The 115,343-nt window shown below is 47.8% G+C and carries 93 protein-coding genes and 1 riboswitch (1 of these 94 cut by a window edge); of the genes, 19 read left to right on the forward strand and 74 right to left on the reverse strand.

The features are described from left to right. Positions 1-110: 110 nt before the first annotated feature. From fabZ to J2T16_RS13975, 35 genes are all read right to left on the reverse strand, one after another. The gene (fabZ, locus tag J2T16_RS13805) at positions 111-542 is read right to left on the reverse strand and encodes a 3-hydroxyacyl-ACP dehydratase FabZ (protein ID WP_090922893.1); all 432 of its coding nucleotides are present in this window, start codon (positions 540-542) and stop codon (positions 111-113) included. A 481-nt stretch (positions 543-1,023) separates the two neighbouring features. Then, entirely contained in the window at positions 1,024-1,251 is a 228-nt protein-coding gene (locus tag J2T16_RS13810; protein ID WP_221791282.1) for a DNA-directed RNA polymerase subunit beta, read from the reverse strand. 11 nt (positions 1,252-1,262) lie between these two features. Further along, entirely contained in the window at positions 1,263-2,099 is an 837-nt protein-coding gene (locus J2T16_RS13815; RefSeq protein WP_154891317.1) for a flagellar hook-basal body protein, read from the reverse strand. Positions 2,100-2,179: 80 nt separating this feature from the next. After that, positions 2,180-3,064, reverse strand: a complete 885-nt coding sequence (locus J2T16_RS13820) for a flagellar hook-basal body protein (RefSeq protein WP_253500448.1) — start codon at positions 3,062-3,064, stop codon at positions 2,180-2,182. A gap of 103 nt (positions 3,065-3,167) precedes the next feature. Continuing rightward, positions 3,168-4,166: a rod shape-determining protein gene (locus J2T16_RS13825; protein WP_090922887.1), complete on the reverse strand. Its 999-nt coding sequence runs from the start codon at positions 4,164-4,166 to the stop codon at positions 3,168-3,170. A 220-nt stretch (positions 4,167-4,386) separates the two neighbouring features. Further along, complete coding sequence (gene spoIIID / locus J2T16_RS13830) at positions 4,387-4,674, reverse strand: sporulation transcriptional regulator SpoIIID (RefSeq protein ID WP_024632710.1); 288 nt, start codon at positions 4,672-4,674, stop codon at positions 4,387-4,389. Positions 4,675-4,845: 171 nt separating this feature from the next. Then, a complete protein-coding gene (spoIIQ, locus tag J2T16_RS13835; RefSeq protein ID WP_090922885.1) occupies positions 4,846-5,583 on the reverse strand; it encodes a stage II sporulation protein SpoIIQ in 738 nt (245 codons plus the stop codon). A 374-nt stretch (positions 5,584-5,957) separates the two neighbouring features. Further along, on the reverse strand, positions 5,958-7,352 hold the full coding sequence (spoIID, locus tag J2T16_RS13840; RefSeq protein ID WP_336121756.1) for a stage II sporulation protein D: 1,395 nt from the start codon (positions 7,350-7,352) through the stop codon (positions 5,958-5,960). 470 nt (positions 7,353-7,822) lie between these two features. Then, positions 7,823-9,169, reverse strand: coding sequence for a UDP-N-acetylglucosamine 1-carboxyvinyltransferase (murA, locus tag J2T16_RS13845; protein ID WP_090922882.1), 1,347 nt, complete (start codon positions 9,167-9,169; stop codon positions 7,823-7,825). A gap of 521 nt (positions 9,170-9,690) precedes the next feature. Next, on the reverse strand, positions 9,691-9,948 hold the full coding sequence (locus tag J2T16_RS13850) for a DUF1146 family protein (RefSeq protein ID WP_090922880.1): 258 nt from the start codon (positions 9,946-9,948) through the stop codon (positions 9,691-9,693). A 647-nt stretch (positions 9,949-10,595) separates the two neighbouring features. Continuing rightward, complete coding sequence (locus J2T16_RS13855) at positions 10,596-11,000, reverse strand: F0F1 ATP synthase subunit epsilon (protein WP_090922878.1); 405 nt, start codon at positions 10,998-11,000, stop codon at positions 10,596-10,598. Positions 11,001-11,063: 63 nt separating this feature from the next. Next, positions 11,064-12,467: a F0F1 ATP synthase subunit beta gene (gene atpD / locus J2T16_RS13860; protein WP_090922876.1), complete on the reverse strand. Its 1,404-nt coding sequence runs from the start codon at positions 12,465-12,467 to the stop codon at positions 11,064-11,066. Positions 12,468-12,562: 95 nt separating this feature from the next. Beyond that, positions 12,563-13,435 carry an ATP synthase F1 subunit gamma gene (gene atpG / locus J2T16_RS13865; RefSeq protein ID WP_090922874.1) on the reverse strand — a complete coding sequence of 291 codons (873 nt, stop codon included), beginning with the start codon at positions 13,433-13,435 and terminating at the stop codon, positions 12,563-12,565. A 130-nt stretch (positions 13,436-13,565) separates the two neighbouring features. Further along, positions 13,566-15,080: a F0F1 ATP synthase subunit alpha gene (atpA, locus tag J2T16_RS13870; protein ID WP_090922872.1), complete on the reverse strand. Its 1,515-nt coding sequence runs from the start codon at positions 15,078-15,080 to the stop codon at positions 13,566-13,568. 16 nt (positions 15,081-15,096) lie between these two features. After that, on the reverse strand, positions 15,097-15,645 hold the full coding sequence (locus J2T16_RS13875) for a F0F1 ATP synthase subunit delta (protein ID WP_090922870.1): 549 nt from the start codon (positions 15,643-15,645) through the stop codon (positions 15,097-15,099). Beyond that, positions 15,642-16,130 carry a F0F1 ATP synthase subunit B gene (gene atpF / locus J2T16_RS13880; RefSeq protein ID WP_090922868.1) on the reverse strand — a complete coding sequence of 163 codons (489 nt, stop codon included), beginning with the start codon at positions 16,128-16,130 and terminating at the stop codon, positions 15,642-15,644. Before atpF ends, J2T16_RS13875 begins: the two co-directional genes overlap by 4 nt. A 113-nt stretch (positions 16,131-16,243) precedes the next feature. Beyond that, positions 16,244-16,468 carry a F0F1 ATP synthase subunit C gene (atpE, locus tag J2T16_RS13885; protein WP_090922866.1) on the reverse strand — a complete coding sequence of 75 codons (225 nt, stop codon included), beginning with the start codon at positions 16,466-16,468 and terminating at the stop codon, positions 16,244-16,246. A 74-nt stretch (positions 16,469-16,542) separates the two neighbouring features. Beyond that, complete coding sequence (atpB, locus tag J2T16_RS13890; protein WP_090922864.1) at positions 16,543-17,361, reverse strand: F0F1 ATP synthase subunit A; 819 nt, start codon at positions 17,359-17,361, stop codon at positions 16,543-16,545. 47 nt (positions 17,362-17,408) lie between these two features. Then, positions 17,409-17,786 (reverse strand): ATP synthase subunit I, encoded by a 378-nt coding sequence (locus J2T16_RS13895; protein ID WP_090922862.1) that lies wholly within the window; start codon positions 17,784-17,786, stop codon positions 17,409-17,411. After that, positions 17,779-18,033: an AtpZ/AtpI family protein gene (locus J2T16_RS13900; RefSeq protein WP_090922860.1), complete on the reverse strand. Its 255-nt coding sequence runs from the start codon at positions 18,031-18,033 to the stop codon at positions 17,779-17,781. Before J2T16_RS13900 ends, J2T16_RS13895 begins: the two co-directional genes overlap by 8 nt. Before the next feature lie 186 nt (positions 18,034-18,219). Beyond that, complete coding sequence (gene wecB, locus J2T16_RS13905) at positions 18,220-19,377, reverse strand: non-hydrolyzing UDP-N-acetylglucosamine 2-epimerase (RefSeq protein WP_221791292.1); 1,158 nt, start codon at positions 19,375-19,377, stop codon at positions 18,220-18,222. Positions 19,378-19,416: 39 nt separating this feature from the next. Next, entirely contained in the window at positions 19,417-20,046 is a 630-nt protein-coding gene (gene upp, locus J2T16_RS13910) for a uracil phosphoribosyltransferase (protein WP_090922856.1), read from the reverse strand. A gap of 437 nt (positions 20,047-20,483) precedes the next feature. Then, positions 20,484-21,731, reverse strand: coding sequence for a serine hydroxymethyltransferase (glyA, locus tag J2T16_RS13915; RefSeq protein WP_167375780.1), 1,248 nt, complete (start codon positions 21,729-21,731; stop codon positions 20,484-20,486). Between the two features lie 217 nt (positions 21,732-21,948). Then, positions 21,949-22,542, reverse strand: a complete 594-nt coding sequence (locus tag J2T16_RS13920) for a TIGR01440 family protein (RefSeq protein WP_336121755.1) — start codon at positions 22,540-22,542, stop codon at positions 21,949-21,951. A 144-nt stretch (positions 22,543-22,686) separates the two neighbouring features. Then, positions 22,687-22,768, reverse strand: a riboswitch (ZMP/ZTP riboswitch). A gap of 96 nt (positions 22,769-22,864) precedes the next feature. Further along, a complete protein-coding gene (locus tag J2T16_RS13925) occupies positions 22,865-23,437 on the reverse strand; it encodes a low molecular weight protein arginine phosphatase (RefSeq protein WP_090922833.1) in 573 nt (190 codons plus the stop codon). Positions 23,438-23,502: 65 nt separating this feature from the next. After that, positions 23,503-24,063, reverse strand: coding sequence for a manganese efflux pump MntP (locus J2T16_RS13930; RefSeq protein ID WP_336121754.1), 561 nt, complete (start codon positions 24,061-24,063; stop codon positions 23,503-23,505). 256 nt (positions 24,064-24,319) lie between these two features. Next, a complete protein-coding gene (locus tag J2T16_RS13935; RefSeq protein ID WP_260511161.1) occupies positions 24,320-25,579 on the reverse strand; it encodes an L-threonylcarbamoyladenylate synthase in 1,260 nt (419 codons plus the stop codon). A gap of 205 nt (positions 25,580-25,784) precedes the next feature. Then, positions 25,785-26,450 (reverse strand): stage II sporulation protein R, encoded by a 666-nt coding sequence (gene spoIIR, locus J2T16_RS13940; protein WP_221791295.1) that lies wholly within the window; start codon positions 26,448-26,450, stop codon positions 25,785-25,787. Between the two features lie 333 nt (positions 26,451-26,783). Continuing rightward, positions 26,784-28,010 (reverse strand): FtsW/RodA/SpoVE family cell cycle protein, encoded by a 1,227-nt coding sequence (locus J2T16_RS13945; protein WP_499018527.1) that lies wholly within the window; start codon positions 28,008-28,010, stop codon positions 26,784-26,786. A 204-nt stretch (positions 28,011-28,214) separates the two neighbouring features. Beyond that, the gene (locus J2T16_RS13950) at positions 28,215-29,444 is read right to left on the reverse strand and encodes an FtsW/RodA/SpoVE family cell cycle protein (RefSeq protein WP_221791297.1); all 1,230 of its coding nucleotides are present in this window, start codon (positions 29,442-29,444) and stop codon (positions 28,215-28,217) included. 85 nt (positions 29,445-29,529) lie between these two features. After that, positions 29,530-30,420 (reverse strand): peptide chain release factor N(5)-glutamine methyltransferase, encoded by an 891-nt coding sequence (gene prmC / locus J2T16_RS13955; protein ID WP_221791332.1) that lies wholly within the window; start codon positions 30,418-30,420, stop codon positions 29,530-29,532. Between the two features lie 24 nt (positions 30,421-30,444). After that, positions 30,445-31,512 carry a peptide chain release factor 1 gene (gene prfA / locus J2T16_RS13960; protein WP_123065296.1) on the reverse strand — a complete coding sequence of 356 codons (1,068 nt, stop codon included), beginning with the start codon at positions 31,510-31,512 and terminating at the stop codon, positions 30,445-30,447. Positions 31,513-31,836: 324 nt separating this feature from the next. Further along, complete coding sequence (locus J2T16_RS13965; protein ID WP_221791299.1) at positions 31,837-32,436, reverse strand: SUKH-4 family immunity protein; 600 nt, start codon at positions 32,434-32,436, stop codon at positions 31,837-31,839. 220 nt (positions 32,437-32,656) lie between these two features. Continuing rightward, positions 32,657-33,757 (reverse strand): redox-regulated ATPase YchF, encoded by a 1,101-nt coding sequence (ychF, locus tag J2T16_RS13970; RefSeq protein ID WP_123065294.1) that lies wholly within the window; start codon positions 33,755-33,757, stop codon positions 32,657-32,659. A gap of 135 nt (positions 33,758-33,892) precedes the next feature. Then, positions 33,893-34,363 carry a GNAT family N-acetyltransferase gene (locus tag J2T16_RS13975; protein WP_253499709.1) on the reverse strand — a complete coding sequence of 157 codons (471 nt, stop codon included), beginning with the start codon at positions 34,361-34,363 and terminating at the stop codon, positions 33,893-33,895. Between the two features lie 371 nt (positions 34,364-34,734). Here J2T16_RS13975 and J2T16_RS13980 point away from each other — a divergent pair, with 371 nt between their 5' ends. Beyond that, complete coding sequence (locus J2T16_RS13980; protein ID WP_221791302.1) at positions 34,735-35,196, forward strand: hypothetical protein; 462 nt, start codon at positions 34,735-34,737, stop codon at positions 35,194-35,196. An 88-nt stretch (positions 35,197-35,284) separates the two neighbouring features. Here J2T16_RS13980 and J2T16_RS13985 read toward each other — a convergent pair whose 3' ends face one another. The 11 genes from J2T16_RS13985 to J2T16_RS14035 form a co-directional block, all read right to left on the reverse strand. Beyond that, entirely contained in the window at positions 35,285-35,455 is a 171-nt protein-coding gene (locus tag J2T16_RS13985; protein WP_154891330.1) for a Spo0E family sporulation regulatory protein-aspartic acid phosphatase, read from the reverse strand. A gap of 265 nt (positions 35,456-35,720) precedes the next feature. Then, entirely contained in the window at positions 35,721-37,001 is a 1,281-nt protein-coding gene (locus J2T16_RS13990) for a transcriptional regulator (RefSeq protein ID WP_499018528.1), read from the reverse strand. A 547-nt stretch (positions 37,002-37,548) separates the two neighbouring features. Further along, a complete protein-coding gene (fni, locus tag J2T16_RS13995) occupies positions 37,549-38,616 on the reverse strand; it encodes a type 2 isopentenyl-diphosphate Delta-isomerase (RefSeq protein WP_154891332.1) in 1,068 nt (355 codons plus the stop codon). Between the two features lie 532 nt (positions 38,617-39,148). Then, on the reverse strand, positions 39,149-40,669 hold the full coding sequence (locus J2T16_RS14000; RefSeq protein WP_221791679.1) for a phytoene desaturase family protein: 1,521 nt from the start codon (positions 40,667-40,669) through the stop codon (positions 39,149-39,151). Positions 40,670-40,782: 113 nt separating this feature from the next. After that, positions 40,783-41,943 carry a glycosyltransferase family 2 protein gene (locus tag J2T16_RS14005; protein ID WP_499018529.1) on the reverse strand — a complete coding sequence of 387 codons (1,161 nt, stop codon included), beginning with the start codon at positions 41,941-41,943 and terminating at the stop codon, positions 40,783-40,785. Between the two features lies 1 nt (position 41,944). Beyond that, positions 41,945-42,718: a lysophospholipid acyltransferase family protein gene (locus J2T16_RS14010; RefSeq protein WP_336121749.1), complete on the reverse strand. Its 774-nt coding sequence runs from the start codon at positions 42,716-42,718 to the stop codon at positions 41,945-41,947. After that, positions 42,687-43,454: a carotenoid biosynthesis protein gene (locus J2T16_RS14015; RefSeq protein ID WP_336121748.1), complete on the reverse strand. Its 768-nt coding sequence runs from the start codon at positions 43,452-43,454 to the stop codon at positions 42,687-42,689. Before J2T16_RS14015 ends, J2T16_RS14010 begins: the two co-directional genes overlap by 32 nt. After that, positions 43,454-44,326: a phytoene/squalene synthase family protein gene (locus J2T16_RS14020; protein WP_145334401.1), complete on the reverse strand. Its 873-nt coding sequence runs from the start codon at positions 44,324-44,326 to the stop codon at positions 43,454-43,456. Before J2T16_RS14020 ends, J2T16_RS14015 begins: the two co-directional genes overlap by 1 nt. After that, a complete protein-coding gene (locus tag J2T16_RS14025) occupies positions 44,323-45,786 on the reverse strand; it encodes a phytoene desaturase family protein (RefSeq protein ID WP_499018530.1) in 1,464 nt (487 codons plus the stop codon). The genes J2T16_RS14020 and J2T16_RS14025 overlap by 4 nt, the downstream gene beginning before the upstream one ends. Beyond that, positions 45,783-47,333: a phytoene desaturase family protein gene (locus J2T16_RS14030; RefSeq protein ID WP_499018531.1), complete on the reverse strand. Its 1,551-nt coding sequence runs from the start codon at positions 47,331-47,333 to the stop codon at positions 45,783-45,785. Before J2T16_RS14030 ends, J2T16_RS14025 begins: the two co-directional genes overlap by 4 nt. Before the next feature lie 294 nt (positions 47,334-47,627). Further along, positions 47,628-48,554 (reverse strand): MerR family transcriptional regulator, encoded by a 927-nt coding sequence (locus J2T16_RS14035; RefSeq protein WP_499018532.1) that lies wholly within the window; start codon positions 48,552-48,554, stop codon positions 47,628-47,630. A gap of 216 nt (positions 48,555-48,770) precedes the next feature. Between J2T16_RS14035 and J2T16_RS14040 the strand changes: the two genes are divergently transcribed. The 7 genes from J2T16_RS14040 to J2T16_RS14070 all read left to right on the forward strand — a co-directional run bounded on the left by J2T16_RS14040 (position 48,771) and on the right by J2T16_RS14070 (position 57,549). Next, entirely contained in the window at positions 48,771-50,267 is a 1,497-nt protein-coding gene (locus J2T16_RS14040; protein WP_499018533.1) for a phospholipase D family protein, read from the forward strand. Positions 50,268-50,556: 289 nt separating this feature from the next. Further along, positions 50,557-51,171, forward strand: a complete 615-nt coding sequence (locus tag J2T16_RS14045; protein ID WP_221791665.1) for a TetR/AcrR family transcriptional regulator — start codon at positions 50,557-50,559, stop codon at positions 51,169-51,171. A 5-nt stretch (positions 51,172-51,176) separates the two neighbouring features. Beyond that, positions 51,177-51,533 (forward strand): DMT family transporter, encoded by a 357-nt coding sequence (locus J2T16_RS14050; protein WP_090922791.1) that lies wholly within the window; start codon positions 51,177-51,179, stop codon positions 51,531-51,533. Continuing rightward, entirely contained in the window at positions 51,533-51,847 is a 315-nt protein-coding gene (locus tag J2T16_RS14055) for a DMT family transporter (RefSeq protein ID WP_090922789.1), read from the forward strand. The genes J2T16_RS14050 and J2T16_RS14055 overlap by 1 nt, the downstream gene beginning before the upstream one ends. 292 nt (positions 51,848-52,139) lie before the next feature. Further along, a complete protein-coding gene (locus tag J2T16_RS14060) occupies positions 52,140-52,271 on the forward strand; it encodes a hypothetical protein (RefSeq protein WP_260511197.1) in 132 nt (43 codons plus the stop codon). 985 nt (positions 52,272-53,256) lie between these two features. Then, entirely contained in the window at positions 53,257-54,186 is a 930-nt protein-coding gene (locus tag J2T16_RS14065; protein WP_434349211.1) for a TetR/AcrR family transcriptional regulator, read from the forward strand. 33 nt (positions 54,187-54,219) lie between these two features. Then, the gene (locus tag J2T16_RS14070; RefSeq protein WP_336121743.1) at positions 54,220-57,549 is read left to right on the forward strand and encodes an efflux RND transporter permease subunit; all 3,330 of its coding nucleotides are present in this window, start codon (positions 54,220-54,222) and stop codon (positions 57,547-57,549) included. Positions 57,550-58,073: 524 nt separating this feature from the next. On the opposite strand, the gene J2T16_RS14075 is transcribed toward J2T16_RS14070, so the two are convergent. Continuing rightward, positions 58,074-58,331, reverse strand: coding sequence for a hypothetical protein (locus J2T16_RS14075; RefSeq protein ID WP_499018534.1), 258 nt, complete (start codon positions 58,329-58,331; stop codon positions 58,074-58,076). Between the two features lie 612 nt (positions 58,332-58,943). On the opposite strand from J2T16_RS14075, the gene J2T16_RS14080 reads away from it, so the two are divergent. The 3 genes from J2T16_RS14080 (at position 58,944) to J2T16_RS14090 (ending at position 63,457) form a co-directional block, all read left to right on the forward strand. Then, complete coding sequence (locus J2T16_RS14080; RefSeq protein ID WP_499018535.1) at positions 58,944-61,154, forward strand: methyl-accepting chemotaxis protein; 2,211 nt, start codon at positions 58,944-58,946, stop codon at positions 61,152-61,154. 134 nt (positions 61,155-61,288) lie between these two features. Continuing rightward, a complete protein-coding gene (gene moaA, locus J2T16_RS14085; protein ID WP_154891985.1) occupies positions 61,289-62,290 on the forward strand; it encodes a GTP 3',8-cyclase MoaA in 1,002 nt (333 codons plus the stop codon). Positions 62,291-62,620: 330 nt separating this feature from the next. Further along, positions 62,621-63,457, forward strand: coding sequence for a methyl-accepting chemotaxis protein (locus tag J2T16_RS14090; protein WP_221791655.1), 837 nt, complete (start codon positions 62,621-62,623; stop codon positions 63,455-63,457). A 160-nt stretch (positions 63,458-63,617) separates the two neighbouring features. On the opposite strand, the gene J2T16_RS14095 is transcribed toward J2T16_RS14090, so the two are convergent. Beyond that, entirely contained in the window at positions 63,618-64,226 is a 609-nt protein-coding gene (locus J2T16_RS14095) for a LysE/ArgO family amino acid transporter (RefSeq protein WP_499018536.1), read from the reverse strand. A 156-nt stretch (positions 64,227-64,382) separates the two neighbouring features. Here J2T16_RS14095 and J2T16_RS14100 point away from each other — a divergent pair, with 156 nt between their 5' ends. Next, positions 64,383-65,900, forward strand: a complete 1,518-nt coding sequence (locus J2T16_RS14100; RefSeq protein WP_499018537.1) for an aminotransferase-like domain-containing protein — start codon at positions 64,383-64,385, stop codon at positions 65,898-65,900. A 234-nt stretch (positions 65,901-66,134) separates the two neighbouring features. Here the strand turns inward: J2T16_RS14100 and J2T16_RS14105 are convergent, their stop codons facing one another. The 6 genes from J2T16_RS14105 to J2T16_RS14130 form a co-directional block, all read right to left on the reverse strand. Continuing rightward, entirely contained in the window at positions 66,135-66,962 is an 828-nt protein-coding gene (locus J2T16_RS14105) for a carbohydrate ABC transporter permease (RefSeq protein ID WP_090922754.1), read from the reverse strand. Next, positions 66,959-67,843 carry a carbohydrate ABC transporter permease gene (locus J2T16_RS14110; protein ID WP_090922752.1) on the reverse strand — a complete coding sequence of 295 codons (885 nt, stop codon included), beginning with the start codon at positions 67,841-67,843 and terminating at the stop codon, positions 66,959-66,961. The genes J2T16_RS14105 and J2T16_RS14110 overlap by 4 nt, the downstream gene beginning before the upstream one ends. A 233-nt stretch (positions 67,844-68,076) precedes the next feature. Next, positions 68,077-69,357 carry an ABC transporter substrate-binding protein gene (locus J2T16_RS14115; protein ID WP_154891989.1) on the reverse strand — a complete coding sequence of 427 codons (1,281 nt, stop codon included), beginning with the start codon at positions 69,355-69,357 and terminating at the stop codon, positions 68,077-68,079. Positions 69,358-69,498: 141 nt separating this feature from the next. Continuing rightward, complete coding sequence (locus J2T16_RS14120) at positions 69,499-70,599, reverse strand: response regulator (protein WP_499018540.1); 1,101 nt, start codon at positions 70,597-70,599, stop codon at positions 69,499-69,501. Beyond that, positions 70,596-72,392, reverse strand: a complete 1,797-nt coding sequence (locus tag J2T16_RS14125) for a sensor histidine kinase (RefSeq protein WP_499018541.1) — start codon at positions 72,390-72,392, stop codon at positions 70,596-70,598. Before J2T16_RS14125 ends, J2T16_RS14120 begins: the two co-directional genes overlap by 4 nt. A 358-nt stretch (positions 72,393-72,750) precedes the next feature. Next, the gene (locus J2T16_RS14130) at positions 72,751-74,757 is read right to left on the reverse strand and encodes a beta-galactosidase (protein WP_499018543.1); all 2,007 of its coding nucleotides are present in this window, start codon (positions 74,755-74,757) and stop codon (positions 72,751-72,753) included. 225 nt (positions 74,758-74,982) lie between these two features. Here J2T16_RS14130 and J2T16_RS14135 point away from each other — a divergent pair, with 225 nt between their 5' ends. Then, on the forward strand, positions 74,983-75,954 hold the full coding sequence (locus J2T16_RS14135) for an AraC family transcriptional regulator (protein WP_499018544.1): 972 nt from the start codon (positions 74,983-74,985) through the stop codon (positions 75,952-75,954). Here the strand turns inward: J2T16_RS14135 and mobA are convergent. Further along, positions 75,924-76,568, reverse strand: coding sequence for a molybdenum cofactor guanylyltransferase (gene mobA / locus J2T16_RS14140; RefSeq protein ID WP_499018545.1), 645 nt, complete (start codon positions 76,566-76,568; stop codon positions 75,924-75,926). The genes J2T16_RS14135 and mobA overlap by 31 nt on opposite strands. A 198-nt stretch (positions 76,569-76,766) precedes the next feature. Between mobA and J2T16_RS14145 the strand changes: the two genes are divergently transcribed. Then, entirely contained in the window at positions 76,767-78,005 is a 1,239-nt protein-coding gene (locus tag J2T16_RS14145) for an MFS transporter (RefSeq protein WP_499018617.1), read from the forward strand. Positions 78,006-78,784: 779 nt separating this feature from the next. Here J2T16_RS14145 and J2T16_RS14150 read toward each other — a convergent pair. Further along, positions 78,785-80,557 (reverse strand): glutamine--tRNA ligase/YqeY domain fusion protein, encoded by a 1,773-nt coding sequence (locus tag J2T16_RS14150; RefSeq protein ID WP_221791680.1) that lies wholly within the window; start codon positions 80,555-80,557, stop codon positions 78,785-78,787. Positions 80,558-80,839: 282 nt separating this feature from the next. Between J2T16_RS14150 and J2T16_RS14155 the strand changes: the two genes are divergently transcribed. From J2T16_RS14155 to J2T16_RS14165, 3 genes are all read left to right on the forward strand, one after another. Further along, complete coding sequence (locus J2T16_RS14155; RefSeq protein ID WP_090924184.1) at positions 80,840-81,097, forward strand: DUF2164 domain-containing protein; 258 nt, start codon at positions 80,840-80,842, stop codon at positions 81,095-81,097. 34 nt (positions 81,098-81,131) lie between these two features. After that, complete coding sequence (locus J2T16_RS14160; protein WP_154891995.1) at positions 81,132-81,680, forward strand: GNAT family N-acetyltransferase; 549 nt, start codon at positions 81,132-81,134, stop codon at positions 81,678-81,680. 319 nt (positions 81,681-81,999) lie between these two features. After that, a complete protein-coding gene (locus J2T16_RS14165) occupies positions 82,000-82,968 on the forward strand; it encodes a LysM peptidoglycan-binding domain-containing protein (protein WP_154984486.1) in 969 nt (322 codons plus the stop codon). A 141-nt stretch (positions 82,969-83,109) separates the two neighbouring features. On the opposite strand, the gene J2T16_RS14170 is transcribed toward J2T16_RS14165, so the two are convergent. Together J2T16_RS14170 and J2T16_RS14175 are read right to left on the reverse strand one after the other, a co-directional pair. Further along, positions 83,110-83,898 (reverse strand): SDR family oxidoreductase, encoded by a 789-nt coding sequence (locus J2T16_RS14170; RefSeq protein ID WP_154984485.1) that lies wholly within the window; start codon positions 83,896-83,898, stop codon positions 83,110-83,112. Between the two features lie 52 nt (positions 83,899-83,950). After that, entirely contained in the window at positions 83,951-84,448 is a 498-nt protein-coding gene (locus J2T16_RS14175) for a GNAT family N-acetyltransferase (RefSeq protein WP_090924180.1), read from the reverse strand. A gap of 356 nt (positions 84,449-84,804) precedes the next feature. On the opposite strand from J2T16_RS14175, the gene J2T16_RS14180 reads away from it, so the two are divergent. Further along, positions 84,805-85,944: a methyltransferase domain-containing protein gene (locus tag J2T16_RS14180; RefSeq protein ID WP_090924179.1), complete on the forward strand. Its 1,140-nt coding sequence runs from the start codon at positions 84,805-84,807 to the stop codon at positions 85,942-85,944. Positions 85,945-86,062: 118 nt separating this feature from the next. Here the strand turns inward: J2T16_RS14180 and J2T16_RS14185 are convergent, their stop codons facing one another. From J2T16_RS14185 to J2T16_RS14215, 7 genes are all read right to left on the reverse strand, one after another. Further along, positions 86,063-89,461 carry a GH36-type glycosyl hydrolase domain-containing protein gene (locus tag J2T16_RS14185; RefSeq protein WP_499018547.1) on the reverse strand — a complete coding sequence of 1,133 codons (3,399 nt, stop codon included), beginning with the start codon at positions 89,459-89,461 and terminating at the stop codon, positions 86,063-86,065. A gap of 302 nt (positions 89,462-89,763) precedes the next feature. Continuing rightward, positions 89,764-90,753, reverse strand: coding sequence for a LacI family DNA-binding transcriptional regulator (locus J2T16_RS14190; RefSeq protein ID WP_090924177.1), 990 nt, complete (start codon positions 90,751-90,753; stop codon positions 89,764-89,766). A 657-nt stretch (positions 90,754-91,410) separates the two neighbouring features. Beyond that, positions 91,411-92,328 carry a class I SAM-dependent methyltransferase gene (locus J2T16_RS14195; protein ID WP_499018548.1) on the reverse strand — a complete coding sequence of 306 codons (918 nt, stop codon included), beginning with the start codon at positions 92,326-92,328 and terminating at the stop codon, positions 91,411-91,413. Positions 92,329-92,537: 209 nt separating this feature from the next. After that, entirely contained in the window at positions 92,538-93,761 is a 1,224-nt protein-coding gene (locus J2T16_RS14200; protein WP_499018618.1) for an MFS transporter, read from the reverse strand. Positions 93,762-93,926: 165 nt separating this feature from the next. After that, complete coding sequence (locus J2T16_RS14205) at positions 93,927-95,990, reverse strand: molybdopterin-containing oxidoreductase family protein (RefSeq protein ID WP_499018619.1); 2,064 nt, start codon at positions 95,988-95,990, stop codon at positions 93,927-93,929. 467 nt (positions 95,991-96,457) lie between these two features. Beyond that, entirely contained in the window at positions 96,458-97,315 is an 858-nt protein-coding gene (locus J2T16_RS14210; protein WP_499018549.1) for a formate/nitrite transporter family protein, read from the reverse strand. Positions 97,316-97,572: 257 nt separating this feature from the next. Beyond that, positions 97,573-98,934, reverse strand: a complete 1,362-nt coding sequence (locus tag J2T16_RS14215; protein WP_499018550.1) for an FAD-dependent oxidoreductase — start codon at positions 98,932-98,934, stop codon at positions 97,573-97,575. Positions 98,935-99,454: 520 nt separating this feature from the next. Between J2T16_RS14215 and pelA the strand changes: the two genes are divergently transcribed. Continuing rightward, complete coding sequence (gene pelA / locus J2T16_RS14220; protein ID WP_499018552.1) at positions 99,455-100,651, forward strand: pectate lyase; 1,197 nt, start codon at positions 99,455-99,457, stop codon at positions 100,649-100,651. 123 nt (positions 100,652-100,774) lie between these two features. Here pelA and J2T16_RS14225 read toward each other — a convergent pair whose 3' ends face one another. The 9 genes from J2T16_RS14225 to J2T16_RS14265 all read right to left on the reverse strand — a co-directional run. Continuing rightward, positions 100,775-101,254: a glutathione peroxidase gene (locus J2T16_RS14225; protein WP_090924172.1), complete on the reverse strand. Its 480-nt coding sequence runs from the start codon at positions 101,252-101,254 to the stop codon at positions 100,775-100,777. Positions 101,255-101,319: 65 nt separating this feature from the next. Further along, positions 101,320-102,138 (reverse strand): ferric iron reductase, encoded by an 819-nt coding sequence (locus J2T16_RS14230; protein WP_221791684.1) that lies wholly within the window; start codon positions 102,136-102,138, stop codon positions 101,320-101,322. Between the two features lie 101 nt (positions 102,139-102,239). Then, entirely contained in the window at positions 102,240-103,124 is an 885-nt protein-coding gene (locus J2T16_RS14235; RefSeq protein WP_090924170.1) for an ABC transporter ATP-binding protein, read from the reverse strand. Between the two features lie 495 nt (positions 103,125-103,619). Beyond that, positions 103,620-106,766, reverse strand: a complete 3,147-nt coding sequence (locus tag J2T16_RS14240) for a GAP1-N2 domain-containing protein (RefSeq protein ID WP_499018553.1) — start codon at positions 106,764-106,766, stop codon at positions 103,620-103,622. After that, on the reverse strand, positions 106,766-108,025 hold the full coding sequence (locus J2T16_RS14245; protein WP_090924168.1) for a TRAFAC clade GTPase domain-containing protein: 1,260 nt from the start codon (positions 108,023-108,025) through the stop codon (positions 106,766-106,768). Before J2T16_RS14245 ends, J2T16_RS14240 begins: the two co-directional genes overlap by 1 nt. A gap of 126 nt (positions 108,026-108,151) precedes the next feature. After that, a complete protein-coding gene (locus J2T16_RS14250; RefSeq protein WP_499018555.1) occupies positions 108,152-108,844 on the reverse strand; it encodes a beta-mannanase in 693 nt (230 codons plus the stop codon). Positions 108,845-108,865: 21 nt separating this feature from the next. Then, positions 108,866-110,149 carry a vWA domain-containing protein gene (locus tag J2T16_RS14255; RefSeq protein WP_499018557.1) on the reverse strand — a complete coding sequence of 428 codons (1,284 nt, stop codon included), beginning with the start codon at positions 110,147-110,149 and terminating at the stop codon, positions 108,866-108,868. 177 nt (positions 110,150-110,326) lie between these two features. Continuing rightward, the gene (locus J2T16_RS14260) at positions 110,327-112,900 is read right to left on the reverse strand and encodes a transcription initiation factor TFIID (RefSeq protein ID WP_499018558.1); all 2,574 of its coding nucleotides are present in this window, start codon (positions 112,898-112,900) and stop codon (positions 110,327-110,329) included. 13 nt (positions 112,901-112,913) lie between these two features. Continuing rightward, positions 112,914-115,343, reverse strand: partial view of a tubulin-like doman-containing protein gene (locus J2T16_RS14265; RefSeq protein ID WP_253499563.1) — the 3' portion only. It continues 960 nt past the right edge of the window; only the last 2,430 of its 3,390 coding nucleotides appear in the window; its start codon lies off the right edge, out of view — the gene reads right to left on this strand; it ends in the stop codon at positions 112,914-112,916.

Consider the following 115,343-nt stretch of genomic DNA (forward strand, 5'->3'; position numbering starts at 1 on the left):
ATCCGGTGATAAAGGCGAACGCTTCGCTTTTTCAGGTTTTCTCTGTCCTCTCCGTTTAAGTGTAAAGAATTAGTACAACTTATCTGCATGATATATACATGCCTATGTAATCAGCTTGGGTCTGACAGTGCAAACATGATTTCGCCTTCAGCGACAATTTTGTCATCCACGCGGGCAGTAGCTTGACCTTTACCAATCGAGCCTTTAAGACGTGTAATTTCCACTTCCAGAATCAACGTATCCCCAGGCACAACTTGGCCACGGAACCGGAAATTGTCGAGTCCCGCCAAGAAACCGATTTTGCCTTTGTTTGCTTCTAAATTCAGCATAGCTGCCGCGCCAACCTGAGCCAACGCTTCTGTGATCAATACGCCTGGCATTACTGGATACTCAGGGAAATGTCCAATGAAGAACGGTTCATTAATCGTTACGTTTTTCAAACCAACAGCACGTTTGCCATCCTCCATCTCTAAAATTCTGTCCACCAACAGAAACGGCGGGCGATGTGGGATAATGGATTGAATTTGTTTGATATCTAACACAATTTAATCTCCTCTCGGGGTATTTATACGAGGCTCTCCAACATGCAATAATGCCGGCGCAATAGCGTCGTTTCGGAAAGAGATTGTTCTATGATCGCCATTGTCCCTGAATTTTTTTGATCCCATTATAATGGGTAAAATTCTGTGACAAACGCGAGCGCTTTACTTCTTTTGAACAATTCTCTTCCCTCCACTTACTGTAGTGCGGAAAACATTAAACGAGCATGATCAAGTCGATCCTCATATAAAATGAGTTTCATTTTTAATGTTGTATGAAATGTTGTTTTAGGGTTAACACTAGTAATATCCTTCATGACTGCAGTAGTGAAGGTTGAGATAAGGGGTCTCTCTTCGCGATGACAAGCAATGTCTTTCGCAGGGGAGGCCTCTTCTGACGTTAAACGTCATCCATCATTATACTGTTTTCAACACCAAAAAGAAAACTCCTGCCTGCGCAGGAGTTTTCGCTGAACTCGTTATCTTATGGAGCAAATACCAGATCATAGACATGTTTCCAGGTACTCCATTGCCATACGGAACCGATATCCTGTTTGCCCAGTACCACATACCCAGCGACCATTCCGCCAGCGAGGGCAAGAACAAGCAAAATCGGAATCAGAAACCATCTTGCGATGCGCCACCAACTCTTCTTTTTTTTCTTGACTTCCTTCTGCTCCGGCTTGCTGTTCTGCTGCTGTGTTTCTGTCATCCCATTCACCTTTATGCTCTCATATTATTGGCAAGACCCGCCATGGAATCACTAGACGTGAGCGCCCGTGCCGCCAGTTGATAAGTCCGCTGACCTTGCATGAGCAACGCCATCTCCTGTGTCATATCTACGTTGGATTGCTCAAGGAAACCAGTGCGGATCGATGCCTGAGGTACACGTGTTGCTGCATTAGCCCCGAATACGTCATTCTCGGTTAACCCAGCACCCAATCCAAAGAGGTTGTCCGCTAATTGCACAAGTCCTTCAGGACGCTCAATATCCACCATCTGTAGCTGTCCCCTGATTACGGCATTGCCGTTGCCCTGACGCACGAGCAGATTACCTTTCTCATCAAAAGCAACTGTGCTGTCTTTCGGAGCAGTAACGGGCTCTCCCTGACGATTCAGAGCTAAATTCCCATCGCCATTGACAAGCACCATCAGGTCAGGATCGTTCGGATTCGCTTTTGGACGCATATCGGGCACAAAGTGAAATGCACCTTGACGTGTCCATACTTTCTGACCATCTGCCTGAACAGCAAACATCGCATTGCCCTCAATAGCTAGGTCTGTCGGGTTACCTGTCTCCTGCATGCTACCTTGGGACATATCTCTGGTGAGGTTGACCAGACGTGCTCCAAAACCAAGGTTATACCCCATCGGTGTCGAACGCCCATCCTGCTTATACTTGTCATCTTGTTGCTGTATACGAGTCAATACATCTTCAAAGTTTGCCTGTTTACTTTTATAGCCTGCCGTATTCACGTTGGCAATATTATCGGAAATGACATCCAGCCGTTGCTGAATCGCAGTCATCGACACCTTGGCACTAATCATGGAATTATTCATGCGGTGATTTTACCTCCCCTGCTTTGCTCCGCAAAGGGCTTATCGCCCATCACTACGCGGTAATATGGTTACAATTGGCGTTAGACACGACCAACTTCGTTAACAGCCTTTTCCAAACTGCGGTCATAGAACTGAACGACCTTCTGGTTCGCTTCGTAGGCACGAAATGCCGCATTCATGTCAACGGTAGCCTGAGAGGCGTCTACATTCGACCCTTCCAGATAACCTTGATGAATCTGCACAATATCAGTAGCATTCATCGTCCGAGCCGTTGCACCATTATCTTCATTCAGACTAAAATTACCGTCACCTTGACGAACAAGCTGATTCGGCTGGTCAATAATACTGATTCCAAGCGTAACGCCTGTTGGAACACCTGTAACCGCATTAACAAGGCGGCCTTGCTCATCCACTTTAAATTGATCCACAGGACCTGTCAATACAACCGGTTGCCCATTACTGTCCAGCACCTGAGAACCGGTAGAGCTGAGAAGTTGCCCTGTTCCATTAACATCCAGATGACCATCACGTGTATAACGCGTGTTTCCCTGTGCATCTCGAACGGTAAAGTATGCTTGCGGCTGGTACGTGACCGTTCCATCTGCTCGTACAAACTTGCCGGAAGCATCAAACCGAATGGGTTGATTGGTCTGCGGATCATTCACACTCAAATTCGATGAGATTGCAAAATCACTTGTACGTTTCGTTTCCATAAGAGCGCCTTGAACATTCATGGATAAGCTTTCCTCAGCGAATACGCCGGAGTTGAGTTTGCCCAGCCGCTTTGTTGGAAGATTGGCATCCCCGCCCGTTAAAGTAATGAGCATTTCCGGGAAGGAGCGGTTTACGCTATTCACCTGTTTGTATCCCGTTGTGTTCATATTTACAATATTCTGTGTAGCAGTGTCGTGGCGGCGTTGCTCTGTAATCATTCCCGCAGCAGCGGTGTACAGACCTCTTAACATGAATGAACCCCTCTCCTTAAACGCTTGTCCCTGCAACGCAGGTAGCTGTTTGTCCGTTCTGTTCACCTTTTCGGTGAACCTACCTGCTTTTTATATCGGCAAACTAGAATTTTTTCTTAACTACTTGATCCAAATTATTCAGCATAATGCCTGTTCCTTTTACAACGCAGTGCATCGGATCCTCTGCAACCCATACCGGAACATGCAATTCATTGGACAACAGTTCATCCAGTCCGTTCAGCAATGCACCTCCACCAGTCAAAACGACACCACGGTCAATAATGTCCGCAGACAGTTCAGGTGGTGTGCGCTCCAGTACCGACTTGGCCGCAACGATAATGGATTGCACGGAATCCCATAGCGCTTCCTGCACTTCACTACCTGAAACAGTAACTGTAACCGGCAGACCGGTTACCATATCACGGCCGCGAACATCCATCTCAGCTTGAAGACCCGCAGGGTTAACGGTACCAATTGCGATTTTGATATCTTCGGCTGTACGTTCTCCGATCATAAGTTTGTATTTTGCTTTAATAAACTTGATAATCGCTTCGTCGAACTTGTCCCCCGCAACTTTAATAGAAGAGGCGGTGACTACGTCGCCCATAGACAGGACTGCAACGTCAGTCGTTCCGCCGCCGATATCCACGACCATATTGCCGCTCGGTTGGAAAATATCCATACCTGCCCCGATCGCAGCCGCTTTCGGCTCTTCTTCCAGAAATACTTCTTTGGCACCGCTGCGCTCCGCTGCTTCGCGGATGGCCTTCTGCTCTACAGAAGTGATATTCGTTGGTGCACAGATCAAAATTCGCGGGTGGCTGTACCAGCTTCTTGCCCCTACACGACTAATGAAATGTCTAAGCATGGCTTCCGTAATTTCGAAGTCCGCAATAACGCCATCGCGCAGCGGTCTAATGGCAACAATGTTACCCGGCGTACGCCCCACCATACGACGCGCCTCTTCCCCGACAGCAAGGACCCGCTTCGTATCGCTTTCAATGGTCACGACGGAAGGTTCATTGAGAACAACTCCGCTTCCTTTCACGTGAATAAGCACGTTTGCCGTGCCAAGATCAATACCGATATCCTTGCTAAACATAAAAGAGCCCCCAAAGTGATATTATTTGGTCAGCGTATCCTGTGAAAAAGTGTCTCTTATCACGTCACCGCTCGTTCGACAAAGTGCAACATATATATGTAAAAATCGGGCTGATAAGATGTCATAATTCGATCCTGTACCAGCTTTTAACATATCATACTTCAGGGGAGGGATTCAATCCATGCTGTGAGCTTTTTGGCCTAGTTCTCAAAGAACTTGCTTATGATTTGGCGGAAGCCAGCACCTCACGTTTTTTTCCACTCGTTTTTTTGTACTTGATTTTGGTCGCTTCACCGCCCCGCAAATGACGGATCGACTTATGGTATTCCAAAATGTGTTTCACCTGGTCAGCAAGATCAGGGTTAATTTCCGGCAGACGCTCCGTCAGATCCTTATGCACAGTACTCTTTGACACGCCGAATTCTTTGGCAATGGTACGGACCGTATTTCTCGTCTCAACAATGCAGCGACCAATTTTGATGGTCCGTTCCTTGATGTAATCGTGCACGCTCCCGCCTCCCTACTGTGTGGATAGTTTGGTACATTATATGAGGAGCATGCCTATATATTCGCGGTTTAGAGGTGTGACAAGCTTCGAAGGTCCCATTATTTTCTGAAAAGCATAAAAAAAGCAGAGGTTATTCACCCCTGCCCATCATGTTAGTGCGGTAAAAATCATTTATTTTTCCGGAAGATATCCTTGCGGGTTTACAGGCTGACCATCTTCATAAACTTCAAAGTGAAGGTGATTTCCTAGGTTTTTTCCAAGCTCACTCACACCGGCAGATGCAATCGCATCTCCTTGCTTCACTTCATCGTCCTGTTTTACTTTGACGTCCGCAAGGCTTTGGTATACAGTTTTCAGGTTATCGCTGTGAGTAATCTCCACCACTTGACCTGTAAGCGGATTTTGCTCAACACGTGTAACTTTACCGCTGAGTGCTGCTTTGACTTCAAATGATTTGTTATCACCGCGTGCCAGATCGACACCCGTATTCGGAATAAATGTGTCATTGTACTGCACCATCGCTGCTTCATGCTCTTCACTTGAAGCCTCGTTGTCATAGAATGGTTTAACAACCGAGATCTCGGAAGGAGATGCTACTGGCCAAACAAAATTTTCCGACTTTGCAACAACTTCCACACTTTCCTGATCCCCACCTGTAACGGCTCCCTCGTTGCTCGCTGCGCCTGTTTCTACTGATTCTTTAGGAGAGTCCGGGTTCAGCGCTTTGCCGCCTGTTCCCTGATAGACCCACACTAGAGTTAGTATAATGCCTGCTGCTGCGATGTAGACTGCCGGGAAAACCCAACGTTTGGACATTGCTTTTCTCCATGAAGAGGGCTGAGCTGCCGGTACTCCTTGAGTTGTTTTAGGAGTTTCTTCTTGGATTGATTTTTTGTTGTTTTCATTCATCTTGATCACCTCAGTAACAAGTGTTACCGGGTGCAACTCTTTTATACACGCGCGACTCTAAAAATTTTCACACAGCTTTCAAAGAATGCTATATATGTTAGAGATCAGTGTTCATCCGTGCACCGCTTCGGGGCCAGAAAACCTTTCGACCGCAGGTTACTACCAGATTTCTTCTACCTCCTTTTTCAAAGGTGAAATCCGGTAGTAAAGGAAAGTTTATGCTTCCGATGCAGCTTTTTTTCAAAAAGCTTTCAGCTTCGCTTCTACAGGTCTTTTCTGTCCCCTGCGCTCTCCGTATGCTCTCACTTTACTCATATATAGCCAAATCTTAAAAGCTCCGGAACGGGAGGTTGGTAGAGAACCACTCACTATCCTCACTTCCCCTGCTTTGAGGCTAGCATCTTGGATGCCTGTCCGAAAGAGATTCCCGTATAATAATGTTTCAGAATCTCGGTAGCCGTGTGCCCCTCCTGCGCCATACCATTTGCTCCCCATTGACTCATACCCACTCCATGGCCATAACCATACGTTGTAATCTGCACTTCATCGCCTGTTGTTCTCCAGTTGAACTGACTGGATCTGAGTCCGAGACGTTTGCGAACTTCCGGGCCACTGAACGTTTCACCTGCAATCTGCATTTCTTTAATACGATGTCCTTTGGTCGTAGATAACACTTTGATCCAGGAACCATTCTTATCTGCTGACACCGGAATTGCATCTAGGCTCATCTTCTGCAAAATTTCACTACGCTTCATCGTAATTGTTTCTTCAAAACCTGGTGCAAGCTGTTTATCCCAGGGGCTAGCTACACTTTTCAAATAGGGAACAACGTTCCCCCACACATCCTCTGCATTTTCCGTATATCCATTGCTGGTTGAAAAAAAGGATGCTGTGATCGCGCGACCCTGATACGTCATAACTGCGTCGCGGCTTTCACGAACGGCCTGCTGAAGTTTTTCCCATTCCTTCGCTTTACCTAACCTTGTCCAATCCGCCTTGACCTGATCGGGTGGAATGAAGACCTGATGACTAATCGTATCCGTGACATCTGCTGTGCCTGAAGGTACGCCACTTGTATCGTTTGCAGCAAGTCTTCTCACGATAAATGTGCGAGCAGCTATCGCTTGTGCTTTTAACGCTTCTAACTCGAATTCAGCTGGCATCTCAGCAGCAACTACTCCCGTCACATATGTCTCAAGTGGTAATTCCAACGTTGTCCCGGTAGCAGACAAGTAAACACGCACATTCGGCTCAGGATAGCTTACAGGCACAGCGGGTACAGGATTAGGAGACTGTAGACCGGTACCAGCGTTCACACCTGTAGGAGCAGGCGTAGATTTTACCTGTTCTCCTGCTCGCGGCCACACCAGGATGACCGGAATGCATATCGCCAGAACAAGCAGTGCTGATACCGCTACTGCGGGCTGCCAACGCCCTGGGTGGCGTCCCCAGCGGTGACGGTGACCGAATGCACGCATACGACGACATTTTACCTTACGAAACGCATCCAACTCAATAAGCGGGATATTTATATGCTCTGTAGCTTCCTGTTTCAGTTCCTCCGTAGACAATCCCCTACGTTTAGCATGTATCGTTTCTTGCTTGCTCCCCATTACGATTTGCACCTTTGCCATCTGTAACGGGGCACCTCTCTTCTTCTCAGGATTCAACCTGTCTTTCTCTGCATCCTGAATTAAATTCTCCTCTGATCCCTGCATTCCGGGCCGCGGGGCAAGAGGTACTTTTAGTTGTACACGAGCTTCTTTCATCCGTGATACCCCTCCGTTGTCGATGACCAGGTCATGGCTGGTTTTTTCTCAAATCCATAGTTTAAGATATGAGTTCACTCGATCTGATAGAACCGGATTTAAGAGAAACGCGAACCGTTGCTATTTAATGAGCACCTTTTCCTTTGTATGAGTAGATACCTGAAAGCATTGCTACTACGCGGTTTACACAGTGCATCCCGATCAATGGGTATGGAACACCCGCTCTTTCATATGGTCAAAATAGATATAAGCCTAGATGTTATGTTACACAAAGTTAGGATCAGGTATTAATAGAATCAGGTCCTTAACAGACCATCCTCATATATCGTTTGAACTTGTAAAAAGAACAAAAAAAGCCAAGCCCGGAGGCTCAGCTTCATCAAACGGATACGATACGTTTGATCTTGTTCCTGTATTCTCCACAGTAGAGTAGCTATACAGAAATAACGCTATGTGATATAAACGAAGGTTTACACCCAAGTTGGTTGTACTTTAAACATAGGAACTTCTTCCTCAACTTTTTCGCTAGGCGCCTTAACTGCATCCAGCTTAGGCTCTTCCACCGAAATTCGGTAGATATCTGCCCCGAGGCCATTTAACTTTTCTGCCAAATGTACATAACCACGGTCGATGTGATGTACACCACCTACCTCAGTTGTGCCTTCAGCGACCAAGCCAGCAATGATCAGAGCAGCCCCTGCACGCAGGTCTGTAGCTGTCACTTTAGCACCTTTCAGCTTAGCATTGCCTGTAATGATGGAGGATCTTCCTTCAACTTTGATTTCTGCGTTCATCAGTTGGAACTCATCAACATGCATAAAGCGGTTCTCAAAAACCGTTTCAGTCACAACGCTCGTTCCTTCGGATGCCAGCAACAAAGCCATCATTTGGGATTGCATATCTGTCGGGAATCCTGGGTATGGTAACGTTTTGACATCCACTGCTTTGAGTGGACGGTCTGCAATAACACGCACGCCATTCTCGTCAGGCTGTACTGTTACACCCATTTCTTCAAGTTTAGCAATAACGGAACCCAAGTGATCAGAGATCGCACCTTCAACGTATACGTCACCACCAGAGATTGCTGCGGCAGCCATATACGTTCCTGCTTCAATACGATCTGGAATTACCGTATGCTTAACACCAGACAGTTTCTCAACGCCTTCGATACGAATAACGCCCGTACCGGCTCCGCGAACCTTTGCACCCATCCCGTTCAGGAAGTTAGCCAGATCGACAATCTCAGGTTCTTTCGCCGCATTCTCCAGAACCGTAACACCTTCGGCCAAAGTTGCAGCCATCATAATATTTTGAGTGGCACCTACAGAAGCCACATCCAGATAAATTTTCGCCCCGCGCAACCGTCCTTGGCTACGTGCTTCGATATAACCTTGGCCCAAGCTAATCTCGGCTCCCATGGCTTCAAACCCTTTGAGATGCTGATCAATCGGTCGTGTACCGATGGCACATCCACCAGGCAATGAGATTCTTGTTTTACCCAAACGCGTCAGCAAAGGCCCCATGACCAGAAAAGACGCCCGCATTTTACTAACCCATTCATACGGGGCTTCACAGGAAGTAAGGTTCTCCGCATTTACGGTAATCACTTCGTCCCGGTATGTAACTCCCGCTCCTAGCGATTCCAACACTTTGTTAATCGTCATCACATCGTCTAGAGGAGGTGCGTCAATAATAACGCTTTGTCCTTCTTCCCCTAAGAGAGAGGCAGCGATGATCGGAAGAACAGAATTTTTAGCGCCGCTAACTTTGACACTTCCGGTCAACCTTTTGCCACCGCGGACGATAAATTTGCTCATCATGGTTCCCTCCGCGCTTTTATTCCCTTTTCCTCATTCCGGAATACGTAAGCCCCACTGTGATAGAAAGGACTGTTGCTGTGTGTGGAATTTCGACATATTCTGGCATGTAAGCACAGATGTCTGATCAGAAAAGAATTGGTTTGTATAATTCATATCGATGATACCATGTGTACTGTACATCCTGCTTTATGGCTTGAAAACTCATTAAAAAGGCCATCTTAGCATCAGAACAGACCAATTGGGATGGTTTTTAGCCGGTAACTACCGGATATCCCCTTTATAACCTACATAATTAGTGAAAAATTGTGAATTCCCTAACTTCCATCATAACATTGTTGAATTGTTCGATACAAGCATTTTTTACATAAACAATTCAAATTTGGTCAGTTAAACGTTCACATTTCTTTCTTATATTTTGGCCGACAGCTCATACTCTAATTGTTAACACAATTAATCGATGTTATTCGACAATGAGCCGCTTGAAGAACCTAACAGATGATTAACCAACCATCTCAACATTAAAACAAATTTCTTAACATTTGAGTCCAGGACAAATAATCAATAACAAAGCCAGCAACGGCATGCCCTAGAATAATGGCCAGCAACAAATGTAACAGTCTCCCCTGAGGACCTTTCGGCTGTCTGATCACTAAATCCAATTTCAGATTTTGCAATGACCACCATGTAATCGCTATACATATAAGAGAAACGACAATTGAGATCAGGCTGTTTGTGCTCAATGTCTGGTTCACCTGATTCGCCAGATCATTACCCATATCTTCTTACCTCCACCTTGATTGTTGCAGCGATCGGCATATCATATGCCTAACCCCCATAACTTGTTAGTACACAGGAATGAGCGAAAACCAGAAAAACATCTCTGTTCTACTGTCAGGTCCCCCTCGAATTGAAAAAGTCTCTGATGCCTACCTGATCAAGCAACAACAATTCAACTCTGCAAGATGATGGACATCTAGCGCCCTACTTCCTGCATCTGCTGACTCTAAGGAATATAGGCTGTTTCACTATTACTTGTCAACTACATTGATTTCCACTTCAAAAAATATTTTAATTTTTATCCGCCAGTAATGGGTGACTAAAACGACATAAAATAGCGTTATAACGATATCGATTCTGTCATTTCCTCGGAAATAATTCTACTGAATCTCGTAAAATTAGTTCTATCAGGGTGATATGCCCATACTACTTAAGTCCTACATCTTATTCACCTGATCATTGAAATGTGAATCTAATTATTTGAAGCTATTCATACTATATAAAGAGAAAACTCTCTAACATTCAAATCCATAAATAGCGTATTGGCAATTCATCATCGTATTCCACTTTTTTATTTCTATCATTATTTCTTCATAAAAGAGTAAAAGAACCCGGCAGACAATGCCGCCGGGCTCCATAAGTTACTTTATTTGCCGAATACGTTGATCCGGTTAACCGCTTTTTGCAAAGCAATCTCTGCACGACGGTGATCAAAGTGATCCTGGTTGCTTTGGCTGGCAAGCCGGCGTTCTGCCCGCTCTTTGGCCGCACGCGCACGATCCACATCGATGCTTTCCGGGAATTCGGCACTCTCTGCGAGTACAACAACCTTATCTTTGCGGACTTCGATAAAGCCGCCGCCGATGGCGACTTGCTTATTCTCTTTTCCGTTTTTGATCGTGATCGGTGCAATCTGTAAAGGTGTGACCATCGGGATATGACCAGGGAGAATCCCCAGTTCCCCTTCAATACCGCGAGCGATGACGCTATCCACTTGCTGTGAATAGACGAGACGCTCAGGCGTTACGATCTCCAACAAAAAGGTGCTCAATTCCATCCCTCCTGAAACTATCCGAAGGATAGCTCGCTTCATAAGGACAATCCTGGACTCAGATTATACCAGTGTTTTAGCTTTCTCCACTGCCTCTTCAATCGTACCCACGAAGAGGAATGCTGCTTCCGGCAGATCGTCATGCTTGCCTTCGAGAATCTCTTTAAAGCTGCGCACTGTTTCTTTAACCGGAACGTATTTACCCGGAATACCGTTAAATGCTTCAGCAACGTGGAAAGGCTGGGACAAGAAACGTTGAATTTTACGCGCACGATATACGAGCGCTCTGTCTTCTTCGCTGAGCTCGTCCATACCCAGGATTGCGATGATATCTTGAAGTTCGTTATAACGTGCCAAGATACGTTTAACGCCTTGTGCGACACTATAGTGCTCTTCGCCAACAACTTCAGGAGACAAGATCCGGGAGCTGGATGCGAGTGGATCTACGGCTGGGTAGATACCCATCTCGGAGATTTTACGCTCCAGGTTTGTTGTTGCATCCAAGTGAGCAAACGTTGTTGCAGGAGCCGGGTCAGTATAGTCATCCGCAGGTACGTAGATCGCCTGGATGGATGTAACCGATCCTTTTTTCGTTGAAGTGATACGCTCTTGCAATTGACCCATTTCTGTTGCCAGCGTAGGCTGGTAACCTACCGCGGATGGCATACGTCCAAGCAAGGCAGATACTTCTGAACCCGCTTGGGTGAAACGGAAGATGTTATCGATAAAGAGCAACACGTCACGGCCTTCTTCATCACGGAAATATTCCGCCATAGTCAAACCTGTGAGGGCTACACGAAGACGTGCGCCTGGTGGCTCGTTCATTTGTCCGAAGACCATTGCTGTTTTGTTGATAACGCCGGAATCACTCATCTCGTGATACAAGTCATTACCTTCACGGGTACGCTCACCAACACCGGCAAATACGGAGATACCGCCGTGTTCTTGCGCAATGTTGTTGATCAATTCCTGAATGGTTACCGTTTTACCTACACCGGCACCACCAAACAGACCGATTTTACCACCTTTTGCGTAAGGAGCCAGCAAGTCGATAACTTTGATACCTGTTTCAAGCATTTCCGCTTGGGTAGTCAATTCATCAAATGCAGGAGCAGAGCGGTGAATCGGGTTTTTATGTTCAGATACAACTGTACCGCCAGTATCGATCGCTTCGCCGAGTACGTTAAATACACGGCCCAGTGTCGCTTCACCGACAGGTACAGAGATTGGAGCTCCAGTATCTACGGCTTCCATGCCACGTACGAGACCGTCCGTGGAGGACATCGCGATACAACGTACACGGTTGTCACCCAGATGTTTCGAAGCTTCGAGTGTAAGATTTACACTCACACCGCTCTCGTTTACTGTAGTGATCGTAATGGCATTGAGGATTTCCGGCAGACCGCCGCGATCAAACTCGACGTCAACAACCGGACCCATGATGCTCACAACGCGTCCTTTGTTCATCTTAACGTTCCCCTCCTACAAGCCTGCTACTTTGGCAAAAATAAAATTCCGTTCGTTTATTTTTGCAGTGCAAGCCTTCATTAAATAAAAAACGGTTAGCCTTGTGCTGCGTTGGCACCTGCCACAATTTCCGTAATCTCCTGCGTAATCGCTGCTTGACGGGCACGGTTATAAGTCAATGACAGATCATTAATGAGTTTCGATGCATTTTTGGTTGCATTACCCATTGCTGTCATCTTCGCACCCAGTTCACTCGCTTTACCATTCAACAGTGCACCGTAGATCAATGTTTCCGCATAACGCGGAAGCAAAACTTCCAGCACAGCCTCAGCTGACGGTTCATACTCGTAGCTCGCAGTCGGTCCATCCGCAGGAGTTAACTCAGGTGTTTCCATAGGGAGAAGTTTCTCCATTGTCGGAATCTGGGTCAACGCATTTACAAAGCGGTTATAACAAATGTACAATTCATCAAAATCAGCCAGTTCAAATCCATGAACTGCCTCATGAGCGATGGATTTGATATCTGCGAATGAAGGTGAGTCCGACAGATCTGTAGTTGTGGAAGCCATAGCAATTTCGCGTCTTCTGAAATAGTCACGCCCTTTACGACCAATAACGAATAATTCGTACTCGTCCTGGGAGTTGTGACGCTCTTTCAGAGTCTGACTCACCTGACGCAGAACGTTCGCATTGTATCCACCTGCAAGACCCCGATCTGACGTAATGATCAGATACGCTGTCTTTTTGACCGGACGGCTTTCCAGCATCGGGTGCTGGATACCTTGGGTACTGGAGGCAATGCTCGCCACAACTTCTTTCAACTTCTCTGAATAAGGACGTGCGGCCTCTGCTTTTTCCTGCGCTTTACGCAGTTTTGCAGCTGCAACCATCTCCATTGCTTTGGTGATCTGCTTTGTGCTTTGTACGCTTTTAATTTGCCGCTTAATTTCGCGCATGCCTTTTGCCATGATTTCACCACCTTAAAGTTTTGACATAGTCAAAACTACTTCGTAAGCATATTCCTGCTTTGACTGAGTCAAAGTTTTGCATGCAGACATGCGGAATCGGTTAGACAACTCCGCAGCTACAATCATCTATTTAGACAGAGACTGCGAAGCTCTTTCTGAACTTCTCGATTGCACCTTTGAGTGCATTTTCATTGTCTGCTGTCAATTCTTTCGTTTCACGAATCGATCCCAGAATTTCCGGGTGGTTGCTCTCCATGAACGCAAGGAACTCATGCTCAAAACGAGTAACATCACCTGTTGGAATCTCATCAAGGAATCCTTTAACTGCAGTGTACAAGCTGACAACCTGTTGTTCTACAGGCAACGGCTGGTTAACACCTTGCTTCAGAATTTCCATCATACGTGCACCACGATTCAGACGAGCCTGAGTCGCTTTATCCAGATCGGAACCGAACTGGGAGAACGCTTGAAGCTCACGATATTGAGCGAGGTCAAGACGCAGGGAACCTGCAACCTTTTTCATCGCTTTGATCTGAGCAGAACCACCGACACGGGATACAGAGATACCAACGTTGATCGCCGGACGTTGTCCAGCATTGAACAAGTCAGCTTCCAAGAAGATCTGTCCATCCGTGATGGAGATTACGTTCGTTGGAATATAAGCAGATACATCGGAAGCTTGTGTTTCAATGAACGGCAGTGCGGTTAAAGAACCACCACCCAGTTCATCGTTCAGCTTCGCAGCACGCTCCAGCAAACGGGAGTGCAGGTAGAAGACGTCACCCGGATAAGCCTCACGGCCCGGTGGACGACGGAGCAACAAGGACAACTCACGATAAGCAGAAGCTTGTTTAGTCAAGTCATCATAGATAACCAGGACGTGCTCGCCTTTATACATGAAATACTCACCCATCGAACAACCGGAGTACGGTGCGATGTACAAGAGTGGTGATGGATCGGAAGCTGCTGCTGTTACAACAATGGTGTACTCCATTGCGCCTTTACGACGAAGAGTTTCCACAACTTGTGCAACCGTAGACTGCTTCTGACCAATAGCCACATAGATACACTTCATGCCGCTACCTTTTTGGTTCAGGATCGCATCAATGGCAATCGATGTTTTACCTGTTTGACGGTCACCGATGATCAACTCACGTTGTCCGCGACCGATTGGTACCATTGCATCGATGGCTTTAATTCCTGTTTGCATCGGCTCATGAACGGATTTACGATCCATTACGCCTGGTGCTTTACCTTCAACCGGACGGAATTCCGTTGTAGCGATTGGCCCTTTGCCATCCACTGGAATACCAAGCGGGTTCACGACACGTCCAATCAATGCTTCGCCTACAGGCACCTGCATGATTTGACCAGTCCGTTTCACTTGGTCGCCCTCACGAATATCATAGTAAGGTCCCAGGATAACGACACCGACATTGCTTTCTTCTACGTTCATGGCGAGGCCCATTACACCGCTTGGGAACTCAACCAACTCGTTGGACATGACATTCTCGAGTCCGTATACACGGGCGATCCCGTCACCAACCTCAATAACTGTACCAACTTCGACTACATCGATATCAGTCTTATATTGTTCAATCTGACTCTTAATTAATGTACTGATTTCTTCTGGTTTGATACTCAAGTGTCCTCACCCCAATCTACTGTACTCGTCTGTTAAAAGACTGCTCAAGACGTTCGAGCTTGCCAGCCAAGCTGCCGTCATAGATCGTATCGCCAATGGCGACTTTCAATCCGCCCAGCAGTGCAGGATCAACAATGTTCTCGATACGGATCTTTTTATTCACACGGCCACCGAACTCACGGGCTACCGCTTCTTTCTCTTCTTCCTTCAATGCATAGGTCGAGTATACGCGAGCATCGGCGATTCCAAGGGAATCCCCTTCAATTCTCACATAATCATCCAACAGGTCTTGCAACAATTCCACGCGGCCACGCTCAATCAGAAGCAAAACCGTGCGAAGGACAGGTTCGGACACTTTGCCATCAAGGCTTGCATGAAGCACATTTCGCTTGGCTTCATCAGAGATGTTTGGAGAAACAATAAATTTGATAATCTCTTGATCTCCGGTTAATCCACTGACAACGGCACGCAGTTCCTGTTCAACTTCAAGCACTTGCTGCTGCTGAAGAGCAACTTCGAACAATGCTTTTGCATAACGCTTGGCAACAATCGTATCGCGGCTCATTGTCGGCCCCCTACCTCATTGAGGTATTGGTTCACAAGTTCCTCTTGTGCTGGACCGTTCTCAACTTCTTTTTTGATCAATCTGGAAGCAATCTGAACGGAAGCAGTACCCAGTTCGCTGCGAAGAGCGGCAACCGCTTTGTTCTTCTCGCTCTCAATTTCACGTACAGCATCGTCTTTGAGACGAGTTGCTTCAGCTTTGGCATCAGCCAGAATGGATTCAGCCTGCTTGCCACCCGTTTGTCTGGATTGTTCAATAATGTCGTGAGCTTCTTTGCGCGCTTGTTCCAGAGCCTGTTTTTGCTCCTCCACATAAGCAATCGCCTGTTCCCGAGTCTGAGCAGCCTCATTCATCTGGCTCATTACGAGTTCACGACGCTTTTCCATGATGGAGAACAACGGACCGAAAGCATAACGGCTAAGCAGCCAGTATAAAACCAAAAATGCGATAATCGCAAGAAGCGTATTTTCCCATAAGAAACTCAATCTGTTCACTCCTTCCTGGAGGTATCCTAAACCGTTATCCCTTACAGGATAAGTTCCTAGCTAAAAAGAAGGCGCGGAGGGCTACAGCCTTCCCCGCCGTACTGTGTTATGTCTTAAGCAGCACCGTAGAACATGAATGCGAGTACCACACCGATGATCGGCAATACCTCGATCAAACCTACCCCGATGAACATTGTTGTTTGCAGTGTGGATTTCGCTTCTGGTTGACGCGCGATCCCTTCCACTGTTTTGCTGATTACCATACCGTTACCGATACCTGCGCCGAAAGCGCCCAATCCTGCAACAATTGCTGCTGCGATTAATGCCATTGCTCCCATTTGTATATCCTCCTTAAAATTATAAATCAATTTTATTGTTCAGCCTGATGGAGAGATCCCCGCAGGTCTAAAACTTAATGTTCTTCGTGCGTTTCGATGGTCTGTGAAATGTACACCATCATTAGAATGACGAAAACGAAAGCTTGAATCCCGCCGATAAAGATACTGAAACCTTGCCACACTGCAAGTAGCGGTATTGCGAAAATAGCGCCCAGCACTTTAAAGCTGGTCAGTTTGAGGATGGTTGCAATCAGCACCTCACCCGCAAAAATATTCGCGAACAAACGCATGCCGTGCGTGAGCAACTTGGACGCGGTCTCGATAATATTAATCGGAAGGAACAACGCGTACGGTTGCACATAGTGCTTCAGATAACCTCTAGTGTTCTTGAACAGTCCAAGTCCATGTGCTACGAGGAAGGCTACAAGAGCTAGTCCCATCGTTACGGACAAGTCAGCTGTTGGTGATTTGAACCAAGCCAGCTCGATATGTGGATGCGCTTCTGGGTCCTTCGCGTGAGCCTTTTCATAAGCCTCAACCGCTGTAACGATTGGTTTCCCGAAAACGGTAGCTGCATTAACATCCTTAACATCGGTAACTGCCTGGAATGGAAGCCCAAGCATATTTCCTACGAAGATGAACAAAATCATCGTAAGTGCGAGAGAAATAAAGTGTTTGCCTTTCTTCATGTCCATCGTACTGGATATCAGATTACGAACGAACTCAACAGCCCACTCCATAAAGTTTTGCAGCTTTCCCGGATTATCCACCGACAGGTTCCGTGTAGCGATGATGGCAAATATGAAGACAATGGCGCTGGTTACAATCAACATCAATAGTACGGACAAGTCCAGATGAAATCCACCAAGCATAATCACTGGAGCTTCATGCATATTTTTTTCTCACCCCTTTCTCTACCTGAAAGTTGCCACACTCAAAATCACTCTGCTTTGCGGGACATGATGATCCCTATAATTAATAGGGAAAATTGCGCAATGGCCAGACCGCCTGCAACCGCATATGTATTGAAGTACTGCGGAAAGCGCATCGATATGTAAATACCAAGCACTGCGAGCGCCGCTCTTGTCAAAAATCCCAGGTTCACACGCTTCAGATTACCTTCTGCCGCATCATCGGACATCTTCCTCACCTTGTAGCCCAGGTAAAATGCATTAATCAAACTGATGCTAACACCCAGGGCCAGTCCCAAAGCAATCGTTTCCAAACGAGGTGCAAATGCAGCCGTCAGAAAACAAATCATGAGAATGTACATGACGGAAACGGTCATCCATCTGCGATATCTGGCTAGTTCACTCATCACTTTCCCCCATGAATTTTTTAGCAATAAAGTAAATGCTTACCCCGCCTGCCGCAAGAAAAAAGAGAACGCTTACGGCGATCCATATTCCGTTGCCTCCAATGGTCCTGTCCAACCACGAGCCAGCGTAATACCCGGCAACAGCGAGCAAGGCAATCTCGATCCCAAAAGCTGTCACGAGCCCCATTGCTTTCCAGACCTTATCATCATGGTTACGGGATGAATTTGGTTTGTTCGAATCGGCCATTTTCCACGCCACCCTTGCAATCCCAGTTAATTTTACTGAATGATGAGAGCCTTTGTCAATTGATTGATTTTAGCGTTTTAAAGGGAGAAACGACGGGTCTACAGCTTAAGAAAGCCCATAAACCCGCGTAAACCGTACAGTTTAACTGTATGCTATCCCCTCTATAAATCCAACAGAAAATGTGAATTATTTTTTGAACTTTCTGTGAAATGATTCCGGACGCTCACTTTTTACGCCAAAATGGTGCAAAATCGCATTGACAATTCTTTCCGAAGCATGTCCATCACCGTATGGATTAGCAGCTTGGCTCATGCTTGCATACAGTGCTTCATCCGTAAGCAGAGCCTTGGTCCGTTCATATACACGTTCCTCTTCTGTCCCTACCAATTCCAGCGTACCTGCTTCGATGCCTTCCGGGCGCTCTGTAGTATCGCGCAATACAAGAACAGGCACACCAAACGAAGGCGCTTCTTCCTGCAAACCGCCTGAATCAGTCAGGATCAAGTGAGTGTGCGGGTAAAAGTTATGCAAATCCACTACGTCTAGCGGATCAATTAACTGAATACGGGGATGATTCCCCAAAATCGCGTGAGCCGGCTCCTTCACAGCAGGACTAGGGTGCACCGGGTACACGATGGCAATATCTTCAAATTCGTCAGCAATACGTTTGACGGCCTGGAAAATGTTGCGGTGAGGCTCGCCTTGAGATTCGCGGCGATGAGCAGTCATCAGCACCAGGCGTTTGCCTTGGGCCCAATCAAGTACCGGGTGTTTGTAATCCTCCCGTACTGTATATTGAAACACATCTGTTACCGTGTTGCCTGTGACGTAGGTACTAGACTCCGGTTTATTTTCCTTGGCAAGATTGGAAGAAGACCAGTCCGTTGGCGCAAAATGCAGATCGGCCAAAACACCCGTCAACTGGCGGTTCATCTCTTCCGGGTAAGGTGACAGCTTATTCCACGTCCGCAGACCGGCTTCCACGTGTCCGACCTGAATCTGTTGCAGGAAGGCTGCATAGCTGGCTACAAATGTAGTCAACGTATCACCGTGAACGAGCACGATATCAGGTTTAGCTTCACGCAAAACCGGCTCCAGACCGCCAAGAACACGAATGGTGATTTCGTTCAGGGTCTGACGATCTTTCATGACATCCAGATCATAATCGGGATGAATGTCGAAAACTTCAAGAACCTGATCCAGCATCTGGCGATGTTGCGCAGTTACGCAAACAATCGACTCAATAGACTCAGGATGTTTTTGCAATTCCAGAATCAGCGGAGCCATCTTGATCGCTTCTGGACGCACCCCGAAAATAGTCATCACTTTAATTTTTTTGGACATTTGAGCAAAGCTCCTTTTCTAATCCGCATGAAAATATGCTTATTTCGTTCCGTACAAACGGTCTCCCGCATCGCCAAGTCCTGGCACGATATATCCGTGATCATCCAGACGGTCGTCAAGCGCAGCTACATAGATGTCTACATCTGGATGTGCATCTTGTACTGCTTTTACGCCCTCTGGCGCTGCGACCAGGTTCATCATTTTGATCTGAGTGCATCCGCGCTTTTTGAGCACGTCAATCGCTGCGATTGCCGATCCGCCTGTTGCAAGCATCGGGTCAATCACAATAAGTTGACGTTCAGTCACATCTGTAGGCAGCTTGGTGTAGTATTCAACCGGTTGCAGTGTTTCCGGGTCACGGAACAAACCAACATGTCCTACTTTTGCCGCTGGCAACAACTTCACAACGCCATCCAGCATCCCTAGTCCCGCACGCAGAATCGGTACCAGTCCAAGCATACGTCCAGAAATTACTTTTCCTTGTGTCGCAGCTACAGGCGTTTGTACATCAATGGATTCCAGCTCAACATCTCTTGTAATCTCGTAAGCCATTAATGTTGCTACTTCATCAACCAATTCACGAAAATCTTTCGTATTCGTACGCATGTCGCGTATAAACGTCAGTTTGTGTTGAATCAGGGGGTGATCACATATTACTAATTTTCCCATTAAATTGTCCCTCCGGTAAGTTCTTCATGAGTTAAGCATTTCCAAATATACCTAGCCGTCATTCACAGGCTCGATAAATCCTGTATATTATATCATCACCCACACTGAATTACACCATCAAAGGGCACCTAATCATTACAGAAAAGCAAATCCTACAAAAACAGGACCGGAAAATGATTCATCCAGTCCTGTTTGCTCGTGCTGTTATGTCACTTGAATGCTCTCAATACCTGTGAACACTAAAGATGCTCCGCAAACCGAATGACCTTTCGATCGCTGTTATCCCCAGAATTCTCTGATCCATTAATTAGTTGGTGGAATTCCGGTGATAAAGGCGAGCGCTTCGCTTCTTCAGGTTCTTTCGGTTTGCTCCGTCTGCGTGTTCACACCCTGAACATCTCAAATACAAACAGCACGAGCAATATTTATAAGTAATACTAGTATTTAAGGTCGGTGTAGAGTGGGTATTGATCCGTCAGTGCAGTCACTTCTGCGCGTGCCTGATCAAGTGTTGCTGTATCTTTTGGATTTTTAAGAGTTTTCGCAATGATCTTACCGATCGCTACCATTGCTTTCTCGTCCATACCACGGGAAGTCGCAGCAGGTGTACCAATACGGATACCGCTTGTAATGAACGGGCTTGTTGGATCGAATGGAATCGCGTTTTTGTTCACGGTAATACCGATGGAATCAAGCACATGTTCCGCTTCTTTACCCGTGATGTTTACGCTACGAGTATCAATCAGCATCAAGTGATTGTCTGTACCGCCGGATACAATGTTCAATCCTTCAGCGATCAATGTTTCAGCCAGCACCTGTGCGTTTTTCACCACGTTCTGAGCATACGTTTTGAACGAAGGTTGCAATGCTTCACCAAACGCTACAGCTTTTGAAGCGATCACGTGCATCAAAGGTCCACCTTGGGAACCTGGGAATACCGCTTTATCAATGGCAGCTGCCCAGGACTTGCGGCACAGGATCATACCGCCACGTGGTCCGCGCAATGTTTTGTGTGTTGTTGTTGTAACGAAGTGTGCATGTGGCACCGGGTTAGGATGCAGTCCAGCTGCAACAAGTCCTGCGATGTGTGCCATATCAACCATGAACAGCGCGCCAACATCATTGGCGATGGAAGCCAGCTTCTCAAAATCAATCGTACGTGGGTATGCACTTGCACCTGCTACGATCAGACGAGGACGATGTTTGAATGCTGCTTTGCGAACTTCATCATAATCAATGAGGAATGTATCTTCTTGAACACCATACGCAACGAAGTTGTAAAGCAAACCAGAAGCATTAACCGGGCTACCATGGGTCAAGTGACCGCCATGTGCCAGGTTCATACCCAGAACGGTATCACCAGGCTTCAATGCTGCCAGATATACAGCCATGTTCGCTTGTGCACCGGAGTGCGGTTGCACGTTCGCATGTTCTGCACCAAACAGTTCTTTCGCGCGATCACGCGCGATATCTTCAACGATATCGACATGCTCACAGCCACCATAGTAACGTTTGCCTGGATAACCTTCAGCGTACTTATTCGTCAGAACGGAGCCGAGTGCTTCAATTACCGCTTCACTTACGATGTTCTCGGATGCGATCAGCTCGATGTTGTTCTGTTGACGTTTCAGTTCAAGATTCATCGCTTCCAATACTGCAGGGTCATTTTTACGCAATTGTTCCATGATTAAATTCCTCCTAAATTATAATGAAGTTATAAAGCGAGCCTTCAGGTTACACTCCTGACTTCGATTGCATCACCATCTTACGATCACTGTTATCCCCAAATTTCTTTGAACCCCTTTGATAAAGGGGAAATTCGGTGATAAACGTGAACGCTTCGCTTCTCCAGATTGGTGTTGCACTCTCCGTTTACGTGTAAACATCATTTCACTTTATACGTTAGTCACAAAAGGTAGAATCAGGTTGTTCTTCCATTCGATAAACCGCACGTTCGCCGCCAATCAGCTTCGGACGTGTAAGTGCTGCTGTGACACGAGCCTCTCCAATGTAACGAAGCGATGTCCGAAAAGGAACCGCAACATGGCGAAGATGCATGCCAATCATAGTCTCTCCGATATCCATACCTGCATGGGCTTGAACATGCTCAGCCAGACATGGATCGGACAGTGAACGATAGGCGGTAGATGCCATGGAACCACCAGCCTTCGGCACAGGTACAGCGCCAACCTCTGTCAGTCCGAGCCGCTCAAGCAACCCACGTTCCATCACAAGCGCTCGATTCAGGTGCTCACAGCACTGGAATACAGTGTCGAAACCAAACTCTGTCTGCACCTCGCGAATACCTGCAAGCAACTGATCTGCCACGTCGACGGCACCGCTTGTTCCGATGCGCTGACCTGCAACTTCACTTGTACTCGTGCCAATAACAACAACATGGCCAGAGCCAAGTTTACCGGCTGTCGCCAGTTCGCGCAGGATTGATGCTGTCTGTTGTTGCAATCCGGGTTGTTCTGAATCCAGTTCAATAGTCATCCTATCGCCTCCCGATAAAATCATGCCCGTCATCTTGTGATCATTTTGCTCAACGCATACGTTGCATGGCATTTCAGGTACTATTATAGCGAAAAATCAGATGAAAGACGAAAAAAAGAGCAGTCTGCGGGTATCGCAGAATTGCTCTTTTGCCCAGGCGACCGGCCGTTTGTTCCGGTGCTCCATTGTGGTTGTGCCCACTTCGTCGCCAGTTACACCGGATCCCTGTTCTCCCCTTCATCATAAATCAACCCCACTTTAAAATCAACGGTTAATTTACATTCCATGTTCTGTTTCTGTATCTTGTCTCTGTACAGCTGAATTATTCAAGCTTATCCAGAAGCTTGGATAACGCTGTACGAATCTCTGCTGCCGCAATATTGTAATCGTCCCGGCTACCACCAAACGGATCGGAGATATCAAAACTCGGAATACGCTGCCGAATTTCGATTGCACGCTCCCTCTCCGAGGCTAGAATTTCCTGGCCCAGGGCCCGTTTCATCTCCAGTGTAGCAAACAGGCTGTCCAATTCCTCCAGATCTTGAAGCACTTGTGTATCATTCTCGGCATATTCCTTCAGCGTGTAGGTCTTCTGAATGGAATTCGGGAACACCTGCATCACATGTTGCTTATGACTCCGGGTTAACGTCAGAATCAGATCTGCCCATTCGACCAACGCTTCACTAAGCTGTGTAGACTGGGATGGGCCCTCTGCCTGATGATCCTTCAAAACTGCTTCGGCATGACGTGATATCGGCATGCCTGACGATGCAGCCACACCTGCTGAACGAACATGTACCTCGATACCGCGCTCGGCTGCAAGTTTCCGCAGAAGCCCTTCTGCCATGGGGCTGCGGCACGTGTTTCCTGTACATACAAACAAAATATGTTTCATTGTGATAGCCTCCCCATATAATCAAGATGTGAACTACCTATCTTATCGTTCAACCGCTTTATTTTTTAAAATATAAACAAAAGTCCAAAGGCAAGCAAGATCGCCCCGCCTACAGCTTCACCGTAATCGCCCAAATTCTGACTTACCCTACGTCCCAGAAGCAGCCCCATGATCGACATCAAACCACCGCAGAAACCAAAGGCCAAGATCGTCAGGACAAGATCACTGCTGAACATACCGAGCGATACCCCGACAGAGAATGAATCTACGCTGACACTAAGCGAAAACAAAAGAATACCCAGCAAAGATCGATGATCGACCAGCTTGGTTTCCCCTTCACGAAATGCATTTAAAATCATGTGAGCACCTAACAGTACCAGCAGGCTGCCTGCTGCATAATTCGTAATATTGCCCAGCAAGGAACTGACATACTTACCCATATACATGCCAGCAAGCGGCATGATGACATGAAACAGTGCCGTAACGGTACTAATTTTCAGTACATCACGTAGCCGTATACCCTTCATGCCAATGCCGATGCCCAGCGAGAATGCATCAAGCCCCAGCGCAACCGCCATAATCAGAATGGTTACCAACTGCCCTACATGGGCAGACACATCCCACATCCTCATACCCCCAAGTCACATAAGGTTCTTGTACACGATATGCGGACAAGAACTCAAACATGACGGTTACAGGGAAACGGAGCTAGGAAGTATGGATACAGCTTTCGGAGAAAAAAACAGATCAAGGGCGCCCTTGCTAATATGAAAATAGTAGATTGGGACGTTAAACGTGACGACTGCATGCAAGCGAGATGAATGCTTGCAAAAGTTGAGGCTCGCTCCTGATCCTGTGGGCAGGAGCGTTTAGGTAGGCGGCTCAGCCAACTTGAATAAGTTGGTTGCCTGCCGCCTTGAGCAGCCGGTTCATGACGGCTGCTCCCAGCCCTTCGCGCGAGCAGGCTTCCGCCACAATATATGTGGCGCCCTGCTCATCGCAGCTGCGCAGCGCGGCGTATAGCCTGCGCGCAGCTTCTTGTAGCTCGCTGGCGTTACCCAGCGAGAATACGGCATCGGCGCGGTACTGCTCCGCGTGCTCGGCGAACGCCAGCACCGCGGTACGCTCTCCGCGCTGCGCCGCCTCCGCCAGGGCGGCGCGGGTCCAGGCCGCCACCGCTGCGGGCGGCCCCTCTACCACGCACAGCGCCCCTGCGGGTGCGTAGTGCGTGTACTTCATGCCCGGCGAGCGCGGCGCCGGGCTGTTGCTGTCGCCACCGGACCCCTCGGCGAGAAGCGCCGGGTCCGTGGCGACACGGGCGGCTACGGCGGACAGCTGTTCCGCCGTGATGCCGCCAGGGCGCAGGATGGTGACGGTACCGTCGTCACCGGCCTGCACCACGGTGGACTCGACGCCCACCCCCGTGGGGCCGCCGTCCACAATGCCGCCGATGCGGCCATCCAGATCCTCCCGCACATGTGCGGCGAGGGTTGGGCTAGGCCGCCCGGAGCGGTTCGCACTTGGCGCAGCCACGGGGCATGCCGCCGCCGCAATGAGTGGCAGCGCCACCGGGTGGTCCGGCATGCGCACGGCCACCGTGTCCAGCCCGGCAGTGACCCGCGGGGACACCGCCCCTGGCCTAACCGGCAGCACCAGCGTCAGCGGGCCTGGCCAGAAGGCCGCCATCAGCGCTTCCGCTGTTGCATTCACCTCAGTGACCAGTTCATGCAGCTGGTCACGGTGCGCGATATGCACAATCAGCGGATTGTCGGATGGCCGCCCTTTGGCGGCAAATACTGCCTCCACTGCTTCCGTGCTGCGAGCGTCTGCGCCGAGGCCGTAGACCGTCTCGGTCGGGAAGGCAACCGTCTCCCCTTGACGAAGGCAGGCCGCGGCAGCCTGCAAGTCAGCGAGCGCCGCTTCGCGGGCGGCGTTTCCCTTTTTCACATCCGATACTGGGGAAATCTCTTGAACGTGCACATTTATGTTCTCGCCCTCACTCTGCTCATGCACCAGTGCTCTGACATCCCAAAAGGCTGTATTGTGTTCCACCTCGGCTCTCTCTACCGCCGCATGATCATGCTTGTCCTCTAATGAGGGTTGTTGTACCTTTTCGTGCTCTCTGTTCATATATATCATCATCCCTAAACTTCAAGTAGGTTCAATTTCAGTACATATAAGTATACCATATCTATAACGTTACAGGTTCGATCCAACCATAGGGTACTTCTCCCGCATATCCTGTTCATGTAGAAAAGGAAGCTCCCTGCACATTTGCAACGAAACTTCCATCCCTTAGTTTTTTATTCTATATTGCACTGCATTTTAATATGTCTTATATTCGTTGTTAGGCGAATAAAGTTACTACCCAATCCCATATTTTCACAGCCACATCCCACAGGAAGAATCTCGCTTCAGGCGTTTCACCTTGCACAGTTGCTTTCACCTCTACAGCATCCCCAGCTGAGGCAGAGACTGTCGTTGTCGTTGGTTTAGCCAGCGCGTCCCCTGTACTTGCATCGATGAAACAGAGTGGCGGGAACAGTACACACCACCAGTTCTGCCCTTTGCCTTCGCCCAGCGTAATCCGTACCGCTTCATACTCGCCAGCAGGGTATACCGTACCCCCATACAGCTTTGTTGGAAAAGGAACCGTGCCAAGCTCCACCTGATAATCATAAGTTAGACCACGTTTCATTAGCTCTTCTCCTACCCGATTCTCAATCTCGGACAGATGTTCACGAATGACATACCGAGCCTGCTCCAGACTTTGCGGATTTTCCAGCGCCCCAACCCATTCGCCCATCTGTGCAACGACCGCATCCCGAATCTCGCGTTTCACGAGCTGATCTCCCGCCGCATCGGAATTCGCTAGAATCCGCAAACGGATCGATTGCTCCGGAATAGTAGTAGCAGCAACAGCCGCATCGGTTTTCTGACCTTCCCACATCATAATGATCATCATAAGACATACAAGGATAAGTCCAATTTGTTTACCAATTCGTCTGTTCATCCCGTTCTCCCCCTCGGTTCCGATATCCAGCTGCAACTCTCTCATGTCTATCAGTATGCCCGGTAGAGGAAGAAGTAAACCTAGTACAAACCAGAAATCTATTAAAGTTTTTCATAGAAACGGATGAATTGGCTTTATAGATCGGGAAAGAAAAGAGATTCCTTACTAAAAGGAGATGATTTCAGCACTCATTTATTCTACGAAATGCCCCTAAACCATCTCTTCTCGGGCATATAAAAAAAGCTTAGTGACCACTAAGCTTTTTTTCGAAGACAGTAATGGATTAGATGCTACTTTAATCTGAATAATCCCTCCAACTCGTGAAAAACACAACTACATCGCGCTATTCTCTTTTTTCTTTTTCATCAGACTCCGAATCCGCTGCATCCACGATGGTGATTGCTCCTCTGGAAACCATTCATCCTCGTCTTCATCACCATACAACTTAATGCTCATCACCAGCCCAATACAGGCCATGTTAATCAGCAGAGACGTACCGCCATAACTAATAAACGGCAAGGTAATGCCTGTCAGTGGCATGAGGCCAAGGAATGCACCTACATTTTCAAACACCTGATAGAGTAACATCCCGATAATACCCACAATGATAATGGGTCCGGCCCGTTCTTTGCACTCCAGTGCGATTAACACCATCCGGTGGATAAGGATAAAATATAACAGGATTAAGAGCGAAGCTCCGACAAAACCAAATTCCTCCGCGACCACCACAAAGATGGAATCCGAATACGTATACGGCACACGTCCGCTTTGAACCGAAGTTCCTTCCAAAAAACCCTTGCCCATAATCCCGCCCGATCCGATGGCAAGTCCTGCATTTTTTGTATGCCACATCGCTTTGGCTGTGGCTTTCTCGGGTACAAGCCACGGATCGATCCGTTCAGCCCAGTGCTCCCGTTTGATCTTTTCCATAAAGGCGAATATTTCATCATGGTAGAAGGTATACGATTTGATGAAACCAATAAAGAAAGCACCCACAATCGCCAGCCCGATTAACGCATGTTTCAGCTTTATATTGCCGATCCATAAAATAGCAACCAGAATGACCACATAACCGAGAGCGTTACCCAGGTCATTCTGAGCCATAACCAGTGCGAAGGGAGTAAATGTCCAGAGCCCAATCGGTACGACATCTCTCCAGAACCCGAGCTCCCCACGTTTACGCTTCACAATTAAATGGGCAAGAAATAGAACAAGGATCATTTTGAACAATTCCGCAGGTTGAAACGAAATGCTTTCCGTGATTTTCAGCCAGCCATTCGCGTTATTCAACGTACTTCCAAGCACATTGGCCAGGATCAAGAAAATAATGCCTATACCATATAGAAGAAAAGCGTATTTTACGTACAACTTGTAATTAAACAAACCAATCCCGATGACTGCAATGAACCCAACCACGTAGAAATAGATCGTTTTCACATGATGATTCGCGAGTTTGGGATCAAAGCGTGTTCCACTATAAATCGCAAGTATACTAATCGCCATTAACAACAACAGAACAAAAAGAATGACGCCATCCAGCTTCTTTACCGTTTTCCACATGATGTTTGAATATCCCCCTAGTTCACACATCGCACTTTACCAATAATGATCAATATTACCATTGTACCTAATTGGATGGGAGAATGGAAATCCGGTTGATTTTAAAGCAAAAAACCTTGAAAGTCCGTTCCCCAGCGAATGCCGGGAAGAACGATTCCAAGGTTGATCTGACTTCTTTTTCAATATTGCTGTAAACATTCATGTTCACTGTTCCGGTTGCTCCTGTTGCACAGGTTTGCGTCTGAACAGCTTCAAGATCAGTTCCGTAATACTCGGTTGCTCCGCTGCTCCCAGGATATCTTCATTCTCTTCGGTGTGTACCTTGATACTCATGGCAATCCCCATACTGATCATGTTAATGAGCAGTGATGTTCCTCCATAACTAATGAATGGCAAGGTGATACCTGTCAGTGGCATGAGTCCTATAAACGGTCCGATATTGACAAAGACCTGATACAGAATCATCGCAATAATACCTACAATCAAATAAGCACCTACGCGATCCTTACATTCCAAAGCGATTAAGACTAGCCTATGAATCAGGATGAAATACAATAAAAGAAGTACCGATGCGCCAACAAAGCCAAACTCTTCACCAATCTGTACAAAAATCGAGTCTGCATAGGCCAGAGGTACCCGATTGGATTGAATGGTGGTACCTTCCATGTAACCCTTACCCGTAACCCCACCAGAACCAATGGCAAGTTTGGCATTGTACGTCTGCCACAATACGTCTCTGGATGTCAGTTCAGGTACAAGCCATGGGTCAAACCGTTCTGCCCAGTGTGCACGTTTAATATCTTTGAGGAAACTTGTAATTTCATCATGATAATGAATGTATGCTTGTATGCCAGCAACGATAGCACTTACCGCCAGTACAAAACCAATCAATGCATGTGAAAATTTGATATTGCCGATCCATAATAAACCGATCCAGATAAAAATATAACTGAGCACCGCACCCAGGTCATTTTGCAACAACACAAGCAGCAAGGGCGGCAGCACACACAAACTGATCGGAATGACATCTCGCCCAAAAAACAAAGGCCTGTTCTTCTTCCTAGCGAGCAGTGTCGATAACATGACAATCAGACATAGCTTGAACAACTCCGAAGGCTGAAGACTGATTCCGCCAATCGAAAGCCAACCTTGGGCTCCGTAATACTCATTACCAATGAACAAAACCAGAACTAACAGTAACAGACCCAGCCCATAGATATATAAATAATTTTTGACGATAAATTTATAGTTGATCATGGACATTCCGAAAAAAACAACAAAACCCAAAACATAAAATACAATCATATTTTTGGAGAATCCCTCAACCTTTGGACGACCAAACGTAGTACTGTAAATGGCCATTATACTAATGACCATCAGGATCACCAAAATAAAAACGATGGAGTAGTCGATCTTTTTGAATTTGTGCAGCATGTCTTTATGTTCCTCCAAGCATTCAGAAAATCTTCGGCATACCCCATTGTAGAGGATTTCGCGGCAAAAAGAAAACTTACGTGCCTTACATTTTTGTCACCTGTTCCGAAGGTCGAACACCCAGGACATGCCGCTCAATTCCGGCAAGGTCGGGAACGATGATAATCTCTGGCCAGTGCCCCGCCGATTCCAGCAAAGCCGCCACGTCGTGAGCCTGGCCCATGCCCAGCTCAAAACCGACAATCTGCGGCGGCGCAGGCAGCAGATTCAACTGCTCTACCATGATGCGGTACGGGGCGAGCCCGTCCGGACCGCCATCCAGAGCGAGGCGCGGCTCATGATCGCGCACCTCCTGCTGTAACCCGGCGATATCTCCCGCCGGGATGTAGGGCGGGTTGGACACCAGGATGTCCAACCGCTCCCCAGCGAACGGTGCAAGCAGATCGCCTTCACGGAAGTCGATCTGTACGCCGTTCGCGGCCGCGTTGCGCGCGGCCACGTGCAGGGCATCCGCCGAGAGATCCCCGGCGGACACCTGCCACTGCGGGCGAAGCGAAGCCATCGTGACCGCGATGGCGCCGCTGCCCGTGCCAATGTCGACGGCGCGCACGGCACCGCCGGCGCTGGCAAACACGCGGTCTGCTGCGCGTAGCACAGCTTCGACCAGCAACTCGGTCTCCGGCCGCGGAATCAGCACGGCCGGCGTGACCTCGAACGGCAGCCCGTAGAATTCCTGGCTGCCGATAATGTACTGCGCCGGCTCACCCGCAGCCTTGCGCGTGACGGCGTCTTCCCAGCGGTTACGCAGCCCGCTGGGGAACGGCTCCGGCTGCATCATGTAATACTGGGCGCCATAGACGCCCAGTACATGCTCCAGCAGCAGCCGTGCATTATTGTGCGGCTCGTACACGCCGCACTTCTCCAAAAAAGAGGAAGCCTCTACGAAGGCTTCCCGGCAACTCTGCTCCGGCGTCATTACAAACGTTCCGCCCGTCACAGATTATTCTCCTCTATCCATCATCTCGGTCTGCTGAGCAATCGTCAGTGCAGACAAGATATCTTCAATCTCACCGTTCATGATTTGATCCAGCTTGTGCATCGTCAGACCGATGCGGTGATCGGTTACACGGCTTTGCGGGAAGTTGTACGTACGAATCCGCTCACTGCGGTCACCCGTTCCCACTTTGCTTTTACGCTCTACGGAGATTTTCGCTTCTTCTTCCATCCGTTTCATATCAAAGATACGTGTACGCAGAACTTGCAACGCTTTTTCTTTGTTGGAGTTCTGGGATTTACCATCCTGACACGTTGCTACGATACCTGTTGGCACGTGAGTTACCCGTACTGCCGATTTCGTTGTGTTAACCGATTGTCCACCGGCACCACTGGAACAGAACGTATCCACACGAATGTCTTTATCATGAATTTCGATATCAAAATCTTCCGCTTCAGGCATTACCGCAACGGTCGAAGTCGATGTATGAATCCGTCCACCGGATTCCGTTGTCGGGATACGTTGTACACGGTGTGCACCGCTCTCGTATTTCATTTTGCTGTACGCGCCGCGTCCGTTGATCATGAATACAACCTCTTTGAATCCACCGAGATCGTTCGTGTTCACATCCATCAGCTCGACTTTCCAGCCTTGTGCATCTGCATAACGGGTATACATCCGGTACAAATCCGCCGCAAACAATGCCGCTTCATCTCCACCAGCCGCGCCGCGAATTTCCACAATAACGTTTTTGTCGTCATTCGGATCTTTGGGTAGCATGAGTACACGAATCAGATCATCCAGTTCTTTCTGGCGAGCGGACAGTTCTTCAATCTCCATTTTGACCATCTCGCGCATCTCGTCATCCAGCTTCTCGCCTTGCATTTCCTTCGCAGCTTCCAGATCCTCGCTTACCTGTTTGTACTCATTGTACGCATCGTATGTCGGCTGAAGATCGGATTGCTCCTTCGAATATTCACGCAGCTTTTTGTTATCACTAGCTACATCCGGGTCACACAAAAGCTCGCTCAGCTTGTCATAACGATCGGCCAATGCCTGCAATTTATCCAACATGTATAGTCACCTCACGTTTTATTTTGTCTTTGCACATGCCGTATTTCATAACGAAACAACATGCACACCTGCTGTATATATCTATCATTCAAAATTCCACAAACCACAGGATTCTTCTGAATCCCCTGACCGCAGCATCTCATTCGAATTCTGTGTTATATGATCGACGTATAACCTCGCTACAACGTCATCAAATCCTTTACTTTTAAAGTGATATAAAGAAATCGCCTACCGCCAAAAGCCCTTGTCTCATCTCATCGATTAAAACAAAGATTTTATCATGGGTATACGACTCTTAATTATAGCATATGCTTATGCCTCTGGCTAGAGCAATTCGTCCTCCAACTGCTCCAGCACAACACTCCACCATGTTTCTTCATCAAGCAAACTTACAGGGTCTTTCTCTGTATAAAATAAACGGAGTTGCTTCACTGCTTCATCTTTTCCGGACTGCTCTTTTTGCGTTAAACGAGGTTTAATCTCTCCGCGTCGAAATGCTTCCAGCTTCGCTTCCGCTTGTTCCAGTGTCATGACCGTGGGCTCATAGGCTTTGGAGTGCTCCTCTACGATTGCCGTGTACCTGCTCAGAAACGCCAGAAACAGGTGGAGACTGCTGTTCATTACAGCATACTCTCCACTCTGCACATCGACTCTATACAGTATGCCCGTTCCAGCTTCCACCCCAAGAATGGCCGTCTGCTCATCCCATTCATAACCGATGGGTAACAGCGTTTTGAGATCATCCGATGTCCTCATTAACTCCATATCCGGCAATGGGTTGAACCTAATACCAAGTACATCTTCACCGTCCAACGTAAGCTGTGGCAAGCCAGAATGAAGCAGTAACTCCTGTGTTTCTTCGGTTAAATTCGCTTTTTCTACAAGCAGAGGATCGTATCGAACACACCGGGACGTTATATCCACTCTTGCCACCTCCTCCAAAGGTCCTTCTTTCTTTTATTATATCCATCATGGGTAAACAATCCAGTGAAAACGGAATCAACCTTGCATATACTGACCGTTGTTTCGGATTAAAATGCAAACAAAAACAGCACTATTCCCCTACGAAAGAGATAGTGCTGTTCTTTATTTTAACCGGTAAACCTCTGAAGGCTGACCCGTCTTTAATCCTATTTTTTAAAAATTACACGTTGAAACGGAAATGCATCACGTCGCCGTCATTTACCACGTACTCTTTACCTTCCAGACGCAGTTGACCGCGCTCTTTGGCACCGTTCATGGAACCTGCAGCAACCAGATCGTCATAAGAAACAACCTCTGCACGGATGAATCCGCGTTCGAAGTCGGTGTGAATGACACCCGCTGCGCCAGGCGCTTTAGTTCCTTTACGGATGGTCCATGCACGAACCTCTTGTACACCCGCTGTAAAGTACGTATACAATCCGAGCAATTTATAAGCCGCTTTGATAAGCAAGTTCAGACCGGAATCCTCGATCCCGAGCTCTTCCAGGAACATTTGTTTATCTTCGCCTTCCAGTTCGGAGATTTCTTCCTCCACTTTTGCACTGATCGGCACCACTTCTGCATTTTCAGCAGCTGCGAACTCACGTACCTTTTGCACATATGCATTGTTCGCTACATCACCGATTTCGTCTTCAGCCACATTGGCCGCATACAGAACGGGTTTCAGCGTAAGCAAGTGCAAGTCACGTACAATCAGACGCTCTTCGTCTGTCAGCTCCATGCTACGTGCAGGCTTGTCTTCATAGAGGACCGCTTTGACTTTCTCCAATACTTCCACTTCTTGAGCAGCCGTTTTGTTGCCACCCTTCATGTTTTTCTTGGAACGGTCGATTTTTTTCTCAACACTCTCGATGTCCGCCAGGATCAACTCCAGGTTAATCGTCTGAATGTCACTTACAGGATCAATCTTGCCATCGACGTGAGTGATGTTCTCGTCTACGAAACAACGAACAACGTGCACAATGGCATCCACTTCACGGATGTGGGCAAGGAACTTGTTACCCAGGCCTTCACCTTTGGAAGCTCCGCGTACCAGACCTGCGATGTCTACGAATTCAAATGCGGTAGGCACTGTTTTTTTCGGTACAACGAGTTCTGTCAATTTGTCCAAACGCTCGTCCGGTACTTCAACGATCCCCACGTTCGGGTCAATCGTACAAAACGGATAGTTTGCAGACTCGGCACCTGCTTGTGTAATTGCATTAAACAATGTAGATTTACCAACGTTCGGCAAACCAACGATTCCTGCTTTCAAAGCCATGTATATGACAACTCCTCATTCATTACTTGTTCGGTATGGATAATCCTATCCATTATATATGACAAACCCCAAGGCATCAAGGAACTTCGCCGACTCATCGGCAATCATCCTCATCTTTAAATCCCGTGACTCATGCTAGCCTTTGATCTCCTTATACATCGTCAAGTCTGTCACTTCATAGCCCATCTTGCGATACAGGCTGCTTGCCCGCTCATTATGTCCAAACACATGCAGCCCGATGCGATCCACCCCAAGACTTCGCGCGGTCTTTTCGAGTGCATCCATCGTTTCTGTGCCGTATCCTTTGCCGCGATATGCTTCTTCCACCACGATATCCAGCAGAAAAGCTTCTTTCCCCCGGCGATTCTCCGTAATATTAAACCAGAGGTATCCGACAATGCCGTCCACCGGATGCATCAGATTAAACACATATGCCCCTGGCGTCTCTAATCCTTCCGGCAGATAACGCTCATACGATTCCTCTGCCCGTTGTAGCGCTTCTTCTGGCGCCCACGTTCCTGCTTCTACTTTTTCCTGTGCAAAATCTTCAATTGAACGTCTGCGAAAACTCGCAAATTGTTCCGTATTCATTGGAGACAGTTCCATGTTATTTCCTCCTGATCTAGTTGTGATCACTTGAGTGTGATTGTTACGATGGCCTACGTATGAACTTTATGTACAGTCTAGTACACTTACAAATCAGCACCTCTTCAAGTACCTCATTACATGAACCACATTAAATGAACCTTATTCCAAGCGCTTCAACTTCTTATGTTGAGCACTCATCCTAATCGACTTTACACGTTTCCAAGCATTTATCTTATTGCTCTGCTCGTTCTCCTTCATATTGTACCTTATTGTTTGAACTTACACTGTAAAATAATGCTCCTGCACCAACTTTTGCATGCATCCCTGCGTTTATATCTTTAATACGAGACACCCGTATACAACAATCGAATAGAAAGGAAGGTTTAACCATGCACACCAAACCACATCGTCCCTTTTCCAAACTAAAACTAATGATTGCCCTTGGCCTGTTCCTTGCACTGGGTACCATTGTAGTGATGAGCTTTCTAAATGCCATCGATCCGTTCCGCAAACTCAGAATTACGATTGATAATCAGTCAGACTATGACATTACTCAGATTAAGACAGGCATAACCCATTTGAATCAACCCGTTCTCGATGCGAGCACAGCAGATAAAACAGAAGATTCCGATCTGCTCTATACCTTTAGCGAAGAAATCGTTAGCAAGGAAAAAATAAAGTATACTCCAAAATTGCATTTTTTAGGCGAAAGTTCCGTCTACGTCATATTTAAGGACAGTCGCGGCAAAACCTATACAAAAACAGCCTGTGGATATACAGAATCTGTGTCAGGAACTTCCCTCATCACGATAACTAATGAGAATATAACTGTGAAGGAAAATTGTACTTAAATTGAATGTTTCTCATTCTACACATCTACCTATGTTAAAATAGAAGGGCGAGCGACCGGCCAAAGTTTCTCGCCCAGAGGTCGATGGATTACTCCATCGGCTTTATCCTTTTAACATGATTGTACATATTAATAAGTTCATCCAGCACCATAGATTGGTGGATCACCTGAGGGTGAAGAAGCTCGCCGTACTCCGTTTTTATCTGATGGAGTCTCTCCCTCGCTTCTTCGATCCGCAGTTTGAGTTCGTCCCGCTCCATAACACCCCTCCCTGCTGTATCATTGTAGGACATCCTGCTAATTAACATAAATTCAAATAAACTCCAACAGTGAAAACGACAAAAAAACACCCTTTTCTGAAACACCTTTGGACAATCTAACCAACTGTCTGTATAAGGAATTTCAAAACGGAGGATGCATCAGGATGCAACAAATCTAATTTCTTTAGACCTGTGGAGATCGCCCCTAGGCCTATACATACATATGGATACGTTCCTTGTTACTTTTTACTTAGCATGTACCCACTCATCGTTCGGGACTGTATAATCTCTGAATCTTTTGAATAAGCATTTCGGCACTTGGCTTGACCCCGAGTCCAGTGACCACGTACTGCAAATCATCAAACAGGCCTAGACAATCGAGAAGCCCATCTTTATTCATATTTTCAATCGCAAATTCCATGCCTTGGCGAATGTAAGCTACACCTCTGTCATAGTTGTTATTTCTTAAATAGTACGTACCCAACCCTGCCAGCAAAATACCATATTGATCATTGGTGTATTGTTTGCTCATTTTCCCAAAGCGACTGCTCTGTTCCTCGTAATTTAGATGAGATTGATACCGCTCAAGTACATCGTCAATATTGACATTATATCGATTCGCTGCGGTCACAATGGCGCATAGTGCAGGAAATATTTCTTTTTTGCGATCAGAGATATACGTTAAATAATCTGGAATCAACTCTGTTTCACCTGACAGCAATCTGAAATAGTAGTTATTCCCTTCTGACCAATCCTGAAACTGAAGAATCACCATCTTTTCCTCTTCTGTGGGATCTTTAATCCAGCTGTAATCAGCGTATTTTGAGACATACTGAAGCGTTTCCTTGTATTTTCCATGTTGATAACTGACCTCAGCAAGCGCAAGATACGAATACAAAGCATAATACACAATCTTCTTTTTGGTTCTGTTCTCCACTTCTCGTAATGTTTTCTTGGCATCATATTGAATAAAAGCTTTGATCTGTAACTGGTCAGCGAATTCTTTCACTTTGTCCCAGCGGCGCAAGGATGCATACACATTGATCAGTTCATTCAGCGCATCGAATTGGTATTGCTCATCAAGACGTTCTACAAATAGTTCGAACCTTGTGGCTAGCGTAAGATTATTAATCTGGTCATTCGAAAGTCCTATGGAAAACAGACGATATTGGCATAAAGCCAGACGTTCCGAATGTTGCAACTTCTCACTCTCAGCAACACAGCGATAGAGCGGTTTACAAGCCTCCATCTTGCCTTCGCTATGCAACTGCTCTGCCAGCTCAAACAACAGAGGTACATAGGAAAGGTTATCCATCACATAGTTCACCGCTGTCTCCATATGTGTTATATGGCCTAGCTCTGCACAACGATATAGAAAAGGTCTGAGCCTGCGCCAATCCAGGGTAGAGTCTACTAAATACTCATGTATGTATTGTTCATATAGTTCGCCTTCAGGCATCCCAATGCCAGCCGTAATGCGATCCAATTGATTTAAGCCTATCGGCCGATTCCCTTTCAACGTACCGCTCAATGTCCCGGAATTCACGCCAGAAATCTCAGAAAAGCGATTGATGGTCATTCGATTCCTTTTCAAAAAATGTTCTAAATGGTCACGAATTGTAGCTTTTTCGCTCAACGGGACACCGCCTTCCCATGAAATGAAGCTTAATGCGATCATACAATATTTTAGTAAGTATCATCAATATTTAACTTGTAAATATTTTACTTTAATATGCAAAAAAACGCCCCATATAAGCCTGAGCGGATTTAGAACGATCTGCGATTGCTACGATGGGACTCGAATCATTCTAACGATCACCAGCGACGCTATTTGCCCATTTTTGGTCACTTTGAGATTCTAATGATCACCAGGGAGCTTATTTACTTGAAAAGCTACGTTTTTCACTCATTTTTGCGGAATTTCACACAAATAACGCTTCTGGTGATCGTTAGATTGTCAAACACCGCAAAATGCGCGAAATAAGGTTCTGTGAGATCGTTAGAGCCTCTGAGTCGATACAGCCACTCCGCTCACTAACCTTCGCTTCCGCACTCTGAGTCCTCGGCATCCATGTCGCCCGACCCCAACAACATTACCGCCGCTCAACCAGACGTTCTGTCCGCTTCACCTCTGCAACGCTGCCTGCGCCGATGCCGAACATGACGGTGCGTAGCTCGAATTCGACCTGCTCCAGCCGCTCGGACAGTGCTTCGTCGGAGGTGACGGCGGATTCGAGCAAGGAGCGACCAAAACCTGCGAGGTCGGCACCGAGCGCGAATGCTTTGGCAGCATCCACGCCAGTGTACAGTCCGCCGCTACCGATCAGCGCCCCATCGGGGTTCAGTGCGCGCACATCCTGGATGCATTCGGCTGTCGGAATGCCCCAATCGGCAAAAGCTTCAGCAGCCGCCCGGCGTACCGGGTTATTGTTGCGATACTTCTCCACCTGTACCCAGCTTGTACCACCTGCGCCAGCCACATCGATGAAGGCTACGCCCGCTTCGTACAGTCGCTGTGCCGTCACGCCATCGATGCCAAAACCAACTTCCTTGACACCAACAGGCACGTCCAGTTCACGACACAATTTCTCGATTCGTTGGTACAGACCGCTGAAGTTCGTATTGCCTTCGGGCTGGAATACTTCCTGCAGCGTGTTCAGATGCAGCACAAGCAGATCCGCGCCGGCGATATCCACGGCACGCTGGAAATCAGCCGTGCTGAAGCCATAGTTCAGCTGAACCGCGCCCAGGTTCGCGATGACCGGGATGTCCGGTGCCCAGCGGCGGACATCAAATGTGCTTGCGAGTTCCGGCTGCTCTACGGCAGCCCGGATCGAGCCTACGCCGAGCGCCCAGCCTCTGGCGTTCGCTACCCGTGCAAGGCGCTCATTGATCGCGCCTGTGGTCTTGCTTCCACCTGTCATCGAGCTGATAAGCAAGGGTGTACGCATTTTTTTGCCAAGGAACGAAGTGTCCAGATTCACCTCTTCAAAATCCAGCTCCGGCAGCGGATGATGACGAAACGCATACTTCTCCAGTCCGCTCGTTATACCTTCTCCTGCCACATTCTCCTCCAGACAGAGGCGCACGTGCTCCAGCTTCCGTTCTCCCGTTGCCACTTCGGGTAGCAGCCGTCTGCCGGCTCGCTCTTGTTCGTTCATGATGAGACCTCCTATGTGAGAATGATGTGCAGGGTAGGCTCATCTGCGTTGTTTTGCTTCCTGTTCCCTACCCCATGCTAAGTTACTCCGTACCTCTTGTTAACTATGTAAATGCGGTGCAATGGACTGGCAAAAATCACCCATCGTTCTATCCACTCACACCTATCCAATAAATCATCCTGTGTCGTTAACCACCGAGCTTATCCAATCGGTTTTTAGACAAAACCTATAAGGTAGCGCCCATCAATGGACAACTCTATCCAGTATACCGTTCCTCTCAACCTATTGAAAGGACACTCCAAAACCCCATCATCTCAAACGCTATTTTGTCAGGGTTTCAGAGCACCTATGCAACTCTTTGCAGCCTCAAAACAACTATTCTGCACGATTGAACCCTGCATTACTTGTTCGAACTCAGTCCAATATCAGAGCAGCTGTTTCACCTCATTAGGGTCTTGTCAGCCCCAGTCTGCCTTATTCAGTTCATCAAATTCATCAATTTCCAGCAAACCTGATCCTCCACACGCTTACTCTACCTCCCAAGTTCCGTTGCAAGTCGCTCCCCCACAAGCTGGCCGGACAGCGTAACAATCGGGGTTCCGCCGCCAGGGTGGGTTGTACCGCCAACGTACCAGAGCCCTTGAACATCTTTGCTCTGATTGCCTGGTCGCATAAAAGTCTGTTTCACCGAATTGGAGGAAATGCCATAGATCGACCCTTGATGAGCGAGTGTATCCCGTTCAATATGTTGCGGTGTGTAACAAATTAACACTTCCGATTGCATCAACCCGCCAATACCACGCGCCTCCAATTGTTCCAGCACAAACTCACCGTAACGATATTTCTGCTCTTCCCAGTTCCACGCTTGAGACAAATACGGTGCATTCACCAGAATGAACAGATTGCTGGCCCCTTCCGGAGCCATACCTTCTTCCGAGTAACCAGAGTAACAGATGTATATCGTTGGATCTGAAGGCATCCTGCGATCACGGAAAATATCATCAAACTCCAGCTTATACTGCTCTGGAAAAAAGACCGTGTGATGTAATAACTGATCGTACTTTCTGCGCACTCCCGCCAAGGTTACGAATCCTGAGATGGAAGGTTCGTACTTTGCAATCCGGGCATCACTCATTCGTTTCCGATGCTCCGGCGCGAGCAGTAACCTGTTTACACTAAGCACATCTCCATTAGCCACGACCTGTTCTGCTTCCATAAAGCCCCGATCCGTATCCACGCCGATCACCTTGCCATGCCGAGTCACGATCTGATGCACTTCTACACCCGTCAGAATCCGCACGCCTTTTTCCTGCGCAAGCCGGGTCATGCCTTCAATCAGCAGATACGTTCCGCCTTTGACCCCGTAGATGCCCACCTCTGCTTCCACATGACCCATCATGGCAAAAATAGAAGGCGACAGATAAGGAGATGATCCTACATACGTGGCGTACCGTCCGAACATGGCAAGTGTGTGTGGATGGCTGAAATACCTGCGTAACAACTTATCCAGCCTGACTGTAGGCCGCACCCGAAGCAGACTGCGTAGCATTTGAAGGTTGTATTTATCAGACGGATTCAGTAGCAACTTACCGAGGAAATGACGATTCGCCTCCGCATACAATGCGGCAGATTCATCCATAAACGCATCATAACGCAAGGCATCCTCCGGACTGTACACAGCAATCTGCTCTTTCATCCAGCCGCGATTTCTAGACAGATCGACCACTGTTCCATCCGCAAAAACATTACGTGTTCTAGGCTCTAGCTCGTACAACTGCACATAGTTCTCCATCACCACGCCTGCCTGATCAAAAACCGAGCGAAACGCATCCGGCATCGTAATCGTGCTCGGCCCGCGGTCAAAATGATACCCGTCCTGCTGGATCTGTTGCAACTTGCCGCCCACATGCGCCTGACGCTCCAAAATGGTTACTCGCAAGCCCGCCGTAGCAAGGCGAATCGCACAGGACAGACCACCGAAGCCTGCCCCGATTATAATGACATCCTGTTTCAAGTTCCCGTTTGAGGCCTCCGCCCGGTGCCCGTTATCCATTTTCATCTCTTTTCCCAGCAACATTCCTGCCCCTTTACTACCTTCTCCTATACCTTGGTCTCTCTCTGTATCTTCTGAACCGTCACCATTTCCATTCTCCTGTGCACTCTGCATCAGCTATAACGCCTGCCTTTCCATACATACCCTTTACCAGATCGACCTGCCTGCCATGAGGCCAGACCAATAGCAATCACACACGCCATGCTAATCGGTTGAAAAAGAGCAAGCCACCACGGCTGACCTCCGATATGATCGGATACCCGTTTTACAGCCATGCCAAGCAATGTGCCTATGAAACCATACAGAAATGACGTTTCACTGCCCGTTATTAGCCCTATAACCAGACCCAATGGCGGCACAATATACATCACAAAGTACATCAGCATCGTCCCAAGCAACAGCACGTCCTTGCGCCCCATGCCTTCATACATATTTTTCTTATATCCGTTCCATACTTCTGCACCGTTCTGATACATCCGCGTACTCGTCACATCATGGACATCCGCCAGCATCATGGGATGACCGGCACGTTTCACTGCTTTGGCGAGACTCATGTCGTCCACCAGATGCCCTTGAATCGCTGCATGACCGCCGGACGCTTCATAACTTGTTCGATGAATAAGCAAAAAAGCCCCCGTAGCGGCGACAAACATCGGACTTGCCGATCTGCGTATCATAAAAATAGGAAGATGGCTGATGATCGTAAACATCATCATGGGCACAACAAGCTTTTCCATCCAGGTCTTCGCAACCTGATACGGGAAGCCGGTAACCAGCCCGCCGCCCTGCGCGCACCCGGCAGCAAAAGTCTGCCGAATGGCATCCGGCTTGACCCGAACGTCCGCATCCACGAACATAAACCAGTCTCCTTGGGCTTCCTGAACCAATCGGTGACAGGCGTAGGATTTCCCCATCCAGCCCGCAGGTAGTTCAGTACCCCGAAGCAAACGTACGCGTGAGTCTCGCTCGGCAATCGCCTGAACCAAAGCGGCGGTTTCATCTTCGGAGCGGTCGTCCAGTACCAGCACTTCCATACGAAACCCCTTCGTATCGCTGGCAAGCACACTTTCCAAACATGCTTCAATATGTATTCGTTCATTTCGAGCGGGAATCAATACCGAAACAAGCTGATCGGATGGCACGATATTCACCTTATGGAATGATCGTACTTTGGGCAGGCAAGCGGCATTCCACACCGCAAAGAGCAATTGCAGTAGCAACCCTCCCACCAGACACATCCACAATATCTCAGATGCATTCATACTCTCACTCATGTTATCGGTTCACCCGCTTTCGTGCCGCATCGTATTTTTCACTAGTGGAGCGAATTCCCTGAATCAGAGGCTGTGCATCTGGCAGACTTCCTTGCCCAAGCCGAATCAACGTTGCTCTATGATCATTCAGTTGTTGCTCCAGCACACATCCCAGCCGATGAGCAATCTCTTCACTTTTCCACGTTTTCCAATCTTCCACAATCGGCATGCCAGCCTTCATTGAAATTTCAGGAAGGTCATGCTGAACCATGCCATGACATAAGGTGACTGGCACGGCAATAGCCTGTGGAAAACGACGAAGCACGAGTCCAATGCCCGGACGAAATTGAATCGGTCGAGCCTCCTGATGCAGAATTTCACCCTGCGGGAATATCCAGACCCTTTTGCCAGAAGCCAGCAACTCATTCGTATATTGCAACGATGTCCGCACACCCGATGCACTGTCTTTGTTGATTGAATACGCTCCGAGTTTGCGAAAAAAAGCATACTGCCGAAGCTGCCGCTCCTCCATCATCACATAATGATCCCCACGCGAAGTTTGCTTCGCGGCATGATACAGTAGCAGTCCATCCCACCATGAGCTGTGGTTCATAAAATAGACAACAGGCTGATCCGGCGCTATAGGCAACACTCCATCCAAGCCCCTACGATCTACGATTTGTGGATCGAGCGAACCCGAGAGCGTAAACGAACGAAAACGTCTACGCAACAAATAATAATGGTTGTACAGCGAGAAGATTCGGTCAAACGCTTTGGACTTTACGGCGCGAATCATACAGCCAGCTCCCCTCGGCAAGCAGCACACCTGCGATGGCAATGATGAAACTGCCTGTTATGCCTTCTTTTAGCGCAAGCAGGCCAAACAGAAGGATAAACAGTTGGTACAACCATTTTGCCCGCAGTAGGGAATGTCGATCCTTCGGCATGGCCGGCAAAAAGAGAGACAGAAATGCTCCCATAATGAACCAGCTGATGTAGTTTGTCCACGGAACACCGTAGAACCCGCCTGGAGCCTGCCATTCCCAAAATCCCCTTGCATGAGCTACAGGATCGAGTACAAAATCCAGCACAATTGCCCAAAATCCCGTTTTGAGGGCTCGCACCAACTTTCCACCCCAGGTCGATCCACCGCCGCTAATCAGCGCCGAGTTGCCAACGACTGCGATCCAGGCGAATCCAAGTGTTACCGGTACACTGAACAGATGGATGCCAAAGAAGTCGGAATAGGCATACTCGCCAAAAGGCCAGTGTGTATGTACACCGATCCATTCCACACCCATACCGCCCAGCCAGATGATAAAGGACGATATCCAGAGACCGGGCCGTAGCCACTTGACTGACTGGTCGGACAGGTCAGATCGGCGATGTTGCTGATATATAAGGTCAAGCACATACAACGCGTAGAATACAAGAAATAGCCCATTAGAGAAGGATAACGCCTCAGGCACACCAATCGTAAGCATGAGGATGGCACCAATGGCGTACCATACCCAGTACACCCACTGAACCATCAGGATACCGCCATTCGGGAAGCTTGATACGCCAGCATCGGATACCGTTTCACAATCGCACCGAGCATCTCCAGTTTCAATTCATCGCTGACATACGCTCGTTTCGTGTACACATCGTAGTCGTTACGCTCCACGGCGTGCAGGATCGTTGAATAGAAGGCCGCGGCTAACTCAATCGAAAAGGCACTTTCAACCGGATAGGTGTCCAAACGATCCATGCCGATCCGGAACCAGTTCAGCGCTGCCGCTTTCAGATCCTGAATGATGGCGATAAATCGTTCATCCACAATGCCGTCTTCCCAGTCCTGTTCGGAGTATCCGTGTTTCTCCATAATCTCCAGCGGTACATAACGGCGCATTCTGGCCCGGTCTTCACCCACATCCCGAATAATGTTCACAATCTGCATGCCTTTGCCTAGTGCGATACCATTCATCGCTACTTCCGCACCGTTATCATTACGGAGCACAGGTAGCAGCATCTCGCCTACGGTTCCGGCAACCAGATAACAATAGTGCTCCAGCTGTTCCAGCGTTGTATAGTGGGTCACTTCCAGATCCGTTAATTGGCCCTCCATCTGACGAAAAAACGGGCCTTTGTCCAGATGAGGGAAGCTGCTGAACAGCCATCTCAGTGCCGGCCAGATAAAGTGCCCCTCCGCTTCTTCGAGGTGTTCAAATAAATCACGAATCTCATGGATCGTATACGTTGATTGCTCCGGCTCATCCACACTGTCATCAATCATGCGGCAAAACGCATAGATCACATATACCGCCTCTCGGCGGGGACTTGGTAGGCCTTTAAACGCCTGATAAAAAGACGAGGAGCCCTTCTGCATCAACTCTTCACACCTGCTTAAAATCGCTTCGTTCATTTCCCCATCTCCTTCATGAGTTGATTGACAGCCATCCTAGCGCCTTGCATGACAATGGGCACGCCGCCTCCTGGATGTACCGATGCTCCGGCAGCATATAAACCTTGTATCTTCGAAAACGGCTTGGGCTGCGGTCGATACACACCCGACTGAAACAGGACAGGTGCAATGCCAAAACTTCCTCCACCGTATAAGCCATCACGCGCGGCGTCAGCAGGTGTACGTACTTTTTTCCATTGCAATGCTGCACGGAGTCCCGGGAATCCTCGTTCTTCTGCTTCTTCCAGCACACGTTCTGCCAGCGCTTCACTCTCTTGTTCCCAGTTCACGCCTTCCGCGTCCGGTACCGGAATGAGGAAATACAATACGCTCTGTCCAGGGGGTGCAGCCGTTTCGTCCACCGCAGCCGGATTGAATACGTAAAATGATGGCTTCGCCGGAATACGGCGCTCGTTGAAAACTTGGCGCAGACTACCATCCAGGCTTGGTGGCAAGAAAAACTGATGCGTTGTGGCATCCTCCCACCGTTTATCTACTCCGGCGTAGATCAGCACACATCCCGATGAAGGGCGATACGGCTTACGTTTCACGGGTGCTTCCGGTGCCTGCTTCATCAGCCCGCTCAAGTTCGGAAAATCCCCGTTATAGATTACAGCATCCACCTTCTCAGCACCGTCAGCCGTCTCAATCCCCTCGCACACTCCATTACTGATCTTCAGTCCGGTGACTTCCGTGCTCAGCTTGATCTTCCCGCCGCGAGAGAGCAGTTCCTGCTCCAGAATAGCGGGCAGAGCCGCGTAACCGCCCTTCACCATCCAGATGCCATATTCGTGCTCGGCGTAAGGAAGCAATGAATAAATCCCAGGTGTACCAAAGGGCGATCCACCGATATACAAGCTTTGCAGCGAATACGCATCGAGCAATTCTTCATGTTCAAAATAATCCCCAACGGCCTTCCGCACACTCTTGTGTGCACGCAGCTTGCCCATAAGCGACATGAGCGAAGGGGTGAAGAAGTCCCTTTTGCGCGGAAACATCTGTTCCAGAAACGCTGCCCGGCCTGCGGGGAACAACGTGTCCATATCCTTCATAAACCTCTTGAATCCTCGGCCTTCTCCCGGGAACAACCGTTCAATCTCGGCGGTCTGCTCTGCCCGGTCTGTCTTCTTGGTCATGACACGTCCGCTGTGATAATGCACCCGGTATAACGGGTCACAGCGTAGCAGCTCGACTTTGGAGCGATCCACACCGGCCTCTTCCAAAATGCCAAGCAACATCTCGGGCAGGAGGACAATGGTTGGCCCCTGATCGATCCGGTATTCCCCTTCCTGTTCAAAAGCTATCCGTCCGCCTACGCGAGAGCCTCGCTCGTACACGGTAACATCCCATCCCTGACGGTTCAGCAGCAACGCTGAGGTAAGCCCTCCAATCCCGGCACCTACAACAGCTGCCCGCTTCATGATTGTCCTCCGGCTTGGGCAGTATTCACGTAGGAGGATGGCTTGTTACGTCTTCGTGCATCCTCTTCCTGAATCAATCTGACACTGATTCGCGCCGATTCAAAGATTGTCGGCAAGCCGCTACCCGGGTGCGTACCTCCACCCACCAGCCAAACGCGTTCCAATTCCTCAAACTGATTATGCGGTCTCAGATACATCATCTGGCCCAGATTATGTGCCATATTAAACGTTGCCCCCTGGTATACATCCAGCTCATTCTGCCAATCCAGCGGTGTGAACAGCATACTTTCTTCGATCCGGCCACGAATGTCTGCCAGTTCTGGAATCGCTTCGAGCCGCTTCAACATGTCTTCTTGTACCTTCGCTCGTTCCGCCTCCCAATCGATGTCTCCCGTAAGGTTTGGTGTTGGCATCAGCACATAAAGTGCAGATTTTCCTGCCGGAGCGAGTGTCGGATCGAGCCTGGATGGGTTATGAACATATAGAGACGGGTCTGCCGATAAAATTTTGTGCTTGGTAATTTCGTCTACATTCACCCGGTAATCTTCCGGAAAATAAATCGAGTGATGTGGCAGGTCGATCTCACCATCTACACCGAGATACAACATGGCTGTGGAACAGGAATATTTTTTCCGTTTCATTTTTTCGGGTGTATATTTTTTAAGTACGCCAGGTTCGAACAAATGGTTCACTGCATGGGCAAAGTCGGCATTGACCACGACATGGTCCGCTTCGATCCGTTCGCCGTTTTCAAGCAGTACACCCTCGGCGCGACCATTGCGAACAATAACCTGTTTCACCGGTGTACTGGTATGAATACGTCCGCCGTACTCTTCTACGACATCCGCCATCGCCTGAAATACCCGATTCACGCCGCCGATCGGATGGAACAGTCCATATTGGTGTTCGATAAACGACAAGATCGTAAAGGTTCCCGGACAATCCCATGCGGACATCCCCAAATATTTGGACTGGAATGTAAACGCCCAGCGCAGACGTTCGTCGGTAAAGTACCGGGAAAGAATGCCGTAAACCGTATTATTTATATCAAGTTTAGGTAGAGCCGTAATCGCATCTTTACGTAAATAATCGGTGAGCTTCCCAAACGGACGGCGGAGCAGTGGCATCACTTTGCCAAACTTCACTTCTTCGTCCCGCATGTACCGGAGGTAATTCTCTTCATTGCCGGGGAACAGCTCTTTGATCTGCGCTGCTGTATCCTCCCGATTGCGTGAAGGCGTGAACACCTTATCTCCAAAGTTCAAAGCGTACAGCGGGGTCAGTTCTTTCATATCTACATAATCCGAGAGCTTGCGTCCGACCACATCAAACATCTCTTCAATCAACTGAGGCATCATCAAAAAGGTAGCCCCGCGGTCAAACTTATATTCACCAAGCTCCAGACGGGAAGATCGTCCGCCAATGGCTGGCTGTTTCTCGTATACATCAACCTCATATCCCTGACCGGACAGTAACATGGCTGCTGCAAGCCCACCCGGGCCTGCGCCAATGACGGCTGCACGTTTGCGTTGTTGATTCGGTATCATGCCACTCACCTTTCTATGTAGGACTATCTCTAGTTCTCAAGCCCCTAACCTATTATTAAACCGCAATGAAACACTTTAATCGGGTAAACTCGAAAACATTATACAAATAGTGTACAAATATTATACGACAAGTAAAACATAAAATGACCCGCGGGTCAAATTAATTGTTTTTTACACGTTAAAGATCTATATAATCCATAAAAAAACATCCCTTGATCGCTGGATCAAAGGATGTCCTATATGAATCTATTCCATCAACATTCGCCTTATGTTCAATTGTTATCCTATCACTTGTTAGGCACCTGGTGGCCGATCCGTAAAATACTCCCGTTCAATCCAGGACTGCCAGTCTGCCGAATCTTCAGGCATAATCCATTCCGGGTGACGAGCGTGCTTCGCACGTTCAAACCCTTTGCCGCCCAGCACAAAACGGATATGAGGGAACTCGTCCCGAATTCGGTCAATCAGCTGATCACAAGGTTCCACAAGTCCGGGGCTCGTAATCGAAAGACAGACCAGTTTGATTTTCTGCTCGCGGAGAATCGGAAATACCCCTTCTTCCGGCGTATTGGCCCCGAGATACAGGACTTCCGCTCCATTTTTGCGCATAAATAAAGAGAACAACAATAAACCAACCTGATGATGTTCCCCTTCCGGACAGAGAGCAAGAACTTTGGGCAGATGCGGATAGATCGGGAACAGATGGAAAAACTGATAAAACCGCTGGGAGATCAACTGCGTCATGAAATGTTCCTGCGCTACCGTTGCACGTCCTGCTTCCCATGCGTCTCCAACCCGAACCAGGATCGGTACGAGTACATGGTAAAACATGCTGTCATATCCGTACATCGTGAAACCAAAATCAATCAAACCGTTGGCACGCTCGCCCTGAAAATGATAGAGGGAATCATAGATCTGATCGGCCATCTGTGCATGAGCTTCTTCCATCACGGGTACTGGGGGCACCATCGGCACAGGTGAAGAAGAATCAGGCCTTTTAGCTTTCCTGATCTTCAACATGCGTACAGCCTCGGAGATATTGGCCTGATGCTGATCAATCTGCTCCTTTAGCCAGCGCAGATCCGCTACATTCTCTTCCGTGTACATGCGATAACCCGACTCTGTCCGCTCAGGGGTAACCGCATCATAACGATTTTCCCAAGCCCGGAGCGTGACCGCCTGAATGCCCAGCATGGCAGCGACTTGTTTGATGGAATACACGTGATTACCTACTTTCTCTCCATAAACGTTCTACAAAAATAATACGTTCATTATACACAACGACCCTACAGCTGTCGATTCATCCAATCCAAATTGCATGATTCACCTGTAAAAATCTCATGATTCTCATACAACATCCGAATTCTGCCTCCTGCGTCAACATCGCTACACCTGTGGTAATAAACGTCAGCAAGTACAGAAAGGGGGAGTCCAACATTGTTCCCATTGCGCCGCAACACCTCTGACCGCAAATCTTCCCGCGGCAAATTCCCATACATACGCACAGCAATTGCACTACTTATCCTATGGTTTATTGCTGTTATGCTCTATCAGACCTATAAACCGCTACCACCAGGCATCTCTTATGAAAGTCAAGAATATCGGGTGAAGAATGTCGAGTTCCTTCATGACCTCACGTACCCTTCTGCCGACGGACAGATGCAGCATGAACAGCAGATTTTTCAGCGGATGAAACAGGTGGTTGAGGATGCCGAGCAATTTGTCCTGGTGGATATGTTTCTGTTCAACAATTATCAACACAAGGGACAGAACTTTCCGCCTGTCAGCCAGGAGTTTACTGATGCACTCCTTGCCAAGAAAATGCAACATCCCGATATGGACATCTGGTTCATTACCGATGAAGTGAACACCAACTATAACTCGGCCCCCAATCCGCTACTGGAACAGATGAAACAGGCCGATATTCATGTCGTCATCACTAATGTTGATCCACTACGTGATTCTACACCGGTATATTCCGCAGTCTGGCGTACGTTCTTCCAGTGGTTTGGTCAGTCCGGTAAAGGCTGGATTCCTAACCTGATGGCAACAGATGGCCCGGATGTTACATTGCGTTCATATCTGAAATTGCTTAATGTAAAGGCCAATCACCGCAAGGTTGTTCTCAGCGAAAAAACAGCTATTGTATCATCAGGTAACATTCATGACCCTAGCGCTTATCACTCCAACATTGGCTTTGAGGTTACCGGCCCGATCATTGGAGATATCATTCAATCGGAGCAAGCTGTTGTAGATATATCGGGCGGGGGCCAGCTTCCTGTCTATGACGAAATCTCCCACACTCCGTCTTCCGAGGAAGCCGATGAAAATGATCGGCCTATTCGCCTTCGTTATGTGACCGAAGGCAAAGTCAATGATGCCTTGCTCGATGAGCTGAGCCAGGTGGGAAAAGGGGATACCATTTGGATGGGGATGTTCTACATCGCTTCACCAAAAGTATTGGAGGCTTTACTGGATGCCTCGGAGCGAGGAACCGATATCCGGCTTGTACTTGACCCTAACGAAAACGCCTTTGGTCAGGAGAAGATCGGCATTCCTAATCGTCCTGTAGCAGCAGAATTACATGGTAAATCGAATGGCAAAATCCAGATTCGCTGGTATAACACGACCAAGGAGCAGTACCATACCAAAATGATGTATATTGCCAAAGCTGCTGGAGATCATATCGTGCTCGGTGGCTCAACCAACTTCACTCCCCGGAATCTGAATGACTACAATTTGGAGAACAATGTGTGGATTGCAGCTCCGGCAGACAACAAGTTTACGTTAGACGTTGCGAATTATTTCAAGCGCATTTGGACAAATGAGGATGCCGAATTCACTCTGAATCTGGAAGAGTTCCAGGAGAAGACCACCTTCCTGAAAGGCATTTTGTATAAACTGCAGCTCATTCTTGGGTTTACTACCTTCTGATTGACGTATGTATATTCGGTGATAAAAGCGAAGCCTTTGCTTCTGATACTCTCTTTTTCAGGAACCTTTTAGGTTGTCTTGCAGGTGGCCTCTTCGTTTTTTGTAAATGATTCGTTCAGTCTACACAGAGACTCCGGATCACAACTTAATCCATACACCCATTTAACTAAATACATCCGTCTGCACTCTTCATGTGCGGCGGGTGTATTTTCTGTTTTCTATCCTGGCTTGACAGAGGATGTAATGTGTGAAAAGATGTTACCTAACGACCGTTAGGAAGGTGAATGTGATGACTGCTTATTCCATCCGGGACGCGGCCCTGTTTCATTTTGCCAGAGACGGCTATGAAGGGGCTTCCTTGAGAGCGATAGCTGATGAAGTGGGGATTAAGAAACCCTCTATATACGCGCATTTTAGCTGTAAAGAGGACTTGTTTATGCACACGCTGGACCATGCATTCGATGAAGTACGGCGACATACCTTGGAATATTTCCGTGACCACGCCCACCTGCCACTGGAACAACGGCTGCGGGGGTTGTTGACGTGGTTTGAGCAGGAGTATCAGAATCATGCCTCTGCCAGATTGATGCTACGCAACTGTTATTATCCGCCGCCCGATCTGTATAGCCAGGTGATGGATCTGGTATATCCATTTCTGGACGGTATGGAGCGTGCATTGTCACGGCTGTTGCAACGAGCGATTCGCGAGGGGGATGTTCCGCCTATTCCTGCCGAGCAGGCCGCCATTGCTTTTATGACCTTTCTCGATGGCATTACTGTTGAAATTATCTATGGAAGCTCACGTCGGTACAAGAGACGGCTGGATGCTTCCTGGCCTGTCTTTTGGAATGGTATACACAGCTTGAATGAACAGGCACGCCTTATCGTGCCAGAAGGAGATTGAACATCATGAACCGCAACTGGTTATACGTTTTTGTAGGAGGCATTATTGAAATTGTGTGGGTTAGCGGACTAAAACATGCTTCGAATGCTTGGGAATGGGCATTGACGGGACTCGCCATTGTCATTAGTTTCGGCCTGATCATTGCTGCGGCTAAACGACTGCCTGTGGGTACGGTCTACGCCGTGTTTACGGGGATCGGTACAGCCGGTACGGTATTGACCGAAATGCTACTGTTTGGTGAACCGTTCCGTTTGGCTAAAATGCTACTGATTGGACTGCTGCTCTGCGGTGTCATTGGGCTGAAACTCGTCACGGATCAGCAAGAGAAGCAGGAACCACAGGTTAAAGGAGGTGCCGTCTAATGGCTTGGCTTGCGATTGTAGGTGCAGGAATTTGTGAAATTTTCGGAGTCATCGGCATCAACGGAGCTTCTACGCGTAAGGGTTGGCCTTACATTGTCCTGATGCTGGTATCATTCGTATTCAGCTTCTCGCTGTTATCTTACGCGATGACATCTATCCCTATGGGCACAGCCTATGCGGTGTGGACAGGAATTGGCACAGTGGGAAGTACGGTGACGGGTATGCTTCTGTTTGGTGAACGTAAAGAAGCGAAGCGGCTACTGTTCATTGCAATGATTTTGGTAGCAGCGGTAGGATTGAAAATCATTACGTAATGTAATGAATATCGTGCAATATAATGGATATTATCAACTTCAGGCAGAAAGACGACTTCACTCAGGGAGTCGTCTTTTTTTGTAGGTACGATTGTTTAAGTACGTTTGTCGAGGTGCGTTTGTGGAGATACGATTGTGGAGTGCGTTCGTATACATAGGTTTGTGTAGGTAGGCTTGTGTAAGTACAAATTTCAGGTGAAATTTTTTAAACACAACAGGTGATTTGGGATATAATGTAATCTAAGAGATGACCTTGTCATTAAGCTCATTGGAAAGAAGGGGAGTGCATTTTATGAAAAAATGGTTGGTACGTATCGGAGCATATACCGGTTATTCGTTCTTGATCGCACTGGCACTCTTCTATCTCTTTTTCTTGGGAGTAATCATCATGATCGCTGTATACGATTTTATGGGAGGGGTATAGTCTGCTTTCTCTTTACTTCACTTGCTCTTTTTTCTTAGACTCGCAATGCTTTACTTGGATTTTCATTTATTCCTTTTTTATTTTAATTTCTTTTATTGAACTGTATTATATCTTCTTTAATTTGTTCTGATTTATTTTAGTTTATATCGATTTATGTTGGTTTACTTTCTATTTGCGCTTTCCTTCGCTTTTGCCCCTATTTCGTTCTCTACTTCTCGCCTCCCTCACTTCTTTACTTTACTTTACTTTACTTACTCTTTCTTGTTTTGCCTTGTTTTGCTTTGTTTTGCTTGGCTTAATTCCCTCATTTTCGATATTCATTCGCTGTTTCTCTCTTCTTCTCTCTTTTCCTTTCCGAAGTAGCGTGGTTCGTGCATTTTATTTTTAACGATCACCAGTAACGCTATTTGGGCCAAATTACAGGTTTTAGATTTCTAACGATCTCAGGAGAGCTTATTTCAGGATTTTGATGCGAAAAGGGACGTCTAGCTTGTGTTTTCAACAAAATAAGGTTTCTGGTGATCGTTAGAATTTCAAAAGGATGAATATTGCTCAAATAAGCTCCGCTGTGATCGTTAGAATAAATTTTCGATATGTTCTCGAGTCGTTCTTAAGAGTGTTGTTGAGGTGTTGAGGTGTTTTGAAGCGTTCTTAAAGCGGGAGTTATGCGTTCTTGATGTGTTGATGTGTTTTCGATGCGTCCTTTATACATTCTTCCATTCCCTCTCCAAAAAGTACAACGTACAGCTTTACGGCTTGCGTACTGTACTCTCTCAGTTCTTCTCTCGATTCATTCAGAGTTCTTTCAGGGTTCTTCTCTCGATTCTTTTCTCAGTCCACTTTTCGGCTCTTTTACACCCCTACACCGTGCACATTTGTAATCCCTCATTCACATCGTTTATACTTAGTTTGACCACAAAGTCAATTCAAGAACTCAAGAGTTCCCAGTGAGGTGAACATACCCTTAATGAACCCGATCCATGGGATGAATGAAAAAAGAAAACTGGTCATCACCACAGCGCTCAAGCTGTTTTCCGCTAAGGGTAGCGCAGCAACCTCCATGCAGGAGATTGCCGAATTATGCGGGATGTCCAAAGGCAGCTTATATCTCATGTTCAAATCCAAAGAGGAACTGGAAGCCAGTACGCTGGAGTACTGTGTATACATTCTTATGGACGAGATGTCCCAGATTGAACACGAGAGCAGCCTGACCTCCAGAGAACGGCTACATAAACAGATTGAGGTGCTGCTAACGCATGTTGCGGAATTGAAGGAATTTTTACGCGTCCAACTACGCAGCATGATGATGGATGATGAACAACAGCGCAAGGAGCACTGCACTCCTCAGCAAAGAGATATTGAGATACGTACATTGCATTGGTTCAAAAACAAACTGGAGGATCTATACGGCTCCGAGATCGAGCCTTATACGATTGATCTTATCCTTCTGACACATGGACTATTCCTGTCGTACGTCAAAATCTGGTTTACCGAAATGCCTTCTCTTACGGTCAATAAGATGGCTACGCATCTTTTGCAAATGATGGATTATGCAGCACAGGGCTGCCTCCAGCATCGGCCTGAACCTCTGATTCCGCTGGATCAGTGGCCTGCCTGGATTGCTGAACCCCAACTAGATACAACCATGTTGCGGCATCCCGTCCATATTCTGAAACAGATGCAAGATATCGCATCAAGCGACCTGCCCGCCGGTCAGTCAAAAAATGATGTGCTTGAGACCATAGCCATACTAAGACAAGAGATCATGGAATTTACGCCAAGGCGTGCCATCATTCTCGGCATGATGCGTAACCTGGAAGGGATAACTATCCTTGAACCGATGCACTCCGAGCTTCAGCACATTATGGATACCATGTATAACCGGTTTATCCAGGCTGACTCGTCACACACATAAACAGGAGAAACAGAGAGGAGAAGAAACCAACGTATGAAAGGGATTATTAACTTTTCACTGAACAACAAGTTTGCAATCTGGATTCTGACCATCATCATCTCATTCGCAGGCTTGTACAGCGGAATGACGATGAAGCAGGAGACTATTCCGAACATCAATGTACCGTTTCTGAATGTCACGGCGATTGATCCGGGTGCAGCTCCCGAAGGTATTGTAGAAGATGTCACGAAGCCGCTGGAACAGAAGCTACGCAACCTCGAGGGTGTGAAGACCGTCACCTCCACTTCTATGGAGAATGCGGCATCCATCACGCTGGAATTCGACTATGGAACGGATTTGACGAACGCAACAGCTACGGTTCGTGAAGCACTGAACGAGGTGCAATTGCCGGACAGTGTGCAGAAACCAACCATCTCCAAATTCAGCATTAACTCGTTCCCGGTTGTATCCCTCAGTTTGTCCGACAAGGACGGCGGGGATTTGGAAGAACTGACACGACTTGTAGAATCGGACATCAAACCCGCACTAGAAGATATTGATGGTGTAGCTCAGGTTCAAGTGTCCGGTCAGTACGTTAAAGAAGTGCAATTGACGTTTGATCAAGCCAAAATGGCTGAACTCGGTCTAAGCGAAGATACGGTGAACGGCATCGTTAAAGGTTCATCCATTCGTGTTCCCCTCGGCCTCTTCGAACTGGATAAATCCCAGAAAGCCGTAGTTGTAGACGGCAACATCATCGGACTCGATGATCTGAAAGATCTGGCGATCCCAGTCGTACCTAGCGGAGCTGGGGCTGGTGCAAACCAAGGCGCTGGTGTTTCTGCGGGTCAGGGTGCTGGAGCGGCTGCTGGACAAGGTTCTGCTGCGACAGGGACTTCCCAAGGCAGCGGTGCTCAAGCCGGTCAAGCTAGTGGTCAAACTGCGGATTCATCGGCTCAAGCTGGACAAGGTGCATCTGGTGCTGCGCAAGGGTCCAATCCTGCAGCTGGTCAAGCTGGTAGCGGCAATATTGCTACAGCAAATCCATCGGGTGCCGCAGGTGCGGCAAACGCAGCAGGAATCCCTACCGTGAAGCTAAGCGACATTGCCAAGATTGAGGTCATCGGTCAAGCCGAGTCCATTTCCCGTACCAACGGCAAGGAGTCCATCGGTATTTCCGTGGTGAAATCCAACGATGCCAATACGGTGGACGTGGTTAAGGCCGTCAAAAATAAAGCAGAAGAATTGCAGAAGCAATTCAAAAATGCCGAATTGACGATCTTGCTTGACCAAGGTCAACCTATCCAGGATTCCGTCAACACGATGCTGGGCAAAGCTATATTTGGTGCCTTGTTCGCGATTCTGATTATCCTGCTCTTCCTGCGTAACATCCGTTCAACGATTATCTCCATTATCTCGATTCCGCTCTCCTTGCTCATGGCATTGACGGCGCTCAATCTGATGGACATTACCTTGAACATGATGACACTCGGAGCAATGACGGTTGCGATCGGCCGGGTTGTCGATGACTCCATCGTTGTTATCGAGAACATCTACCGCAGACTGACGCTCAAAAACGAGATGCTGAAAGGCCGGGATCTGGTTCGTGAGGCGACTCGCGAGATGTTTATCCCGATCCTCTCCTCAACCATTGTTACGATTGCAGTCTTCTTGCCGCTCGCACTCGTTAGCGGTATGGTCGGAGAGTTGTTCATGCCATTTGCCTTGACGATGGTATTCGCCCTGCTCGCATCCCTACTGGTTGCAATCACGATTGTACCGATGCTGGCACACAGCTTGTTCCGTAAAGGGATCAAGAACAAACAAAACCATGAAGAAAAACCAGGTAAACTGGCTGAAAGCTACAAACGCCTGTTGAACTGGACGCTCTCTCACAAAATCATTACCGTTCTTATTGCGGTTCTACTATTGGTCGGCAGCTTGTTCCTATACCCATTCATTGGCACAAGTTTCCTGCCAGAGCAAAAGGATAAATTCGCCACGATCACCTATAGTCCGGAAACGGGCTCACTTCGTGAAGATGTAGAAAAAGAAGCCCTCGTTGCTGAGAAATGGTTACTGAAACAGCCAGGTATGGAGAAAATGCAATATTCCATCGGCGGTGGTAACCCGCTCGCTAGCATGGGTGGAGGCGGCGGTAACTCTGCACTCTTCTACATTCAATACAATAAAGACACCAAAGATTTTACCGATGTGAAGAAACAACTGGTTGAAGGTTTGCAAAAAGAAGTGACCAAAGGCACATGGAGTGAACTCGACATGTCCGGCGGATTTGGCGGAAGCAACTTAAGCCTGTCCATCTACGGGGATAGTGTGGAGCAATTGAAACCTGTAGCTGAAGAAGTCCTGAAACTGGTTCAAGCGGAAAAGGACTCTTTTGAAAAAGCAGATACCACCATCTCCGACACCTACGGTCAGTACACCCTCGTTGCCGATCAGGAGAAGCTCAGCAAACTCGGCCTTACGGCGGGTCAACTGGCAATGGCACTGAGCCCTGTACGTGAACGTCCGGTACTTACGGAAGTGGATATCGACAACAAAACGTACAAAGTCTATGTAGAAACGGACAACAAAACGTTCAACAGCATCAAGGATATTGAAAATGAAAAGGTCACTTCACCGCTGGGCATCCAGATTCCAATCAAGGATGTAGCCAAAGTGGAAGAAGGCACTTCACCGAACTCCATCATGCGTATTGATGGCAAAGTGGTTGTACAGGTGACAGCGAACATTCTGGCATCCGATGTGACCAAAGCTTCGCAAAACCTGAAAGCCAACATCGACAAGCTGGACTTGCCGGATGGCGTTGAAGTGAAGTTTGGCGGTACAACCGAACAGATTAATGACACCTTTACGCAGCTTGGTCTGGCAATGCTGGCAGCCATTGCGATTGTATACTTCGTGCTCGTGGTGACATTTGGCGGCGGACTTGCACCATTCGCGATTCTGTTCTCTCTGCCATTCACCGTGATTGGTATCATGGTTGGTTTGTTTATCGCAGGCGGTACACTCGATGTATCCGCTATGATGGGTGCACTGATGCTGATCGGTATCGTTGTTACCAACGCCATTGTTTTGATCGACCGTGTTATTCATAAGGAAAACGAAGGACTCACGACGCGTGAAGCGCTGCTGGAAGCCGGAGCTACACGTCTGCGTCCAATCCTGATGACCGCTCTCGCAACGATTGGTGCCCTGCTGCCACTGGTAACAGGTCTCGAAGAAAGTGCAGGTATCATCTCGAAAGGACTCGGAATTACCGTAATCGGTGGTCTGATCAGTTCTACACTGCTTACGCTGGTCATCGTGCCAATCGTGTATGAGTTCCTGATGAAATTCAAAAAGAAAAAAATCGTCGATTAATTCAGTCTATCGTTATTCCCACGATTCAGATGTGATCGCGAGCAAAAATTTGCCCTTGACGGGTACTGGAATCTGTAGTGATTCCCGTGCCTGATCAAGGGCATTTTTTATCGTGTCGATGGTAAAAAGTCGAACATGTATCTGCTACCAATCTGATGCCATTTAAGATGTGTGACAAAAAGATCGATTATTTTTGTTATCCAGACTAAATGAACGTCAGGTTTAATCTCATCCGATCTAAATACACATACTTCCCCTTAAAAATCCAGCAAGTATGCAACCTGAATCCAGCATCTTTTGTATCAAATCTACAGATAAGTCATGGGAAAGGGCGGTGATGGTGTGGGGGAGACTACGCTTCACATCCGAGTTAGAGACATGCTGAAACGTCCTGTGTCTCGCAAGGCCGAGTACCTTGCCAGTCATCGTGCATTGGAGTGCTACGTACGCTGGATAAATTGTCGTTATCATCTGATAGAAAGGTTCGGTTTCCCTCAACTGGCTCTCTCGCTCGGCTGGAAGGTTCACGGAATGGACCGAATGCACTTGGCCCGGATGGGCAGAGAGTACGATGATGCGGTCCGAAAAAAAGACTGCTTTGGGGATGCTATGGGGATGCTATGGGTAACAAAGAGGAAGGTTTTTCCGGTGGAACGTTTAATCTCAAGTAGCTCCATCTGCAATTTTTCTTTGGTGAATTCATCCAGCGCAGAGAACGGCTCATCCATTAATAGAAGAGGTGGATCAAGTGCATGGACCGCTACCAAAGATGACAGAAACATGATCCACATCGATAAGCTGTTGTTCAGAGGTAACTCTTGTGGATGGATGAAGAGATACAACAGAGGGAGAGTTCATAGGCATTCTCCTTTGGAAGGATGGGATGGTTGGAGCAAACGTCAAGGCTGAATGGTGGAAGGTTAACCTACACAAACGTAACGGGTTGACTTGTTAGATACTACTATATCGATTTGGCCGAAAATTACATTATACAAACTGTGTGGAGTATGGGCTTGTACATGTGACACATTGTAAAATGAGATTGATTCTCAGCATTTTTTTTGCATATCTGTTTTATATCTCTTGCACATTTGTTGTGACATGAAATAACATGCAGTTGCCACAAATAAAATTTCCTCTCCACGCCCTCTTCTGCAAACAGCGTATATTCATTTGTATTAATTGATGAAATATTCGGAAAATATGACATATCCACTCGTAATGCTATGAGATTTCATGTATAACGTTGGATATAGACAGAGATTGTAATAAAGCCATGGTGGGATACAGTTGTACCAACGATAGCTTGAATTACCACAAAATCATGAAAAACAACATGTTTGAGGGCTGTTCAAATCTTTTTAAATCCAAAATTTAAATTTGGGGTGGTCATCATGTTTGATTGGCTGGGATGGAAAAAAGGGTTACCGCTGTGGTGGTCTTATCGGTTGAATGCACACCGGAAGGAAGATGTGGAGCACATTTTTGAAGGGATCGCGGAGACAAGAAGACAGTTATTGATAGATTGGGCGAGTGATCAGTGGAGTCATCTGGATCGATTGCTTCAGCAGATCGGATCGGTTAACTTCCAGGAGGTGGAGCACGGATCAGCACAGGCAGAAAAGCTGGATACCTGGTTTAAGGCGAGCTATGCACGCACCCAGGATAGTACGGAATTGTTCATACTTAACGAGCAGCATCAAGTTGTATTTTCTACATATCAGAAACATATAGGTCAGCGTTATACCCCTCACGAGAATATATCCTTTGGTCCCGGATTGAGCTATGGACAAGCAACTATACACGGTCAGAAATGTCTGTATGGTCCGTATTCTGATCCGCTTACGCTGGAAATCGGACCACGCTCGTCCACATTTCATGACGCGATTACCCTGATGTTCATTGTCCCTATCGTGCAACAAGGTAGGTACGCAGGTGCTTTATGCAGCCGTATTCCTGGCGACGTGCTTGGTGATCTCATTCAGCGTGAATCGGGACACATCTATCCGGACTCAGGTGATAACTATCTGTTTATGGCCGAGTCTGTGTTGCGACCTGAGCTACAGCCAGGTACTGCTCTATCTCGGAGCCGCTTCGAGGATCGAACATTCACACATGGAGAAAACCTGAAAGACGGTGTAACAACCGATTGGGGCATCGTGTCTGTCCAAGAGCATACAGAGCTTGAGCTGATGTTCACCGATCCCTCTACCGGCCAATTACATCCGGGCGTATCGAAAACGATTCAAAATGGCTCCAATCTGTTTGTGTCCTATCCCGGTTATTCGGATTACCGCCATATTCCCGTCATCGGTAAAGGTATCACCTTTCATCTCCCTCACTGCCCGGATCGCTGGGGCATGATGTGCGAAGGTGATCTGGAAGAAGTGTACCGCATACGCAGTATCGGATGGCGACAATTCAAACAGCATAGCTTCTATATTATGCTCTCGGCCCTTCTTGCTGCCGCCTTGATTTTTGTGCTGACAGGCAGCGGATGGAACGCTGCTGCAATCGCCGGCTTTCATGTCATCTTGGGATTCTTGGGTGCATTCCAGCTTCATCGCAAACAATACAACCGCGTCCATGGGGACTTGCGGAGTCTCAGTCAATTCATTCGGGTGAACGCGGAGGGTAAAGGTGATCTTACCCAGCGTCTGGACACAAACGCTTTTGCTCAAGATGAATCAGGTGAACTGGCTAAATGGATTAATAATATGATTGATTCTCTGGAGAGCATTATGCTCAAAGTCCAGCGGGCTACGGTGGACGTGATGGATAATCAGCATCTGATGCGTGCATCTACAGAGACCACTCAAGTGACTACTGACCGCGTCAACCTCAAGCTTGGTTCAATGATTCAAGCTACCCGTACACAATTACAAGATCTGGATCAAGCCAAGCTGGCCGCTGATCATATGCGTTTAACCCTAAAGCAGTTGGAGACATCCGCCAATGAACAGATTGGTGTAGCGAGACAGGAAGTAGATCGCATCGGTGATAAAATGATTCAAATCTCCAGTGCCGTGTCGGATACTAACCAGACGATCCTCTCCTTCCTCGGCACAATGAAAGACATCTACCGCGCCTTGGCGGTCATTGAAGAAATATCCGCACAGACCAATCTGCTCGCATTAAATGCGACAATCGAAGCCGCTCGCGTCGGAGAGCATGGACGCGGGTTCTCGGTTGTCGCTGAAGAGATTCGTAAGCTGGCCGATGTGTCCCGCTCCTCTACAGAGGACATTCATCAGATTTTGGATCGGATCTCGACGGCTGCAAGCGCAGCTTCCAAGCAAATCACCGAAGGAGACCAGGTGCTCGCCGAAGGAACAACGCTGGTTCAAGCAGCGTCAGAGCTTCTCCAAAAAGCCAGCTCCGAAGAAGCCGAGCGTACCCAAGTCGTCGATCAGGTCGTATTTTTGATGGAAAATATCGCTGCCATCAGCCACCAAAATCGGGTGACCTCCGCCGAGGTGGAAGCCGAGATGATGGCGTTGATTCGGGATATGTTGAAGGTTCAGCAATCCTCCCATGATGTGGAGGCCATTACCCTGTTCCTGCAACAAGTCGTTGGCCAATTTCAATTAAATCAGCCTGCTTAAATTGCTATCATGGGACGTCATCATTGACGCGGATTGGAGAAATAGCTAAAATTTGATGCAACTGTTGCTTTTACAATTGTCGTATCATTTACTATAGAAGGTTTCCAATCTGAACCGTTGAAAGGGTGGTCTGCATGGAACTGCTTCAGGATTCATTTGGCCGTATACATGACTACATCCGTATTTCCGTTACGGACCGCTGCAATCTGCGCTGTGTCTACTGTATGCCCGCGGAAGGCATGGAGTTTGCTCCGCATGATGAGATAATGAGTTATGAAGAAATTACGGAAGTGCTAAAAGTGCTCGCCCCGATGGGCATGCGCAAGGTTCGGCTCACGGGGGGAGAACCCCTGGTACGTAAGGATTTGCATAAACTTGTGGGCATGATCTCTGCCATTGATGGCATCGAGGACATTGCACTGACCACGAATGCCTTGTTGCTGGACAAACAGGCGAAGGCTTTGAAGGATGCTGGGCTGAACCGCATTAATATTAGCCTGGACTCCCTGCATGCTGACCGCTTCTCTATGATCACACGCGGTGGAGATGTCAATAAGGTGCTGAAGGGTATCGAGGCAGCTACTGCGGTGGGCCTGGCACCGATCAAGCTGAATGTCGTGCTCATGAAAGGCATTAATGATGATGAGATCAAGGATTTTATCGCTATGACGATGGATCAGCCGCTACATGTGCGATTCATTGAATACATGCCAATCGGGCAGGCTTCCGATTCCTGGCGTCAATCGTATTTGCCGCTGGAGGCCGTGACGGATGTATGCGCCGAGGCTGGCTGGACGGTTGAGAATACCGAGGGCCCTGCCGGGAACGGTCCATCACGTAATATGAAAATTACAGGCTCCCAAGGCACATTTGGTCTTATTCATCCGGTCAGTGACCACTTCTGTGATAACTGTAATCGGCTGCGCCTTACAGCGGATGGACATATCAAGGCTTGTCTATACTGGTCAGATGAATACAATGTTCGCCGCTATGTAGATGATCCCGATGCGATGGCTGCACTTTTCCTGAAAGCACTCGGTACCAAACCGAAAAATCATGAAATGGCGCTGGCACTGGAGAAAAAAATGCAATCCCACACCCCGACGGTACGACGCATGTCGCAGATCGGTGGATAGAACGAAGCCGTACAGCCCCTACGACACGTAAGAAATGCTTCAATCACCTAACGGAAGACACATCGTTTATCGAACATTCCGTCAGTTGAGAACGTCATAATAAGTGCTGTATTATGTATGATCAAAACAGACGAGAACATCATGTTCCCGTCTGTTTTTTTTGCACATATGTAAATATCGTATTAAAAACATAACATGCTCTGATTCAAACGCTTCAAAAAAATGTAATAGACGTTATGCCCTTTTTAGGCCTAAATTATGCTAATCGATCTGACGATGTATAATATACACCCAGATGATATACACACATACCTACAGGAGCTGAACTTATTGAACATCGTAGAAGCACTCACTGCAGCAAGTCCTTATTTTAAAATTATGCTGAAAGAACACGATATTATGATTGCCGTTACCGATACCGAGAAGTTCTGGTATTACGTTCCCGGCAACGAGCTTGATCTTGGCATCAGAGCCGGAGATCCGATCTCTCTTGAAGACCCTACACTGCGCCGGGCACTTGTGCATGGGGAGACCTCAGCCAATCGCATTGACGCCAAATTTTACGGCACACCCATTATTTCATCCGCCACTCCTCTTTATGATGATGAAGGAAAGATTGCAGGAACGCTTGCTATAGGTTTTTCACTTCAGAACGAAGAAAAGCTGGAGCACTTTACCGACCTGATTACAGGCATCAGCGGCAGGTTATCAGAGATGGTGCAGACGGTTGCTGCACAGTCCGAACAGCTAACTGCTTCGTCTACGCAAATTTTGGACAATACACGCCTTGCTGTGAAGAACTCCGGTGAGGTCAACAAAGTTGCCGTATTTATTCGTGAAGTATCGGAACAAACGAATTTGCTTGGCCTGAATGCAGCCATCGAAGCCGCACGCGCGGGCGCGGCAGGTGCGGGGTTCGGCGTAGTTGCCACCGAAGTGCGTAAACTGTCCACCGGAACCAAGGAGGCGACGGTGAACATTGAACGTTCCCTCAAGGATGTGCAGTCCTCCATTCAGCAGATGGAACAGGAAATTACCTCCATAACACAGTCCAGCAATGCACAGTCTGAACTTGTAACGGAGTTCAGTGAGATTATTGACCATCTGAACGCAACAAGCCAAGATCTTAAAGTGTTTATTGAATCGATGCTGCTAAAAGCAGAATAAACGGATACATCAAGCTTCCCGTGACTCTGTGACGGGGAGCTTTTTTGCTACGAAGTGTTAGCTAGCAGGTGCACGGCTGCCCCCTTCTTACACCCATCCAGCCTTTACGATTCCCTAGTTTTCATTGATTCACCTTGCTCATGTGCTTTGAACACCTGATTTAGGAGTTAAAAAGCCTCCAGCACATCATCAGCGCGATTCCAACCATAATCAAAGCGGATATGCGGTTCAGCACAATTCGTAGATGCCCTGTGCGATCATGATTGCCAACTATGCTGCCTGCAGCGGCAAGCCCCAGAAACCAAATCCAGGATACAGCCATTGTTGTGACCGTAAAATACATACGCTCCAACCCTGCATACTTAATGGAACTTGTACCAATGACAGCCACGGTATCCAGTAAAGCATGCGGATTGAGAATAGACACCGAAGCGGCAAAAGCAATCTGCCGACCTGCCGACATCGCTGTCGGGGCTTTATCTGAGGAAGCCGATGATTTCCATAACCCCCAGGCCATGTAGAGCAAGAACAGGCTTCCAGCCGCATATAAAACATGGGTGAGTATAGGCCATTGAATCAAAATGAGAGACATGCCCCCTACAGCGGCTCCAATCAGCAGCGTATCACTAATCCCTGCTGTAATTATAGCCGGCAGTGCATGCAAGTATTTCTTCTGCGTTAACCCTTGATTGAAAATAAATACATTCTGAACACCCAGCGGTAAGATCAAGCCAAATGCCAGCACCACTGCATGAATAAAAACGTCCATTGTCCATCCCCCTTATCTCTTTCTTCAGCGTAAATGAAATTAGGGAAGACGTAACCAACCACTTGGATGGCATGGAGCCCAACCAAATGGTATAGTGGACGATACAAACACGATAACGGACTCTTTCTTTATAACTACAGGAGGTGAAATTACCTGATGGGACGTCAATATTCCAATACATCTTCTAGACAAATTTGGCAGCCTAACCCTGCGCTTGATTTGCCTATGTATCGTCAGATTGAAGCCTATATCCGGCAAAAAATCACAACAGGCGAGTGGTCGGCTGGGACTCGTCTGCCTTCTCAGCGAACACTGGCAACATCCATGGGTGTAAACCGCAGTACGCTGGTCACCGCTCTGGATAACCTGACTGCGGCAGGGATGATTGAAGGCCGACACGGAGGCGGTACCTACGTCTCCGGTTCCGGTTGGCACAGTATGGCCCATGCCGCCTTACCCAACTGGAGCGAAGCTGCACAGGAAGGCTGGTACTATCCGAATTTGCCCGAGATTCAGCAGATTAATCAGGCAGAGTTCAGACCCGGCATTATTCGGCTGGGTACAGGTGAGCTCGCGCCAGAGCTGATGCCTAACGAAGCGTTTAATAAAATCCTCCAGACCCTGTCCAGCCAAACACGTATGCTGAATTACATCGAACCTCAAGGCAGCCTGGCGCTTCGTGAGGCGTTGTCCATACATTTGCAGTCTAATGGCATTCAGGCCTCACCTGATTCGATTCTGATCGTATCGGGATCTCTACAAGCACTGCATCTAATCTCTGTGGGACTGCTGCCTCGTGGATCTACTGTCTTGTTAGAGAAGCCGTCCTATCTCTATTCCATCCATGCCTTCCAATCGGCAGGGCTAAAGCTAAACGGAATTGCCATGGAGGAAGAGGGATTACATCTGGGACATTTAGAACATGCGATACGAACGTTGCACTCAGGAAACGACGAGAATAACAGCGAGTCCTTCCCGCTACTGTACACCATACCGAGCTTCCATAATCCTACAGGCAGCGTGATGAGCTGCCGTCGCCGGGATGAATTGATGTCCCTCGCCCGCAACTCCGGCATTTCGATCTTGGAGGATGCCGCTTATCAGGAACTTTGGCTGGATCCCCCTCCTCCTCTTCCACTTAAGGCAATGGATCAGGAAGGTCGGGTGCTGCATATGGGCACTCTCTCCAAAGCGGTCAGTCCAGGTCTTCGTCTTGGCTGGCTTGTCGGTCCTGTGCCCGTCATTCGAAGGCTGGCCGATATCAAAATGCAGACGGATTACGGTACCAGTTCACTCGCACAGGAAGCCGCCGCATTATGGTTTACAGATGGCCATCACACAACTCATATGGAGCGGCTACGTCCGGAGCTCCGAAGACGCAGAGACTTCATGCTGGAGCTACTGCATCGCTATTTTCATGACATTGCAGAATGGGCAACGCCAGAAGGCGGGTTCTATATCTGGCTACGCTTCACAGCGGAACCCTTGTCTATCCGTAAGCTGTTCTCTGCCTGTCTGGAAGCCGATGTTCTAATCCACCCAGGTTATCTGTATGATCGGCTGGATGCGAGTCATATCCGGCTCTCTTATGCCTATGCTTCGCAAGATGAGATGGAGCGCGGACTGATTGTCCTTGCACAAGAAGCACACAGGCTAATGAAGCCCAGCGTGTGAGCAACATCTCTTTACATTGCAATATTGTAAAATACGTCGTTGCCCCCTATTGTACTGCTGATACTCAACTTGCGCTTATTTGGGATGCTCACCTTGGTGTCCCTCTCTTTCCATAAATGAGAATAGCCTTGAACTAACGGAGTATATCCGCAGTTCAAGGCTATAAGCATGAGCTTTTACACACTTAAGTGTGTAGAGTGGAATCGCAGGAACAGGAACAAGCTCCTATACCTATTATCCTTTGACCGCTCCCTCCGCAATACCCTCCATAATGAACTTTTGGAAGAATGCATAGATCAGGATAACCGGAATTGCAGTCAAAACCAGAGAAGAGAGAATTAACGGCCATTCCTTGTTATACTCACCAAACAGCATGTTCGTGGACAGGATAAGTGTGTACCGGTTTACATCCGTCAACATCAATAGCGGTAACAGGAAGTCATTCCATATCCACAGGAAGTCCAGAATTGCAATCGTCACCGTGATCGGAAGCAGCAGCGGGAAAATAATCTGAAAAAACGTCTGGAACTCGTTACATCCATCGATCTGAGCCGATTCTTCGAGTTCACGCGGAATGGACTTCACAAACCCGTGATAGAGGAAGATCGCCATGTTTACACCAAGTCCGATATAGATCAGAGCCAGTCCGTAAGTGCTTCCCTGCACCCCCATCCCCTTCGCGACACGCGTCAGCGGGATCATGATGGAATGGAACGGCACCAGCATGGAAGCGACAAACATGAAGAAGATCAGATTGCTAAGCCTGCCGGAAGTCCGTGACAGCTTGTATCCTGCAAGCGAAGCACAGAAGACGATGCCTCCGATACCCAGAATTGACACAATCGCGGAGTTCAGCGAGCTGCCGAGCAGATTGATTTTGTTAAACGCATCCGTGTAGTTCTCCCAATGTAATGTGGTCGGCAGAGCAATAAAGGATTGGAACATTTCACCCTGTGTTTTGAATGAGTTCACCACAGCCATGTAGATCGGTAGCATGGCTACCAGAGAGCCGAGAATCAGTAACAGCCGAATCAGGTAGTTATTCAGTCGCTGCATTCTCATGCTTCCACCTCTTTTCTCTTCATGACGGTGATCTGGATGAGTGTAAAGATAAGAACGATAGCAAACAATACAACCGATTTGGCACTGGCATAACCGTATCTGAAGTTGTTCGAAAAAGCTTCTTCATAGATATTCATGGTGATGACCTGTGTAGCCCGACCCGGGCCGCCGCCTGTCAATCCATAGACCACCTCGAACACTTTGAATGCACCGTTCAGTGTCAGGAAGAAACAGATTGTAATAGCGTGTGTAATCATCGGCAGTACGACGTTACGTAACACTTGAAATGCATTTGCACCGTCAATAACCGCGGCTTCCTTGAGGCTTTTCGGTACACCCTGCAATGCAGCCAGGTAGATGATCATCATATAGCCCACACCGTTCCAAAGCGATACGATTAGAATCGAGTAGAAGGAGAACTTCGGATCACCGAGCCATTGTTGGTCGAGAAAAGAAACGGCCAATTTCTCAGCCAGCTGCGGCAACACCTGGGAAAAGATGAACGTCCACATGAATGCACTGATGATTGTACTGATCATATTGGGCATGAAGAACAATGTGCGGAATAACCCTTTGCTGCGTGTACGCGACTCAATGAACACGGCGAGCAGCAATGCAATGACATTTTGCAAAATCAGCATAAAAATAACATATTTCATCGTAAACCACAGCGAGTTGAGGAAGTCAGGATCTTCCTTGAACAATTCCACAAAGTTCCCCAGCCCGATAAAGCTGTAGTCACGGTTTAACCCGTTCCAATCCGTCAAGCTGTAGAACATCCCGCTAAACGTCGGGTACAGCAGGAATATCGCATAGATTACAAAGGCCGGCGCTGTGAACGCGAGCAATGAAAGATACTTTTTGAACACATTCGTAGCCATAACTTCTCCCCCTTTTTGCACAGCGGATGAAGGTTAACGGGGGAACGAAGATCGTTCAGCCAGCCGTTTCATCTGCTTCGAGACTGTTACGAAATAAAGTACCGCTAATTTGTTGACAAAACCCCGAGCTTAATACGGAACCAAACGAGATTTTGTCAACAAACGCAGGTACTGCTTTCTTACAACTCAACCTTGTTGATCGTTCAGGCGCTTACTTGTTAAGCATCCCGCTCTTATTTATTGACTTTATTGTAGGATTTCCACGCTTTGTCGAGCGCATCGATCACCTGCTGTTGATTCAACTGTCCGGAGTAGTACCCTTGAAGAGCTTTACCAGACTCATCCTTCACGGCTTGTGGAATCTTTGGATCTTGATAAGCTTTGCCTTCATTAACATATTTCAGGGCGTCGTCTACCCACGGGAAGCTCTTGAACGTATGCACTTTGGCAACCGGATTAAACTTGAGCGCTTCATAGAATGCACTGGAATCTTTATCATCCAGAATGTAGTTTACAAAGTCGAGTGCCACTTCTTTGTTTTTACTTGATGACGATACAGCTAGTGAAGTGGATGTGCTCAGGTTGATTTTCGTATCATCCGGATTATCGTTCAGCGGCATTGGAGCTACACCAAAATTAACGTCAGGGTTGGACTTCAGAATCGTTTCTGCGTACCAAGGTCCTTGAATCCACATCGCCGCTTTGCCTGTAGCATAAGCGGCAGCGCCGTCATCGGCTCCAACTTCAAGCGCTTTATCCGTTCCGTTCGCATTGACGAGATCAAACACATCAAACAGTGCTTTCATATCGGAGAAGGAAGCTTCGTCCTTGTTCATTTTTTCCACAAAGTCTTTGTGCTCCGTTTGTGTCAGCGCCCCTACAGTGAGTGGCAGGAATAATTGCGGAACCCAAGCTTCTTTGTAAGACAGCTCAAACGGTGTAATGCCAGCTGCTTTCAGCTTCTCTACAACCGCTTTCATTTCTGTCAACGTTGTTGGAACCTCCAGCCCTTGTTCCTTGAAGATATCTTTGTTGTACAGATAACCCCATGACAAGGTTTCCAGTGGAACCGCAACCACTTTGCCGCTTGCATCCGTTACCGAAGGTTTAACCGAATCCAATAATTTATCTACAAAAGGTTGGTCGGACAAGTCCTCCAGATATCCGGCTTTGCTGAAAGGTGGAATCTCATTCACCGCATGCAGAGCAAATACGTCTGGTGCGTCATTGGAAGCAAGTCTTGTTTTCAAAATCTGAGGTGCATTATCTGCTGGCGGCATCTCCAGTTGCACATTCACTTCAATGTTTTTGTCTGCTTTTTCCTTGGCTTTGAACTGTTCTATATATTTATCGTAATGTTCTTTCAGCCTTGGTTGAGCAACGAATACTTTGAGGTTTACGGTGCTGCCAGCTTTGACTTCGTTCTGTTCATTATCCGTGCCTGCATTCGAGCCGCAGCCTGCGAGCAGAACGCTGACCAGTGCCGCACTTACAACGCTTTTCCATACTTTCATCTCTTATGACCTCCCGGTGTGACTGGTTTGTCTTTCATAGGCTTATTATATATCGCAAAATGTAAGCGCTTCATTGGACAAAATTAGACTCTTCCATTGGATTATTTTAAACCTTAATTCAAGCAACATTCCCCGAATGATTCATTCGGGGAATGGGTTAGGCAACTTATGCTGGCCTTTGCGCATCTCTCCGGGTGACACACCAAAGTGCTTTTTGAATACCCGATAGAAGTAGGACACATCTTCATACCCCGTCATCTCGGCGATATGTTTGAATGGAATCTGATCATCCATCACCCACTCTTTGGCCTTGGTCATCCGAAGTTGAACCACATAATCGGTCACGTTCACGTCATATTCTTTCTTGAAAGCTTTGCTCAAATATTCCTTACTGACAAAAAATATTTGGGCAAGCTGCTCCAGCGTAATCATCTCCATGCAGTGTTGCTGCATATATTGCTTTACCTCTTCGAGGTTGAGCTTGTTCTTATACTTACGCTGGGCAATTAATTGTTCCAGCGCCTGATAATAGGAAGCGGAGATCCATTCCACAGCCGCCCGGATCGAACCCAGCGCTGATGCAGGAGGCAATATTCCCTCTTCCGGACGATCAAACAGCCCATTGGACACACATAGCTCGTCCAGTATATTCTGCAGCTCATAAACCGCACGCCCAAGCTGGCGAGGTCTGCGAACCTCGTTTTGTTCCAGCTTCTGCTCTAATTGATGAAACCATTCCCGCAGGCTCGTCAGGTTCAAGTCGTTGAAGCGCAGACGTGCTTGCTGCTGGAACAGAGAGAATTCACCCGCGAATGAAGCCGGATAAGCTTCCCACACTTCTGGTGCCGTAGCAGCTTTATCCAGTTCATGACTACATTTCGCCAGCGTAGCATTTAGTTCATCCGGATTCACCGGTTTCAGCAGATAATCAGCTGCACGATATCGCAGAGCATGTTTAGCATAATTAAAATCATCATAACCGCTCACCACAACGACCTTAATCTCCGGGTACTGACTGCTCAGCGTCTGCATCAGCTCGACACCATCCGATCCAGGCATACGCATGTCCGTAATAATAAGATGAGGTTGCAACGTCTTGACCATCTGTATCGCCTGTTCTCCATCCTCTGCTTCACCGCAGACAACCAAGCCGAGCTCATCCCATTCACCAAGATTACGTAAAATATCGCGATTCCACGGCTCATCATCCACCAGCAACACTCTATAGATCTCCTTGCTCACAAGGGCTCGCCTCCTGTTGTGCAGGGGATCGTTACGATCACTTTTGTTCCCTGCCCAAGTTTACTTTCCATACGCATACCGTAATCGGGTCCAAAATGCATCACCATTCGTGATGCGGCATTGAGCAGTCCAATACTCGTGCCTGAATTCCATACCCGATCGGTATACCGCGTAATGCGTTCCAGTTTGGATTGCATCTCTACGAGCCTGTCCGGCTCCATACCCATGCCATTATCACAAATTTGAATCTTCACCCTACCCTGCTGTGGATCACAGAGCACTTCGATGCCTAGCTTCCACTCCCCAGGCTTTTTCTCCAGCCCATGCAAAAATGCATTTTCTACAATAGGCTGTAAGGATAACTTCGGAATATAACACTCTCGGAGTTCTCCCGTAATTTCCAGCTTATATTCAAGCCGGGTGGCAAAACGTTGCTTCTGAATCAGCATATAATGCTCCAATTGATCCAGTTCGGATTGCAGAGGGACAAGGCCGTCCGGTGCCCGTACAATATAGCGGAACATCTCGCTTAATGCTCGGATCACCTTGTAGCTATCTGCCGGCTTTTGCGAATAGACCATGCCACCGATCATTTGTAATGTATTTTGCAGAAAGTGGGGATGAATCTGAGATTGTAGTGCTTTGAGCTCGGCTGTCTGTTTCTCCAGATTCATCAAATAGTTATCCCGGATATGCTCCCGAATTCGACTAGCCATACCGTGCAAATTTTTCTCCAGTAGGCCAATCTCATCCACTCGTCCGCTACGCTCTACTTTACGATCCTTGATCAACTGGATACCCTTCATTGAATTCGCCAGTCTGACAATAGGTTTAGAGGTTCGCCAAGCGACCAGTGCCGCCAGAGCAACAGACACGACCGTTGCCACTCCGCCCACAACTAGCCCATACTTCATCGTTTCCAGTGCACTCTCGTTAATGACATGATCCGGTACGATTTTAATCACCCGTAGCCCTGTCGACTCAATATCGTGATAGAAAATATATTCCTGTGCTGTACGAATAAAACCCGCGTTATTCTTCGTTTCGCTCAGCTGCTTCAACGCTTCATCCGATGGCTGGATGGAGGAGTTCGGCTGATATACCGGATGACCTGAACTGTCTCCGATATAGGCGGTATAAGCTCCCCTGCTGTCGAGCAGTTCAAGCGTCTGGTTAAACTCGGCCCACTTGATCTCCAGACTGATTGCTCCGATCTGAGCCTGATCCTCAAAGCGGTTCATGCTGCGGGTCATATGGAACTTTTGCGGATCTACCGGATCATTGATAATTGTAAAGTCTTTATGCTCCGTAAAAAGCTTATGATACCCTTGCGGAATATCCGCAACCGTCTTAATTCGGGATTCCATAGAATTGAAGGTGAACAGGGTGTCCTGCTCCTTCAAGTACAGTTCGACCCCAAACACATAATTGCCAGCAGAATAGTACACACTGTTCAGCATATTAAAAACAGCCTTTTGTTCGTCAAAACGGCTGGAAGCAGGCGCTTCTTGGCCCAACGCCAAATACTGATGTAGCTCATCACTGATCTGAATGGAATAAATGATATTATTCATGCGGGTAAACTGTTCTGCCAGATAGACAGAGGCCCAATTCATATTGACCCGGTTCGTATCCATAACCTCGGCTTCCATGGAGGAACGCGCATTCTCCGCGGCTACCGCAGTTATCACAATGACTGGCAGTACAGCGACCAGGGTCATGGTCAGTATCAATTTATTACGAATGCTGCGCTTGAAAGGGTCTATCAGCCGACGGTATAATTCGTTAAACACAGCGCATCCACTCCTGAGCTAAAATAAGACAAACGCCCTAGCATCAAAGCCGAGGGCGCCATGGTCTTGTTATTTTTTTCGGAAAATATGAAGTGAATGTTGAACCAAGATTTTACACAGGCCACTCCGATGACAGAATAACCTTTCAATCGCTGTTATCCCCAGATTTTTTTGATTCCTTTTTCCAAAAGGGAAAATCCGGTGATAAGCGTATGCTTCCGATGGAGCTTTCTTGCAGAAAGCTTTTAGGCGAACGCTTCGCTTTTTCAGATTTTTTCTGTCCTCTCCGTTAAAGTGTAAAAGAACAATTCAAAATCTTCTATTTTCCTTGGGAACTTAAAATCTGCACTATTATTCCCTAGTGTTGTTCGATAATGCGTATGCCCCATCGTTCCAGCTTGATCTCCTGCCCAGCAGCAATCGAATCTCCCGATAACAGCTCTGTCCCTTCGCCGTGCACGTGCTTGAAGGAAACCGGCTCATCCGCATAGTTGAAATAGTAGCGGATGGTATGCCCATGATCGTTCAAACCCGTCTTCACAATGATTGGAAAAGCAAGCTCCTGATCCGCTCCCCATACACCCGCGTCCTTCATCACACGTTCCAGTACCTTGCGAATGACGGCAGCGCTCGTATAACAGCCAACATATGTTGCTTTGCCTTTACCGTAGTTATTTTGCGTGATTGCCGCATACTCTCCCCAATGTGGATGATCGTACCAAGCGAGCACCTCCGCAGTCGTCGGCGTAATCAGCTCCATCCAGGTGTGTACCTGATTATGCTCCTCACCTACGCCAAATGGATCATCGCGTAGCCCAACATGCTTTGGCTCAACAAACAAGTTGTAGCTAATGCCACATGCTTCACTGATCAGTCCGGGCTGACGTGTAGAACGAACTTTGATGTGTTCATTGGCAAAACCGCTTTTGAACGAGTAGACGATATGTCCGCCGTCCTGTACAAATTGATTTAATTTTTCCAGCAATGCATCCGAAGCAGCATACAGAGCAGGCACCACTAGCACATCATAATCTGCATAACTCTCCACGGAAGGATCGATAAGATCGCAGCCAATGTTCATTTTATACAGCTCATCGTACATCCAGCGCACAACGTCGTTGTAGTTCTTGTCACTGGTAAAGTTAAAGCCAAACCACTTGATGGAGGTTAACGCCTCGTTACTAAACAGTACAGCCACCCGATTTGTTATCTTCAGATTCACCAGCTTAGGACTCAGGCGAGCAAAATCGCGGCCAATCGTCTGCGCTTCGTTATACACCGGATTCGATTCGAAATCATGGCTTAGCAGGCCTTTCCAGTAGGTCTCAAACGAATTGTGCAGCGAGTGCCAATGCCAGTAGGCCACCATATTTGCTCCGGAAGCCAGATGACTGAATGCCTGTAATCGCAGTTGGCCCGGATAAGGAACCCAGTGCCAGAAGGCCTGTGCTTCGGTCTCCAGAACAAGGTAGTTGGATTGTTTGGTGGAACGCGCCACATCTCCTCCGAACGAAATCTCAATGCCGGTTAACTCATCTTGGGAAGGATGATAGATATCTACACTGGTGATGTCAAAAGGTCGGGATGCTGCAAAATGATCCACATCCCCCTGAATGCCGTAGGAATACCCGCGCCATTCAAAGTCAAAGTTCTGGGTAACAAACTGGCCTTCCTGTTTGTACTCATTAACAATCCCAACTTGCCACGCCAAGAAATCCGTGACCAATTGCCGCTGGAACTTGGCAAACTCAGCTCCCAGGCTACCGTTAATCGTACCCACAACGGAAGGGAAGTCCTCCCAACTATTGATCCGATTACTCCAGTAATCCAGTCCAAATTCCTTGTTCAACTCGTCCAGGGAGCTGAACTTGTTCCGCATATATTTAACAAACTGTAACTGCACGTTGTCTCCAGCTGTGTTGTAGTGCTTGGTTTCATTATCTGTCTGATATCCGATAACCGCCGGATGTTTGCTCACGCGTGAGATCAGCTTACGAATGATGCGCTCTGCATAAAACAGATACGTCGGATGCGTGATGTCCATAATCTGTCTTGCTCCATATTTTCCAGGTCCCTGTGCGGTTGTTGCCAGCACGTCCGGGTGCTCCTTCACCATCCACGTCGGAACAGCATACGTTGGTGTGCCTACGATGACATGAATTCCGGCCGCATGCATCGCATCCAGCACCCGATCGACGGAAGTGAAATCAAACACACCGTTTTGCGGTTCATGGGTACTCCACGTTGATTCGGCGATGCGTACGACATTGATCCCAGCATCCTTCATCATCTGAATGTCCTTGTCCAGTCTTTCATATGGCATATATTCATCATAATAGGCTACGCCGTATAATAATTTGTCCATGAAATAGTCTCCTTTGAGTGCATAAGGTAAGTTGACATGTTCCCGCTTCTAATGGTAGCGTTTACATTAATGCTAGTATCGTTTTATTCGTTGTTTAATATCTGTTGATACGCTTGCATATCCCGATATATTAGGATGTCCGCGTTAAACTGATTATAATGAAGTACATGCATAGTGCCGATGGCACAAGGCGAGTATTTTTTACCCTTTTCCGAGGTGAATGTCATGGATATCCGTTCGCAGCTTCGAGAGATGCCATACCATACGCTGGCTCACTGGCTTCCAATTATCGATTGTAACATCAAATTTTATGGCGCTCATAGCCAGCAAGTTCCATATAGGTGGGCTATGCCTGAGGAGACACATCCGGGCTTTGAGATCATTCTGATCATTCAGGGAACGCAGGAGAGTGTGATTCATGGCTACACGTATACGGTAGACGAAGGCTCGATCCTGCTCATTCCGCCAGGATTCAAACATACCAATGCATGTATCTCCGCGGAAGGCATGACCTATTTTAGCGCACATTTTAACGTGGATGATCCGGTATTCACCTTAAAACTCATGTCTCAGCGAAGCAGAATCTATGCCGCCGGTACGGGAGATAATATGAAAATAAAAGCCGTACTTGAAAGCTGGATGAGCATGATTAATACGGCCGAGGCTTATTCGTCCACAGACAAATTACTCATGCAAGCACGGATGTTCGAACTGTTTGCGCTGTTATCTCAAGCAGCAGAGAATACACCCGAATCCACGATCTCGGTGGATGTTGCTCATGCCCCTGCTCCGACCGCCATGCATTACGCAGGAGCGATCGCTGAAGCGATCAAGCAGGCTTTCCATGCCCAGTTACGATCACGGGACGGCAATGTATCTTCAGTCAAAGTCGAGCAGATCATCTCGTCGTTTGGCATTAGTCCGGGATATGGTTTACAAGTTTTTCGCAAAGTATTTGGTCATTCTCCGCGGGCCTACCTGTCCAGCCTGAAACTGCAAGAGGCCAAGGTGTTGATCGAGCAACCTGATCTTTCGCTTGGGGAGATTGCCATCAAACTTGGTTATACCCATTTGTCTCATTTCAGCAGACAATTCAAACGCTGGACGGGCCAAAGCCCTCTTCTCTATCGAAATCAACATGCAGAAGATAGCCTTAATCCATTTTCTCAACTTCCAGAGGGGGACTCGAAACGCTGAAAACGAATTCGTATATTTTCGAATTCCTCGGGAGTATTCATATTGCTCAGTTGTAGTGCGGGATGTTCAATACCGACTTGCTCCAGTTCGTCTATTTCGGAAAAATGGCAATCGATCTCTTCCAGCCAGCGAATGACACGCAACCGGTCATGAATAAGGCACTGTTCTAGCTCGGGAAGCACATGTCTGTGGTAAAGCCCTGCAAGGGGATGAATGCGCCCTTCTACTCGCGGAACGATGGCATTGTATGTTGGATATTGTACTGCGAGCCTCTTCATTCCATTGAAAAAAGAGGTTTGCAGAAGCGGCATGTCGCAGGCACTGAGCAGATTCCACTCTGTCTGGGAGGCACTGAGTGCTGCGTGGAGCCCCGCAAGTGGCCCCTTGCCCGTGTAAACATCCTGTACGCATTCGAAATCCTTATCCCCCAGTGCGCTGTAGATCGCTTCACTCGAACCTGTTGCAACTAAAATTCGGGATACGGTGGGTCTGATCGCATTGTTTATATGAGTTAACACGGCTGAACCATTCAGTTCGAGTAGTGCTTTGTTCGTTCCCATTCGGCTGGATAATCCACCTGCCAATATAATGCCTGTCCATTTTTCAGCGTCCATAACGCTCTCCTCTTCCCGTAAGAACCTGAGTTATATATTCGTGCAATATTACACCGAACTTATAAAGCACATATCCATATTATACATTCCGTTGCATCCGTTCTGGGATAGGATATACCTTTAATTCATATATTCTATACGTTGAATCCCCTTTCAACAAATGATACATTGAACAATATGATTTTGATTCGGAAAGGAATGGCTCAATTGGACAGATCTGCACCTGTGAGAGGCACAACCTCGCTGACCTCTCTGAAACTATATAACTTTTTCATCTATGGAGCCATTTCGATCTTTGCCGGATTCTTGCAGCTCTATCTTCAAGAGATTGGTATGACCAAACTGGAGATCGGGAGCCTGATGGCCATCGGTCCTTTTGTATCTCTGTTTGCCAATCCGTTCTGGGGATTCTGGAGCGATAAATCGCGCAATATTCGCATTGTGCTGATGATGATGATGGGAGGTACCTTTGTGCTTGCACAGGGTGTATTTTACGCGCCCTCATATGCCTGGATCTATGTAGCCATGATTTTCTTTTATTTTTTCCAAAGTCCGTTATTTGCTCAGACCAACAGTCTGATTCTCGGTTATATCGACGGTACAGGTCAGAAGTTCGGGTCATTTCGGCTCTGGGGCTCTCTGGGTTGGGCGCTGACTGCAGTTGCTGCCGGGCCGGTTATTGACCGTTTTGGCGTTAGCAGTGTGTCCATTATTTTTGCATGCATGATTGCAGTAGCGTTTGTATTCTCTGTACTTTTGCCAAGGCAGCCCATTGCTTCTGATACCCCGATTGTGACGTTTCGGCGGTTCGGCAAAGTGATGTTTAATCCGTATTTTATGATCTTTATCGGTCTTGGGGTGCTCGTTTCGGTACCCAATGCCATGAACAGTACATTTATGTCTCTTTATATTGTAGAGATGGGCGGCGACAAACAGATGGTCGGCTGGGCCATCTTCACATCCTCTATTCTCGAAGTGGGTGTGTTCCTGTTGCTGGATCGGTTACTGAAACGCAAGATGAGCATACTACTGGGCTCTCTGATTCTGGTCAGCCTGTTGTTTGCTCTTCGCTGGCAGCTCATGGCGCTGGCTAACAACCCGATGGAGGTTGTCTTTATTCAACTCATGCACTCGGTCACCTTTGGCGGTTATTTCTATGTGGGCACACAACTGACGATGCTGTTTATTCCACGGCCTTACCGCTCCTCAGGGCAAGCGGTGTATACGATGGCTTGGGGTGGTCTCTCCGGCGTCATTGCCGGGCTGTTTGGCGGTTGGCTATTCCAGAGCTTCGGTGCAGAGGTAATGTACAACATCGGTGTCTTCTTTTCACTCATCGGCGCTGCTGGCTTTGCCATCATGTGGCTGTGGAACCGTCGTAATGGGTACCAGCCAACGGTGCTGACCGAGATGGGCAATATGGATGAAGACAAGTAAGTGGGGATGTGGCTGACCACCCTCGCATGAAGCAGAGCACTGCGTGCTGGGAAATTCGCAGTACGAGCTAGATGAGTTCAGTAGATGAAGTAATTGAATGAGGTAAGTAAATGAGGTAAGTAGATGGAGGATGTAGTTGAGGAATAGCTGAGAAGTCATTGAACAAATGAAGCTTCAGTTTTTGCGTAATGATTCCTGCAGACAATGGAACAGTCCTGTGAAAAATTAGTGGTAACTCTCGCGGCTAACCGCTAACGATCACCACGAAGCTTATCTGTGCAATTTTTAGTCATTTCATATTCTAACGATCACCAGAAGCCTTATTTCCATTCAAACCGGGGAAAACAGGGTGAAAAGACTACATTTTCAGGAAATAAGCTCCGTACGGATCGTTAGAATTCAGAAGTGCCGAATAGTAGGGAAATAGCGTTCCCTGTGATCGTTAGAGTAATTTGCATAATATAAGGAAGACATCCCCTCTATATCGAAAAACACAAAAAGGGCGTCCCGTCATCTTAAGGATGAAGGAGCGCCCCTTTTTAATGCATATGCAGCTTACTAATCTCGAAACTTCGTGCTCTAACCAAACCCTTCAAGCGTTCGACGGGTGAATTAATGTCGTGGCTGACGTTGGTTTAGCAACCACCCCTGTCCCATGCCCACGCTACTATTACACGTCTATCTCATGCTCTTGTCTGTCTATCCCACTCACTTGTTTGTCTATCTCACGCTCTTGTACGTCTACCTCATCCCATATCCTCTTGTATCTACTTTATACCTTATGCCTTCGGCAATTGGAATGAGCTTTTCAGCGATACAACCCGGTTGAATACGGGACGGCCTGGCTCGGAGTGCTTTGGATCAACACTGAAGTAACCGTGACGGAAAAATTGGAACTTGTCCTGTGATTTCGCTTCTTTCATCTCTTGCTCCACGAAGCCGTGAACGATCTCCAGAGAGTTCGGGTTCAGCTGATCCAGGAACGTTTTTTCCGGTTGCTCGGCAGTCTCTGCTCCAGCTCCAGTCACATCGGCCTCAATCTCAGCCCCTGCTACAGCAGCAACCACTTCGGCCTCTGCTTCCGCTTCCGGCGCTTCCGCCGAAATCAACGGCTCGTACAAACGGAATTCTGCGGGTACCGCTTGAGTTGCCTCTACCCAGTGAATCGTGCCTTTGACTTTGCGGCCTGTAAAGCCGCTGCCGCTCTTCGTTTCTACATCATATGTGCAATGAATCTCAACAACATTACCATCCGCATCCTTGATCACGTCATTACATTTAATGAAGTAGGCATGTTTCAAACGAACTTCATTGCCAGGGAACAAACGGAAGTATTTGTTCGGTGGATTTTCCATAAAATCGTCTTGCTCGATATAAATCTCACGGGAAAACGGAATTTGGCGGTTGCCCATCTCCGGATTTTCCACGTTATTCTCGGCTTCCAACCACTCCACTTGTCCCTCAGGATAGTTGGTGATAACCACTTTGAGCGGGTGCAGGACAGCCATGGTGCGCGGAGCTTTCAGTTTCAGATCCTCACGAACAAAGTGCTCCAGCGTTTGCAGATCGATCACGCCTTGGCTTTTGGAAATGCCTGTTTCGAATACAAAATCACGAATCGCTTCCGGTGTGTACCCCCGGCGACGCAAACCCGAGATCGTTGGCATACGCGGATCATCCCAGCCATCGACATGGCCTTCATCCACAAGCAACTTCAGCTTACGTTTGCTCGTTACCATCTGTGACAGGTTCAGGCGGCCAAACTCGTATTGACGCGGCTGACTTTGCATCTCACACTCTGCAACAACCCAATCATAGAATGGACGTTGATCTTCAAACTCCAGAGAACACAAAGAGTGTGTTACACCTTCAATGGCATCTTCCAGCGGGTGTGCGAATGCATACATCGGGTAGATGCACCATTTGTCGCCCGTATTATGGTGATGTGCATGAGAGATACGGTAGATGACCGGATCACGCAGGTTGATGTTAGGCGAAGCCATATCAATCTTGGCACGCAGTACCTTTTCTCCGTTCTTGAATTCGCCTGCACGCATACGTGTGAACAGGTCGAGGTTCTCTTCCACCGAACGGTCGCGGTACGGGCTGTTTTTGCCCGGCTCGGTCAGCGTTCCGCGCATTTGACGGATTTCGTCGGCGCTTTGGTCGTCGACATAGGCTTTACCTTTTTGAATAAGCAAGACCGCACGGTTGTACATCTCATCGAAATAATCCGAGGCAAAACGTTTCTCGTTCCACTCGTATCCGAGCCATTTCACGTCTTCCTGGATGGAGTTCACGTACTCCACGTCTTCCTTCACCGGGTTCGTGTCATCAAAGCGCAGGTTTGTCTTGCCGCCGAACTCGCCGCCCAGCGTAAAGTTGATCCAGATCGCCTTCGCGTGACCAATATGCAGATAACCGTTCGGTTCCGGTGGAAAACGGGTAATAACTTCCTGGACTTTGCCCGACCGGAGGTCCTCGGTAATGATATTTTTAATAAAGTTAGGTGGGGTTGTGAATCGGTTGTCCACAGTTATCAAACCTTTCATGAATGGATTGGAGCTTGCAAAAAGTACAATAGTACAGCAATTCCGGGTAAAATTCCTTAATGACGAAACCATTTCCTGAAAATATCTTCTTTCATGGAAAGTTTCGTACGCGTTTCATTTAAATATACCTTTAACGGGGAAGGAGTTCAATAAATAACAACATGAAAATCGGGATCAAACGCACACGCTACCCGATTCAAGTTAGGCCCAATACCATTTTGACGAGTTCGCACGAATCATGTAGCATATGAGTAAAACTAAATTTAAGGGAGGGTTTCCCAAGTGAACGCGCTAAAACTGACCAAAGAACAGCAGGATGAAGCCATTCGCACGATCCAGTCGTATTTTGAAGAGGAACGCGGCGAAGAATTGGGCGATCTGGCAGCATGGGGCGTCCTCGACCTGTTTATGACACAGCTTGCTCCCTACATATATAATCAGGCACTCAGTGACGCACGCACGACGGTAAACCAGCGCATGGCCTCCATGGAAGAAGATCTGTTTGCTCTGGAGCGCAAATTGCCCCGGCCTCCCCGCTAATCTACCTATTATATAAAGAAAGAAGGTTGCAATCATGTTTACCTATTCATTGGATGAATATACAGAGCTTCGCCCGCTTTTGATGGAGCACACCAAACCGCTGTTCGAACTGACGGACCGTTCCCGGGATCAACTGAGACATTGGCTGCCTTGGGTAGATCAGGTGACCGACATGGAACATACATCGAGCTTTATTACGAACGCGTTAAAACAAGCTGCGGAGAACGGCGGCTTCACAGCCGGCATCTGGTTAAAAGGAGAACTTGCAGGTATCATCGGTTTCCACGAGATTAACTGGACAAGCCGTTCCGTAAGCATCGGATACTGGCTTGGTAAAGGTTTCGAAGGACAAGGCCTAATGACCAGTGCCTGCCGTGTCTTAGTGGATTACGCCCTCGTGACACTGGATCTGAATCGGGTCGAAATTCGCTGTGCCACCAACAACAAACGTAGCCGTGCTATTCCGGAACGACTTGGCTTCGTGCTTGAGGGTGTCATTCGCCAGGCGGAAAAGCTGCCTAAGGGATACGTAAATCATGCAGTATACGGCATGTTACAGCATGAATGGGAACTTTTGCGATAAAACAGCCTTACATAATGGACATGAAACGGACGGATATAACATTTTCATAAACAAAACTACATCACAACTAACTGAATTATCTACGTAAATCAAAATACACTTCATTACACTGAAATACCTTATCATCATACATCACCCTAATCCGCTTGCCCTTCGTCTGTGACGGCACATGTCCCATAGATGAGGGGTATTTGTGGTTAGGACACCATTTTTTACTTCCCCTTAAGGTTGAACTCATCTCTGCTTCATGCTCGGTGCCTAAGATAGCGTTGTGGCTGTATAACCACAAACTCTATTCAAGGAAGAAGGATGATCACGGATGAAGAAAACCACAACATCAAAGGCAGTCAAAGTAACCAGCGCTTTAGCTTTAACACTTGCACTTGGCGGGGGCTTGGTGGCAACAACTGCGGTTCATGCAGACCCTGCAGCGAAAGCATCCGATGCACTCCAAAACAAACGCACTGCCCCGATGGGGTCCCATATATTGAAACCACCTGGCGAAGCGGAACGAGGACTTGGACCTTGGTTCGGGCCTCATGCTGAAGAAGTTCTCTCTGTGCTCGGCATCACCAAAGATGAGTTGAAAGAAGCTCTTAAAGCAGACCAGTCCCTTGCTGAAATTGCTGCCTCAAAAAAGGTTGAGACACAGACGCTCATTGATAAACTGGTAGCCACGGAGAAAAAGGAACTGCAACTACAGCTTACCGACTCCAAGATTACACAAACCCAATATAATGAACGTTTGGCCGCTCTTACGGAGCGCGTGAGTGAACTGGTAAACGAAAAACCATCCGCATTACGCGCGAAAAAACCAGAACATTCTGTGCCTGGAATGGGTTTGCCTGGACGGGGGTTTGGCCCTGAAGTCGATCGCAACCTGGACAAGCTCGCGTCTTTACTCGGAGTGACCACCAATGAATTAACTTCATCACTCAAAAAAGGGGATACCCTCGCAGCCATTGCCTCTGCCCAGAAGGTAAACGTGCAAACCCTTATTCAGCAGCTTGCAACCGATAGAACGGCCGATCTGCAGCAAGAGTTGAAAGACGGGAAAATTACACAGGCTCAGTATGATGAACGGGTTGCCGATCTAACCCAGCGCATCACAGACCTTGTTAATGGCAAACGCCCATCCGTTCGGCCCGAGCATCACCATGGCTCTCGTTTGAAAGACGAGTCTGGCACCCCAGTTAAACCTTTGCCAGAGAACGACAAAACAGACAAAGCAGGCACGACAGATCAGGCAGGTACGAGCACTTCTGATCTTAGTAAAGATCCTGCATAACCAACCGTTAGCAAGCAAATCGTACGTGGAATCTCACCTGTCTCTGCATCCTGCAGGATGATTCCCATGCCAAGCCCCTCCTTCCCACGCTGTCAGCAGCGGTGAAGGAGGGGCTTTAATGTTTATCAGGTACATCGTCCTTTAGAGCGCGCGCACCATGCCACCATCCACAATTAATGATGTTCCGGTAATGTAGGAGTTGGCACCAGACAACAGAAATACGACAGCTTTGGCGAATTCCTCCGGCTGTCCATAACGCCCCAGCGGAATCTCTTTGCGGAACTGCTCGGCAATCTCGTCTTCACTGACTCCATTCTGTTCTGCCCTCGCCGTATCCAACTCACGAATCCGATCTGTTGCGATGCGTCCAGGGGCTACGGTATTAATCAGTATGCCGTAAGGTGCAAGCTCCTGAGAGAGCGTCTTGGCAAGACCAAACACACCCGTCCGGAACGTATTGGATAGAATCAGACCCGGAATGGGTTGCTTCACCGATGTGGAGGCAATGTTGACAATATGTCCTCCGTTTGCCTTCATATATGGAAGCACACCCCGAATCAGCCGGACATAACTAAGCATGTTTAGCTCAAATGCACGCTCCCAGTCCTCGTCGGTCAGTGACTCGAACGTACCGGAAGGCGGGCCACCAGAATTGTTAACCAGAATGTCGATCTGGCCAAATTGTTCTGCTGTAGCCTGAATAAGTGCCGCGATGTCCTCCTTGCGTGTTACATCCGTTGCGACATATTCGACACATCCTCCGCCGCCAAGTGCAAGCAACTCTTCTTTGACGATAGCGAGCTTGTCCCCGCTTCGGCTGGCCAACATCACATCCGCACCTTCCAGTGCCAGCTGTGCCGCAACCGCTTTGCCCAGGCCTCGACTGGAGGCCAGCACGAGTGCTTTTTTACCGCGAAGTCCCATATCCATTGTGTATTCCTCCCTAAGCAAAGTTTGTTCCCCTACACATCCGTCTAACCGTTTAGGCATCAATAAAATAAGCCATTAAAATGTCGTCTACATCCCTGCCACCGATTCGGAACTCAGATACAAGCCTGCCTTCGGTTATAAACCCACATTGCTCATAGAAGGCAACCGCTCCCGGGTTGCTGGATAATACACGCAGTCTCAGCTTACGAATGCCCTGCTCCAGCGCGTGTTGCTTCATCGCTTTCATTAGAGCTGTTGCCACACCAGAGCGGCGAAAATCCGGATGAACAGCAATATGGATTTCATAGACATGCCGATTCACTGGCATCCCCGTAGGGGGATGGAAGCCCACGTATCCGCATACCTGATCCTCTTGTACCGCAATGAGCTGACTGCCAGGAGGACAATATTGCAAATACTGCTGTCTGGATCTCCATTGCATCGGTGCAGGCGAGGTGGATGCATTCCAGACCAGCATATCCAGCTCCATTAGCTGGTTTGCATCCTTCATCTCGGAAGCACGGATTTGATACGTATGACTGGTGAACATGCTGATTCAACCTTTCGATATCTTCATTCAATTTTTTGATTCGCTTCATTTAAATATCTTTTTCCCTAGCTTGATTACGCTATCTTTATCATGTTCTTTATTCTGTTATCTATTGTAGCATAGCCGCCGGGAGGACTAAAATTCCACCTTCGTTTGACCAAATCATGAAAGATTAGAGCACACTACAACTTGCCTGCTAGCATAGCCGATGCCCTCTAATTTCTGGACCCAGCAGAAAAAAGCAGATAACCATGGACTTCGACAAATCAATTTACCTTGCCGTAACGTCATACTTTATACTGATTCCATGGTAATACTTATAGATACGGTTCAATAAGGTAAGGAGGTACATCCGGTTGAATATCAAAGAAGCCGCTTCCCGGCTGGGGATTTCCGCAAGAGCCATTCGTTTTTATGAGGAAAAAGGGTTAATTCAGCCTGCCAAGCAGGTCAGCAACGGATACCGCACTTATACGGAAAATGACATTTGGCGTTTGCAGACAATAGCAGCGCTACGCGAAATTGGCATGTCTTTGCAGGATATTACTCACGCGCTCGCCGAGATAGATCAAGGTAACCAGCAGGGGTTAGAGGAATATCTGGAGTTGCAGCAAGCGGTGATGTACGCCCAGTGGGTGGAGTTAAAACGTATGATGGATACAACCCAGCGGATGATCGACCTGAACCGTCAGGACGGGGCGCTGGATGTCAGCCACCTGCATGATCTGGCTGGCAGTGCACGCAGACTGCGGGAAGCAAGGCAGAACTGGCATGACCGCTGGAATTATGATAAACAAGCGGCCATCCATGATCAGCGGGTTCAAACTATGACAGATACAGAGGATTACACTCCACAAGCAGATTCAACCCTATCCACGACTGCGTCCTTAGGCCACGTACAAACAACAGCAGACAAGCCATTTAACCTATACCGTAATTACGACGAAGCATTAGAACAGACCTTGCAGTCTATTGCTCCTCAGCCTGGAGAAACTGGCTTGGACATTGGCACTGGGACAGGCAATCTGGCTGGCAGAATGCTGCGTCAGGGTGCTGTCATGACCGGGATCGATCAATCACGGGAAATGCTGCGAACATGCCGCCTCAAGTATCCTCAGATGCAGGTGAAGCTTGGTAATTTTCTGGCCTTGCCTTTTGCCGATCAATCCTTCGACTTTGTTGTATCCAGCTTCGCCTTCCATCATCTGGGTCCGGATCAGCAACAGCTCGCTTTGGAAGAAATCCAGCGTGTGCTCAAAACCAGCGGCACGAGCAGAATCTGTCTCACCGACCTGATGTTTAGGGATTCCGCCCATCGTGACGCTTACCTACGACATGCCAAGGTCACAGGCGACAAGGAACAACAACGCGCTTTGCACGAGCGCCATTTCCCATTGCTGGACGAATTACACTGCCGTCTGACTCACCTGGGCTACGAGACCAAACATGTCCGTCATAATGAATTATTGCATACCGTACTTGCGGTTCCGCTATAATAGCAGGTATCTGACAACAACCTCCAGCGAAACACGAATGATATAGGAAAGAGCCAACTCTCCGAAAGGAGGTTGGCTCTTATTGCTGGTCTCGCTAGAGAGGACAGCAATGACTAGTTTACATATAAATATCAACAATCGTACGCTCAGCCGTGCCGCTTACTTCTTTGAACGCATCCAGCGAGATGCATACCCCGCCTTCACGATAACGGTTCACTGTACGCTCACCAGCCACGTCTTTGCCATTCACCGTTACACGGCTGACAGCTTTCTCATTCAGGTGGTAGATAAACGTCACCGGCGTGCCTGCATATTCGAATTCGAATTGCATGCCATCCAGCTCAGCTGGCAGTACCGGGTCAATGACCAGATTACCGCCTTCCTGACGAATACCGAGTGCATTCGAGATCAACTGGTTCATGTAGATTCCAGGGCCGCTGGAGTAGATTCTCCATCCGCCTTTCACTTCTACCGTCCCTTTGCGAAGCTGGTCAAAATGTTCCTGTGCCTCGTAACGGGTGTTGAACTTGCCATCCGAACTACTGAAGTACGCGTTCGCTTGGCGAATCTCTGCATTAGGCACAACCTCACGGATCCCCACCGGATTGATCATCGCCAGACCGTTCCACACTTGATCCGTTTTACCCAGCTTCGCCATCGCTTCCACGTAACGGATGTGGGCATGCACATATTGCAAACCGATCTCACGTCCGAAGTTGGATGCTTGCTCTGCACGTTTGAAGTGTGTGCTCACACCGCCAGCATATTGCGCAGGACGGTTCATCAGACGTACGCCATCCGGGCAGAGGAACTGTTCACGAATGAGTGCATAGTGTGACTCAGCCTGTTCTGCGTTCAGCAGTTCGCCGATCATGCTGCGTGTCATTGGCAACAGACGATATTGGATACCAGTCTCGGTGTCTGTCGGGTGCAGCATCAGCTTCGCCCGATCTGCCTCTTCCATGTACACAAAGCCTGGAATTACATCTGTGCCCAGCATGTAACGGTTGAAATCCTCGCGGATGCCCTGTGCCAGTTCGGCAAGCTCTTGCGCAAAAGCTTCGTCTTTGGACTTCAACGCCTGTGATAACACGTTCACGGACTGATACGTCAAGGCAACCGTCCAGCTACTCACCATGTATTGCTTGAGTTGTGCATTAGCTGGTTGCAGGGTATCATCCCAGTCTCCATCTCCATAGGAGGACAGGAACGTATCGTGCAGGAAGTGTGCACGGATATACTCGATCTCTTTTTTCGCGTGATCCAGTACGGTTGCTGTCTCTTCTGTGAATCCAAAGCTGTGTTTAACTGTATAAGGCACTTTCTCATCCAGAATGGCATAATCGCGTGTCGCAGTAAGGTAATCTGCCAGCACTTTCAGCGGCCATACGATGATATCGCCATGGCTCTCTTCTTGTTGAATCGCAAAGTATTTATCAAACATAAACCATTGCGGCCAGTTACCATCATCTTTGTATTGGTGTGTGTACACCATTTTGATGATATCGCGAACCTGCTCATATTTTTGAGTGGCCATGAAATACTCTACCGGACCTTGGCACACATCACGCGTACCCCATGCCGCACCACCGTATTGCTCCAGACCATGAGGTACTGAGTAGTGAACCAGCATATTATGCGTGTACCACCAAGCAAGGGCATTAACTTTGAACAGATCTTCCGCATTCTGGCTCTCCCCGCGGGACAAGCGGAAACCATTCATGACACCTGCAAAGAACTCACGGTATGCCTGCACTTCTTCTTCAAAAGAAAGAGTAGAAGTTGCTGTGTCAGCACCAGCAGTCACCTGACTTTCCAGCATGCCCTGAACCTTCAGCGTCCATTCCGCAGTCTCTTCTAAGCTTAACGTTACAAGTGAAGCAGCACCACTACGAACACCGCTGGCGAGCAGTGTTTCGTCCCCGGCTTGTACAGAGGCACCTTCAACCGTCATGCGGTACTCCAGCTCAGGATACGTTCCTGCACTCAGGGACTTCGAATCCGCTTTGAAAATCAATGTGTTACCATCCTGCGTCATGTGCAGTGGATATTCGTACTCATTCACGTTCATCGTAATCTGGTTCGTCACCAGGTAACGATAAGCTTTGCCACTTGTAGAGCGCACATTCATGCGTACTTCTGTAGCATGCGTCGTGGTGTAATTCGTTACGATGAGTGTATCGGACTCCATTTTGTATATCCAGCGAGCATAGTTAAACCCAATCTCGAACAAAGACGGCATCGTCAGCAGACGATATTGCCCATCGATCTCAACATAGATGCGTTGTCCGGCCGTTTTTGGCACGTTCAGAGCATTGCGGGCATTACTGATCATTTTATTAAAATTGGTGTTACCAATGACAAGCTGTGAGTTAAACATTCCGTACATATACGAGGTGGTTGTAATAACCTGTGCACCAAGTTTTACATTACCGCCGCTCATCAGAATATGTCCGTGTGGACGCTCCACCAGCAGTTCTTTGGCTTTCAATACAATATGCTCGTAAGATTCGGTAAAGAAGGATAACAGTTGATCCCCGCTACGTTCTTCCTGATGACGGTCAGGGTACAGCTGGTTAATCTCTTCCTGCGTCAGATCCAGTGCCGCCAGTGGCTCACCCAGAGACGAGGAAAGTTTCACCTGTTCAAATACTTCACCTTGTTCTGCGTTCAAAGCCTGTACTTCGTTCCATGCTGCTGCAACTTCATCTCCATACTCCAGTGCGGTAATACCCGATGCATGGTTAGGCTTCGCCAGTCCGTAGAAAACAACCTGTGCCTCACCGTTCAGTTCCAACAACTCAGATTGCAGTGCAGTATAAGCAAACTCATATTGGTAAGTTTCGTTTACCAGAGACGGACGACTCAGGCTTTCAGGTTGATTGGTTTCTTTGTAAGACAGTCCGAAGAACTGGAATCCATCCGTCGAGTAGCCCACTGCTTTGGTGAGGGAGCCTTGTTGCATATAAGGGAAAACTCCGCCCTGAGGCTGGTTCTGACGTGAACATACCACATAACCTTTTGCATCATCTTCAAATACCGTATGGTCGATATATTGAGACAAATAGGCTTCATTACTACGTACTGCGCCCGGATCAGCAAGTCCCACATCTTGTCCATACACCACATCAACACGCTGCTGTTGTCCTGTAATTTTCACATCCCAGAACCAGATTCCTTGCGGGGCAAGCGTAAATACAACTTTATACTGGATCGCCTGTCCTGCAGGGTTCGGTTGCACACTGCCTGTCCAGATCAGCTGACGGTCTGCATGTAATTTGCTCGTAGATACTTGGCTACCGGAATGCACGCCGAGGAGAGGGAACGATTGGATCTCCCCATTTTCTCCGTATACACGCAGGTATAGATTATTCAAAGACCCATCAATCGGGTTGCTAAGTAGTTGATTCAGCATGGTTGAGCCGGAAGTGGCTTGATACAAATCTCCACTGTTCAAAAAAGTAAATGTGACTTCTCCGGCTGCCAGACGAATCGTTTCATTCATAGTTGTTGCCATCTCTCTATCACTCCTTAAATTAGTTTACGACTTAAAATCGAAACGTTTCGATATTTTTGAAAAAGAATAGGGCTCCCTTTGAACCGGTCGTTCCCGACCCGTTCCAACGATAACCCTCATGCTGTAATACAAGTAACACATTGTGTTCACTTACAGATCACACTTCTCGTCGTTATGTATCCATCTTAGCCAAGTCTTGCTGTGATGAATACTTGCTCCGCCTTTTGCATCTACTGCCCCAGTTGCCACCAATATTACATACCATGATGCAAACTCGGTAACCTTATTTCCTACTCTCGACCTTAAGGAGACCCCACGGACCCGCGCTCTACCAGATCAATCGTTAATGTATAGGATGGATTAACACTCTCTCCATTCAACATCTGGAACAGCAGATGCCCGGCCAGTGATCCCGCCTCATGCTTCGGCTGACGAATCGTGGTCAGCGGTGGTTGAATATATTCAGACAGCTGGATATCATCGAATCCAATAACGGAAACATCTCCCGGCACCGAAATACCGCTCTCTTCAAATGCCTTCAGTCCACCTATAGCCATCTCATCGTTTCCGTAAAACACAGCTGACGGCAGCTCTCCCTGCATAATCATCATCTTGGTCGCGCTGAAACCGCCCTCGCGCACAAAATTGCCGTTTAAACGCCACTTGGATTTTTCGGTAAGTCCTGCTTCCCGCATCGCTCGGAGATACCCCTGGTAACGTAGCGCATTATCATAGGAATTGGACGGTCCGCTAATATAAGCAATATTCTCATGCCCCGCTCTAATTAGACGGCGAGTCGCCAGATATCCTCCCTGCTCTCCATCCACAAGTACACTAACAAGATGATCGCCAGATAGCTGTCGATCCATGACAATAATGGGGAATCGCGACCCGGCAGACTGAACCAGGATATCATCATCGATGTTATGAGCCAGAACAACGGCTCCGTCCACTCTTTTTTCACGCAAAAAACGTACGGCCGTTGAATCCCCTCCACCCATCGAGCTGCACGCAATCAGGTCATACCCGTTCGCCAGCGCCACATCCTGCACACTACGAATCAACTCGGAGTAATAAGGTCCCGACAAGTCTGTCAAGATTAGCGCGATGGTATTGGTCCGGCTCCGTTTCAGATCCATGGCAAAGCCGTTTTTACGGTAATTCAGTTCCCGTGCTGCCTCAAGCACTTTGGCTTTGGTCTTGGCACTAACCTTGCTGTCCCCATTCAATGCATAGGAAGCAGTGGAGAGTGCTACACCCGCCAGCTTTGCCACATCCTTGATCGTTGCCATTCCTAGTTCGCCCCTTCTTGCTTCACTCGTCCATGACTATTTCGTCCTGTTCTCTGTTCCATTATAGTTACTATTCATTGTGATGCATATATTTTGAGATGATGTTTCAGGGTACCTCTAAAGTATGTTATGGTTGTACTATTATTATAAATCTTTAGTTGTTTCTAAACCATTTCAATTATGAATCGAAACGTTTCGAGGTATTTCCAAAAAAATAATTCATGCTCAACCTTCTTGTCTCTCTGCTGAAGTACAAACAAAACTGTAGTCATGATTCGTTCCTTCTTAATCAAATTCTTCTTAATCATATAAAAAGAAATATTGAGAAATCTGCTCTACACAACAGATTGAAACGTTTCGACATTTTCATTATAGTCGCTAGTGATAGCGATTTCAACCATTTTATTTGATTTTCACAGAAAAGAAGAACATATTCAATACGTTCATATCTCACTTTGAACCTCACACAGGCTTCAACGCTTATGTTCAGCATCAATGATTGTAAAAAGAAGACTTGCTTTATTGGAAAGCCTATACCTCAAATCGTCCCAAGATCAGCCTTAAAAATCCAACCTAAGATCAAAATAAAGATTATAGATAAATATCCATATAAAGCAAGTCAATCGATCTAACGAATGAGACCTACACGGGATCAGATTACTTTTTTACCGCATGAATAAAATGAATCGTCTCAAAAGCAGACAAGTCATCTGTTCGTTGACTGAAATACCGCTCCTGTACTTCTTCAGGGGATAGATGCTCATAGATGAGAAGACCTGCTTTTTCCAGCAGATGCTCCATGTCTTCATACGTGAAGCAGGATAACATCGGTTCGCCCCCCATCGTAGCCATTTTGACCATGTTTTCGACACGGTTATATTTGCCCTTTTCCTGAAAGAGATGTTCATCTGCATAATCAAACACGATTGAACTTCCAGCTGGAAGAGGTGCAAAAGCGTGATGAATTAAACGACAGAGGTCTTCTTTGGGCAAATAATACGAAACGCCAAGCAGTGTAAACATGGTTCTCACATCTCGGAATAGGCTGCTCCAAGAATCCGTACGAATCATCTCACGGGTGAAGTCCATGGGTACAAAATGAAGATTGCGTGGAATAACCAGCTCTGCCTGCCTCAAACGCTCTTTCTTTAACTGCTGTTCAGATGGGAGATCTACCTCGAATATGTCCAACTCATCCCCCAATTCCGGGTGTCTAAACGCAAACGTGTCCATACCGGCTCCAAGAACAATCATCTGTTTCACGCCCAGCGCAGCTTCCTGCAGCATCACCTGTTCACTATAGGCAGAGCGAGCCAGCGTGATCGGTGACAGCTGGACTTGGGTTATCCATTTTAATATCTGATTTGAATCACCCCTGAACTGATGATCCGCATCCGGGTGAAAGAAATGAATGCCTCGTATCATGTTTTCGCTAATTGTTGCAAACTCTTCTGAAGTGATCAGTTTTCGACTTACAAAATCATTAAAGATAAGTGGTTCATCATGCTCCGTATGGTAGGCTCGGGCAAATGCTGAAATCAGAGACGTTATACTGGACTCCTTCTTCTCGCTCATCACATGTTCCTCCCGTATCAACAAAAATAAGGTCCCCCTGGCCAGGAGAACCTTAGTATATACGGAAAGTTTATATATGTAAATTATAGCATATATAATTTATTTTGTCAATCTCATTTTGAGATAGGATCACCAGAATCTATATTATTTCAGTCGTATCAGTTCATTAGATTCAGTACGTCCATTTTTTCCTTTTTGTTTAGAGTATCCTATGCGTCCATGCCGTATTCACGAGTCTCCCGGTTACGGTTCAGCGCAGCATGTAGTACAAATCCAAGCAGGGCTATTGCAGCCGTCCCGGTTGCCAGCCATGCTACAGGGATTAAGCCCTGTCTATCATACATAACCCCCATCGCATACGGCCCAATTACACGTCCAACCGCTCCAATTCCGCCCGAGACACCGATGTAAAAAGGGGCTGCCCTCCCCGCATGCTCCGATATAAATGCCGGTGTTGCCGGTGAGATTAACATCTCTCCGAAAGTAGCGAGCACCATCGCAAGTACCATGCCCGGATAATTGTACATCGTGATCATAACAATGTAGGCGAGCCCATAAAATACGGCACTTGCTGTCATCTGGGCGCTGGAGGTACGAGCCATCGTACGTTTTATCCAACTGGTGAATGGTTGCCCCACAAAGATCAGCACCCCATTAAGTGTCCAGAGCAGACCGTACATTCTTTTCTCCAATCCTTCTGAAATAATATACGGGGATACGCCTGTATTCCAAATCGAGTTTCCAAATAAAAGGAACAACACGCCCAGACTCATAAACAGATACAGCCGAGTGTTCCCCAGCAGTGTCCAGATGCCCGGACCGTCTGGTACGGTTTTGCGTTTCGTCAGCTGTACTTCTCCCTGCTCCGGCTCCGCCCGGGACAGATAAAACCAGAAAAACACTGCAAATCCTGCTGAGGTCACCCCGTTTAACACAAAGCTCAGATGATATGAAAAGTCAGCGAGAAATCCGCTAAGCGCCGTTCCAATCGCCACACCGATGTTGTTCGCCACATAAATAATGTTAAACAGTTCTCCGCGCCGCTCGGCAAACCGGAAGCCGATAAACGCTTGAATTGCAGGCAACGATAATGAACTGAATAACCCAATCCAACCCATTGCACAGATAAAAACAACCCAGTACGCACTAATCCAAGGCAATGCGAACAATCCTGCCGCGTTTAGTGCAAGCGAACCGATGATTAGTTTTTTCACACCTACACGATGGTATAGAGAGCCACCAAGCAGCTGTCCAAAAATACCACCCAGAGATTGAATCAAAATAACAAAACCTGCATTTGCCATCGTGCGCCCCAGCTCGTCGAATACATACATAGTCGTCAGCGGCCACATGAGAGCACTACCCGTGGCACTCACCATGCTTGCCAGCAAAAACACTTTCACTTCTTTTGGATAGTTATCCAGCCATCTCAACATTTTACCCATACTCCTTACATCTTCTAGCCTGACATACCCTTACCATTGTCCGCACAAAAGGCTCCCGCACACGTGGCACAACTCGCCACGGCGGAAGCCTGTAAGTTAAAGATTTATAATATGAATCTATATTACATCAAAACTATCTGGCTGCAAGCACATTCATTGCCGCTTCACTTCAACAGTGGCCGAGAAAAAGGTAGCACCGTTCCCCATATCCGACAAGCGGCTGGATGTCAACGAGTTGGAGCGCTGTTTTTTGCCCTCGCCGTCCCACCACAGTCCTTGGCTGATGACCGTTCCCGGAAGCATGGCATCCGTCACTTTGGCAGTCAGTTCAATACGTCCGCGTTCATTCCACACCACAACCGCATCGCCATCCCGCACATCGCGGCGAGACGCATCTTCTGGATGAATTTGCAACAGCGGTATCTTCTCCAAACGTTGATGTTTAGCTGAATTACCAAAGCTGGAGTTCAGGAAATTATGGTTTGGCGGCGACACATACATTAGTGGATACGCATCCTCTGGACCAGCAGGATTCTCTCCATCAAAACCTTCAACTAACGCGGCGTATGTCGGTAATGGCGGTAGTCCCTTCTGTTCCATCTGCTCGGAGTATAATTCAATCTTGCCTGATGGCGTAGGCAGATGTTCCAGGAAAGATTCGTGGGCCGACATGTCCAGCTTCACAAACCGCTGTTGCTTCAGACGATCCAGTGTAATCCCGTTCATATACGGGTTCTCCGTGCCCTGAAGTGCATTCTCAATCATTTGCTCCGGCTTCTCACCAAAGATGTCCGCATCATAACCCATGGCTTGGCCAAGTAACGAGAACAGCTCCACATTGCTTTTACTCTCGCCGATTGGCGCGATCACCGGCTCTTGTAGCTGGACATACTGGTGCCAGTAGGACAGGTATAGGTCTGTTGATTCAAAAGATGATGTCGCTGGCAGCACAATATCTGCATATTTTGCCGTATCCGTCATGAACAGGTCATGAACCACCGTAAACAAATCCTCCCTTGCAAAACCTCGCTCCACTCGTTCCGTATCCGGTGCTACCACCAGTGGATTGCTGCAGTAAACTAACATAGCCCGGATCGGCTGCTCCGCTTCCAGCAACGCTTCGCCAATCCGGTTCATGTTTACGACCCGCGGATTGGCATTTTGCCTTAGGTCAGGCCGCTCGAGCGCGTCACCGTTGGTGCTCCCGTAGCTGTTCGTGCGAACTGCACCGCCGCCGCGCTTCAGCCACTGCCCTGTAATCGCAGGCAAGCAGGCGATACTACGCACGTTCATGCCTCCATTGTCATGATGCTGCAAGCCATTGCCAATGTGAATATGAGCGGCCTGCGCTCTTCCGTAGAGCTGTGCCAGCTCCACAATCGTTTCTTCCGGCACGCCTGTAATGCGTGCTACGCGCTCCGGTGTGTAACTACGGACATGCTCGCGTAGCGCTTCGTGTCCCACGGTATATTTTTGCATAAACGTTTCATTCGTCAGTCCTTGCTCAAACAGCACATGCATCATTCCCAGTGCCAGCGCACTGTCCGTACCCGGATAGAGCGGGATGAACCAGTCCGCCCATTGTGCCGTACGATTTCGGTGAACGTCAATGACAACGATTTTGGCACCGTTCTTACGAGCCTTCTCCGCCAGTACAACCTGATGCATATTGGTGCTGACAATGTTCCCACCCCACACCACAATCAGGTCTGCATGCTCTGTATCCTCAGGCAACGTGCCGTGGTTGGCTCCCATCGTATATTTCCAGCCTGTGTTACCGGCAGCATTACATATCGTCTGCTCCAGCACGCTTGCGCCTAGCGCATTGAAGAAACGCCGATCCATGCCATCGACACCAAGCACACCCATGTTACCGTAAAAACTATAAGGGAGAATGCTCTCAGGTCCATACGTTGCAGACAAGTCTTTGAACTTTCCTGTAATTTCCTGAATCGCTTCGTCCCAACTGATACGCTCGAACTTGCCTTCACCTTTGGCGCCGACACGTCGCATCGGATATTGAAGTCGCTCGGGATGATACACCCGCTCCGTCATATTTCGAACTTTATTACAGATCGCACCTTTCGTAATCGGGTGATCCGGATTACCGGTGACCTTCGTAATTTTACCGTTTTCTTTATGTAATAGCAGACCACATGTGTCAGGACAATCGAGCGGGCATACCGCTGGAAATACACCATTCTCCTGTTCAATCATCATTGGGCTCCCCCTCTTTCAATAGCTATCCCTATATCATATCCCGTTCAGTGTTATAACGTAAAGAGAACAGAATAAATCGGCCAAATCTTCAGCATTGCTGGGTAGCATGTTATGAGTGCAAACTGGTCATTCCATTCAAAAATTTTAATTTCGAAAAAAGTTTTCTGCCTATGATTCATTCTCTGAACCCTAGGGTAAATTAAGAACAAGGCATTAGGCTGGTGTTTCCCCACTTCCTCCTCATGCCATATCATGGACCACTCCCGAAATTCGCCATGCTCAGGTTTCGTTCCCCCGAACCTTGTCATGGCGAATTTAATTTTGGGCAAAAAAAAGATGGCCACCTCCCATCTCCCCACGATCAACCCTGTCGTGAAGCGATGAGATGCACCATCTCACTTCGTTATTCCGTATTCTTACAAATATGATGCTACAATGCTCCTAAGTGTCGACTCTCCCATAAATTACGCCTGTTTACTCCACATCGCTCTGCCTTCTGCTTCCACTGAAGAAACCATAGCAGGAACAACCGTCTCCGGCTTGGCCGCTGGCTCTGTTTTACGCAGATATACCATCCAATACGCAGCCGCTACGAACAACGCTCCACCCGTTAAATTACCTAGCCAAACCGGAATAAAATTCATGACGTACTGGCCCCAGGAAAAGTGCCCCTCAAAGATCGCCGCTGGAATCAGAAACATGTTGGCCACAACGTGCTGAAATCCGATAGCCACAAACGCCATCGTTGGAAACCAAATACCCAGAATTTTACCGCTCATCGTATCGGCTGCATAAGACAGCCAGACAGCCAGCGCTACCAGCCAGTTACAGCCTATGCCTGAAATAAAAGCCTGCAGGAAGCTGTCATGCAATTTGTGTCCTGCCATATCGACAACTTTGCTCAGGTATACACCCTCTGCGGTGAGCCCAAGCACATGACCAAAGAAAAAGGCCACAAACAATGCACCGAGCAGATTACCCACGGTCACAAGTAGCAGGTTCTTCAACATGCTGGCTGGAGAGATTTTACGTGTGATTGCAGCGAGCGGTACAGCCATCATATTGCCAGTTAACAGTTCTCCACCACCAATCAAGACCAGAATCAGACCTACCGGGAACACCGCCGCTCCGATAAACGTTGCAATGCTCCCCCACTCCGCTGGTGCAGATGCAATTACGCGAATATCGAGCAGAAACCCAAGCGCAATAAAGGCTCCCGCCAGGAAACCAAGAATCAGCACAGAAGAAACCGGATTCTGTGCTTTCTTAACACCAGCCTGCGCCGTATATTGTGCAACCTCCTGAGGTGTTTTGGTCGCCATATGTCATCCTCTCCTTTGTCTTCTATCCGTTCGCAAATCATTGAATTCATCTATGATTTTATTGTATCTCGACCTTGTCGAAAACTTTGTGCAAATAATCACAAAGTAATCTAAGAAGATGATTCAATTTGCTACTTAGACGACAAAAAAAGAAGACTGACGATATGATCGCCAGCCTTCCTTCTGTCTTTATTTTATGATGTACCCAATTTTAATATCGTTGCTAGCCGCCTACATTCATGACTTACCTCACCGAATTACACCAGCGCTGGCGCTTTAACCTCTACCGGAGGCAGGGCTTGCAGACCTGCTGTGTTCAGGAAGTTCCAAGGTTTGTTGTAGTGCGGTTGGAAGAAGAAGTCGATAAACGCCAGCTCATCCACCGTCATGTTGTTCTGAATACAAACCGAGATCGTATTGATCGACTGCGTCAGATCCACTTGTGACATTACCTGTGCACCGACAATCCGGCGAGTCGCTTGTTCGTAAACCACTTTAAGCAACAGTTTCTCAGCCGTTGGCATGAACTCAGGACGGTAGCTGTCTTCCAGAACAACCGATTCGACAACAAGCCCCTCTTCTTTAGCAGACATCTCGGTCATTCCTGTTCCTGCAATATTTTGCTCATAAATTTTGATGCCCGATGTGCCCTGTGTTCCCATATAAGGTGTCGTTGGACGAACCAGGTTTCTCGCTACGAGTGTACCCATCCGCACGGCGTTTGTTGCTAGTGGAATGTAAGCCGCCTTGCCGGTTGGATTGTAGTGGATCGCACAGCTGTCACCTGCAGCAAAGACGTCTTCCTGACTAGTTTGCATATATTTATCAACGATAATTGCACCGTTTGGCAACATATCCACTTGGCCTTTAAGCAGCTCCGTATTTGGACGGAATCCGATGCAAAGAATGACCAAGTCAGTCTCAAACTCCCCTTTGGATGTGATGACTTTGGTTACTTTGCCGTTCTCGCCCGTAAATTTCTGTACGGTTTGACCGAGAGCCAGTTTAATGCCTTTATTCGTGAGCGTATCTTCAATTCCATCTGTAAATTCAGGATCAAGGTATTTGTTCAAAATACGATCCACGCTGTCGATCAGCGTCACTTCTTTACCGTTCATCTGGAATGCCTCGACCAGTTCAACACCGATGTATCCTGCGCCGACTACAGTAACACGTTTCGCATCTTTGGCTTTTTCGATAATGGTGTTGGAGTGATTGTAGTTTTTGCAAAGCAGGATGTTATCCATCTCGATGCCTTCCAGCTTCGGTACAACTGGCCATGAACCTGTAGTCATGATCAGTTTGTCAAATGCATCTTCAAATTCTTCCCCGGTTTGCAGATTTTTAGCCCGCAAGGTGTGGCCTTTGGCATCCACTGCTGTAACTTCGTGAAGCATCTTGGTCACTACCCCGAGATCTGCCAATTGATTCGGCGAAGAGTAGAACAGGCCGTCAGGGTCTTTGACCACTCCACCTACGTAGAGCGCAATACCACATGACAGGAAAGAGATATTATCATTGCGTTCATATACAGTAATGGTGGCATCCGGGTATAATTTGGCGGTATTTACGATGGCTGCTGTTCCTGCGTGTGTACATCCGATGACTGCGATTTTCATGAGAGTTCCTCCTTGGAGTATATAAAATAATGAGTTTAATAAACATGGTTGTGGTTGTGAAATAATTCACTATTCATTCGGTAGATTGCATGTGATTTATTTCACTTTATACACTCATTATAATGTGATCTTTTTCACATTGCAATAGGTTTTGCAAAAATAAATTCAATTTCCTCATAAAACATGCGACAGTTCTACTTTTGTCTTAAGTTCGCCATAGATTATTATACGTTATAAGTACGGACCCAATCTTATTTTCACTGCTTACATTTTCCCCGAGTTGCCTATTGCTTATGCCCTCCAAATCATTCAAATTCCGTTTTAGCGCAGTGCCAGCTATCTTCTATCGAACACAATAGGCAGGATGAATGAACAAAATGCGAAAATGGATGCCATTTGAAATTAAAGGTTGATTTCTTTATTGGTAAGCGCTTACAATATAAAGAATCCTTTTATTGGATTATATGATATATATGTTCCATATTAGTTCGGGAAAATAATAGCTTAAGGAGGCGTTCACTTGAGTAAACCTAAATTGTTAGCCCCATTACGCATCATACCCGTTGCACTTTCTATGGCCATGGTCACTGCCGCATTGGTCACTCCACATGCCGCTGCTGCCGATGTTAATGCTTCCTCCGCCCCAGTGACAATTAAAACCGAAGTGTTGCCGAGCCAGAAATCCAGTTCTACCCTTGTAGATGTGTCCTCTTTGTTGCAGAAATTCAGGGATATAAGCAACTTCGCGACTGGGGATCTCGCCAAAGATACGGCTTATGCACTGAATATCGTATCCTGGCAGATGCCGCACGGCGGCTTTTACAAAGACATGGAGAAACAATATGCTACCCCTTGGAATGGTGTAACGGAACGTTCTGGCTGGAAAGACCCGAGCGGTGTTGAGCTTGGAACCTTCGATAATGATGCTACAACATCGGAAATCCGCTTCCTGACTGAAATGTATGTCAAAACCGGTAAGCCGATCTTTAAGGACAGTGTCCGCAAAGCCGTTGATTTTATTCTCGTGTCACAGTACCCTTCGGGTGGCTGGCCTCAGGTCTATCCTAAACGCAGTAATTATTCGGATGCCGTAACGTATAATGACAATGCCATGGTGCAAACGATGATTCTACTAGATGATATCACCCAGCGCAAACACGGGTTTGATAATGATATTCTGACGAGCCAGGAACGCAGTAAACTAAAGCTTGCATTAGATAAAGGTATTGCTTATACGCTGAAAGCCCAGATTATAAATAAGGGAGTACCTACTGTCTGGGGTGCACAGCATGATCCTGTGACCTATGAACCGTTACCTGGCCGAGCCTATGAGCTGGCTTCCAAATCGGGATCAGAGTCAGTTGCCATTACCGCTTTCCTTATGTCTCTACCTCAGACACCTGAAATCGAACATGCTGCTAAAAGCGCATTGAAATGGTTTGATACCGTTCGTGAAGATGGCACCAAATACAATCGGCAAGGCCCCGTTTATTTCGAGCCCGATGCTGGCAGTGTCATTTGGTACCGTTTCTATAACGTCGATGAAGATATTCCTTTTTACGCAGATCGGGACGGTAAAAAATATATGAACATTCTGGACATCAGCGAGGAGCGCAGACATGGCTATTCATGGGCTGGAAGTTATGCTCGTAATCTGCTGAAGCTTGCCTCCGAACAAGGGTACTACAAGCTTAGCAAGCCACTTCCCAAATCATAATAATTTTGAGTAGAGTATTCTGTGTAGATACAACACTTTAGACAATAAAAGAAGCCTGTCCCTGCGAAATAGCAGGACAGGCTTCTCGTCATCATACGTTTACCTTACAGCAGATGTAGCACATTAACCGAGCAATTGCTCAATCGTTGCACTCATGGACTCTGGTGATTCTTTCGGTTCAACGCGGCCAACAACTTCACCTTCGCGGTTCACAAGGAACTTGGTAAAGTTCCATTGAATATCGCTGGTTTCACCTGATCCGGGCTGTTGTTCTTTCAAATATTGAAAGAGGGGATGAGCCTCTTCTCCGTTCACATCTACTTTTGCAAAGACCGGGAAATTAACGCCGTAGTTAATCTGACAAAAGGATTCAGCTTCTTCGCTTGTTCCCGGCTCCTGCCCACCAAATTGGTTACAAGGGAATCCGAGTACGACGAGGCCTTGATCACGATAACGGTCATAGAGCTTCTGCAATTCACCGTATTGCGGGGTCAATCCACATTTACTCGCTGTGTTTGCAATAACGAGCACCTTGCCTTGATACATATCCAGCGGCACTTCCTGATTTGCGGTGGTTACCGCCTTGTACGAATATACGGACATTGCTAATTCCTCCTATGAGATCGTAATATCCCAATTATAAACGTGTTCAAGTGTGAACTTCAAATTTACCGGGAAGCTACAATCGCCTCATATCGAGTTTGCCGCTCGGCTTTGCTCAGTTTGGGACAGGTGTAACAATAATCTTGACCCCCGTCCACCTTATAATACAGGCAGCATGTTGACTTCATTAAGATCTTCTCCCCCGGTTGATACGGGCTGTCGATCTCTACCGGCTTGAATTTCAACAGATTTTTACGTAATCCCAGAACTTCCGGTGGCATCGTTATGACATGCTCATACCCCTGAATAACAGCTTCTCGCTCCTGATCTGTAATCTCCATCTGAACAGCCAGCGTTTTGAACCATCTCAGGATCGACGCAAGCTGTGCCCACATCTGACCTGTATTCGCCCCGCCAGCCAGTGCCACTCCTTCAATTAAAGGCCGAAGCTGTTCTCCGTAATAAGCTGTAAGCATCGCCTGACGTGTAGATGTAGAAGCTACCGCTGAGTGGTGCTCGTCGTTGACGGGGGGCGCTGGATGAGCCTTTTCAGCGTCATCTAGCAGTTGAAAATGAAATGCGGGATATCCGTCCTGCAGCGTGAGTTGTAATCGAATATTATCCAGAGAAATATCCAGCACCTTGTCACACATCGCGTTTAGGTAATGTATACCCAAGAGCAAACCACGAACGGAATGCATGAAATACACCGCTGCGGTTTGCAAGCTATCTGCACGCAAATGTTCGTTATATGTTGTTAGCATATCTCTTGCCTGCTCTGCGTCCCTTAACGAAGCCAGAGGTGCAGCGTAAACAGAGTTCAAAATGGGATTCCTCGAAATACGTGCATATTGTTCAAGCCAGGTGTAATTGATTGCGCTCATTAATGAAACCTCCTGTGAATGCGAATGAGCCGCGTGCTAACAGCGCACAGCGGCTTCATTTCTATAATTCAGGATCGCACATCCGATCCAGCTCGTTTATTTTAACTGCCTGTTGCTTGCACACGATGTTCGGCGCGACCTGCCGCATGAACCATCGCACTGTTCACTACCTTGGTTTCAGGAGCAACTGGTTTTGGACGTTCGCCAGCGAGCGCATATGGCAAGCAGAGCGGTACATTGGAGCGCGGGTCCATAACGATGTCGGCTTCAATGTTAAATACTTCACGCAGCACGTCTGAGGTCATCACTTCAACTGGGGAACCTTCTGCAATGGCTTTACCTTGTTTGATGCCGATCATATGCTGTGCATACCGAGATGCATGATTCAGGTCATGGACGACCATCACAATGGTACGATTAGCAGTGGCATTTAGATGCTCCAGCAACTGCAATACTTCAAGCTGGTGAGCCATATCGAGGAAGGTTGTCGGCTCGTCCAGGAACAGAATATCTGTTTCCTGTGCAAGTGCCATAGCGATCCACGCACGTTGACGTTGTCCACCGGACAACTGATCGATCGGACGGTCATGAAACTCCGTCATGCCAGTCACTTCGATCGCCCACTCAATCATGCGTTTGTCTTCTGCACGCATGGAACCGAATCCTTTTTGATAAGGGAAACGACCATAGGAAACCAATTCTGTAACGGTCAGCCCTTCCGGTGCTGTAGGATTCTGAGGCAGAATCGCAAGTTGCTTGGCAACTTCACGCGTAGACTGCTTATGGATGGACTTGCCGTCGAGTAACACGCTACCTGCCTTCGGAGACATAATACGTGCCATTGTCTTCAGAATCGTTGATTTCCCCGAACCGTTGGCCCCCACAAGTGCGGTAATTTTCCCTTGGGGAATCTGAATGTTCAGATCCTCAACAATCAGTCTTTCCTCATAAGCGATATCCAGCTTGGACGTCTCCAGACGAAACATGCGATCATCCCTCTCTCATTAATCCCGGTATGTATTCCGGCTATCATAACGACAACGAAATTGAAATTATATTCTGATTCATTACTTCTGAATTTCCCGACGCTTTAACCTTCTAAAAGAAACTGTTTAATCTGCTACACTAAAGATACTGATAATCATTATCACTTGTCAACCAAAAATCCCAATTTTTTTGATGATATAAGGCATTCTTTGCTCGAAATCAGCATCTCGATGGCTACTATGACACTTATTATATGAGAGTATTTCTCAGTCATTCCGTGCGATTTTTCACCGCTCGCCTAATTACCTTAATTTGAATCAATTGATATATGTCTAATTTGTGAACAAAAACAACTCATCAGCACACTTCATCTAGAAAAGATAATTGTTACACAAAAAAAGATGATTCTGAAACCTCCGTTTCAGAATCATCCCTCAAATCTCACTTTATAGTTCCTTGCCTGTTCCGATTCAAATGGGGCCTAATACACAAATTCAACTTGGCTCCCGCATCAGGTTAATCGTGATCTCCGAGCCTTCTGCACCTTGCTGGATGCTCACAACATGCTCGGGTTTGATATTGTCCGGGATCGAGATCTGCATGCCATAGGGGTACAAGCGATCTGCTTCTGCCAAGGTTAACGGTGCCTTAGTGTCCGTTTTATTCTGGCCCTCTGGTGAAGCTTCATCGGTTGAATTATCACCTGTTTTATTTTGGCTTTGCTCCGGTGATTCATTTGTTGTGCCGGTTGACGCGTTGTCAACTTCGGATGGAGCACCCTTATCCGCTTCACTCGTTGAATCAGCTGAACCTTGACCTGTATTTTCTGTATCAGAGCCTTCACCACGATTCAGGCTTTCCCACTGGTCTGTAACATCGATATCCTTTGTGCTTCCGTCATCCATATGTAGCTGAAGATTCCCCTTTTCAAAAGGAATTCCGCCTGTCTCGCTCCGAAAGCGGATGACTAATTGGGCTGGTGATTTAGACCCTTCCTGCTTGTTCTCTGCAACAATATACGCAATGTAGTCTGCTGGCTTCTCTTCGGGATTCGTGGTAGTTACAGGTTCCCGATCTATCGGTGGCTGTACCTCAGGTTCAGATGAATTGTTCATCAGAGCATACGTACCACCTGCAACACCGAGAATCAGGAACAACAGCAACAATCCCATCCACCGTGTTTTCTTCCGTCCTGTTAACATGCGCATGAACGGGGAGGCAAGTTCCGCTTTGGCCCGATCATAGACCGGCTTCAGCGCTTTTCCTGCTTTGGCATAGTACGGCTTAAAAGCAGACTTGGATCGGAACGCTTCCCGATCATGCGTTTTGAAATACAGGATGATGGCATCTGCATATCCTTTATGTGCGTTAGAACCGCGAACAAACATGCGCTGCGCACCAGACCATTCAAAAAAAGTATAGATCTCTTCGGGGTGCCCCATATGACTGCGTGCAAACTCGATCAGACCCGAATAATCAAGCCGATTACTCCCGCTACCCCCGCGATAAAACGCAAGCGACAATGCCTCATACGCTGGTGTTCCCGGCTGATTCCGTAGCTCTGCCGCGAGCCAGCGACGAGTCCAGCGCTGAAGCTCGTCCCGCTCAGCAAGGGAGAGAGATTCCATTCCTTCTTCCGCATTACCGTCGCCGCTAAGCCAAGCTCTGGCTGCCAGCATCATATTGGTTCTTGCAACGACATCCGAGCCTTGACGTACCGACCAATCCCGAACCTCATGCTCATGCTGCAAAATATCGATCTGCAACAGTTGCTCCCGATTCACCCGGTCCAGATCAAGATCCTGGATCATAAACAGGTTGATGACATAAGCAAGTTTGTCAGCTAGCTTGGTTAAAGCCTCCTGATATGCAACCGGTTGTTTACCAAGGGACGGAGTGGTTGGTTTGCTGGTAGGATGCGTAGTTGTAGCCTGCTGTCCTGAATCGGCAAAAAACTCTGTTTGTCCGATATATCCGGTAATTTCCGATTCCATCGCACCACTCTCGGTGATAAAGTCCAAAACGCTAACCCGTTGAAGAGCTTCGTTCGCTGATTGCACCGGATTGGGCGCAGAACACAGTCTTTCCCGTAGCTCGGTACAAGACCGTTCCACTAAAAAAGCGGATTGGATGGCAGATGGATGAGCCGTAACCCATCGCTGGATAAGCTCAATCACGCTTGCTGCCGTTTCGGTACGTTTCAGCTGATTGTCCAGATATGGCTCAAACAGCAGTTTGGTTAAAGAAGCATTACCCAGCACCTTATCAAAGAAGGCCTGATTCAACTGAGCATCCCGATCCAAAATGGTATACAGCTCCTGCACAGCGCGCAATCGTTTCTGCGCTCGTGCATTGTTTACACCGTAGATAAAATAATCCACAATCCGGGCCTTCACCACTGGTGCAGCGACCCTAAAATACTCACCGATGCGAGAAGCCACCACTTCTTCGGGTACATTTTCCCGGCGTACACTATCCAGCTCCCGGCTGAGCAAGGTCAGGAACAGTTCGTTCAGACGTGAACGCTGCTGTAATCCGCCCTCCGGCTTCAGATATGTCAACAAGCCGCTCAAGACCTCATGTTTGTTATTCAGATATAAATCCTCTACGCCTTGTTCAAGGCTGTAAAATACAGATAGCTCCCCATAGGCTTCGATGGAAAGTTCACGTCCAGGCTCCATGCCTGCCAACATCTCATCGGCAAATCCATAAAACTCGGCCGACCTTGCCTGATCCTGCATCAAAAACCACGCAAATTCTGCGTATGGTAACTTCGCAACTGAAGCATCCGCGTGTGTGACACGCCCAGAGACGAGATCAAATGTAAAATCCTTCTCCGTATTTCGATCCTTGGGACGCAGTGTGCCACGCTCCACAAATTGCACATGAATACCTTTCTTGGCCTGTGGCTCTTTGGCAAATGTCATAAAACCAAGCTGACGTCGGAACGCATACGGCAATGCCTTGTACAGCAGACGAAGCAATGCCTTGGCTCCTGCTGTTACTTCCTCTGCTGGCACATCCAGTGCTATGTATACCTTGCGACGTGCAGCCACAGATTGCATCACGGCATACAGCATACGCTTGAACAATGTCTCGTCCATTTTCAGAGCGCTTAGAATCTGGCTCGGTGACGTGTTTGCCTCAAAGCTACCACCGGGCAGTTCAGTTCCAAGTCCTGCTCCACCTTCTGTCGCTAAAGGTAATGCTGCCAGTGCAGGTAGCTCTGTACCCTGCTCGATATCATATGAGTTGGCGAACACGGCATCTAGCCAGTCGCCACGTTTCATATATTCTTCCGAGCTTGCCGGTGATAGAACATAATTGTGAGCGAAAAACGCGCTGCGCAGGCCGGTAAAATCCGCAGCCTGATACACATTTTGCCCGAGAATGGTCTCGCCACTCTCCAGATGTAGCAGGTGCATCGAAGCCGGATACTTGCTCTCGTCCTTCTCACTTCGGCCTGTCAGCTCCGCAGGAGCATCATAGACACAGTAAGGATGAAGTATTTTTTTGATAAAAGAAGGTTCCAGTCCCGGTGATGCAGCCACCGTGTCAAACCCCTCCGTTGTCCGGAATACCCCGCGCCGCTCTCTCGTGTACATCTGCTGTTCAATGGGCGGAGTGTTAGTAGAACGCATCATCCCACTCTCCCCTCAATGTACTTGAGTTTGTATAGCAGCCACAGGAAAGGCTCGTCCACTCGGATGGGACTAACTACACCCTGAATTTTCATATCTACCGGATTACTTCCCAGCGCAGATACGGCAAAATAAGCGGTGTCTTTGAAATACACATCCATCGTGCCTTTGAACGGACGGTCCACTTTCTCGATAAAACGGCGGATCTCCCCGTCGATATTCTCGAACTCGGTCAGGTCGAAAGAGTCGCGGTGCACCATGTTGCGGAACACATTGCTATTGGATTTGATGTAATCGCCCTCCTCGTCCTTGAGGGAATGTAACATGTCACTTTTGGTGAGCACGACAGCGGTTGGAATATTGGTTTTGGCCTTGTCTTGATAGGCGATGAAGTCACCAAAAAGGGTCAGTACCACATCGCGTGGCTCATCGTACTTCGGCGTCCATTCTCCCGGTTCGTTACCCAGGTTAATGCGGATTTTGTCCCGGATCGAACGAATCTGAAGCGGGTCAACCATGAACAGAATACCTGCCGAGTTTTTGATATGCTGTCCGTGCAAGCCCAGATAATCCTGCTCCACCATACCTTCACCTGCCACGTCAAAAAACACCAGGGTCAGCGGCGCTTTATCCTCGTCCTTGAACACAAACTGAAAAATAAATGGCTCCTGCAGCTTTTCCTTCTGCGTGGAATCCAGCAAGTCGCCTCGTTCGAACAGCGGCTCTTCATAATCCGCACGGAAACGGCGGCTGATTTCGGCATTCAGCGGCATACAAGCGGCATCAAAATGATCCGCAGTATAATGCTGCAACGTATGAATTAAGGAAGTCATATACACGGATTTCCCGACCTGGGATGCACCAATAATTGAAATGATATTGCTTGGTGCCTTACCCGCTGTTACAGGCAACTCATTATGACAATGCGGGCACAGACGGCGGCGTGTCATCACACCGTAACGATCATTCAGGCCCATGACAATGTTATCCGAATAGATCCGGTGCTCCTCCGGTACATCATAAGGTGACAGCACAGCTTCCATATCAAATACCGTATCCAGCCCAAAGCGTTCCCGATATCGGTTGAGCTTGGCATCTTCTCCGAGTGCATAATCCTCGTCATCGTCACGATGGTGAGCCGCACGGAACACAACCTCTTCCGGTGAGAATTTGCTAAAGCAGTATGGACATACGATATCGTAGAACAACGGCCGTTCCTCCGGCTGCTGTCTCTTCAAAAACCGGCTAAAAAAACTCATAGACACTCCCCTCCCCTTATCTGTGTAAAATACATCCAAGTTAAATGGAGTTATTTCCACGGTACACTTCGATGACAGAACAACCTTCCAATCGCTTGAAAGCTCAACTTCAGTCGTCATGTCTGTTTAATCTGATATCAGCCGATAGGCAGCTCCGTACTTGGGGCCGTCCGTGAAGAATAACCTGATATAGTCGTCTTTGGCCACTTCCACGGGCGGCATTTCATTTTTCCCCGGTACAAAATCACTCACAAATGGATACACCGTTCCATCGTCCTTGTTCAGCGGAACGCCACCTTGTTTACGAACATAACAAAGCGCTTCTTTAGGCACAGGTACCTCAGCAGTTACCGTGATCAACACCGTCTTGCGTTTCTGAAAAAAACCGCTCTTATAGCGAATGGCAAAGCGGATATCCGCCTTGCCTGCACTTGCAATGCCCTGATTATCTTCATCCTGCTGACGGATCAGTACAGGCCCATCCTCATGCATCTGGCATGCGTACACCGTGTACTGAATCGCACCAAAGCCGGTCATTCGATCCACATACCCGTTATTCGCCTTGTACTCCTCTCGCGTATACAGCTTCAGCTTGCCCTGTGTCGATCCGCCCACATGGTCTCCATAATCAGTAACACTCCTGTGTTCTTCACCCACACGATCCGTATTCATAAGATTAAGTTCCAATCGTTCCACGTATACCGCCTCAAGTTGCTCCGGCCAGAGCCAGCGAAGTGTGCAACGACCTTCGTCTACTGCGAGCGTCAACTTTCGAATCCGGGGAGCCGAAGGATCTGCATCTGCATTCATAAACCGCATATTCCGTTGACCTCCCCGATGTTAGAATCCTTTGCTGCGTGTATCTCTTGGCCGCCTACCGAATCCTTCCGCAGAAGAAGTTCCACGGCCAGCATCCCGGCGCCCTTTACTCTTGCGTGGTGTGTTCTCTTTGATCGGAACAATCCAGGAGAAAAGGGTAAGTATACCTGACAGGATCAGCATGGCTCCCAATCGAACGAAAGCATCACCCACATTAGAACCGCTTAACCCCCACTCCAGTAACAGTCCGGCTAGCAAACCTGATACTGCACCACCTACACCGAAGCTGAGTGCAAGATGACGGTTATCAAACACAAGTCCAAGGGATACGCCAAGCGCCACACCGATCAGCAGCAAAGCCACAACACGGAAAATGGCCAGATACATACTGTGTTCCATCGCACCTGTACGCTCCGTCACGAGAGTACGTTCATCAATCGTATCGTAAATCTGTTGGAACGCGACATTCAGCCCACCTGCGTCAGGTACATCATAGTACATCCCGCCGGTTCGCTGAGCAATGCTCTTAAGCAAATCCGTACCCGAAGGGTCTACCAGGCTCAGACCAACAGTATGGATAGCCACTTGTTCCTGTACGTATTGCGGCAAAATGCCTGAGATATCAGCATCACTGAATCCGTCCGATAACAGGATAACGACTGTTCCCCGTTTCGGATCTTGTTTGCCTTCGATCAGTTTCATGCCTTCCCGGAGTACCGCATCAAAATTCGTCCCCCCGGATGTGGTGACAATGCCGTCGATTTTGCTATTCACTTCGCTTTTGGCAGCTTCACTATCTACGGCAATAAACGGCTGCAACAGTTGAGGCTGATCGTCAAACGTAATGACAGCCACCTGTTTGTCGCTCTCCATCTGATTAATGAGCGTCTTGGCTGCTTCAAACCGCCCGTTATTGGGATCAGTCTCGTTCATGCTGCCTGAATTATCAATCATCAATATGATGTCTTTGACCTGTTTTGCTCCGCCCGGATTGATCTGGTACAGCAATTGCAATCCCATCCCTACAACCAGTAGCAGTGCTAGCGTTGCAGGCACAAGCAGCTTCCAGGACAAGCTGAGATACCTGAGCTTCCACGAAGCACCGTTCAGTCTTGGTGAGATCATCTCTGCCAGTAGGCAGAACAGCCCCACGCTAAGTGCTAGCACACCGAAATATAACCCCATCAGCAGCAGGCGCGGCATTTCCCCAAGCCACTGATGCAGCATGATTTCTCCTGCCGCAAAACCAACTGCTCCGCCAATTAGGCTGAACAGCACCAGGAGAAGATTGATTTTTCGCTGCATGTCTGCATGCATCCTTTCTCAACGCCCGCCAGAAGCGGGCTGACTTAGTACCCACGAAACATAGAAGGACACCTCTGCTTAATCTAAGCAAGTTGAACTTAAAGATGGTTTACCTCTACACTCCCTTAACAGGATGCCCCTTCCAACGTGCATTGTGCTATATGTTCTTTCATTCCGCTACCGAAGCGGAGACAGTTTCTCTGCTAGCTCCGCAGGGTGAAGCTCATAACCATTTTCCGTATAAGAATCGTAGTACACCTTACCATTACGGTACACCATAAGATCCTCCAGATGGAAACCACCCATCAGATTAAGCTTCTCTACCCCGCTACTACGTTCCTCATAGACTATACCCAGTTTATAAATGCGCGAGGTTTCCTCTGCATGTGCCGCGTAGTCCATAAAAGCACTGTGATGGTCGCCAAAAAAGTACTTCTCTTCATACCGATGCTCTTGCGTATAGTCGAACACCCGTATCCGAACAACGGCCTGATCTTCTAATGTGTGATACAGCCTGCGGAATAGATCATCGCGGGTCAACACATCCCGATCCCTGTACGTAATCGTCACATTAGCTCGCTGCAGTAGTTCCTCTTCAAACGATAAGCGTAGCGGTTCCGCGGAAAGCAACAAGTCACGGCAAACTTCCATTAAGCGTGCAAGCAAACGGTCACTGCCTTTGATCGCAAGCTCATTCATATCTCCCATGTAGCGATCTTCGAACCATACTTCCCGCCCCCGTCTTGCCTCCAGATCGGCGATCAGTTCTTCCGTTACTTTGCCGTAATACTCCATGACATTCTGACCAATGTATTCGTCAGCAGCGGCAATGCTCTCTTCCGCTACTTCACGCAATGTACGCTCCAGCGCTTCAAGTGAGGTTGTAACTTGACAACTGTAGCGATGCAGTTCTTCCATTTCCGTATCGTAGATACGAAGCAAATGCAGTTCATTTTCCAACCGTAGCAGGTCTACCTTGGGTTCGTATACACGTTCCAGTAAACAATCGATTAGATTGCGCACGTTCTGCTTATCACGGAAGAGCGCACGTTTGATCGGTTGATCCTCTACCCGCTCTTGCTGACGCTGTTCCATCAGTGCCCGTGCGGATTCGAGTTGCATCGATTTGTCGCGAATCAGGGCGAGCAGGGCTTCGCGAACACTCCCCGGCTTACCGTCGCTCCAGGCAGCCCACTGAAAGTATCCTATTTCAGGATATTCCATATGAGATTGCTCGGCCTGCCTTCTAAGCGCACCTGCAGAACTGCGCTCGCGTACACGCTCCTGCACCGGACGGACAACATTTTCACGGAAGTAAGCTTCCGCTCCTTCTCCATACAGTGCTCGCTCAGCTTCTCTTAAAGAAAGCGGCTTGAGTTCAGCAAAGCTGCGATTATGTGTCATGATGCCGCTCATGCCACTAACGAGGTCTTCGCTTGGCAACAAACCCTGCACCTTCTGTTCCACGGAGGAGGCATCCAGTCCGAAAAAGGTCATTTTGTCCTTGATACTCCAGTCCGGTTCTTGTTGCATCCGGCCAAGCAGATAACGGTATAGATGGTACAGCACGGTCAGCGCAATCGGTTTGTTCGGCCGCCTGATCTCGGCAAAACCTGCACTGGCATACCCATGCTGATCCGAGGTGGTACGGATATTATTTTTAAACGACGTATTATTGTAGGTATTCGCGCCCGTGCTAGCGATGGCAGCACGATCTTCATAGTTCTCCTCCTGCTTCCGGTTCTTCAGCAAGCAGATGCGGCAGATGATCTCGGCATTTTCAATCCAGCCGCCAGGTACACCGGTGCCACGTTCGTTTTTGTCCGAAAGTACATAGACCAGATCAAACAAGGGCGCTGCAGGATGGGTTACGGGAATGGATATCCCGTCCTCCGTCACCAGCAACTCGCCGCTGAACATGTAATCCAACGATTGCATGTAATCGAGCTCACGCAGAAAAGCAAGTCCCGCTGCGCTGGCATATCCAAAGGAATCGACCTGCTCCATCTCACTAACCAGCACATGAAGATCCGTCTGTACCGACTTGAAAGACTGTGCCAGAATGGTCTCGGCCAGCTTCGTTATCTCCGGCAACAGTACATTCAGCGGATCATCGGCCCGGGTAATGACGGTTACGTAAATTCGATCAAAGGACGAATACAGCCGTCCATATTCAGCAATACGGTTGCTTACCCGCCGCATCATTCGATTTAATCCAAAAAGCGCCGCTGCCGACTCGTGAAAGCTACGGTGTACATCCTTGCGCAGCGTTTTGGAAGAACTCCGCTGTGAATGCGAGGTGGAGATTGGTAAACGGTGGTACGTGACCTGAGCGTTTTCATGTGATGATACGGCCCCATAACCTAATCTTGCTTTCTCGTGATTGTGAGACGAATTCATTTCATTCACTGCATCTACTGGATGCAATGCGTTCGAATCACTGGAAGCACTCGATGCATTTCCCGCATCGGCTTCATTCGATATATCATCTGTCCCAATGTGTACGTATACTACACCGTCTTCGTTATCCCACTTCAACTGGTTAATATCATGCACAGCAGACACCGCAGGTTTCACCAGATCACCGACAAAAAGGAACAAGGCCGGGTAATGGATGCTGCTGCGTCCATCCCCTTGGCTTCCTTGGCGTTCCTGTTCTACGGCGTAACGGGCAGCGTACTTGTAAAGCTCACGCTTTAAGGCGTGCTGCATCCCGTTTTCTTTTTGCTGCATATTCATTGGTACATTCATACCATCAGCCACCTTATTTCAGCCTTCTGCGAATATCGTTCAGCTTCGACGACATCGTTCTATAGAACTGGTAGATGTCTTCTCCGTTTGCGAGCTCTACCCGCTCATACTCCAGACGATCACGTGACTCCATAAACAATGCCGCCAGATCATCCAGCTTGCTCAGGAGCGGTGTAATATCCTCGGAAGCGGTCAGGTCGTTGTCGCGACGGGAGGATTTGCGTAGCAATGTACTGCGATCCTTCTCGGACAGGCCGCGGAAGTTGCCAAACACTTCGTATTCAGCGAAATTACGGCTTTTCATCAGGTTAGCGAACGGTTCCCATGCGTCTTCCTCCGGATCACGGTCATAGACGTATAGTGCACCCTTTTTAACAATCGTATCTGTATAGAGTGCTTCGATGAAGCGATCATACCACTGCTCTTCATCCTGATACTGTGCGAGAATGCCTTCCAGTTCAGCCACTTTCGCAGTGATTGCATTCATCTTCGCCAGTTCCTCACGTACCCGCGCGATAAGCTGTGGAGAGCGTACAAGGTTTTCTTTCGCCATATCTTCATTAATACTTCCGAAAATATCCTTCACATCTACCCGCGGCAGTCCTTCGGATTGCAGGCGTTTCAGCTCCATAACAGCTCGTTTCACCTCACCCAGATTCGGTGCGTTCGATGTGAGACGCATGTCGTAAGCAGCCAGCTTGGCAGACAGGTCAAACGGTTCCGTCGTGACAATCGCATATCGGTTACTTGTATTTTCATCCTGCGATTTGGCAGTGACAATGTTATAACCGAGCGCTTGCTCGAATTCATTGCGAACCCGTGCATTATACTGCTTCACGCGGGCATTCTCGTACACATCTCCCCAAGACTTTTCCGGGATTGGAGATGGCAGGTACGTCCAGTTATTTTTCTCCGTCTGCACCAGATGGCGTCCAATGCCCTCTTTGTCCAAAATCGTGCGTTCATAGCTCTCTTCATACACTTTGAGCGGTGTATATACAAAGAGTGGTACCCCGTTGCGTGTATTCAGCCAGAAAATACGGTTCCGCACTTCGCTCTCTTTAACAGTAAAGTGGGATTTGCCTACGGCATTGTTCTGGTAGTTACGAATCCCTTTCAAGATACCCGGAGCCTGTGCTGGCACGGACACAAACCCCCAGGAAGGGAAATGTAGACTGCCTGTGCTATTGCTCAGATTAAATACCGGCACGGCCTCGTCATCCAGCTTACCTGCAATAAAACGTTCCACGAATTTCTCAACGGACTCGTCTTTCCCATATTTGATCACCAGGAAATCTTCCATGGAGCGAGTAATGAGATCACCAAACTTCTCACTCAGGAAATCAGAGATGGAGCTGACGATATCAATCTCGTTTTCCTTCACCCACTGGCTCGAATTCTCCAGCAGCTCACGCGAGAAGTCGCGGATCAGATCATCCGTGTCGCGTTTGTCCAGCAACCCGTCCACCACGCTCACGATATCCGGTACACTTACCACGTTCCAATAATAGGTTTTGTTTCCTTTATGATCCGTTTGCTCTTCGCCGCGTGTCAGCAGATCGCCGTTCTTGGCAAAGATGGAGCTGAGTGCATTCAGCGTCTCGGAAAATACGTTATAAATGCGACTGTTCTCTTGATTCAGCAGCTCATACAGATCTTCATAGAACTCGATCATCTGGTCGTTGCGTTCCACATCGGCGTGCAACCAGTATTCATGAATCTTCGCTTCGATATAAGCATTCTTTTTCTTCTCTTTGGAGACAAAAGCACTCTTCGCATCACCCAGCTTCTCTTCGGATTGCTCCTGAGCCGCTTCAATATCACGTGGAATGCGGAACGCATTTTCCCGTAGCGTTTCGATGTACGACTGAATCATTTTTAGTACACAGAATCCTTTTTCAGTATAAATCAAACGAGAAACATAGAAGGGACCCTGTTCAGGATGCAAAAACATGCGCCGAATCTGCTCGGTAAACTGACCCGCAATCTCGCCCGGAAGCTGTTTCTTCGCCTTGATATATTCCTCACGGGCACGTGCCAGGAAGTTCTGTTCCAGCTCCGTATCCATGTTGACGACCTGGGATTTCACCACGTTGCCATAGGATAGACGTTCGCTGTTCTGGTAACCCGGTAGCGGTTCAGGTACGCGGGATTCGAAGGATTTGACGACACTTTCGAGATCGATGCCCAGCTTACGCGCAAACTTCTCGGTATCTTCCTGATTCGGTGCCTTCGAGAACATCGTGCTCATTTTGTCGAACATCCGGTATGCCAGATATGTTGTCATCTCTTCGATCGGCAGTACAGCCGAAGATGCGCCGATGATGTTGTAATCGTAGTTGGCCGGGTACACTTTGTTCATCTGTGCGATGTTGGTGCGAATGTTGCTAATATAGTCATGGATCGCAAATTCCTCACCCGATTGCTTCTCTTCACTGGAGAT

The organism is Paenibacillus intestini, from assembly GCF_030803945.1.
Lineage (GTDB): Bacteria > Bacillota > Bacilli > Paenibacillales > Paenibacillaceae > Paenibacillus > Paenibacillus polysaccharolyticus.

Excerpts from the sequence above, each read along its gene's own strand:
- J2T16_RS14075 (WP_499018534.1), bottom strand. The coding sequence starts at position 58,331 with ATGTTTCTGTCATCTTTGGTAGCGGTCCATGCACTTGATCCACCTCTT.
- J2T16_RS14030 (WP_499018531.1), bottom strand. The coding sequence starts at position 47,333 with ATGATACCGAATCAACAACGCAAACGTGCAGCCGTCATTGGCGCAGGC.
- J2T16_RS13945 (WP_499018527.1), bottom strand. The coding sequence starts at position 28,010 with ATGTGGAAAACGGTAAAGAAGCTGGATGGCGTCATTCTTTTTGTTCTG.
- J2T16_RS13815 (WP_154891317.1), bottom strand. The coding sequence starts at position 2,099 with ATGAATAATTCCATGATTAGTGCCAAGGTGTCGATGACTGCGATTCAG.
- J2T16_RS14165 (WP_154984486.1), top strand. The coding sequence starts at position 82,000 with ATGAAGAAAACCACAACATCAAAGGCAGTCAAAGTAACCAGCGCTTTA.
- J2T16_RS13935 (WP_260511161.1), bottom strand. The coding sequence starts at position 25,579 with ATGATGATATATATGAACAGAGAGCACGAAAAGGTACAACAACCCTCA.
- J2T16_RS14190 (WP_090924177.1), bottom strand. The coding sequence starts at position 90,753 with ATGGCAACGATCAAGGATGTGGCAAAGCTGGCGGGTGTAGCACTCTCC.
- atpD (WP_090922876.1), bottom strand. The coding sequence starts at position 12,467 with ATGAACAAAGGACGCGTTGTGAGCATCATGGGTCCGGTTGTTGACGTC.
- J2T16_RS14240 (WP_499018553.1), bottom strand. The coding sequence starts at position 106,766 with ATGCGTTCTACTAACACTCCGCCCATTGAACAGCAGATGTACACGAGA.
- J2T16_RS14070 (WP_336121743.1), top strand. The coding sequence starts at position 54,220 with ATGAAAGGGATTATTAACTTTTCACTGAACAACAAGTTTGCAATCTGG.
- J2T16_RS14205 (WP_499018619.1), bottom strand. The coding sequence starts at position 95,990 with ATGATTGAACAGGAGAATGGTGTATTTCCAGCGGTATGCCCGCTCGAT.
- J2T16_RS14175 (WP_090924180.1), bottom strand. The coding sequence starts at position 84,448 with ATGTTCACCAGTCATACGTATCAAATCCGTGCTTCCGAGATGAAGGAT.
- glyA (WP_167375780.1), bottom strand. The coding sequence starts at position 21,731 with ATGGAACAATTGCGTAAAAATGACCCTGCAGTATTGGAAGCGATGAAT.
- J2T16_RS14095 (WP_499018536.1), bottom strand. The coding sequence starts at position 64,226 with ATGGACGTTTTTATTCATGCAGTGGTGCTGGCATTTGGCTTGATCTTA.
- J2T16_RS14055 (WP_090922789.1), top strand. The coding sequence starts at position 51,533 with ATGGCTTGGCTTGCGATTGTAGGTGCAGGAATTTGTGAAATTTTCGGA.
- J2T16_RS14025 (WP_499018530.1), bottom strand. The coding sequence starts at position 45,786 with ATGAAGCGGGCAGCTGTTGTAGGTGCCGGGATTGGAGGGCTTACCTCA.
- spoIIR (WP_221791295.1), bottom strand. The coding sequence starts at position 26,450 with ATGAACAGACGAATTGGTAAACAAATTGGACTTATCCTTGTATGTCTT.
- J2T16_RS13895 (WP_090922862.1), bottom strand. The coding sequence starts at position 17,786 with ATGAGTGAACTAGCCAGATATCGCAGATGGATGACCGTTTCCGTCATG.
- J2T16_RS13930 (WP_336121754.1), bottom strand. The coding sequence starts at position 24,063 with ATGTGGGATGTGTCTGCCCATGTAGGGCAGTTGGTAACCATTCTGATT.
- J2T16_RS13950 (WP_221791297.1), bottom strand. The coding sequence starts at position 29,444 with ATGCTGCACAAATTCAAAAAGATCGACTACTCCATCGTTTTTATTTTG.
- spoIID (WP_336121756.1), bottom strand. The coding sequence starts at position 7,352 with ATGAAAGAAGCTCGTGTACAACTAAAAGTACCTCTTGCCCCGCGGCCC.
- J2T16_RS14250 (WP_499018555.1), bottom strand. The coding sequence starts at position 108,844 with ATGCGGTTTATGAATGCAGATGCAGATCCTTCGGCTCCCCGGATTCGA.
- J2T16_RS14065 (WP_434349211.1), top strand. The coding sequence starts at position 53,257 with ATGAATGAAAAAAGAAAACTGGTCATCACCACAGCGCTCAAGCTGTTT.
- J2T16_RS14010 (WP_336121749.1), bottom strand. The coding sequence starts at position 42,718 with ATGATTCGCGCCGTAAAGTCCAAAGCGTTTGACCGAATCTTCTCGCTG.
- J2T16_RS13925 (WP_090922833.1), bottom strand. The coding sequence starts at position 23,437 with ATGAAACATATTTTGTTTGTATGTACAGGAAACACGTGCCGCAGCCCC.
- J2T16_RS14060 (WP_260511197.1), top strand. The coding sequence starts at position 52,140 with ATGAAAAAATGGTTGGTACGTATCGGAGCATATACCGGTTATTCGTTC.
- fni (WP_154891332.1), bottom strand. The coding sequence starts at position 38,616 with ATGAACGAACAAGAGCGAGCCGGCAGACGGCTGCTACCCGAAGTGGCA.
- prmC (WP_221791332.1), bottom strand. The coding sequence starts at position 30,420 with ATGACGCCGGAGCAGAGTTGCCGGGAAGCCTTCGTAGAGGCTTCCTCT.
- prfA (WP_123065296.1), bottom strand. The coding sequence starts at position 31,512 with ATGTTGGATAAATTGCAGGCATTGGCCGATCGTTATGACAAGCTGAGC.
- J2T16_RS14000 (WP_221791679.1), bottom strand. The coding sequence starts at position 40,669 with ATGGATAACGGGCACCGGGCGGAGGCCTCAAACGGGAACTTGAAACAG.
- J2T16_RS14185 (WP_499018547.1), bottom strand. The coding sequence starts at position 89,461 with ATGGCAACAACTATGAATGAAACGATTCGTCTGGCAGCCGGAGAAGTC.
- J2T16_RS14130 (WP_499018543.1), bottom strand. The coding sequence starts at position 74,757 with ATGGACAAATTATTATACGGCGTAGCCTATTATGATGAATATATGCCA.
- J2T16_RS14145 (WP_499018617.1), top strand. The coding sequence starts at position 76,767 with ATGGCTCAATTGGACAGATCTGCACCTGTGAGAGGCACAACCTCGCTG.
- J2T16_RS14230 (WP_221791684.1), bottom strand. The coding sequence starts at position 102,138 with ATGAGCGCAATCAATTACACCTGGCTTGAACAATATGCACGTATTTCG.
- J2T16_RS14100 (WP_499018537.1), top strand. The coding sequence starts at position 64,383 with ATGGGACGTCAATATTCCAATACATCTTCTAGACAAATTTGGCAGCCT.
- J2T16_RS14020 (WP_145334401.1), bottom strand. The coding sequence starts at position 44,326 with ATGAACGAAGCGATTTTAAGCAGGTGTGAAGAGTTGATGCAGAAGGGC.
- J2T16_RS14135 (WP_499018544.1), top strand. The coding sequence starts at position 74,983 with ATGGATATCCGTTCGCAGCTTCGAGAGATGCCATACCATACGCTGGCT.
- wecB (WP_221791292.1), bottom strand. The coding sequence starts at position 19,377 with ATGTCCAAAAAAATTAAAGTGATGACTATTTTCGGGGTGCGTCCAGAA.
- J2T16_RS14045 (WP_221791665.1), top strand. The coding sequence starts at position 50,557 with ATGACTGCTTATTCCATCCGGGACGCGGCCCTGTTTCATTTTGCCAGA.
- J2T16_RS14210 (WP_499018549.1), bottom strand. The coding sequence starts at position 97,315 with ATGGCGACCAAAACACCTCAGGAGGTTGCACAATATACGGCGCAGGCT.
- J2T16_RS13810 (WP_221791282.1), bottom strand. The coding sequence starts at position 1,251 with ATGACAGAAACACAGCAGCAGAACAGCAAGCCGGAGCAGAAGGAAGTC.
- J2T16_RS13825 (WP_090922887.1), bottom strand. The coding sequence starts at position 4,166 with ATGTTTAGCAAGGATATCGGTATTGATCTTGGCACGGCAAACGTGCTT.
- J2T16_RS14215 (WP_499018550.1), bottom strand. The coding sequence starts at position 98,934 with ATGAAAATCGCAGTCATCGGATGTACACACGCAGGAACAGCAGCCATC.
- J2T16_RS13820 (WP_253500448.1), bottom strand. The coding sequence starts at position 3,064 with ATGTTAAGAGGTCTGTACACCGCTGCTGCGGGAATGATTACAGAGCAA.
- J2T16_RS14105 (WP_090922754.1), bottom strand. The coding sequence starts at position 66,962 with ATGAGAATGCAGCGACTGAATAACTACCTGATTCGGCTGTTACTGATT.
- J2T16_RS13985 (WP_154891330.1), bottom strand. The coding sequence starts at position 35,455 with ATGGAGCGGGACGAACTCAAACTGCGGATCGAAGAAGCGAGGGAGAGA.
- J2T16_RS13975 (WP_253499709.1), bottom strand. The coding sequence starts at position 34,363 with ATGGAACTGTCTCCAATGAATACGGAACAATTTGCGAGTTTTCGCAGA.
- upp (WP_090922856.1), bottom strand. The coding sequence starts at position 20,046 with ATGGGAAAATTAGTAATATGTGATCACCCCCTGATTCAACACAAACTG.
- J2T16_RS14170 (WP_154984485.1), bottom strand. The coding sequence starts at position 83,898 with ATGGATATGGGACTTCGCGGTAAAAAAGCACTCGTGCTGGCCTCCAGT.
- ychF (WP_123065294.1), bottom strand. The coding sequence starts at position 33,757 with ATGGCTTTGAAAGCAGGAATCGTTGGTTTGCCGAACGTTGGTAAATCT.
- J2T16_RS14080 (WP_499018535.1), top strand. The coding sequence starts at position 58,944 with ATGTTTGATTGGCTGGGATGGAAAAAAGGGTTACCGCTGTGGTGGTCT.
- spoIIQ (WP_090922885.1), bottom strand. The coding sequence starts at position 5,583 with ATGAATGAAAACAACAAAAAATCAATCCAAGAAGAAACTCCTAAAACA.
- J2T16_RS13900 (WP_090922860.1), bottom strand. The coding sequence starts at position 18,033 with ATGGCCGATTCGAACAAACCAAATTCATCCCGTAACCATGATGATAAG.
- J2T16_RS14260 (WP_499018558.1), bottom strand. The coding sequence starts at position 112,900 with ATGAATGTACCAATGAATATGCAGCAAAAAGAAAACGGGATGCAGCAC.
- J2T16_RS14160 (WP_154891995.1), top strand. The coding sequence starts at position 81,132 with ATGTTTACCTATTCATTGGATGAATATACAGAGCTTCGCCCGCTTTTG.
- atpG (WP_090922874.1), bottom strand. The coding sequence starts at position 13,435 with ATGGCAAAAGGCATGCGCGAAATTAAGCGGCAAATTAAAAGCGTACAA.
- J2T16_RS14050 (WP_090922791.1), top strand. The coding sequence starts at position 51,177 with ATGAACCGCAACTGGTTATACGTTTTTGTAGGAGGCATTATTGAAATT.
- J2T16_RS13920 (WP_336121755.1), bottom strand. The coding sequence starts at position 22,542 with ATGACTATTGAACTGGATTCAGAACAACCCGGATTGCAACAACAGACA.
- atpB (WP_090922864.1), bottom strand. The coding sequence starts at position 17,361 with ATGCATGAAGCTCCAGTGATTATGCTTGGTGGATTTCATCTGGACTTG.
- J2T16_RS14195 (WP_499018548.1), bottom strand. The coding sequence starts at position 92,328 with ATGAGCGAGAAGAAGGAGTCCAGTATAACGTCTCTGATTTCAGCATTT.
- murA (WP_090922882.1), bottom strand. The coding sequence starts at position 9,169 with ATGAGCAAATTTATCGTCCGCGGTGGCAAAAGGTTGACCGGAAGTGTC.
- J2T16_RS14245 (WP_090924168.1), bottom strand. The coding sequence starts at position 108,025 with ATGAGTTTTTTTAGCCGGTTTTTGAAGAGACAGCAGCCGGAGGAACGG.
- atpE (WP_090922866.1), bottom strand. The coding sequence starts at position 16,468 with ATGGGAGCAATGGCATTAATCGCAGCAGCAATTGTTGCAGGATTGGGC.
- J2T16_RS14225 (WP_090924172.1), bottom strand. The coding sequence starts at position 101,254 with ATGTCCGTATATTCGTACAAGGCGGTAACCACCGCAAATCAGGAAGTG.
- J2T16_RS13875 (WP_090922870.1), bottom strand. The coding sequence starts at position 15,645 with ATGAGCCGCGATACGATTGTTGCCAAGCGTTATGCAAAAGCATTGTTC.
- J2T16_RS14115 (WP_154891989.1), bottom strand. The coding sequence starts at position 69,357 with ATGAAAGTATGGAAAAGCGTTGTAAGTGCGGCACTGGTCAGCGTTCTG.
- moaA (WP_154891985.1), top strand. The coding sequence starts at position 61,289 with ATGGAACTGCTTCAGGATTCATTTGGCCGTATACATGACTACATCCGT.
- J2T16_RS14150 (WP_221791680.1), bottom strand. The coding sequence starts at position 80,557 with ATGAAAGGTTTGATAACTGTGGACAACCGATTCACAACCCCACCTAAC.
- J2T16_RS14110 (WP_090922752.1), bottom strand. The coding sequence starts at position 67,843 with ATGGCTACGAATGTGTTCAAAAAGTATCTTTCATTGCTCGCGTTCACA.
- J2T16_RS14005 (WP_499018529.1), bottom strand. The coding sequence starts at position 41,943 with ATGAGTGAGAGTATGAATGCATCTGAGATATTGTGGATGTGTCTGGTG.
- J2T16_RS13850 (WP_090922880.1), bottom strand. The coding sequence starts at position 9,948 with ATGGGTAATGATCTGGCGAATCAGGTGAACCAGACATTGAGCACAAAC.
- J2T16_RS14235 (WP_090924170.1), bottom strand. The coding sequence starts at position 103,124 with ATGTTTCGTCTGGAGACGTCCAAGCTGGATATCGCTTATGAGGAAAGA.
- mobA (WP_499018545.1), bottom strand. The coding sequence starts at position 76,568 with ATGGACGCTGAAAAATGGACAGGCATTATATTGGCAGGTGGATTATCC.
- J2T16_RS14255 (WP_499018557.1), bottom strand. The coding sequence starts at position 110,149 with ATGCAGCGAAAAATCAATCTTCTCCTGGTGCTGTTCAGCCTAATTGGC.
- J2T16_RS13980 (WP_221791302.1), top strand. The coding sequence starts at position 34,735 with ATGCACACCAAACCACATCGTCCCTTTTCCAAACTAAAACTAATGATT.
- J2T16_RS14015 (WP_336121748.1), bottom strand. The coding sequence starts at position 43,454 with ATGGTTCAGTGGGTGTACTGGGTATGGTACGCCATTGGTGCCATCCTC.